Source organism: Dongia sp. P2_B8 (assembly GCF_056404715.1).
In genome coordinates, this window is record NZ_JBFUDM010000002.1 from 452,162 (window position 1) to 563,911 (window position 111,750).

The 111,750-nt window shown below is 62.5% G+C and carries 110 protein-coding genes and 2 tRNA genes (2 of these 112 only partly in view); 68 read left to right on the forward strand and 44 right to left on the reverse strand.

Translation table 11 applies throughout. The features are described from left to right. Both AC1DWZ_RS06970 and AC1DWZ_RS06975 read left to right on the forward strand, forming a co-directional pair. Positions 1-690: the final stretch of a methyl-accepting chemotaxis protein gene (locus AC1DWZ_RS06970; RefSeq protein WP_477168148.1), read on the forward strand. 1,002 nt of this gene lie to the left of the window's left edge; the window shows 690 of its 1,692 coding nt (coding positions 1,003-1,692); the start codon falls outside the window, past its left edge; the stop codon is at positions 688-690. 170 nt (positions 691-860) lie between these two features. Beyond that, a complete protein-coding gene (locus AC1DWZ_RS06975) occupies positions 861-1,001 on the forward strand; it encodes a hypothetical protein (protein ID WP_298683151.1) in 141 nt (46 codons plus the stop codon). 83 nt (positions 1,002-1,084) lie between these two features. On the opposite strand, the gene AC1DWZ_RS06980 is transcribed toward AC1DWZ_RS06975, so the two are convergent. Both AC1DWZ_RS06980 and AC1DWZ_RS06985 read right to left on the reverse strand, forming a co-directional pair. Further along, positions 1,085-1,160: transfer RNA gene (locus tag AC1DWZ_RS06980), tRNA-Ala, on the reverse strand. A 152-nt stretch (positions 1,161-1,312) separates the two neighbouring features. After that, complete coding sequence (locus AC1DWZ_RS06985) at positions 1,313-1,651, reverse strand: TIGR02300 family protein (RefSeq protein ID WP_477168149.1); 339 nt, start codon at positions 1,649-1,651, stop codon at positions 1,313-1,315. A 368-nt stretch (positions 1,652-2,019) separates the two neighbouring features. Here AC1DWZ_RS06985 and aroA point away from each other — a divergent pair, with 368 nt between their 5' ends. From aroA to AC1DWZ_RS07030, 9 genes are all read left to right on the forward strand, one after another. Then, on the forward strand, positions 2,020-3,384 hold the full coding sequence (gene aroA / locus AC1DWZ_RS06990; RefSeq protein WP_477168150.1) for a 3-phosphoshikimate 1-carboxyvinyltransferase: 1,365 nt from the start codon (positions 2,020-2,022) through the stop codon (positions 3,382-3,384). Positions 3,385-3,394: 10 nt separating this feature from the next. After that, complete coding sequence (cmk, locus tag AC1DWZ_RS06995; RefSeq protein ID WP_477168151.1) at positions 3,395-4,066, forward strand: (d)CMP kinase; 672 nt, start codon at positions 3,395-3,397, stop codon at positions 4,064-4,066. A gap of 103 nt (positions 4,067-4,169) precedes the next feature. After that, entirely contained in the window at positions 4,170-5,909 is a 1,740-nt protein-coding gene (gene rpsA / locus AC1DWZ_RS07000) for a 30S ribosomal protein S1 (RefSeq protein WP_477168152.1), read from the forward strand. Positions 5,910-6,176: 267 nt separating this feature from the next. After that, positions 6,177-6,545, forward strand: coding sequence for an integration host factor subunit beta (gene ihfB / locus AC1DWZ_RS07005; protein WP_477168153.1), 369 nt, complete (start codon positions 6,177-6,179; stop codon positions 6,543-6,545). Positions 6,546-6,610: 65 nt separating this feature from the next. Then, a complete protein-coding gene (locus tag AC1DWZ_RS07010) occupies positions 6,611-6,973 on the forward strand; it encodes a LapA family protein (RefSeq protein ID WP_477168154.1) in 363 nt (120 codons plus the stop codon). A 368-nt stretch (positions 6,974-7,341) separates the two neighbouring features. Beyond that, complete coding sequence (locus tag AC1DWZ_RS07015; RefSeq protein ID WP_477168155.1) at positions 7,342-8,898, forward strand: hypothetical protein; 1,557 nt, start codon at positions 7,342-7,344, stop codon at positions 8,896-8,898. Positions 8,899-9,070: 172 nt separating this feature from the next. Then, on the forward strand, positions 9,071-9,313 hold the full coding sequence (locus AC1DWZ_RS07020) for a hypothetical protein (protein WP_477168156.1): 243 nt from the start codon (positions 9,071-9,073) through the stop codon (positions 9,311-9,313). After that, entirely contained in the window at positions 9,310-10,740 is a 1,431-nt protein-coding gene (locus tag AC1DWZ_RS07025; protein WP_477168157.1) for a class I SAM-dependent methyltransferase, read from the forward strand. The genes AC1DWZ_RS07020 and AC1DWZ_RS07025 overlap by 4 nt, the downstream gene beginning before the upstream one ends. Continuing rightward, complete coding sequence (locus AC1DWZ_RS07030) at positions 10,737-12,338, forward strand: hypothetical protein (RefSeq protein WP_477168158.1); 1,602 nt, start codon at positions 10,737-10,739, stop codon at positions 12,336-12,338. The genes AC1DWZ_RS07025 and AC1DWZ_RS07030 overlap by 4 nt, the downstream gene beginning before the upstream one ends. A gap of 19 nt (positions 12,339-12,357) precedes the next feature. Here AC1DWZ_RS07030 and AC1DWZ_RS07035 read toward each other — a convergent pair whose 3' ends face one another. Then, entirely contained in the window at positions 12,358-13,545 is a 1,188-nt protein-coding gene (locus AC1DWZ_RS07035; protein ID WP_477168159.1) for an ROK family protein, read from the reverse strand. 293 nt (positions 13,546-13,838) lie between these two features. On the opposite strand from AC1DWZ_RS07035, the gene xylF reads away from it, so the two are divergent. The 3 genes from xylF to AC1DWZ_RS07050 all read left to right on the forward strand — a co-directional run bounded on the left by xylF (position 13,839) and on the right by AC1DWZ_RS07050 (position 17,028). Then, positions 13,839-14,912 carry a D-xylose ABC transporter substrate-binding protein gene (xylF, locus tag AC1DWZ_RS07040; protein ID WP_477168160.1) on the forward strand — a complete coding sequence of 358 codons (1,074 nt, stop codon included), beginning with the start codon at positions 13,839-13,841 and terminating at the stop codon, positions 14,910-14,912. Between the two features lie 86 nt (positions 14,913-14,998). Then, positions 14,999-16,264 carry a sugar ABC transporter permease gene (locus AC1DWZ_RS07045; RefSeq protein WP_477168161.1) on the forward strand — a complete coding sequence of 422 codons (1,266 nt, stop codon included), beginning with the start codon at positions 14,999-15,001 and terminating at the stop codon, positions 16,262-16,264. A gap of 14 nt (positions 16,265-16,278) precedes the next feature. Then, the gene (locus AC1DWZ_RS07050) at positions 16,279-17,028 is read left to right on the forward strand and encodes an ATP-binding cassette domain-containing protein (RefSeq protein ID WP_477168162.1); all 750 of its coding nucleotides are present in this window, start codon (positions 16,279-16,281) and stop codon (positions 17,026-17,028) included. On the opposite strand, the gene AC1DWZ_RS07055 is transcribed toward AC1DWZ_RS07050, so the two are convergent. Beyond that, the gene (locus tag AC1DWZ_RS07055; RefSeq protein ID WP_477168163.1) at positions 17,025-17,816 is read right to left on the reverse strand and encodes an alpha/beta fold hydrolase; all 792 of its coding nucleotides are present in this window, start codon (positions 17,814-17,816) and stop codon (positions 17,025-17,027) included. The two genes, AC1DWZ_RS07050 and AC1DWZ_RS07055, sit on opposite strands and share 4 nt — an antisense overlap. Positions 17,817-18,116: 300 nt before the next feature. Between AC1DWZ_RS07055 and ffh the strand changes: the two genes are divergently transcribed. From ffh to leuC, 7 genes are all read left to right on the forward strand, one after another. Next, positions 18,117-19,514, forward strand: coding sequence for a signal recognition particle protein (gene ffh / locus AC1DWZ_RS07060; protein WP_477168164.1), 1,398 nt, complete (start codon positions 18,117-18,119; stop codon positions 19,512-19,514). Further along, positions 19,511-19,915, forward strand: coding sequence for a VOC family protein (locus AC1DWZ_RS07065; RefSeq protein WP_477168165.1), 405 nt, complete (start codon positions 19,511-19,513; stop codon positions 19,913-19,915). Before ffh ends, AC1DWZ_RS07065 begins: the two co-directional genes overlap by 4 nt. Positions 19,916-19,957: 42 nt before the next feature. After that, complete coding sequence (rpsP, locus tag AC1DWZ_RS07070; RefSeq protein WP_477168166.1) at positions 19,958-20,329, forward strand: 30S ribosomal protein S16; 372 nt, start codon at positions 19,958-19,960, stop codon at positions 20,327-20,329. 16 nt (positions 20,330-20,345) lie between these two features. Continuing rightward, positions 20,346-20,915 carry a ribosome maturation factor RimM gene (rimM, locus tag AC1DWZ_RS07075; RefSeq protein WP_477168167.1) on the forward strand — a complete coding sequence of 190 codons (570 nt, stop codon included), beginning with the start codon at positions 20,346-20,348 and terminating at the stop codon, positions 20,913-20,915. Positions 20,916-20,927: 12 nt separating this feature from the next. Continuing rightward, complete coding sequence (gene trmD, locus AC1DWZ_RS07080; protein WP_477168168.1) at positions 20,928-21,641, forward strand: tRNA (guanosine(37)-N1)-methyltransferase TrmD; 714 nt, start codon at positions 20,928-20,930, stop codon at positions 21,639-21,641. A gap of 68 nt (positions 21,642-21,709) precedes the next feature. Next, positions 21,710-22,105 carry a 50S ribosomal protein L19 gene (rplS, locus tag AC1DWZ_RS07085; RefSeq protein ID WP_477168169.1) on the forward strand — a complete coding sequence of 132 codons (396 nt, stop codon included), beginning with the start codon at positions 21,710-21,712 and terminating at the stop codon, positions 22,103-22,105. Between the two features lie 212 nt (positions 22,106-22,317). Then, a complete protein-coding gene (leuC, locus tag AC1DWZ_RS07090; protein WP_477168170.1) occupies positions 22,318-23,718 on the forward strand; it encodes a 3-isopropylmalate dehydratase large subunit in 1,401 nt (466 codons plus the stop codon). A gap of 95 nt (positions 23,719-23,813) precedes the next feature. On the opposite strand, the gene AC1DWZ_RS07095 is transcribed toward leuC, so the two are convergent. Continuing rightward, a complete protein-coding gene (locus AC1DWZ_RS07095) occupies positions 23,814-24,332 on the reverse strand; it encodes a L,D-transpeptidase family protein (RefSeq protein WP_477168171.1) in 519 nt (172 codons plus the stop codon). A 27-nt stretch (positions 24,333-24,359) separates the two neighbouring features. Further along, the gene (locus tag AC1DWZ_RS07100; protein ID WP_477168172.1) at positions 24,360-25,208 is read right to left on the reverse strand and encodes an MBL fold metallo-hydrolase; all 849 of its coding nucleotides are present in this window, start codon (positions 25,206-25,208) and stop codon (positions 24,360-24,362) included. Positions 25,209-25,393: 185 nt separating this feature from the next. Here AC1DWZ_RS07100 and AC1DWZ_RS07105 point away from each other — a divergent pair, with 185 nt between their 5' ends. Next, positions 25,394-26,569 carry an MFS transporter gene (locus AC1DWZ_RS07105; protein ID WP_477168173.1) on the forward strand — a complete coding sequence of 392 codons (1,176 nt, stop codon included), beginning with the start codon at positions 25,394-25,396 and terminating at the stop codon, positions 26,567-26,569. A 7-nt stretch (positions 26,570-26,576) separates the two neighbouring features. Here AC1DWZ_RS07105 and AC1DWZ_RS07110 read toward each other — a convergent pair whose 3' ends face one another. Both AC1DWZ_RS07110 and AC1DWZ_RS07115 read right to left on the reverse strand, forming a co-directional pair. After that, positions 26,577-28,691: a caspase family protein gene (locus AC1DWZ_RS07110; protein WP_477168174.1), complete on the reverse strand. Its 2,115-nt coding sequence runs from the start codon at positions 28,689-28,691 to the stop codon at positions 26,577-26,579. Positions 28,692-29,012: 321 nt separating this feature from the next. Further along, the gene (locus AC1DWZ_RS07115; RefSeq protein WP_477168281.1) at positions 29,013-29,702 is read right to left on the reverse strand and encodes a response regulator transcription factor; all 690 of its coding nucleotides are present in this window, start codon (positions 29,700-29,702) and stop codon (positions 29,013-29,015) included. Between the two features lie 280 nt (positions 29,703-29,982). On the opposite strand from AC1DWZ_RS07115, the gene ribA reads away from it, so the two are divergent. The 3 genes from ribA (at position 29,983) to AC1DWZ_RS07130 (ending at position 33,383) form a co-directional block, all read left to right on the forward strand. Next, the gene (ribA, locus tag AC1DWZ_RS07120; RefSeq protein ID WP_477168175.1) at positions 29,983-31,176 is read left to right on the forward strand and encodes a GTP cyclohydrolase II; all 1,194 of its coding nucleotides are present in this window, start codon (positions 29,983-29,985) and stop codon (positions 31,174-31,176) included. An 89-nt stretch (positions 31,177-31,265) separates the two neighbouring features. Continuing rightward, the gene (locus AC1DWZ_RS07125) at positions 31,266-32,402 is read left to right on the forward strand and encodes a hypothetical protein (RefSeq protein ID WP_477168176.1); all 1,137 of its coding nucleotides are present in this window, start codon (positions 31,266-31,268) and stop codon (positions 32,400-32,402) included. 117 nt (positions 32,403-32,519) lie between these two features. After that, positions 32,520-33,383, forward strand: a complete 864-nt coding sequence (locus AC1DWZ_RS07130) for a class I SAM-dependent methyltransferase (RefSeq protein WP_477168177.1) — start codon at positions 32,520-32,522, stop codon at positions 33,381-33,383. A 10-nt stretch (positions 33,384-33,393) separates the two neighbouring features. On the opposite strand, the gene AC1DWZ_RS07135 is transcribed toward AC1DWZ_RS07130, so the two are convergent. Then, positions 33,394-34,299, reverse strand: coding sequence for a hypothetical protein (locus AC1DWZ_RS07135; RefSeq protein ID WP_477168178.1), 906 nt, complete (start codon positions 34,297-34,299; stop codon positions 33,394-33,396). A 385-nt stretch (positions 34,300-34,684) separates the two neighbouring features. Further along, the gene (locus AC1DWZ_RS07140) at positions 34,685-35,629 is read right to left on the reverse strand and encodes a hypothetical protein (RefSeq protein WP_477168179.1); all 945 of its coding nucleotides are present in this window, start codon (positions 35,627-35,629) and stop codon (positions 34,685-34,687) included. Positions 35,630-35,840: 211 nt separating this feature from the next. Here AC1DWZ_RS07140 and AC1DWZ_RS07145 point away from each other — a divergent pair, with 211 nt between their 5' ends. Continuing rightward, positions 35,841-37,178 (forward strand): ATP-binding protein, encoded by a 1,338-nt coding sequence (locus AC1DWZ_RS07145; RefSeq protein WP_477168180.1) that lies wholly within the window; start codon positions 35,841-35,843, stop codon positions 37,176-37,178. On the opposite strand, the gene AC1DWZ_RS07150 is transcribed toward AC1DWZ_RS07145, so the two are convergent. Beyond that, positions 37,179-38,090 (reverse strand): LysR substrate-binding domain-containing protein, encoded by a 912-nt coding sequence (locus tag AC1DWZ_RS07150; RefSeq protein WP_477168181.1) that lies wholly within the window; start codon positions 38,088-38,090, stop codon positions 37,179-37,181. A gap of 101 nt (positions 38,091-38,191) precedes the next feature. Between AC1DWZ_RS07150 and AC1DWZ_RS07155 the strand changes: the two genes are divergently transcribed. From AC1DWZ_RS07155 to AC1DWZ_RS07165, 3 genes are all read left to right on the forward strand, one after another. Continuing rightward, the gene (locus tag AC1DWZ_RS07155) at positions 38,192-39,343 is read left to right on the forward strand and encodes a TauD/TfdA family dioxygenase (protein WP_477168182.1); all 1,152 of its coding nucleotides are present in this window, start codon (positions 38,192-38,194) and stop codon (positions 39,341-39,343) included. Positions 39,344-39,361: 18 nt separating this feature from the next. After that, entirely contained in the window at positions 39,362-39,940 is a 579-nt protein-coding gene (locus AC1DWZ_RS07160; protein WP_477168183.1) for an HD domain-containing protein, read from the forward strand. 213 nt (positions 39,941-40,153) lie between these two features. Continuing rightward, on the forward strand, positions 40,154-41,176 hold the full coding sequence (locus AC1DWZ_RS07165; RefSeq protein WP_477168184.1) for a PstS family phosphate ABC transporter substrate-binding protein: 1,023 nt from the start codon (positions 40,154-40,156) through the stop codon (positions 41,174-41,176). A gap of 65 nt (positions 41,177-41,241) precedes the next feature. Here AC1DWZ_RS07165 and AC1DWZ_RS07170 read toward each other — a convergent pair whose 3' ends face one another. Then, positions 41,242-42,006: a sulfite exporter TauE/SafE family protein gene (locus AC1DWZ_RS07170; RefSeq protein ID WP_477168185.1), complete on the reverse strand. Its 765-nt coding sequence runs from the start codon at positions 42,004-42,006 to the stop codon at positions 41,242-41,244. Between the two features lie 127 nt (positions 42,007-42,133). Between AC1DWZ_RS07170 and AC1DWZ_RS07175 the strand changes: the two genes are divergently transcribed. Beyond that, positions 42,134-43,012 carry a LysR family transcriptional regulator gene (locus tag AC1DWZ_RS07175; protein WP_477168186.1) on the forward strand — a complete coding sequence of 293 codons (879 nt, stop codon included), beginning with the start codon at positions 42,134-42,136 and terminating at the stop codon, positions 43,010-43,012. Between the two features lie 149 nt (positions 43,013-43,161). On the opposite strand, the gene AC1DWZ_RS07180 is transcribed toward AC1DWZ_RS07175, so the two are convergent. The 3 genes from AC1DWZ_RS07180 to fsa form a co-directional block, all read right to left on the reverse strand. Beyond that, complete coding sequence (locus tag AC1DWZ_RS07180; RefSeq protein ID WP_477168187.1) at positions 43,162-44,172, reverse strand: tyrosine recombinase XerC; 1,011 nt, start codon at positions 44,170-44,172, stop codon at positions 43,162-43,164. After that, a complete protein-coding gene (locus tag AC1DWZ_RS07185; protein ID WP_477168188.1) occupies positions 44,148-44,870 on the reverse strand; it encodes a DUF484 family protein in 723 nt (240 codons plus the stop codon). The genes AC1DWZ_RS07180 and AC1DWZ_RS07185 overlap by 25 nt, the downstream gene beginning before the upstream one ends. An 81-nt stretch (positions 44,871-44,951) precedes the next feature. Next, positions 44,952-45,608: a fructose-6-phosphate aldolase gene (gene fsa, locus AC1DWZ_RS07190; protein WP_477168189.1), complete on the reverse strand. Its 657-nt coding sequence runs from the start codon at positions 45,606-45,608 to the stop codon at positions 44,952-44,954. Between the two features lie 164 nt (positions 45,609-45,772). Here fsa and AC1DWZ_RS07195 point away from each other — a divergent pair, with 164 nt between their 5' ends. The 14 genes from AC1DWZ_RS07195 (at position 45,773) to AC1DWZ_RS07260 (ending at position 61,711) form a co-directional block, all read left to right on the forward strand. Then, complete coding sequence (locus AC1DWZ_RS07195) at positions 45,773-48,007, forward strand: primosomal protein N' (RefSeq protein WP_477168190.1); 2,235 nt, start codon at positions 45,773-45,775, stop codon at positions 48,005-48,007. Between the two features lie 193 nt (positions 48,008-48,200). Then, positions 48,201-50,411: a methyl-accepting chemotaxis protein gene (locus tag AC1DWZ_RS07200; RefSeq protein WP_477168191.1), complete on the forward strand. Its 2,211-nt coding sequence runs from the start codon at positions 48,201-48,203 to the stop codon at positions 50,409-50,411. A 101-nt stretch (positions 50,412-50,512) separates the two neighbouring features. Further along, positions 50,513-51,517: a KPN_02809 family neutral zinc metallopeptidase gene (gene ypfJ, locus AC1DWZ_RS07205; RefSeq protein ID WP_477168192.1), complete on the forward strand. Its 1,005-nt coding sequence runs from the start codon at positions 50,513-50,515 to the stop codon at positions 51,515-51,517. Between the two features lie 82 nt (positions 51,518-51,599). Further along, complete coding sequence (locus tag AC1DWZ_RS07210; protein WP_477168193.1) at positions 51,600-52,112, forward strand: hypothetical protein; 513 nt, start codon at positions 51,600-51,602, stop codon at positions 52,110-52,112. A gap of 45 nt (positions 52,113-52,157) precedes the next feature. After that, positions 52,158-52,985, forward strand: a complete 828-nt coding sequence (locus AC1DWZ_RS07215; RefSeq protein WP_477168194.1) for a glycosyltransferase family 2 protein — start codon at positions 52,158-52,160, stop codon at positions 52,983-52,985. A gap of 276 nt (positions 52,986-53,261) precedes the next feature. Next, positions 53,262-54,329, forward strand: a complete 1,068-nt coding sequence (locus AC1DWZ_RS07220; protein WP_477168195.1) for a GGDEF domain-containing protein — start codon at positions 53,262-53,264, stop codon at positions 54,327-54,329. Positions 54,330-54,395: 66 nt separating this feature from the next. Next, positions 54,396-55,073: a glutathione S-transferase family protein gene (locus AC1DWZ_RS07225; RefSeq protein ID WP_477168196.1), complete on the forward strand. Its 678-nt coding sequence runs from the start codon at positions 54,396-54,398 to the stop codon at positions 55,071-55,073. A gap of 300 nt (positions 55,074-55,373) precedes the next feature. Beyond that, positions 55,374-55,937, forward strand: coding sequence for a F0F1 ATP synthase subunit delta (locus AC1DWZ_RS07230; RefSeq protein ID WP_477168197.1), 564 nt, complete (start codon positions 55,374-55,376; stop codon positions 55,935-55,937). Next, positions 55,937-57,466, forward strand: coding sequence for a F0F1 ATP synthase subunit alpha (gene atpA, locus AC1DWZ_RS07235; protein ID WP_477168198.1), 1,530 nt, complete (start codon positions 55,937-55,939; stop codon positions 57,464-57,466). The genes AC1DWZ_RS07230 and atpA overlap by 1 nt, the downstream gene beginning before the upstream one ends. 33 nt (positions 57,467-57,499) lie before the next feature. After that, positions 57,500-58,390 carry a F0F1 ATP synthase subunit gamma gene (locus AC1DWZ_RS07240; RefSeq protein ID WP_477168199.1) on the forward strand — a complete coding sequence of 297 codons (891 nt, stop codon included), beginning with the start codon at positions 57,500-57,502 and terminating at the stop codon, positions 58,388-58,390. A 35-nt stretch (positions 58,391-58,425) separates the two neighbouring features. Beyond that, positions 58,426-59,847, forward strand: a complete 1,422-nt coding sequence (gene atpD / locus AC1DWZ_RS07245) for a F0F1 ATP synthase subunit beta (RefSeq protein WP_477168200.1) — start codon at positions 58,426-58,428, stop codon at positions 59,845-59,847. A 21-nt stretch (positions 59,848-59,868) separates the two neighbouring features. Further along, positions 59,869-60,327 carry an NUDIX hydrolase gene (locus AC1DWZ_RS07250; RefSeq protein ID WP_477168201.1) on the forward strand — a complete coding sequence of 153 codons (459 nt, stop codon included), beginning with the start codon at positions 59,869-59,871 and terminating at the stop codon, positions 60,325-60,327. A 32-nt stretch (positions 60,328-60,359) separates the two neighbouring features. Next, positions 60,360-60,776 carry a F0F1 ATP synthase subunit epsilon gene (locus AC1DWZ_RS07255; protein ID WP_477168202.1) on the forward strand — a complete coding sequence of 139 codons (417 nt, stop codon included), beginning with the start codon at positions 60,360-60,362 and terminating at the stop codon, positions 60,774-60,776. 119 nt (positions 60,777-60,895) lie between these two features. Beyond that, on the forward strand, positions 60,896-61,711 hold the full coding sequence (locus AC1DWZ_RS07260; protein WP_477168203.1) for a ferritin-like domain-containing protein: 816 nt from the start codon (positions 60,896-60,898) through the stop codon (positions 61,709-61,711). An 87-nt stretch (positions 61,712-61,798) separates the two neighbouring features. On the opposite strand, the gene AC1DWZ_RS07265 is transcribed toward AC1DWZ_RS07260, so the two are convergent. The 9 genes from AC1DWZ_RS07265 to AC1DWZ_RS07305 form a co-directional block, all read right to left on the reverse strand. After that, positions 61,799-62,440, reverse strand: coding sequence for a glutathione S-transferase family protein (locus AC1DWZ_RS07265; RefSeq protein ID WP_477168204.1), 642 nt, complete (start codon positions 62,438-62,440; stop codon positions 61,799-61,801). Position 62,441: 1 nt separating this feature from the next. Further along, positions 62,442-63,161 (reverse strand): DUF599 domain-containing protein, encoded by a 720-nt coding sequence (locus tag AC1DWZ_RS07270; RefSeq protein ID WP_477168205.1) that lies wholly within the window; start codon positions 63,159-63,161, stop codon positions 62,442-62,444. Between the two features lie 17 nt (positions 63,162-63,178). Next, on the reverse strand, positions 63,179-63,892 hold the full coding sequence (locus tag AC1DWZ_RS07275; protein WP_477168206.1) for a DUF599 domain-containing protein: 714 nt from the start codon (positions 63,890-63,892) through the stop codon (positions 63,179-63,181). Between the two features lie 38 nt (positions 63,893-63,930). Further along, positions 63,931-64,308 carry a PilZ domain-containing protein gene (locus AC1DWZ_RS07280; protein WP_477168207.1) on the reverse strand — a complete coding sequence of 126 codons (378 nt, stop codon included), beginning with the start codon at positions 64,306-64,308 and terminating at the stop codon, positions 63,931-63,933. A gap of 241 nt (positions 64,309-64,549) precedes the next feature. Further along, positions 64,550-64,930 carry a hypothetical protein gene (locus tag AC1DWZ_RS07285; RefSeq protein WP_477168208.1) on the reverse strand — a complete coding sequence of 127 codons (381 nt, stop codon included), beginning with the start codon at positions 64,928-64,930 and terminating at the stop codon, positions 64,550-64,552. 169 nt (positions 64,931-65,099) lie between these two features. Then, complete coding sequence (locus tag AC1DWZ_RS07290) at positions 65,100-65,468, reverse strand: hypothetical protein (RefSeq protein ID WP_477168209.1); 369 nt, start codon at positions 65,466-65,468, stop codon at positions 65,100-65,102. Between the two features lie 141 nt (positions 65,469-65,609). After that, the gene (locus AC1DWZ_RS07295) at positions 65,610-66,470 is read right to left on the reverse strand and encodes a class I SAM-dependent methyltransferase (RefSeq protein WP_477168210.1); all 861 of its coding nucleotides are present in this window, start codon (positions 66,468-66,470) and stop codon (positions 65,610-65,612) included. 19 nt (positions 66,471-66,489) lie between these two features. After that, the gene (locus tag AC1DWZ_RS07300) at positions 66,490-68,238 is read right to left on the reverse strand and encodes an ArnT family glycosyltransferase (RefSeq protein ID WP_477168211.1); all 1,749 of its coding nucleotides are present in this window, start codon (positions 68,236-68,238) and stop codon (positions 66,490-66,492) included. 23 nt (positions 68,239-68,261) lie between these two features. Beyond that, a complete protein-coding gene (locus AC1DWZ_RS07305) occupies positions 68,262-68,945 on the reverse strand; it encodes a glutathione S-transferase family protein (protein WP_477168212.1) in 684 nt (227 codons plus the stop codon). A 185-nt stretch (positions 68,946-69,130) separates the two neighbouring features. On the opposite strand from AC1DWZ_RS07305, the gene AC1DWZ_RS07310 reads away from it, so the two are divergent. After that, positions 69,131-70,633 (forward strand): leucyl aminopeptidase family protein, encoded by a 1,503-nt coding sequence (locus AC1DWZ_RS07310; protein ID WP_477168213.1) that lies wholly within the window; start codon positions 69,131-69,133, stop codon positions 70,631-70,633. A gap of 10 nt (positions 70,634-70,643) precedes the next feature. Here AC1DWZ_RS07310 and AC1DWZ_RS07315 read toward each other — a convergent pair whose 3' ends face one another. Together AC1DWZ_RS07315 and secB are read right to left on the reverse strand one after the other, a co-directional pair. Further along, a complete protein-coding gene (locus tag AC1DWZ_RS07315) occupies positions 70,644-71,258 on the reverse strand; it encodes a Smr/MutS family protein (protein WP_477168214.1) in 615 nt (204 codons plus the stop codon). A gap of 21 nt (positions 71,259-71,279) precedes the next feature. Then, positions 71,280-71,801: a protein-export chaperone SecB gene (gene secB / locus AC1DWZ_RS07320; protein ID WP_477168215.1), complete on the reverse strand. Its 522-nt coding sequence runs from the start codon at positions 71,799-71,801 to the stop codon at positions 71,280-71,282. A gap of 187 nt (positions 71,802-71,988) precedes the next feature. On the opposite strand from secB, the gene AC1DWZ_RS07325 reads away from it, so the two are divergent. Then, entirely contained in the window at positions 71,989-72,681 is a 693-nt protein-coding gene (locus AC1DWZ_RS07325; RefSeq protein WP_477168216.1) for an SDR family NAD(P)-dependent oxidoreductase, read from the forward strand. A 163-nt stretch (positions 72,682-72,844) separates the two neighbouring features. On the opposite strand, the gene AC1DWZ_RS07330 is transcribed toward AC1DWZ_RS07325, so the two are convergent. From AC1DWZ_RS07330 to AC1DWZ_RS07340, 3 genes are all read right to left on the reverse strand, one after another. Next, positions 72,845-73,354, reverse strand: a complete 510-nt coding sequence (locus AC1DWZ_RS07330) for a GNAT family N-acetyltransferase (RefSeq protein ID WP_477168217.1) — start codon at positions 73,352-73,354, stop codon at positions 72,845-72,847. Between the two features lie 141 nt (positions 73,355-73,495). Then, the gene (locus AC1DWZ_RS07335; RefSeq protein WP_477168218.1) at positions 73,496-74,053 is read right to left on the reverse strand and encodes a histidine phosphatase family protein; all 558 of its coding nucleotides are present in this window, start codon (positions 74,051-74,053) and stop codon (positions 73,496-73,498) included. Then, positions 74,050-74,562, reverse strand: coding sequence for an FxsA family protein (locus AC1DWZ_RS07340; RefSeq protein ID WP_477168219.1), 513 nt, complete (start codon positions 74,560-74,562; stop codon positions 74,050-74,052). The genes AC1DWZ_RS07335 and AC1DWZ_RS07340 overlap by 4 nt, the downstream gene beginning before the upstream one ends. 351 nt (positions 74,563-74,913) lie before the next feature. Here AC1DWZ_RS07340 and AC1DWZ_RS07345 point away from each other — a divergent pair, with 351 nt between their 5' ends. From AC1DWZ_RS07345 to AC1DWZ_RS07375, 7 genes are all read left to right on the forward strand, one after another. Next, positions 74,914-75,732, forward strand: coding sequence for a Tim44/TimA family putative adaptor protein (locus tag AC1DWZ_RS07345; protein WP_477168220.1), 819 nt, complete (start codon positions 74,914-74,916; stop codon positions 75,730-75,732). 188 nt (positions 75,733-75,920) lie between these two features. Further along, complete coding sequence (gene mltA, locus AC1DWZ_RS07350; protein ID WP_477168221.1) at positions 75,921-77,066, forward strand: murein transglycosylase A; 1,146 nt, start codon at positions 75,921-75,923, stop codon at positions 77,064-77,066. Positions 77,067-77,072: 6 nt separating this feature from the next. Beyond that, positions 77,073-77,870 (forward strand): (Fe-S)-binding protein, encoded by a 798-nt coding sequence (locus AC1DWZ_RS07355; RefSeq protein ID WP_477168222.1) that lies wholly within the window; start codon positions 77,073-77,075, stop codon positions 77,868-77,870. Then, entirely contained in the window at positions 77,867-79,312 is a 1,446-nt protein-coding gene (locus tag AC1DWZ_RS07360) for a lactate utilization protein B (RefSeq protein WP_477168223.1), read from the forward strand. Before AC1DWZ_RS07355 ends, AC1DWZ_RS07360 begins: the two co-directional genes overlap by 4 nt. After that, positions 79,309-79,983: a LutC/YkgG family protein gene (locus AC1DWZ_RS07365; protein WP_477168224.1), complete on the forward strand. Its 675-nt coding sequence runs from the start codon at positions 79,309-79,311 to the stop codon at positions 79,981-79,983. The genes AC1DWZ_RS07360 and AC1DWZ_RS07365 overlap by 4 nt, the downstream gene beginning before the upstream one ends. Beyond that, complete coding sequence (locus AC1DWZ_RS07370) at positions 79,980-80,858, forward strand: AraC family transcriptional regulator (protein ID WP_477168225.1); 879 nt, start codon at positions 79,980-79,982, stop codon at positions 80,856-80,858. The genes AC1DWZ_RS07365 and AC1DWZ_RS07370 overlap by 4 nt, the downstream gene beginning before the upstream one ends. An 84-nt stretch (positions 80,859-80,942) precedes the next feature. Next, positions 80,943-81,335 carry a VOC family protein gene (locus tag AC1DWZ_RS07375; RefSeq protein WP_477168226.1) on the forward strand — a complete coding sequence of 131 codons (393 nt, stop codon included), beginning with the start codon at positions 80,943-80,945 and terminating at the stop codon, positions 81,333-81,335. Between the two features lie 125 nt (positions 81,336-81,460). On the opposite strand, the gene dnaQ is transcribed toward AC1DWZ_RS07375, so the two are convergent. From dnaQ to coaE, 3 genes are read right to left on the reverse strand one after another with little or no spacing between them, the layout of a single operon-like run. Beyond that, complete coding sequence (gene dnaQ, locus AC1DWZ_RS07380; protein WP_477168227.1) at positions 81,461-82,153, reverse strand: DNA polymerase III subunit epsilon; 693 nt, start codon at positions 82,151-82,153, stop codon at positions 81,461-81,463. Further along, complete coding sequence (locus AC1DWZ_RS07385) at positions 82,146-83,021, reverse strand: glutamate racemase (protein WP_477168228.1); 876 nt, start codon at positions 83,019-83,021, stop codon at positions 82,146-82,148. Before AC1DWZ_RS07385 ends, dnaQ begins: the two co-directional genes overlap by 8 nt. 43 nt (positions 83,022-83,064) lie before the next feature. Continuing rightward, positions 83,065-83,652: a dephospho-CoA kinase gene (coaE, locus tag AC1DWZ_RS07390; protein WP_477168229.1), complete on the reverse strand. Its 588-nt coding sequence runs from the start codon at positions 83,650-83,652 to the stop codon at positions 83,065-83,067. A 300-nt stretch (positions 83,653-83,952) separates the two neighbouring features. Between coaE and AC1DWZ_RS07395 the strand changes: the two genes are divergently transcribed. Genes AC1DWZ_RS07395 through AC1DWZ_RS07405 form a run of 3 tightly spaced genes read left to right on the forward strand, consistent with a single transcriptional unit; the run spans position 83,953 to position 88,646 of the window. After that, complete coding sequence (locus tag AC1DWZ_RS07395) at positions 83,953-86,433, forward strand: cation:proton antiporter (protein WP_477168230.1); 2,481 nt, start codon at positions 83,953-83,955, stop codon at positions 86,431-86,433. Next, the gene (locus AC1DWZ_RS07400) at positions 86,426-87,463 is read left to right on the forward strand and encodes a DMT family transporter (RefSeq protein ID WP_477168231.1); all 1,038 of its coding nucleotides are present in this window, start codon (positions 86,426-86,428) and stop codon (positions 87,461-87,463) included. Before AC1DWZ_RS07395 ends, AC1DWZ_RS07400 begins: the two co-directional genes overlap by 8 nt. A 55-nt stretch (positions 87,464-87,518) precedes the next feature. Continuing rightward, the gene (locus AC1DWZ_RS07405; protein WP_477168232.1) at positions 87,519-88,646 is read left to right on the forward strand and encodes a tetratricopeptide repeat-containing serine protease family protein; all 1,128 of its coding nucleotides are present in this window, start codon (positions 87,519-87,521) and stop codon (positions 88,644-88,646) included. A 12-nt stretch (positions 88,647-88,658) separates the two neighbouring features. Here the strand turns inward: AC1DWZ_RS07405 and AC1DWZ_RS07410 are convergent, their stop codons facing one another. The 4 genes from AC1DWZ_RS07410 to AC1DWZ_RS07425 all read right to left on the reverse strand — a co-directional run bounded on the left by AC1DWZ_RS07410 (position 88,659) and on the right by AC1DWZ_RS07425 (position 92,128). Next, positions 88,659-89,279, reverse strand: coding sequence for a GNAT family N-acetyltransferase (locus AC1DWZ_RS07410; RefSeq protein ID WP_477168233.1), 621 nt, complete (start codon positions 89,277-89,279; stop codon positions 88,659-88,661). Between the two features lie 336 nt (positions 89,280-89,615). Then, the gene (locus AC1DWZ_RS07415; RefSeq protein ID WP_477168234.1) at positions 89,616-90,050 is read right to left on the reverse strand and encodes a universal stress protein; all 435 of its coding nucleotides are present in this window, start codon (positions 90,048-90,050) and stop codon (positions 89,616-89,618) included. Positions 90,051-90,095: 45 nt separating this feature from the next. Next, a complete protein-coding gene (locus tag AC1DWZ_RS07420; protein WP_477168235.1) occupies positions 90,096-91,106 on the reverse strand; it encodes an NAD(P)H-dependent glycerol-3-phosphate dehydrogenase in 1,011 nt (336 codons plus the stop codon). Beyond that, positions 91,103-92,128: a proline racemase family protein gene (locus AC1DWZ_RS07425; RefSeq protein ID WP_477168236.1), complete on the reverse strand. Its 1,026-nt coding sequence runs from the start codon at positions 92,126-92,128 to the stop codon at positions 91,103-91,105. Before AC1DWZ_RS07425 ends, AC1DWZ_RS07420 begins: the two co-directional genes overlap by 4 nt. A gap of 102 nt (positions 92,129-92,230) precedes the next feature. On the opposite strand from AC1DWZ_RS07425, the gene AC1DWZ_RS07430 reads away from it, so the two are divergent. Further along, positions 92,231-93,244, forward strand: a complete 1,014-nt coding sequence (locus AC1DWZ_RS07430; protein WP_477168237.1) for an ABC transporter substrate-binding protein — start codon at positions 92,231-92,233, stop codon at positions 93,242-93,244. Between the two features lie 23 nt (positions 93,245-93,267). Here the strand turns inward: AC1DWZ_RS07430 and AC1DWZ_RS07435 are convergent, their stop codons facing one another. The 4 genes from AC1DWZ_RS07435 to AC1DWZ_RS07450 all read right to left on the reverse strand — a co-directional run bounded on the left by AC1DWZ_RS07435 (position 93,268) and on the right by AC1DWZ_RS07450 (position 96,930). Further along, positions 93,268-93,723: a hypothetical protein gene (locus tag AC1DWZ_RS07435; protein WP_477168238.1), complete on the reverse strand. Its 456-nt coding sequence runs from the start codon at positions 93,721-93,723 to the stop codon at positions 93,268-93,270. 117 nt (positions 93,724-93,840) lie between these two features. Then, positions 93,841-94,974, reverse strand: a complete 1,134-nt coding sequence (locus tag AC1DWZ_RS07440; RefSeq protein WP_477168239.1) for an ABC transporter permease — start codon at positions 94,972-94,974, stop codon at positions 93,841-93,843. After that, positions 94,971-95,948, reverse strand: coding sequence for an ABC transporter ATP-binding protein (locus tag AC1DWZ_RS07445; RefSeq protein ID WP_477168240.1), 978 nt, complete (start codon positions 95,946-95,948; stop codon positions 94,971-94,973). The genes AC1DWZ_RS07440 and AC1DWZ_RS07445 overlap by 4 nt, the downstream gene beginning before the upstream one ends. A gap of 10 nt (positions 95,949-95,958) precedes the next feature. Then, positions 95,959-96,930 carry an HlyD family secretion protein gene (locus tag AC1DWZ_RS07450; protein WP_477168241.1) on the reverse strand — a complete coding sequence of 324 codons (972 nt, stop codon included), beginning with the start codon at positions 96,928-96,930 and terminating at the stop codon, positions 95,959-95,961. A 153-nt stretch (positions 96,931-97,083) separates the two neighbouring features. On the opposite strand from AC1DWZ_RS07450, the gene AC1DWZ_RS07455 reads away from it, so the two are divergent. Continuing rightward, positions 97,084-97,809 (forward strand): GNAT family N-acetyltransferase, encoded by a 726-nt coding sequence (locus AC1DWZ_RS07455; protein WP_477168242.1) that lies wholly within the window; start codon positions 97,084-97,086, stop codon positions 97,807-97,809. Between the two features lie 43 nt (positions 97,810-97,852). Here AC1DWZ_RS07455 and gstA read toward each other — a convergent pair whose 3' ends face one another. Next, positions 97,853-98,461, reverse strand: a complete 609-nt coding sequence (gene gstA / locus AC1DWZ_RS07460) for a glutathione transferase GstA (protein WP_477168243.1) — start codon at positions 98,459-98,461, stop codon at positions 97,853-97,855. 118 nt (positions 98,462-98,579) lie between these two features. On the opposite strand from gstA, the gene AC1DWZ_RS07465 reads away from it, so the two are divergent. The 3 genes from AC1DWZ_RS07465 to AC1DWZ_RS07475 all read left to right on the forward strand — a co-directional run bounded on the left by AC1DWZ_RS07465 (position 98,580) and on the right by AC1DWZ_RS07475 (position 100,075). Further along, positions 98,580-99,053 carry a MarR family winged helix-turn-helix transcriptional regulator gene (locus tag AC1DWZ_RS07465; RefSeq protein ID WP_477168244.1) on the forward strand — a complete coding sequence of 158 codons (474 nt, stop codon included), beginning with the start codon at positions 98,580-98,582 and terminating at the stop codon, positions 99,051-99,053. A gap of 59 nt (positions 99,054-99,112) precedes the next feature. Beyond that, positions 99,113-99,189 (forward strand) — tRNA-Arg (locus AC1DWZ_RS07470). A 25-nt stretch (positions 99,190-99,214) separates the two neighbouring features. Further along, positions 99,215-100,075 carry an SDR family NAD(P)-dependent oxidoreductase gene (locus AC1DWZ_RS07475; protein WP_477168245.1) on the forward strand — a complete coding sequence of 287 codons (861 nt, stop codon included), beginning with the start codon at positions 99,215-99,217 and terminating at the stop codon, positions 100,073-100,075. A gap of 85 nt (positions 100,076-100,160) precedes the next feature. On the opposite strand, the gene AC1DWZ_RS07480 is transcribed toward AC1DWZ_RS07475, so the two are convergent. After that, a complete protein-coding gene (locus tag AC1DWZ_RS07480) occupies positions 100,161-101,150 on the reverse strand; it encodes a substrate-binding domain-containing protein (protein ID WP_477168246.1) in 990 nt (329 codons plus the stop codon). Between the two features lie 392 nt (positions 101,151-101,542). On the opposite strand from AC1DWZ_RS07480, the gene AC1DWZ_RS07485 reads away from it, so the two are divergent. The 3 genes from AC1DWZ_RS07485 to AC1DWZ_RS07495 are packed head-to-tail and all read left to right on the forward strand — an operon-like array spanning position 101,543 to position 104,102. Further along, positions 101,543-102,283: an ATP-binding cassette domain-containing protein gene (locus AC1DWZ_RS07485; protein ID WP_477168247.1), complete on the forward strand. Its 741-nt coding sequence runs from the start codon at positions 101,543-101,545 to the stop codon at positions 102,281-102,283. 42 nt (positions 102,284-102,325) lie between these two features. Further along, positions 102,326-103,324, forward strand: coding sequence for an ABC transporter permease (locus AC1DWZ_RS07490; RefSeq protein ID WP_477168248.1), 999 nt, complete (start codon positions 102,326-102,328; stop codon positions 103,322-103,324). Positions 103,325-103,334: 10 nt separating this feature from the next. After that, on the forward strand, positions 103,335-104,102 hold the full coding sequence (locus tag AC1DWZ_RS07495) for an SDR family NAD(P)-dependent oxidoreductase (protein WP_477168249.1): 768 nt from the start codon (positions 103,335-103,337) through the stop codon (positions 104,100-104,102). A 42-nt stretch (positions 104,103-104,144) separates the two neighbouring features. On the opposite strand, the gene AC1DWZ_RS07500 is transcribed toward AC1DWZ_RS07495, so the two are convergent. Continuing rightward, entirely contained in the window at positions 104,145-104,942 is a 798-nt protein-coding gene (locus AC1DWZ_RS07500; RefSeq protein ID WP_477168250.1) for a substrate-binding periplasmic protein, read from the reverse strand. Positions 104,943-105,251: 309 nt separating this feature from the next. On the opposite strand from AC1DWZ_RS07500, the gene AC1DWZ_RS07505 reads away from it, so the two are divergent. Further along, the gene (locus AC1DWZ_RS07505) at positions 105,252-107,519 is read left to right on the forward strand and encodes an FAD-dependent oxidoreductase (RefSeq protein WP_477168251.1); all 2,268 of its coding nucleotides are present in this window, start codon (positions 105,252-105,254) and stop codon (positions 107,517-107,519) included. A gap of 15 nt (positions 107,520-107,534) precedes the next feature. On the opposite strand, the gene AC1DWZ_RS07510 is transcribed toward AC1DWZ_RS07505, so the two are convergent. Then, entirely contained in the window at positions 107,535-108,377 is an 843-nt protein-coding gene (locus AC1DWZ_RS07510) for an IclR family transcriptional regulator domain-containing protein (RefSeq protein ID WP_477168252.1), read from the reverse strand. A gap of 119 nt (positions 108,378-108,496) precedes the next feature. Here AC1DWZ_RS07510 and AC1DWZ_RS07515 point away from each other — a divergent pair, with 119 nt between their 5' ends. The 3 genes from AC1DWZ_RS07515 to AC1DWZ_RS07525 all read left to right on the forward strand — a co-directional run. Next, positions 108,497-109,990 carry a M81 family metallopeptidase gene (locus AC1DWZ_RS07515; RefSeq protein ID WP_477168253.1) on the forward strand — a complete coding sequence of 498 codons (1,494 nt, stop codon included), beginning with the start codon at positions 108,497-108,499 and terminating at the stop codon, positions 109,988-109,990. Between the two features lie 259 nt (positions 109,991-110,249). Beyond that, positions 110,250-111,023 carry a FadR/GntR family transcriptional regulator gene (locus AC1DWZ_RS07520; RefSeq protein ID WP_477168254.1) on the forward strand — a complete coding sequence of 258 codons (774 nt, stop codon included), beginning with the start codon at positions 110,250-110,252 and terminating at the stop codon, positions 111,021-111,023. Positions 111,024-111,580: 557 nt separating this feature from the next. Beyond that, positions 111,581-111,750 carry the beginning of an IlvD/Edd family dehydratase gene (locus tag AC1DWZ_RS07525; protein ID WP_477168255.1) on the forward strand. The gene runs 1,669 nt beyond the window's last position, so only the first 170 of its 1,839 coding nucleotides appear in the window; its start codon is at positions 111,581-111,583; its stop codon lies beyond the right edge, outside the window.

A 111,750-nucleotide genomic window follows, 5' to 3' on the forward strand; every position in this document is an offset into this window, starting at 1 on the left:
GCGTCTGAACAGGCCTTCGGCAATGTCCAGTCGGTGGCTGCCGCCACGGAAGAACTCAGCGCCTCCATTTCCGAGATCAGCCAGCAGGTCGCGCAATCGACCAACATCGCCTCGAAGGCGGTTGCCGAAGCCCGGCAGACCGATCAGACGATCAACGGCCTGGCGCAGGCCAGCCAGCGGATCGGCGATGTCGCCAACCTCATTCGCGACATTGCCAACCAGACCAATTTGCTGGCGCTCAATGCCACGATCGAGGCAGCACGCGCCGGCGATGCAGGCAAGGGCTTCGCCGTGGTGGCGTCGGAGGTGAAGAATCTGGCCAACCAGACCGCCCAAGCGACCGAGGAAATCACCGGCCAGATCAGCAGCATCCAAAATGCGACCGGCGAAGCGGTGACGGCCATCCGCGGCATTACCAACACCATCACGGAGATCGACCAGATCGCAGCGGCCATCGCTGCTGCGGTCGAACAGCAGGGGGCAGCGACGCGCGAGATATCCCGCAGCATCCAGCAGGCAGCCGACGGTACCCGCGACGTGTCGCAGAACATCGCCGGCGTTTCGGAAGCGCTGACCGAATCGGGTCGCCTGGCCGAAGGTCTGCTGGGGGCGGCGTCCGACCTCTCTCGCCAGGCCGATGTCATGCGCAGCGAGATCAGCCGCTTCGTGGATCGCATCCGCGTCGCATAATTGGCCCGGATATGCGTAGGTTACAGAGGGCGGGCTTTCCGCTATCATGCCTATGCGCCCGCGTCGGCATCCGCCAATCAGACTTGGCCAGCCTTTGCTAACATTCCGCCCGCCGGATTTTCGTTTTCCCGCGCCCGCGCTTCTGCACCAATCAATTTGGGAGACATGCCGTGGCTAAAGGTCAAATGAAGAGCAACCGCGAAAAGAAGAAGCCGAAACAGGACAAGGTGAAGTCAGCCCCCGCAGGCACCGGCTTTGCGTCGGCCACATCCAACCCGGCTTCCTCAGGCTATTCAGGCAAGAAGAAATAGGCTGACGCGCTGCGGCCTTAACGGTCGCCCGCTCGCTCGAAACAAAAACCCCCGCACGATCGCTCGTGGCGGGGGTTTCTATTTGGTGGACCCAAGCGGGATCGAACCGCTGACCTCCACAATGCCATTGTGGCGCTCTCCCAGCTGAGCTATGGGCCCGAAGATCGGGTGATCGCCGAAGTGCCGCCGTTGCCGGGGCGCTTTCTGGGGGGCGATCGAACGGGCTGGAACCTAAGTGGACACCGTCCGGAATTCAAGCACAAAAAAGGACAATGATATCAAGGGTCGAAGCGGGATGCCGGCCGAAAGGCTCAGCGTTCGCCCTCGTCCTCGCCTTTCTCGATGGCTTCCGAGATGTCTTCATCGTCTTCGCCGAGTTCGGAGGCGTCCTCAAGGACCACATCCTCCTCGTCGCCCAAATCCTCTTCCTCGACATCGACATCCGTCTCGACATCGGCCACGGGATCGTCGACCACGGCGGCCTTCACCGGCGTCATCTTCTCGGCGACGCGGCGGCGGCTCTTCATGACGGCGTCGGGATCATAGACCGTCTTGCACTTCGGGCAGACGATCGTTGCCTTGCGCATGTCGTAAAAATGCGCACCACAGCTGCCACAGATGCGCTTGGTGCCCCATTCCGGCTTGGTCACGTGATCTCTCCGCTGAATTCAATCTCGGGGTGCCAATTGCCATAGCGATTGCGGCCTGTCAACGCCCACAAATTACCCATCGATCCCCCTTCGATTCAGGATGCGATGCCGTCCGGGCTACCACGCGGCACCGTCTCTCTTTCTGGGCATAAGTCCAACGGAAACCGACGCCTGCAGTGACCCATGGAGAGGATGCCCTAGGCACAAAATCGGCCTTTCCATCAAATTCGGGGTTTCCGCGCCGTGCCCGGCCTGTGCTAGAGAAACGCGGCGTCAACGCAGCCAGGCTCGACCCCCAAGGTTGACCATGGGCCGGACCGCCCGTTTTGCATCTGGCGCGACCTCTTTCGTCAAAGGCCAAATTCGGCATGAGCAAACATGTAACCAACCCGAAACCGCTGACGTCCGGCACGGCTAATGGCCCTGCCGGCGGTGGCCTGCGCGGCCGTCTACGCGTGCCTGGCGATAAATCGGTGTCGCACCGTGCCCTCATGCTGGGCGCGCTGGCTTTGGGCGAGACCGAGATACACGGCTTGCTGGAAGGTGAGGATGTGCTGCGCACCGCAGCCGCCATGCGGCAGCTGGGCGGCGAGACGGAAAAGGGCGCCGATGGTGTCTGGCGCGCACGCGGCCGTGGCAATGGCGGCCTTGCGGAAGCTGCCGACGTGCTCGATCTCGGCAATGCCGGGACCGGCACGCGTTTGCTGATGGGCCTGGTTGCGCCCTATCCCATGACCACGTTCTTCACCGGCGATGCGAGCCTGCGGTCGCGTCCGATGGCGCGCGTCACGGAACCGCTGCACCTGATGGGTGCGCGTTTTGCCACGCGATCCAAGGGCCGCCCGCCTTTGGCAGTTATCGGGACGTCATCCTCATTGCCGATCACCTACAAGCTGCCGGTGGCGTCGGCGCAGGTGAAGTCGGCCATTCTGCTGGCAGGCCTCAACACGCCGGGCATCACCACGGTGATTGAGCCGGAAGCAACACGCGATCATACCGAACTGATGCTGCGCGGTTTCGGCATCGATGTGAAAGTCGAAGAAACGCCTGAAGGGCGGGCTTCTTCGATCACCGGCCAGGGCGAGCTTACCGGCCGCAAGATCGTGGTACCGGGCGATCCCAGTTCGGCAGCCTTTCCGATCGTGGCGGCCTTGATCCTGCCAGGATCCGACATCGTCATCGAGAATGTCGGCCTCAATCCGCATCGCATCGGCCTCATCGACACGCTCATCGACATGGGCGCCTCGATCGAGATCCAGAATGCGCGCATCGAAGCTGGCGAAAAGGTCGGTGACCTGCATGTGCGCCATTCGCATCTCGCAGGTGTGACGGTGCCGGCGGCGCGCGCACCCTCGATGATCGACGAATATCCGATCCTCGCCGTGGCTGCCGCCTTTGCCGAGGGTGAGACGAAAATGCTGGGGCTCGCCGAATTACGGGTGAAGGAAAGCGACCGCCTGGGCGCCATGGCACGCGGCCTCGCGGCTTGCGGCGTCACTGTCGAAGAAGGTCCCGATTGGCTCGCCGTCAAGGGCACCGGCAAGCGGCCCAAGGGCGGTGCCCATATCGCGGTCAACCTCGACCATCGGCCGGCGATGTCGTTCCTGGTGCTGGGCATGGCTGCGGAGAAGCCGGTCAGCATCGACGATGGCAGTCCGATCGACACCTCATTCCCCGGCTTTGCCGAGCTCATCAATGGGCTGGGCGGGTCGATTACCGCAGTGAAGGCTTAAGCGCATATCCATGACCGACAAGCCTTTCGTCATCGCACTCGACGGGCCGGCAGCAGCCGGCAAGGGTACGCTCGCCAAGCGGCTCGCCGCTTATTATGGCCTCGCCTATCTCGATACCGGCTCGCTCTACCGGGCGGTGGGGCTTAGCGTCCTGCGCCAGGGCCAGGACCCGACCAACCCGGAAGCCGCCACGGCAGCGGCCAAAACCCTGCCCCCGGAACTCCTCCAGGACCCGGATTTGCGGTCGGCGGCGGCCGGCGACGCCTCCTCCAAGGTCGCGGCCATCCCCGGTGTCCGGGCGGCCCTCTTCGACTGGCAGCGTCGATTCGCTGCTCACCCACAACCGCTTGAGGACGGCACGCCGTGTTCCGGATCTGTTCTGGATGGTCGCGACATCGGCACCGTCATCTGCCCGGACGCCGCGGTGAAGATTTTTGTCACAGCGAGCCCCGAGGCCAGAGCGGACAGGCGCCTCAAAGAGTTGCAAGCGCGCGGCGAGAAGGCTATATACGCCCGGGTTTTAGAGGATATCAGGGCCCGCGACGCCCGCGACACAGCGCGCGCCGATGCCCCGATGAAAGCGGCCGAAGATGCCGTGCACCTCGACACCTCGGATCTCGATATCGATCAGGTCTTTGCGAAAGCCAGAGCGATCGTCGATGAGCGTCTGAAGCGGTCATAGGCTTCAGCGCTGATTGCGAGTTTCCGTTTTTCAACGCGTGACAGAAGACCGCCGGAGACAACCGGCTGGCCGGAAAAAATGTTTGTGAAAGGAACTACCTCTAATGGCTAGATCAGCTACGGCGCGTGTCGCCACCCATGAAGTTGCCGCTGCGAAAGAGAGCTTCGCTGCGATGCTCGAGGAATCGTTGGGCTTTGCCCAAGGCCTCGAAGGTTCGGTGCTGAGCGGCACCGTTGTCGCCATCGATGGCGAATTTGCCCTGGTCGATGTCGGCCTGAAATCCGAAGGCCGCGTGGCCTTGCGTGAATTCGGCGGCCCGGCTGGCAAGGCCGAGATCAAGATCGGCGATGTGGTCGAGGTGTTCCTCGAGCGCATGGAAGACAAGAACGGCGAAGCGATGCTGAGCCGCGAGAAGGCGAAGCGCGAAGAAGCGTGGACCGCCCTCGAAAAGCAGTTCAAGGACAATCAGCGCGTCACCGGCGTGATCTTCGGTCGCGTGAAGGGTGGCTTTACGGTCGACCTCTCCGGCGCCGTCGCCTTCCTGCCCGGCAGCCAGGTCGACATCCGCCCGGTGCGCGATGTGGGCCCGCTCATGGGCACGCCGCAGCCGTTCCAGATTCTCAAGATGGATCGCGCCCGCGGCAACATCGTTGTCTCGCGTCGCGCTGTCCTCGAAGAGAGCCGTGCGGAAGCCCGCAGCGAACTCGTGGCCAACCTCAAGGAAGGCCAGGTTCTGCAGGGCGTCGTGAAGAACATCACCGATTACGGTGCGTTCGTTGACCTCGGCGGTGTCGATGGTCTGCTGCACGTTACCGATATCGCGTGGCGCCGCATCAACCATCCGTCTGAAGCCCTGCACATCGGCCAGAACGTTAATGTTCAGGTCGTGCGCTTCAACCCGGAAACCCAGCGCATCAGCCTCGGCATGAAGCAGTTGGAAGCCGATCCGTGGGAAGGCGTTGCCGCCAAGTATCCGGTCGGTGCGAAGCTGAAGGGCCGCGTCACCAACATCACCGACTACGGCGCGTTCGTCGAACTCGAGCCGGGCATCGAAGGCCTGGTCCACGTCTCCGAAATGAGCTGGACCAAGAAGAACGTGCATCCGGGCAAGATCGTTTCGACCAGCCAGGAAGTCGAAGTGATGGTCCTGGACGTCGATCCGACCAAGCGTCGTATCAGCCTTGGCCTGAAGCAGTGCATGGACAATCCGTGGTCGTCCTTCATTGACAAGCACCCGGCCGGTTCCGAACTCGAAGGCGAGATCAAGAACATCACCGAATTCGGTCTGTTCGTCGGTCTCCCCGGCGATATCGACGGCATGGTCCATCTCTCGGATCTCGATTGGGATCGTCCGGGCGAAGAAGCCGTCCAGGATTACAAGAAGGGCCAGATGGTCAAGGTGAAGCTGCTCGATGTCGATATCGAGAAAGAGCGCATCAGCCTCGGCATCAAGCAGCTCAAGAAGGACACCTTCGCTGAGTCTGCCGGCACCATGAAGAAGGGCGACGTTGTCACCTGCACTGTCACCGCGGTCACCGATGGTGGTCTCGAAGTGACGGTCGGCGACGGCATCCCGGGCTTCATCAAGAAGGTCGACATTGCCCGCGAACGTGGCGAGCAGCGTCCGGATCGTTTCGCCGTCGGCGAGAAGGTCGATGCCAAGATCACCCAGAACGACGCCAAGACTCGCAAGCTCACGCTTTCGATCAAGGCGCGCGAGATGGAGGAGGACAAGCAGGCGATGGCCGAATTCGGTTCGTCCGATTCGGGCGCCAGCCTTGGCGACATCCTGGGTGCGGCCCTCAACAAGGCCAAGAAGACCAAGAAGGGCGACGACGAATAACTCTGAGTCGAGTAATTTTGTTGCGTCCTTGATGCTGTAACAGTGTCAAAACGGGTTAAGACGGGCCGGGAAGGGCAACCTTTCCGGCCCGTCGCCGTTCTAACTGCCCCTATCCGCCAAAAAACATAGAGAAATGAGCGGCTTATCCTTGACGAGGCCGATTTTTCCCGGCACGCTTGCGCGCAATATGGGCAGGGGATGCGCCCATGGTCTTGGCGGGCAAGGTAAATGACCGTTAGGGGCCGCGGGCGGATGGGGACCGAAAACATGACCAAATCGGAATTGATTCTGCGCATTGGCGAGCTTAATCCGCATCTTTATCACCGGGATGTGGAGCGCATCGTCACGGCCATTTTTGAAGAGATAACCAATGCGTTGGCCCGGTCGGACCGGGTCGAGCTGCGCGGCTTTGGCGCCTTTTCCGTGAAGGAACGCGACGCCCGCAAGGGACGCAATCCCCGGACCGGCGAAACCGTCGCGGTCGAGGAAAAAGTGGTACCGTTCTTCAAGACCGGCAAGGAACTGCGCGACCGCCTGAACAGCCGTGCGGAGCCAGCGCCGAAAGCCGCCGACTCAGCCAATCCTGGCCAATCGGCGATGGGCCAGCCCGGCAAGGAGCCCGGAACCGGCAATTGAGCGCCGTTTTCGCGTGGGCCAGCTTGTTGGACGGCGCCGTTGCCAGATAGACAAAAGCGAAGCCCATGAACCGACTCGTCTGGATCATCACCCTGCCCGTGGCATTGCTGGTGATTCTGTTTGCCCTGATGAACCGACAGGAAGTCACCTTGAGCCTGTGGCCGCTGCCCTGGGATATCGGTGCGCCCTTGTTCCTGTTCACGCTGGGCGCCATCGTCTTCGGCTTTCTGTTCGGCGCACTCGCCACCTATGTTTCTGGCGCCACGACCCGGCGCAAACTGCGCGGCGCCAAGCGGGCACTTGCCGACAAAGAGGATGAGCTCGCGATCCTCAAGCGGAGCCAAGCTTCAGCTACTCAGGCATCAGGCGTGCCTTCTGGCCAGCAGATCCTCCATAGACCACCGACCGCCCTGCCGCCGGCGGCGTGACGTCTCGCAGAATGCGATGTCCTATCGAGCGATGCCAACTCTCGTCGACGCGAAGAATGCCGGCCGGCAAATTAACGAGCTATTAGGCGTCGTCGCCTAACGTTTGGCGGGGAATGGATTTCTCGTGCCGGGGATGTGTTCGTGATTCCACTTTGCAACGCATCAGGTCCTGACACGGGCCGATCTCCAGAACGCGTCGGGCAGCGCCTCTCAAGCGATCAAGTGAATGGTGTTTCACGGCACGTCGCGCGGCCGCGGTCCCGCTGCAACTCTATCGACATGACCGGTCAGTTTCTCATGCATTGCTTTGTCGTTGGTTCAAGTACCTCGGCCATTGCAAACGGAGCACGAGCCAAGGGGATCGGGTCATGAGAAATTTTCTCGCCCGTTATCCCCTGAGCCCATTTCTCTTGGCGCTCGATCTCTTCGTGCCTCATGCGGCTGGGAACATGACCCAGCTGGAACCGTACGAAATCGGTGTCGTGGCAGTAATCTTGTTGGCTTTCGCGTCAATCCTGACCGTGCTTCTGTTGTTTCTGGTCGGTACGTGGCAGCGGGCTGCAATCTGTGCCACGGCAGCGATCTATGTCCTCTTTATCGTACCGTCGGCGCTGGCGCTGCCAGGGGCACTTGGAGTCTTTGGATGGCTGGTCCAGTTGATCGTCATGGGGCTGGTGGTGTGGCTGATCATACAGTCGCGTCGGTCATCGAGCGACTATCGCCTGGCCAACATCGTCATCAACAGCGTGTTGATTGGCCTCTTGGCCTTCCCGACATTCCTGATTGCCGAGGGCACCTATCGGCTGGCTGGTGCAAGGCCTGCACCAAGCGAGCTGTTTCCCGATCTTCCGGCCGGTGTAGCAAAGGCAGACGATCCCGACATCTGGCATTTTGTTCTGGATCGATATGCCGGTGCCGAAACACTGAAAGACATCTATGGCTACGATAACGGCCCGTTCCTGGCAGCCCTACGCACGCGCGGATTTTCCGTTGCCGAGCGGGCCGCCGCCAATTATCAGCGCACGGCGCCATCGCTTGCATCGACGCTCAATCTGGATTTCCTGACTACCTTTTCCGAGCGCTCAGCCATCATGCAGGACGATCTCGTGCCGCTCTATCGCACCATCAGGAACAATCGTGCGGAGCGTTTTCTGCGGGCGCTCGGATATCACCTCTATCATTTTGGACCCTGGTGGGAGCCGACCCGGCACAGCGATCTCGCAGACACGCATGTCAATTATCTGGATATGCCGGACTTCCTGCGTTTCACGCTGGAACGGTCAATCCTCAGCCATATCGCGGCTCTGACCGGCATCATTCCCGGTGATGGACGTGCCGATCAGTGCCGGCGTCTTCATTTTCAGCTCGATGAGTTGGATCGTCTGGCTCAACAGCCCCCGCGACCGGGCAAGAAGCAGGTCTTTGCCCATCTTCTGCTGCCGCATCCCCCCTTTGTGGTTGACGCAGATGGCCGATGCAAGAGCCTGGCCGAGGTGCAATCCATGACGCGGCAGCAGAATTATGTGGCTCAGGTCCGCTATGCCAATACGCGCATGCTGGCCTTGCTGGACCATATTGCCGCAAATGGCCGGCCGTCGGTGATCATCCTGCAATCTGATGAAGGTCCCTGGCCGGAAGAACTTGCCGGTGACGAGCGGCCGATCGGGTTGGATACGACAAATGCGGATTGGGCGAGAGCCAACACCAAGCAACTGCGCGAAAAAATGCTGATCCTCTTGGCAGTTAGAGGTGTTACGCCGAACGATGTGCAACTCACGGCGACAACAACGCCTGTCAACGCCGAACGCCAAGTCTTCTCGCACTATTTTGGTCTTGATTTACCGCCCTTGCCTGACAGCAGTTTCCTGTTTCTGGACCGGAGCCATCCCTACCGTTTTCTCGATATCACGGATCGTCTGCATTGAGTTGTCATGCCATGTGCCGCTGGCTCGAGGAGAGCAGGAAAAAGGGCGTCGGAGGATGGGTGGCTTTTATCGTACATGCCATCGATCGACACGTAGGCGCGGTGCATATTGCGTATCATACTCGACGCGCCTATTGTTGTGCCGCTTTGGGGAAATTTGAAACAGGTCGGACATGATTGTGCGTTGCCTGGGTTTTGCCGTCTGGATGATGATCGGCTTTTTCGCCTTCGGGGTGGCGACGGCGCAGGCCTATCTGGACCCCGGCACCGGCAGCATGATTCTGCAGGCGATCATCGGTGCGGTGGCCGGTGCGCTGATCGTGATCAAGCTCTATTGGTACAAGCTGGTCAGCTTTTTCAAAAATCGATCCGCCACCAAGACGGATATGCGCGATCCCGATAAGGATGGCCAGTGACACCTGCCGCACGCGACCCGGGATCGTTTCGCGATCCTAGCGGCCATGTCTATGAACTTGATGGGCGGATCCTGCGCTCTGTGAATCCGGTCGCGGCCGACAGTTATCGCGCCTTGCGCGATTCGGGACTGCTCGCTGCGCTGTCGACGCAAGGCTTGCTGCTGCCGGCCGTCGAGTGTGATCCGGCCAGCGTGAGACTGTCGGATGCCAGCCCCGAATATCTGCTTGAGCATCCGCGGGTGCCGTTCATTTCCTATCCCTATGAATGGTGCTTCGCTGCCCACCGCGCAGCAGCCCTGCTGCATCTCGATCTCCATCTCGCTGCCTTGGCGGGCGGCTTCACGTTGAGCGATGCCAGCGCCTACAATGTGCAGTTTCAAGGACCCCGGCCGGTCTTTATCGATCTCCTGTCGTTGCGCCCCTATCGGCCGGGCGAAATCTGGGCCGGGCATCGCCAATTCTGCATGCAGTTCCTCAATCCGCTGCTGTTGGAAACGAAGCTCGGAATCAATCCGCAGGCCTGGTTTCGCGGCCAGCCGGAAGGCATCGATCCTGTCGATCTCGCCAAACTGCTGCGCTGGCGCCACCTATTTTCCTTTACGGTCTTCGCGCATGTCGTGTTGCAGGCGCGCTTCCAGGCGAAAGCGGTGGCGACCGACCAACGGGCAACCACCAGCCTCAAGCGTGCGCAGCTGCCAGCAGCTGCGTTCAAGAACATGTTGCTTTCCTTGCGGAGCTATATTGCCGGGCTCGACAGGCCAGTGGCCCGGACCGTGTGGGCGGATTACGCCGGCAATACCAGCTACTCGGCGCAGGAAGCAGAGCAGAAGCGGCGCTTGGTTGGCGAGATGGTCGCGGCGGTGAAGCCGGCGACACTCATCGATCTCGGATGCAACACCGGTGATTATGCTGCCTTGGCGCTGGCCAGCGGCGCACAGGGCGTGATCGGGTTTGACTTCGATCTCGGTGCGCTCGATCAAGCCTTCGCCCGCGCCACCCGCGAGAAGCTGAATTTCCTGCCGCTCTGGCTCGATGCTGCCAATCCCAGTCCCGACCAGGGCTGGGGACAGCGTGAGCGCAAGGGCTTTGCCAGCCGCGCCAAGGCCGATGGCCTGCTGGCCTTGGCTCTCATTCATCATCTGGTCATCGGCCGCAACATTCCGATGGACGATGTGGTCGCGTGGCTGATCGCCATGGCCCCACACGGCATCATTGAATTCGTGCCGAAGGGCGACCCTATGGTACAGCGACTGCTTGCGCTGCGTGAAGATATCTTTCCGGATTATGACGAGGTCGCCTTTCGCGCAGCGGTCGAACGCCGGGCCCGCATTCGCCGTGCCGAAAGATTGTCCGAAGGCGGTCGCCTGTTGGTCTGGTATGAAACCACAGCCCAGCAAGGAAATGGCCAGCCGGGACATATGCCGTGAGCGCGGCACCCGCTGCCGACCGTGTTGACGGCTTCTTTTCCCGCATACCCTATCATGTGGTCCTGCTGCCAATCTGCTTCACGCTGGCCCCCTTTGCCAGCAACCGCTTTGAAGCTGAGCTCGCTGGCGTCATTACCGTCATGCTTGCGCTGGTGCTTGGGGCGCTGCTGCTGCTGGTGATCCTGCGTCGGTTGTTTCGCAGCTGGCGCAGTGCCGCAGCTGCAACGAGCGCCATTGCCCTCTATCTGCTTTATGAGCCGAGCCTGTTGTTCCCGCTCATTCCCAGCAACGGGCTCAGCGTGGCGATATTCGGCGCTGCCACCGTCGCCCTGCTGATTGCCCTCATGCGCCTTTGGCGCAGTCGCGGGCGTCTGGCCAATCTCACCCTCGTGCTCAACATCATCGTGCTGGTGGCACCATTGCCGGATCTTTGGACGCTGGCGACTTGGTATGCTGGCAACCATGGCGCAGGTGTTGCCGCGACGGACATATTTCCAGACCTGCCGCGAGCGTCGCAGATGCCGATCGACGCGCCTGGGCAGCCTGACATCTGGTATTTCATTCCCGACCGCTATGCCAACGCAGCCAACATCAAATCGTATTACGGCTTCGACAACACTGCCTTCCTCGACACCCTGCGGGCCAAGGGCTTTACCGTCATCGACAATGCCCATGCAAACTACCAACGCACGGCCGTGTCGATGACGTCGCTGCTCAATCTCGACTATCTGGACGAATTCAGCCGCCATACGGAAATCGATGGCCACGACTGGCATCCACTTTACCGTGCCTTGACGGACAACCGCGTCAGCCGCTTCCTGCACGGCGCCGGCTATCGCATCCATCGTTTCGGCCCGCATTGGGAGCCGACTAGGCGCGACCCCTACGCGGACGAACATCATAACGTCTTCGATATGCCGGAGTTCGCCCAGCGTGTCTTGACCGTCACGGTGCCGGGGCAGTTGGCCTATGCGACCGGGATCGGGGCGATTGACGGTTGGTATGCGCATTGCCAGCGGCTGCAGCGGCAATATGACGGCTTGGTCGATCTCGCGGGTCGCGATGAACGCAAATATGTACTGGCACACCTCCTGGTCACCCATCCACCCTTCGTCATGACGGCGGACGGAAAATGCCTCTCGCGTCCGCAGGCCGCGGTCCGGCCGAAAGGCCAGGACTATGTCGACAGCGTCAAATATGCCAACGCACAGTTTACGCGCCTGATCGATGCCATTCTCGCCGGCCCGCGGCCAGCCATTATCGTGCTGATGGCAGATGAAGGACCGTGGCCGCAGGACATCAGGCTGCTGAAAGGTGGCAGCTTCGCCAGCAGCGAGATGGTGGATTGGTCAACCATGACGGAGAAGCAGCTCGATTTCAAAACCGGTATCCTGATGGCCATCCATTTGCCGGCCGGCACACCGACGGCCGATGCCACCAGCGATCCGTTCCCGCGTTCACCGGTCAATGTCTTTCGCATGATTTTTCGCAGATACTTCGATATGAAGCTACCGCCGCTGCCTGATCGCTATTTCATCTATCACAGCGATGAGGCGATCTATGATTTCATCGACGTGACGAATCGATTGCCAAGATAAGGGCCCACCCTAGCCGGGCTTACCCAGCCCGCACGCCGCCCAGGACCTGCAGCACGATGCCGCGAATGGTGAGATCGGCGGTCCAGGGAAAGGCGCGGATTTCGGTCTGCGCCAGCAACGTATCGACCAGCGCCTCATCCAGGCTGCGCCGCATCTCGGCTTCCATCTGTGCATAGCCGCGGACACCGCTGCCGGTGATGAGGATGAGATCGGGTCCGATGAGAGCAATGAGGTTGGAAAGTCCATAGCCCAGGGCACGGCCGGCTTGCTGGAACAGGCTGGTGGCGACGCTGTGGCCGCTCTCTGCCAATTCCACCAAGGCCTGCATCTGCTCTTCGGAAGGATGCAGCGCATCTGTGTTGGGCAGGTCGAGCATGGAGCGGGCATCACGATAAAGCGCGTAATCGCCAACAAAACTCTCAATGCAACCGCGCCGGCCGCAATGACAGAGCGGACCGTCGATCTGGTATTTGGTGTGGCCGAATTCCGCGCCGGCACCGGAACTTGCGGAATGCAGCTTGCCGCCCAGAATGAGGCCCATGCCGATGCCGGTGCCCAGCATCACCACGGCGAGGTTCTCGACAGCCTGCAGTTCGGCGCGGTGACGGATGGCAAGCGCAATGCAATCGGCATCGTTCATGGCGATGACCGGCAGGTTGAAGCGCCGCGCGATCGGCCCGGCGATGTTGACGTTGCGCACGGCGAGGGCCGGTGACCAGACCAGCGTTTCGTTCTTGTGCACCAGGCCTTGGACGGCAAGACCGATACCGGTCAGCGGCCCGAACTCCGCCGGGATCGCCGCGATGCAGGCCTCGATCATGTCCTCGAACGCTGTCACCAGTTCTTCTGCCGACAGCTCCAGCGTGTTGAGCGCGCGGGCAGTGACCTTGCCGATGCCGCCGGCAAAATCACCCAGCGTCACCTCGATGCGGTTGATGGAAAGCTTGACCGCAATCATGCAGGCGGCGGTCGGGGTCAGTTCGATCATCACCTTGGGGCGCCCGCGCCCGCGTCCGGCATCGTTGCCGGGCGCCTCGCGAATGAGGCCGTCGCGCATCAATTCGCCGGTGATGGCGGAGATGCTGGCGGGACTCAAGCCCACGATCCCGCCAAGATCGACGCGCGCCAAAGGCCCATGCAGCCGCACTGCTTGCAGAATGCGGTGGCGATTTGCCGGCTGGCTATGGTCGAGCTCGATCTTGTCCATCACATGCTTTCGCGGCCCGGAACGGCGGGGAAATCCGTCTGATGACGGTCCTTTTATTTCATAGATCGAATGAAATCGAGCTTAATTCGACGACGCAAGAGGTTAATTAGTCCGATAAATCTTATTGCAGATGCGAAATGGACAAACTGCTTGACGCAAACGCGAACAGCGGGCGATATTAATTTCGCCTTATGAAAATAATGGTCCAAAAATAAGAGATCGGGGCAAACCCGGCGACCGACGGCTGGCACGGCGCCATCCGCGATAAATTTATCTCTGGGAGGAGATCTGTGATGAAGAATTTTCTGGCCCGTCCCTTCGGACGGCGTGTTGCCCTGGCTGTCCTCGGCGCAGGATTCCTGACCGGTACATCGCTCATCAGCCTGCAGGCCGCGAAAGCCGAAGGCTTGGTTGTCGGCGTCAGCTGGTCGAACTTCCAGGAAGAACGCTGGAAGACCGATGAAGCAGCGATCAAGGCTGTGCTCGATGCTGCCGGCGCCAAATACATCAGCGCCGATGCGCAGAGCAATCCGTCGAAGCAATTGTCCGACATCGAAAGCCTGATCAGTGGCGGTGCCAATGCGCTCATCGTGCTGGCGCAGGATTCTGCGTCGATCGGCCCGGCCATCACGGCGGCCACCAATGCCGGCATCCCGGTCATTGGCTATGACCGTTTGATCGAAGATCCGGCTGCCTATTACCTCACCTTCGACAATAAGGAAGTGGGCCGTCTGCAGGCTGCCGGCGTCTTTGCCGTCCAGCCCAAGGGCAATTACGTCTTCATCAAAGGAAACCAGGCCGACCCCAATGCGGACTTCCTGCATGAAGGCCAGCTCGAAGTGCTGAAGGCTGCCATCGACAAGGGCGATATCAAAGTGGTTGGCGAACAGTACACCGACAATTGGGACCCCGCCGTCGCCCAGCGCAACATGGAACAGATCCTGACGGCCGCCGACAATAAGGTCGACGCCGTCGTGGCTTCCAATGACGGCACCGCCGGTGGCGCGATCGCGGCCCTCACCGCGCAAGGCCTCGCCGGCATCCCGGTCTCCGGCCAGGATGGCGACAAGGCAGCTTTGAACCGTATTGCCTTGGGCACCCAGACGGTCTCCGTCTGGAAGGACTCGCGCGAACTCGGCAAGGCCGCGGCCACCATCGCCGTCGATCTCGCCAAGGGTGCCAAGCTCGCCGACGTGCCGGGTACCGTGAAATGGAAGAGCCCCAAGGGCGTCGAGATGAACGCCACCTTCCTGAAGCCGGTTGCTGTCACCCGCGACAATCTCGATGTCGTGATCACGGCCGGCTGGATCACCAAGGACGAAGCCTGCCAGGGTGCCGATGCTGCTAAAGTCGCGGCCTGCAAATAAGCCTGACGCCCATCCGATCCGGGGTTGCCAGCATGGGCAGCCCCGGATTTCTTTTCTGCACCACAAGAATCTGAAGAATTTATGCCATGAACGCAGTCAGGAGCATGTTTGCGCGGCTGGAGATCGACGAGCGCCTGCTCGGCATGATCCTGTGCCTGGTGGGAATCTGGATCGGCTTCCATTTCCTCTCCGACGGCCGTTTCATCACGCCGCGCAATCTCTATAACCTGTCGCTGCAGACGGCCTCGGTCGCCATCATGGCGATCGGCATGGTGCTCATCATCATCATCCGCCAGATCGATCTTTCGGTGGGCTCGATGCTGGGTGTGACCGCCATGATCGTCGGCGTCATCCAGACCTTCTGGCTGCCGCAGCTCCTGGGCGGCGGCCATCCGCTCATCATGATCATTGCCGTCGTGAGCGGCATCGCCATTGGTGCGGCCTTGGGTGGCCTCAACGGATTGCTCATCGGCTATCTCGGTATTCCTTCTTTCGTCGTCACACTGGGCGGCCTCCTCATCTGGCGCGGTTGTGCCTGGTGGGTGACGCAAGGTCAGACCGTGGCGCCGCTCGACGAGAATTTCACCCTGTTGGGTGGTGGCGTCTACGGCACGATCGGCGAAACGGCAAGCTGGGTCTGCGCCATCATCGCCGCGATCTTCATTGCCGTGGCGGCACAACGCCGCCGCCGCCGTCATATCTCCTTCGGCTTCCCGGTGCGGCCGGCCTGGGCGGAATTCGCCGTCGTTGCCGCGCAATGTGCGCTGCCCATCGGTTTTGCCGCCGTCATGAACGCCTATGAAATGCCGGCGGTCGCGGCCCAGAAGCTCGCCGAAGCCAAGGGCTGGGACGTGCCGGCGGACGGACTCCACATCTTCATGGGCATTCCCATTCCGGTCCTTATCCTGATGGCGCTGGCAGTCACCGTGTCCCTGCTGCTCAACAAGACGCGCTTTGGCCGCTATGTCTTCGCCATGGGCGGCAATCTGGAAGCGGCGGAACGCGCCGGCATCAACACCAAGCGCATGACGGTCTGGGTGTTCGTGCTCATGGGTGCCCTGGTCGGCGTCTCAGCCATCGTGGCGTCAGCGCGCCTGCAATCGGCCGGCAATTCCATCGGCCAGCTGGATGAGCTGCGCGTCATCGCGGCAGCCGTCATCGGCGGCTGCACGCTGGCCGGCGGTGCCGGCACCATCTCGGGTGCCATCCTCGGTGCCATCGTCATTCAAAGCTTGCAGAGCGGCATGTCATTGCTCGGCTACGACGCATCGTTGCAGAACATCGTCACCGGTCTCGTGCTCGTGATCGCGGTCTTCATCGATCGCCTTTATCAGCAACGCCGGCCGGGTTGAGGGGAGACAAGATCATGACCGCACCCCTCGTTGAAATGCGCAACATCTCGATCAGCTTCGGCGGTGTGCGTGCCGTCGACGATGTCAGCATCGATCTGCAGCCGGGCGAAGTTGTCGGCCTCCTGGGCCACAACGGCGCCGGCAAATCGACGCTCATCAAGATTCTGTCCGGCGCCTATCAGGCCGACAAGGGCGAGATCCTGATCGACGGCAAGGTGGCAGATATCCGTTCCTCGCGCGATGCCCGCGACCATCGCATAGAGACGATCTATCAGAACCTCGCCTTGGCCGACAATCTCGACGCCTGCGCCAATCTGTTCCTGGGACGCGAGATCACCAGCGCTGGCCTCCTCGACGAACCAGCGATGGAGGCAGCGGCGCGTAAGGTCATCGGCAGACTCAATCCCAATTTCAAGAAGTACCACGCGCCGGTCTCGGCCCTATCGGGCGGGCAGCGCCAATCGGTCGCCATCGCGCGCGCCGTCCATTTCGACGCCCGCATCCTCATCATGGACGAACCGACCGCAGCCTTGGGCGTCCAGGAAACCAAGATGGTGGCCGAGCTCATCCAGCAGCTGAAGCGCGAAGGCATCGGCATCTTCCTCATCAGCCACGATCTCCACGACGTGTTCGATCTCTCGGACCGCCTGTCGGTAATGAAGAACGGCAAACTGGTCGGCACCGTTCGGACAAAGGATGTCACCAAGGATGATGTGCTCGGCATGATCATCCTGGGTAAGCAGCCGGGAAGTGTCGCAGCTTAATCCGCCGCCGCCAGGAACTCATCCAGCAGCACGTTGATGGCGTCGGGCTGATCAAGCTGCGGCCAATGGCCGGTGCCCTCGATCTTCTTGAAGGGCAGGTTGGACACAAGGTTTTGCAACGACGCTGGTGTTTCGTTGAAGGCCGTGATGACGGTGAGCTTCGGTCCCTCATAGTGCCGCAGCGGCGTCACTGGGTCGAAGCTGAGCAAACCCTGCAATGCCTCGACGTTGGTGGTCTTTTGTGTCGCGCGCAGGCCAGCAAAGAGCTGCTCGCGCACGGCCGGGCCGGACGGCCCCATGATGCTGCCCCAATATTGTTCGATGGTCGCCAGATAGGCGTCGGAGCGCAAGGCCGCCATCAGCCCATCGGCTTGTTCCGTCGGAATGCTGCGGCCGTCCGACGCGGGGTCGAGCAGGAACAGGCCCGCGACCCGATCCGGATGCGCACCCGCATAGGCGATGGCAACGAAGCCACCCATGCCGGGAACTGTAAAGTCGCCGTCAGCCGGCATCGCCGACTTGCCATGGCCACGCAGATCGATGGCGATGGCGCGGCGGGTCTTGCGCAGATGCTGGAGTTGTGCGGCCCAATGGGTGGTGGCCCCCGCGGCGGAATGGATGAACATCACCGGCAGACCGCCGGCGCCATCTTTCGGCCCGCCATCATCGACAAACAAATCGCCAGCCGGTCCCTTGATCATATCGTCCTCGCTTGCTTGTGCGCCGGAGCCTGAACGCTTGATCGTCGGCAAGAGTGCCAAAATCATGTCCGTGCGCTGTCCGGTCATCTGAGATGCCATAGGTTTAGCGCAAACCAGTGACAGGTTTTGGCAGCAGTCTGCCACGATGCCGGTGATTTCCGGAAAAGGTTAATATTCCCGTCCTGCACGGCGGGCGCAGAAGACTGCAATGATTGACTCTCCCCCCCAAAACGCCTAGTTTCCGGCCGCTTTACCGAATTTGGCAGAGCCTTTGGCCCCGAGGGGCCCCGCCCGTCTGCGAGTCTCGCACACGGGCGTGAATGCGTTTTGGGCCATCGGCCTGACATTCAAGGCATTGACTGGATTGGGAAATTTAACGGAACACGCATGTTCGAGAAGCTGAGTGAACGGTTAGGCGGGGTACTCGAGAAGCTGACCAAGCGCGGTCAGTTGTCCGAGGCTGACGTCGATGAGGCGCTGCGCGAAGTGCGCGTGGCGTTGCTCGAGGCCGACGTCGCTCTGCCGGTGGTGAAGGATTTCATTACCCGCGTCCGTGTCGAAGCGATCGGCGAGAAGGTCGTCAAATCGATCAGCCCCGGCCAGATGGTCATCAAGATCGTCCATGACGAGCTGATCCATGTGTTGAAGCCGGCGGAGGGCGAGAGCGCTGGCCTCGACCTCAACCATCCGTCGCCGGTGCCCATTCTGATGCTGGGCCTGCAGGGCTCCGGCAAGACCACCTCGACCGCCAAAATCGCGCGCCGCTTTGCCGAGAAACAGGGCAAGAAGGTGCTGATGGCGTCGCTGGACACGCGCCGTCCGGCAGCACAGCAGCAGCTCGCCATCCTCGGCGAACAGACCGGCGTGAAAACGCTGCCCATCGTGCCGGGTGAGCCGCCGGTTGCCATCGCCAAGCGCGCGATGAACACGGGCCGCCTCGAAGGCTATGACATCGTCATGCTCGATACCGCGGGCCGCCTCGCGATCGATGACGAACTGATGGCCGAAGTGGTGGCGATCCGCGATGCGGTGAAGCCGCATGAAAGCCTGCTGGTCGCCGATGCCATGACCGGCCAGGATGCGGTCAACACGGCAAAGTCCTTCCAGGACAAGGTCGGTATCACCGGCATCATGCTGACGCGTATCGACGGCGATGCGCGCGGTGGTGCGGCACTCTCGATGCGCGCCGTCACCGGCAAGCCGATCAAATTGCTGGGTACGGGCGAAAAGCTCGACCAGCTCGAAGATTTCCACGCCGACCGCGTCGCTGGCCGCATCCTCGGCATGGGCGATATCGTCTCCCTCGTCGAAAAGGCGATGGAGGCCACGGAGCAGGCGGAAGCCGAAAAGCTTGCCCTCAAGATGCAGAAGGGCCAGTTCGACTTGAACGATCTCGCCCAGCAGATGAAGCAGCTCCAGAAGATGGGCGGCCTCGGTGGCATCGTCGGCATGCTGCCCGGCATCGGCAAGATGCAGAAGCAGCTCGAAGGCAAGGTCGACGACAAGGTGGTGAAGCGGTCGCTGGCCATCATCTCGGCGATGACGCCCAAGGAACGCCGCGTCCCCGACATCATCAAGGCCTCGCGCAAGACCCGCATCGCCAAGGGTGCCGGTGTCCAGGTGCAGGATGTGAACAAGCTTTTGAAGCAGCACCAGGAGATGGCGCGCATGATGAAGCAGGTCTCGAAGATGGGCCAGAAAGGCCTGATGCGCCACGGCATGGCGGCCCTGATGAAGGGTGGCCCAGGTGGTGGCATGGGCGGCGGCTTCGGGGGGATGCGATGATCGATCACGTTTCCGTCGGCGTCAGCGACTTGAAGAAGGCGCGCGAATTCTACGATGTCGTGTTCCTGGCGCTCTCCTACGTGCGCGTCCATGACGTTGAGATTCCGGGCCAAGGCATGGTCGCCCATGGTTATGGCGAGGCCGGCAGCTCGGCACGTTTCTGGATCGGCGTCCCAGATAAGATCGATCCTGCCCACAACCGCACCAGCGGAAATCATTTCGCCTTCCAGGCCAAGTCGCGCCTTGAGGTCGATGCGTTCTATCTTGCGGCCATTCGTGGCGGCGCCAAGGATAATGGCGCCCCCGGTATCCGCGCTCACTACCACCCGAATTACTACGGTGCCTTCGCCTTTGATCCCGACGGGAACAAGATCGAAGCGTGCTGCCATCTTCCCGAATAATACGAGCTGCCAAGTTTTGAATCTGAAAGGAGAACTACCCTCATGTCGTTGAAAATCCGTCTCGCCCGTGGTGGCGCCAAGAAGCGTCCGTTCTATCGTATCGTCGTGGCCGAAAGCCGCTTCGCCCGCGATGGCCGCTTCGTGGAACGTATCGGCTCCTACAACCCGATGCTGACCAAGGAAGATCCGAACCGCGTCTTGATCGAAGTCGAACGCGCCAAGCATTGGCTCTCGAAGGGTGCCCTGCCGACCGAGCGCGTGCAGCACTTCTTCGCCAAGCTGGGCCTTATGGAAGCGCCGAAGCGCCATGACCAGACGAAGCAGGACAAGCCGAAGGCAAAGGCCCAGGAGCGCGCCAAGGTGAATGCCGAAGCCGCTGCCAAGGCTGCTGAAGCCCCGGCCGCTGAAGCCTGAGCCAAGCAGACTCTAAGTGGGTGAGAAATCGGCAATGGTTCTGATGGGTGCGATCATCGGTGCGCATGGCATCAAGGGCGAGGTGAAGGTGAAGTCCTTCGCCGGCACGCCTGCTGCCATCGCGACCTATGGTGCCTTGTCGGATGCCAAGGGCCGGTCCTTCGATCTCGCTTTGGTCGGCAAGGCTACTGCTGGCAAGGATGTCCTCATCGCTCGCATCGCAGGTATCGGCGATCGCAATGCAGCCGAGGCGCTCAAGGGCGTCGAGCTTTATGTGGCGCGCGATCGCCTGCCACAGATTGCCGGTGACGAGGAATTCTACCTGGCGGATCTCATCGGTCTTAATGTTGTCGACCAGCATGGCGCGGCCTTGGGCCGCATCGTGTCGGTCGAGAATTACGGCGCTGGTGATGTGCTGAGTGTCGAGGGTGGCCCCAAGGGTGCTTTCGACGTCGCCTTCACCCGCGCCCTGGTGCCGGTGGTTGATGTGGCGGCACGCCGCGTCGGCCTCGACCTGCCGGACGGCTTCTTCGACCGTCCTGAAGGTGAACCTGAGTCTGATGATGCCATGTCTGTTGTGAACTAGGGCCAAGCGGAGGTGACGGTAGCAGCCAATCCTTGGACGGCCCGCATTCTGACCTTGTTCCCGGAAATGTTTCCGGGCCCGCTCGGTCAGAGTCTTGCCGGCAAGGCGTTGGAAAAGGGTATCTGGCGGTTGGAGGCGATGCAGATCCGGGACTTTGCCACGGACAAGCATCGCACGGTCGACGATACCCCCTTCGGCGGCGGTGCCGGGATGGTGATGCGGCCCGATGTGGTTGATGCGGCTCTGTCCGCAGCAACCGCGGACAATTTAGGGCCAGCGATCTATCTCACGCCCCGCGGGCGCCTGCTGACGCAGGAACTGGTGGGGCAGCTGGCGGCGGGACCGGGTGTTGTCGTGGTCTGTGGCCGCTACGAAGGGTTGGACGAACGGGTGATCGAGGCGCGGCAGTTGATCGAGGTGAGCCTCGGCGATTTCGTGCTCTCGGGTGGCGAACCGGCCGCCCTGGCCTTGATCGATGCCTGCGTCCGCTTGCTGCCGGGTGTCATGGGTGCCGAAGCGACGTTGGACGAAGAGAGTTTTACGACCGGGCTGCTGGAATATCCGCATTACACCAGGCCGGCGGAATGGAATGAGCGTGCGGTGCCCGAGGTGCTGATGTCCGGGCATCACGAAAAGATCAAGGCCTGGCGTCAAACCCAGGCCGAGGAGACGACAAGATCGCGGCGGCCCGATTTGTGGGACGCCTACCAGAAACGCGGAGCCTGAGGGCGCTGCTGAACCAAAACGATGTGTGAAAGCATATCGACAAGTTGAAAGAAGAAAGGACCAAGACCATGACCATGTTGCATGATTTCGAAGCCTCGCAGCTGACCAAGCTGCAGACTGCCAGCAAGGTGCCGGATTTCCGCCCGGGCGATTCCGTGAAGGTGAGCGTGAAGGTCGTCGAAGGCGAGCGCGAGCGCGTTCAGGCTTTCGAAGGCGTCTGCATCGCCCGCAAGAATGCCGGTGTGAACTCCTCCTTCACCCTGCGCAAGATCTCGTATGGTGAGGGCGTCGAGCGCGTCTTCCCGCTGTTCTCGCCGCGTCTGGTGAGCATCGAAGTGGTGCGCCACGGTGAAGTCCGCCGTGCGAAGCTCTATTACCTCCGCGGTCTCCGCGGCAAGGCGGCGCGTATCACCGAGCGCGCCCAGGTCCAGGCCGACAAGACGACCGAAGCAGCCGGCGAGTAAAGACGCCGAGGGGTTAATGCGCCGGGATAAAACCCAGCGCGTAAACGCATGGCTGGCCGGTAGAAAAATCCGGCCGCCATCGTTAAATACTCTGGTTATGTATCTACCTCGTCCTTTCTCTCTGCGGTCGTCCCGAATTGGGACGACCGCAGGATGAGCAAAGGATTTCGGCAATACCGGCTCTCAAGCTTGCGGGGCCCCGAGGACGTAAAATGGCGAAGACGCTGTTCGACAAGATCTGGGAAAATCATCTGGTGCATCGCCAGGATGACGGCACTTGCCTCATCTATGTCGACCGGCACCTCGTGCATGAAGTGACCTCGCCGCAGGCTTTCGAAGGCCTGCGCATGACCGGCCGCAAGGTGCACCGGCCGCAGGCAACGCTTGCGGTGGCCGACCACAATGTGCCGACCTCGGACCGCTCCAAGGGCATTGTCGAGGTCGAAAGCCGCATCCAGGTCGAAACGCTCGAACAGAATACGCGCGATTTCGGCGTTCCCTATTTTTCGATGGACGATATCCGCCAGGGCATCGTTCACATCATCGGGCCGGAACAGGGCTTCACCCAGCCGGGCATGACCATCGTCTGCGGCGATTCGCATACCTCGACCCATGGTGCCTTCGGTGCCTTGGCGTTCGGCATCGGCACCTCGGAAGTCGAACATGTGCTGGCGACCCAGACGCTCATCCAGCGTCCCGCCAAGAACATGCGCATCTCGGTCGAAGGCACCCTGCTGCCGGGCGTCACCGCGAAGGACGTCGTACTCGCCATCATCGGCAAGATCGGCACCGCGGGCGGCACCGGCTATGTCGTCGAGTTCGCCGGGTCGGTGATCCGCGGCCTCTCCATGGAAGGCCGCATGACGGTCTGCAACATGACGATCGAAGCCGGCGCCCGTGCTGGCCTCATCGCCCCGGACGAGACCACGTTCGAATACATCAAGGGCCGCCCGATGGCGCCCAAGGGTGCTGCCTGGGAACAGGCCGTGGCCTTCTGGAAATCCCTGCCGTCGGATCCCGACGCCAAGTATGACGTCGAGATCGAGCTCAAAGCCGCCGACATCATCCCGCAGGTCACCTGGGGCACCAGCCCGGAAGACGTGCTGCCGATCACAGCCAAGGTGCCGAACCCGGCCGATGTCGCCGACGAAGACAAGCGCCGGGCCATGCAGCGTGCGCTCGATTATATGGGCCTCACGGCTGGCATGCCGTTGACCGAGGTCAAGATCGACCGCGTCTTCATCGGCTCGTGCACCAATGGCCGCATCGAGGATCTGCGCGAAGTGGCAAAGCTTGCCGCCGGCCGCAAGGTGGCAGCCCATGTCAATGCAATGGTGGTGCCGGGCTCCGGTCTGGTGAAGGCGCAGGCGGAAGCCGAAGGCCTCGACAAGATCTTCATCGAGGCCGGCTTCGATTGGCGTGAGCCGGGTTGCTCGATGTGTCTTGCCATGAATCCGGACAAGCTGGCGCCAGGCGAACGTTGCGCCTCGACCTCCAACCGCAATTTCGAAGGCCGTCAGGGCCGCGGTGGCCGCACGCACCTCGTCAGCCCTGCCATGGCAACGGCTGCCGCGATCACCGGCCACCTCGCGGACGTCCGCGAACTGCGCTGATCTTCTGACGCGTCATCCCCGGGCTTGACCCGGGGATCCGCTATGGCAGTTGAAGCTGTGGATGCCCGGGTCAAGCCCGGGGATGACGAATGAAGCTATAGTCGCTCCACCACGACCTTATCCCCCGGCCCCATCGCACTTAGAATCTTCTCCAGATCATCCCGCTTGAAGGCGACGCAGCCTTCGGTCGCTCGATAATCATCATGGGCGAGATGGACGAAGACGGCGCTGCCCATGCCTTTGACCACCGGATCGTCATTGTGGCCGATGACCAGGATCAGGTCATAAAGATGATCGTCGCGCCACAGCCGCTCATGGCTGGCGGCATAGGGCAGGGCCACGGCGCGATTATACGCCATGTCGTCCGGCGCATCGCACCAGCCATCATCCTCTTCGATGATCGTGACCGGCACCTTTGTCTTTGGCGCTGCGCCTCTGTCGGCGCGCACCAACAGGCGCCGCAGCGGAAAGGCGCCGACCGGTGTCCCGCCATCGCCTTCGCGCTTGTCGGCGATGATGCCACTGCGTCCTAGGGCGCAGCGATAGCGCTGCGCGCCCAGCGTCGCCCAGCCTTGGCGTGCATCGGGTGCATCGGCAGTGACGATGAGATCCATCCCAATCTCCTGCAGTGCGGGCACTTCTTAAGGCGTGAGAACAAGACCTTCTTGTGCCACCACGGTGCCGGGCCGCGCGCGGGCAGATTCGGCGGCGATCTGGTCCATGAAATTATCGTCATGGCTGGGATCGTGGTGGAAGATCACCAATTGCTTGGCGCTGGCCGCATCGGCAAGACGCGCACCTTCCTGCCAGGTTGAATGGCCCCAGCCCGCGAACTGGGTGTATTCGTCGTCGGTATAGGTGCTGTCATAGATGAAGATATCCGCGCCGCGGATGAGGTCGATGATGCCGGCATCGAGCTTGCCCACATGATGCTCGCAATCGGTCACGTAGCAGATCGACTTGCCGTTCCAATCGACGCGGTAGGCGGTCGCACCGTTGGGATGGTTGAGCATGCAGGTGCGCACGAACAGGCCGGGCCTGGGCTCCAGCGTCTCGCCGGCCGTGAAATCATGATAGATCGGCTTGGCGCTGAAGATCTCCAGCGGCACTGGGAAGATCGGTTCCGACATCAGGTTGGACAGCGCATCTTTGAGCTTCAGCGGGGGTGCCAGATGACCGGACCACAGGCGGATCTTGCTCTTGGGCTGGTAGAGCGGCGCAAAGAAGGGCAGGCCGATGATATGGTCGAGATGCGTGTGGGTGAAGAAGATGTCGGCCTCGCAGGAGCCATGGGCTGCCAGCGATTTGCCGAGGGCGCGAATGCCGGTGCCGGAATCGAACACCAGGACATGCGGGCCAGCGCGTACTTCGAGGCAAGAGGTATTGCCGCCGTAGCGCACATATTCTGGACCGGAACAAGAGAGGGAGCCACGCACTCCCCAAAAGCGAACGGAGAAATTATCCGCCGAGACACCACGTGATTGCGACAAAACACTCAATCCTTTTTCGGCGTCCCCGTCTATTAGACCGCCATCCCGTAACGTCCGGTTTCACCCTTCTACCCGGCGCGGCCGAATGATGGCATTGTTTGCGCCGCTTGCAAAGTGAAGCGGTAAGCTTTTGTCCCTATTCATTTTGCTCGACCGTGACCGGTTCCCATCGCGGAGTATGGTTATTGAGCGTTAACAAAGATAAAACCGCCTGGCCAATTGTCCTGCTGGGGGTTGGGATCAGCGCCTTCGGCGCCTTCCTGCAATTCAAGCTGCCTCCCGTTTTGCCGGCTTTTCTCGGCGAATACCCCCATAGCGCCGATGTGGCGGCGGGTTTCATGTCGGTCTTTGCCCTGGTGGGCCTCCTGGCGTCGGCACCCATTGGCCGGCTTCTGGAGCACCATGCCCTGATCTGGGCCTTGTTCGCGGGCCTCGGCATTGCTGCGGTTGGAATCCTGCTGGGCCTCAGCGCGCCGCAATCCGGCCCTCTCATGCTGCTGGCACGCGGCTTTGAGGGGTTCACCTTTGCCATCTTTGCCCTCATCGGCCCGGTCATCGCCAATTCTGCCGCAGCCCGGCGCGATCTGGGCCTGGTGACGGGTCTCATTGCCGCCTGGATTCCGATCGGCCAGCTGCTGGCGGGCCTGCTGGCGCTGGCCGGGGCTGATTGGCATGCCTTGTGGCTGATCAATCTCGGCCTCATGGTCCCGCTGATCTGGGCCGCATTACGGCAACGGGCCTGGCTGGGACCGGTCAAACTGAGCGGCAGCAGCAGCGGCAGCACGCTGCCGGCCAAGACCGATCGCGGCCTGGTCATCGGTGCCGGCATCTTCCTGCTCTGGTCGCTGCAGTTCTTCGCGTTCATGACCTGGCTCACGAAATATCTGACTGGCGAGCTGCATCTCAGCGCGACGCTGGCGATTCTCGCTTATCTGCTGCCGGTGGTCGTGGTGATGATATTCAACATCGGCACGGGCTGGCTGCTGTCGCGCGGCCTCAAATTGCTGCCAGCGCTGGTGGTGGCGCTGCTGTTGCAAGCCCTGGTCTGGATCTCGGCACCCTGGCTCGATGGGCTGCCAGGTATTGGCATGCTGATCGTCTTTGGCATCGGTGCTGGCGTGGCACCGGCCTGCTTCTTTCATCTGCCGCATCATCTTGAGCGCGTGCAGGCGGGGCCAAAGGCCTATGGCGTGCTGATGACCGGCCGCAATTCAGGCGTGTTCCTGGGGCCAATTCTGATGGCCTGGCTGTTCCAGGGCAGCCTCGGCTGGTCGGGTGCTGCCTTCGTGGTCGCTGGCATCACGGCGCTTGCAGCTCTGCTGGCGCTCAGCCTGGCGCCGCGGCTGCGCAGCAAGGACTGAAAGCGGTTCAGTACCACTCGATCTCGAACGTACCAACCTTGTCGGGACCCTTGAAGATGATACGGCAATTGGCGCCGCAATCGTCGAGGGCGATCTGGCGCGCTGCTGCTTCGTCACCGCACCCGTCCACGGCGTAACCGCCCCAGCCCCATTTCTTGATGTTGCAGCCGATGGAGAGGCCGATCTTGTCGCCGGCAGCGTTCACCGCGAGGAACCGGTATTTGGCGGTCTGCTTGGCCGAGTTGGAAAGGTACTTCTCGATCTCGGACCGCAGGTTTTCGGCGATACGAACCACGCCACCGTCCTCGGCAGGTACCTGCGTGGAGGCCGGTGCAGGTGCCGCAATGCCTGCGGTGGTTTCGACCGGCGCTGTCACAGCTTCAGCCTCCGCCGCGGGCAGCGCGGCGGTCTCGACACTGCCATCGCCTTTCACCCAATCGATCTCGAAATCGCCGATCTTCTGCATGCCTTTGAAGATCACCTTGCAATTGTTGCCGCAATCATCGAGCGCCATCTGTCGTGCTGCTTTTTCATCGCCGCAGCCGTCCACGGCATAGCCGCCCCAACCCACCTTCTTGATATTGCAGCCGATGGACAGGCCGATCTTGTCGCCAGCTTCATTCACTGCAAGGAACCGGTATTTGCCGGTCTGTGCCTTGGAATTGGACAGGAACTTCTCGATCTCCGGCCGCAGCGTTTCGGAAATCCGCAAGGCGTTTCGCACCGGTTCGGGTGCAGTCGTGACCGGCGGCGGCGCGGGTGCTGGTGCTGGCGTCCGCGACGCCGCGCTGAGATCGGCTTTCAGCAGCTTGGCGCTGATATAGCCCGCACCGGCGGCACTCGTCACCTGCAGCCAGGACGCGTCCGGCGTCCGGCCGGTCACGATGACCTTTTCAGCTTTTTGCACCTTACCGACGATTTTCGCGTCAGCCTCCGGCTTGGCACGGATGTTTGCGTTCTTAATTGCGATGTAGGCGTCTTCCATCGGCACGATCCCGGCATCCTCCGGCGCTACGACCGTGCGCGTGCTGTCGGCATCGCTCGCGGTACCGGCCGTCACGATCGGTTCCGGTGCCACAGGAGGTGTTGGGGCCGGTGTTACGACAGGTGTCACGACAGGTGCTGGCGCGGGTGCCGCGACGGCTGCGACTTGTGTGTCGCCGGTCAACTTCTCTAGGCGATCGCGCGCCAAGGCGGCATACAGGCCGTCGGGAAATTGTTGCAAGAACGCCTGCAAGACAACGGGATTGGTATTATCCTTGACGCGGTCCCAGGCCCTTTCCGCTGCCGCGCCATCGGCCGGCGCGACGGTTGGCGCAGGAGCCGGTGCGACACTGGCGACGGGGGCTACCCGCGCGCCGGCCAGTGTGACGGTGGCGGTCAGCGACGAGGAATCCCACGGTGTCTGCTGCTGGTTGGTGGCGGAAAGAACTTGGAGGCGCACTGCCCGGTGCACTTCCTCGATCGCCTCGCCCGGGCGCAACAATTCTTGCGCCAGTGCCAGTGCATAGGGACTGTTGTTGCCATCGCCGTCGAGCGACACATCGCCCGGCGCCGTCGAATAGCCGACAAAACTGCCGCGCGGCGCATCGACGCGCGCAAGGCCGCGCTGCGTCGAACGGAAGCTGCGCGAGAGCGGGTTGTTGCGGCAGGCATCGAGGAAGATGAGGTTCACGCCATTGCCGGCATATTGCATCTGCGCGAGGATCGCATTGGCCGAAACCGCTTCCAGGTCGACATCCCGTTCGGCTTCGATATGCGCGCCGATCGGCAGCAGATAGTTCTCGCCGTCGACCTGCAGACCATGGCCGGCATAATAGAAGAAGCCGACGCCTTCAGAGCCGGCGGCCGTGAGCGCCTCGCCGAAATCGCGAACCGCGCGCTTCAGCTGCTTCTGATCGACGTCGAGCGCCAACGTGACGGCAAAGCCCAACTGCTTCAGCGTACGCGCCATCAATTTTGCATCATTGACCGGATTGCGCAGCCGGCCGATCTCGGCGCCATAATCGCCATTGCCGATAACCAGCGCCACGCGCCCGGTGTCCGCCGCAGCTTGCAGCGGCAGGAAGGCCATTATCAGAAGAAATGCGCCGGCTGTCAGCCGGCAGAGGCACGCACGCATGCCACAACCCCATGGATTGATTCAGCCGGCGGCAAATTCGCCCCGCCCCCGGCATCTGATCGCCATCATAAGGCAATTGACTGCATGAGCCAAAATGACGCGCATCACAGATGGCGGCGTATGGCGAAACGACGAATTCGCCCCGGGCATCATATCAATTCAGGCGCAAAATATTGATCGGGAATTGTTTTGGGCGGCCACGACGCTGCGTTAAGAAATCCGCCGCCGGTATAAACTCATATCTGCGTGTGGGCTCATATCCGCGTGTGGGCCGGTCTCTGCGCGTGGCGCGCCCAGGGAAGATCTACCGGCGATGAATTTTCAGGGAACCAGTTTATAGCCACCGGCATCGGTGATCAGGATCTGCGCCTTGGCGGGATCCTTTTCGATCTTCTGGCGCAGGCGATAGACATGCGTCTCCAGCGTGTGCGTGGTGACGCCGGCATTGTAGCCCCAGACTTCGCCGAGCAGGGTCTCGCGCCCAACCGCCCGCTGTTCGGCGCGGTAGAGATATTTGAGGATCGCGGTTTCCTTTTCCGTGAGCCGGATCTTCTTGTTGGCCTTCTCGTCGACCAGCATCTTCACATTGGGCTTGAAGACATAGGGGCCGATCGGAATGAGTGCGTCTTCGCTATGCTCGTGCTGGCGGAGATGCGCCCGAAGGCGCGCCAGCAATTCACCCAGGCGAAAGGGCTTCGAGATATAATCGTTGGCGCCCATGTCGAGGCCGCGAATGGTATCGGCCTCGCCGGATGATGCCGTCACCATGATGATGGGAACACTGATGCCGGCCTTGCGCAGGGCCTGGCATACCTGGCGGCCATCGCCGTCTGGCAGGCCGACATCGAGAAGCACGGCATCGGGCTTCTCGCGCTGTGCCACCACCAGGGCCTCGGCTGCCGTGCCGGCTTCGGAGCAGATGAATTCGCCGTCGACGGCGAGCTGTTCGGCCAGGGTCTTGCGCAGGGCTTCGTCGTCATCGACAAGCAGAATGCGGCGCTGGTGGGTCAAGCTCATGGGTAAGGCAACTCCCCTAATTCTCTTGTTGAGATAACATCGCCCCCGCTCCATGACAAGGGATTCGCGAAAAAATTGTCTATTTTCGCGGGCTTAGCAGTGGGGAAGGCAAGCTGGAGCGTGGCCTTCCGTCCCGCTTTTCCACCTCGCTGGGGTGGGCTTGACCGGATCAGCAAATAATCCCCATATGCGCAGGAGCTTCCACGGCTGCCAGCGCCTTTACCTGCGGCCGCCGGATGAGACTGAAGCGCACCAACAGCGACCCGGGACTGCCATGACGCCCATCGACCCGGCCGCCCTCGACCCCAGTGTCTGGACGGCCACCTGCCTCGCCCAAGTAGAACGTGCCGTCGCGGAATTGCGCCGCGGTGGCGTTGTGGCGCTGCTGGAGGGCGACAAGGCCGCTCTGGTGTTGGCGGCCGAGACGGTGGAGCAGCCGGCCCTGGCGACCCTGCTGGCGGCCAGCTCGGCCGGAAAGAAGGGCGAGGTCCGCCTGGTATTGACCGCTGAACGCGCCCAGGCGCTGCAGAAGCGGGGCCTCGGACCTTTGCCCGCCAACGCCCCCGATCAGGATTACCGGCTGCTCGCGGTGGCTGGCACCCTGGCTGCGGAAGCTGTCCGGCAATTGGCCGATCCGACCGTGCCGGCCTTCGACGCCCCAAGTCTGTACGGGGCGTTGGGTGTTACCCTCGCCAGTGATATTTCGCCGGCCTTCTGCCAGGGCTCGATCGAGCTTGCCAAGGCTGCGCGTCTGCTGCCGGCCGCTATTCTCGTCCTGGTGCCGCGGGCCGGCCTCGATCATTGGGTCGATCCGGCCTTCCGCCTGGAAGCGCGCGATCTTGCTCACTGGCGTCGCAACGCGGCGGCCAATCTGCGCCGCGTGAGCTCGGCGCGGGTGCCGCTTGAAGGTGCCGAAGAGGCCGAAATCATTGCCTTCCGGCCCCATGACGGTGGCAAGGAGCATCTTGCCATCGTGATCGGCAAGCTGGACAGCAGCAGCCCGGTGCTCGCCAGGCTGCATTCGGAATGCTTCACCGGCGATCTCCTGGGATCGCTGCGCTGCGATTGCGGCGAACAATTGCGCGGCGCCATTTCGGCCATTGCCCAATCGAAGCCGGGTGGGACCGGCAGCGGCGTCCTGCTCTATCTGGCGCAGGAAGGCCGCGGCATCGGCCTCGTCAACAAGCTGCGCGCTTATCGCCTGCAGGATGCCGGGGCTGATACGCTGGATGCCAACCTGCAGCTGGGCTTCGGGGCCGATGAACGGCTCTATCAGCCGGCCGCTGAAATGCTGCGCCAGCTGGGCATCGGCGCGGTGCGGCTGCTGACCAACAATCCGGACAAGGTCACCGGCCTCGCGCAATGCGGGATCAATGTGACGGAACGTGTTCCGCACGTGTTCCCCTCGAACGACCATAACGAAAAATATCTCTCCACCAAGGCGATCCGCTTCGGCCACATGTTCTGAAGCGAGCCACCCCCGCTGGCACGGCCATTGCTTATCAAGACCTGACGGATCCCGGGCCGGTGCCTGGGATGGGTTCAGGGATATGGCCAGTGGCGGAAGTTCCCGGCATCACGACGTTACCGACAGTGTACCCAGCCGGTGCCCAGAACGGGGCTGTGGCGGGCGGTATGCTGCGTCCGGGCGCCATCGACCAAAGCCAGTTCCAGCAGCTGTTGCTGGCCCAATATCAGGCCCAAAACCAGGGCAAAACCGCCGATCCTCCTAAAGGCATGACTCTCTCGGATTACCGGAAACTGGCTGGCATCCAGGTGGCCGCTTCAGTCGCCGCTCCCAGCACAACAGGGGCGAGCCCACCAGCCGTGGCATCCGCCAGGCCGGTCCAGGCGGCACCCGCCGGCGACGGTATCCCGACCCTGAGCTTGGAACAATTTGCCGCGCTTACCGGCCTCACGATGCCGGAATCGCCTCCCCTTGTCCTGCCGGCCGACGATTCAACCGGCCAGATAACCGTGGCGCTTGCCACCTCGCCGGTTGAAACCGCGGACATGGGGCCGCTGGACGCGCCTGTCGATGAGCAGGCGCCTGCGGAAGTGCCCGTCCCGACAAATGTCCCTGCTGAATCGGCTGATGGCGTACCGGTCACGGCACCTGTGGACGCGGCCGAGACGCCGCCGGCCGAAGATGCGGCGCCGGCAAATTCCCGTGTCGTGCTGCTGGATCACGTCCCGGACCGCGAGGAACAGCGTATCATCATGGCTCATGGCAAGAGCTGGAGCATGAAGGAAACGCCCGGTGCGCGGGAACTGTTCCTGGGGCCGGATGGCAAGTTCGGCTGGGATGATTTTGTCGACATCATCAATCCGCTGCAGCATATCCCGGTGGTTTCGCAGATTTACCGCGCCGTGACCGGCGACCAGGCCTATGGCCTGTCAGCGTTTATCGGGGCAGCACCCTTTGGTGCCTTGTCGATCGCCAGTGCCGTGGTTGATACGGTCATCCGGGCGCAGACCGGCCGTGACGCCGGCACGGACATGGCCGCCCGTATCTTCGGCATCGACAATCGAACGCCGGAAGAAGCCGATCTCCATCTCGGACGATCCGACCAGCCGCAGCTGGCCGAAACCGGCAGCACGGATAATGTACAGGTGGCAGACGCCAGCAGCGTGCAGCAGGCCACCAGCAACTCAGGCTGGACCCGCGACAGCGCCGGCATCGCCCGCGACTGATCCCACCCCAGATAGAGCGATGTCGCGGCAGCGTGGACTTGCCTCGCTGCGTCCGACCGGTCATGTTCGCCACGACGATTCGTGTCCCGAACATGGCATTATCCAGGGCAAGCGTTCATGCCGAACCCACCCCATATCAGTCCCCCGATCGGGAAATTCTGGCGCAAGCTGATGCTTGGCCTCACGACATTGACGGGCGCCCGGCAACGCGGCTTCTTCATCCCCTATCGCTATGCCCATCAGGTGCGCTCGCCGGCAGGCTATGACCTTGCCAGCCATCTCTTCGCCGCATCGCACTCGCATTTCTCGGCGGCGCTGACGCGCCTCGATACCTATCGCACCGAACTGACGCAGATCGAGGCGCTGGCCGAAGCACCGGCGCCGCGCTGGAACCAGGATTGGTTTGCACCACTCGACGCCGCCATTCTTTATGCCACGGTCCGTGCGCAGGCCCCGCGCCTACTGCTGGAAATCGGATCCGGCCATTCGACCCGTTTTGCCGCCCGCGCCATTGCTGATGGCGCCCTGCCGACGCGCCATGTGGCGATCGATCCGGCACCGCGCGCCGATTGCAGCCTGCTGCGGATCCAGCTTCAGCGCTGCGTGCTCGATGATGTGGATCCAGCGCTCTTTGCCGAACTTGGCCGCGGTGACATTCTGTTCATTGATTCCAGCCATATTCTGATGCCTGGCACCGATGTCGATCAGCTGTTCAACCGCATCCTACCGGGCTTGCCCAGCGGCGTTCTCGTCCACATCCATGACATCTTCCTGCCCGACGATTATCCTGCGGACTGGGCGTGGCGTGGTTACAACGAACAGCTGGCGGCCCTGCCGCTGCTTACCAGCGGCGCCTATCGCGCGCTCTTTGCCAGCCGCTATGTGCAGACACGCATGGCAAAAGAATTGGCAGCGTCGCTGGTGGCGACACTGCCTTGCCACAACAATCTGGCGACATCCTTGTGGCTTGAGAAGCGTTGACGGACGGCTGTTAGTTCTGCCGCTTCACCGCGACCTCACGAACCCAGTAACGGCCACCGACATTGGTCAAAAGAATGCCGTCGAAGTTTCCGCCGAGACTGTCATCATCTGCCGTGATGGCGGTCTGGCCATCCATGACGACCAGCATCGCGCCATCGGGATCGCGGCTGAAAGACAGTTCATGTGATTTGCCATCTTCAAGATTGATGGTGCCGTCATAACTGCCTAGGTCGGTCAGGCCGCCAGCCGAGACACGCTGCAGCAGCAGACCCTGGCTGTTGCCCGGCTGATAGGTCAGGCGGTACTGGTTCTGTGCCGATCCACCTTGATAAAGGCTCATCTGCAGACCGCCATAACGATCGACTGACGTGAACTTGAAGCTGGCCAAGAAGGCGGCCGGAAGCTTCGCCTTGGTATAGATGGCCGCAAGCTGCGTGTTCGATTGCTGTTGAGTTCCTTGCGCATTCAGCAATCCGCCGAGCAACGTGTTGAGGCCGGATTGCTGCCGGACAGTGCTCAACAGGCCGATATTCTTGCCTTTGATGTCAAGCCGCCAGACACCGGTGGTGACCTTCCAGGTGGGATTGGCTGTAAAGTCGCCGTCGCTGAAGTTTTCGAAGAAAGGCTGTGCCTGAGAGACTATGGCTGCGGCCTCATAGTTGGTGATCAAGAGGTTCAGATCGTCGATAAAGTCTTGCGACGCGGCATCGTCTTTTTCAGCCTGCGCGACTTTTGCCTTGAGATCGTGCAGGAATGCCTTTGTCGTCTTGCCCTGTTGCGTGCCCGTCCATGGCTGGTAGGTCGCAACGGCGGCGCCATCTGCCTGGGCAAGCGGTATGGCCAGGGGCATGGAGAGGAAGGCGCCACTCAGTGCGAGCCCGAAGCAGGTGGTGAGGGCGAGCATTCTGGTGGACATGGGGGGTGTGCTCTTAACCGGATCCCGGCGTAAGATTTTCATGACCGTGTTTCCTGATCTAGGGACAATCCTTTACGATTTCCCGTTTCGCCCGTCGGCATGACTGGATCAGTGCGACGGTCGTACTGGCGACACGGTCGTATTGGCTTCTAGTTCTAGTGTGACAATGGCAGGAACTGAGATTCGATCCCGGCAGCACAACATAAACCTCTGGCTGAAGAGCCTGCCGGTGTTGCCTTTGCCAGAATGAGGCAATAGGCACATCTGGCAACCGACCACGACGTGGTCGTGATCGGCCCCAGTCCTATGTTTCCTGGCCTATGTTTCCTGGCCTATGGTCTTTCGGACCTAAGGCAGGAACGGTCATGAAAGCAAGACGCCGTGTCTACGGCAGCGGCTTCACCGACACTTCGCGGATCCAGTAGCTGCCGCCGACATTGGTGAGCAGGATGCCGTCGAGATCGCCGGTCAGGCTCTTGTCGTTGGCATTGATGGCGGTTTGGTTGTCGAGCAGCACGATCATCTTGCCGGTGGAATCCCGGCTGAACGACAAGGTGTGGACATTGCCGTCTTCCAGATTGATGACGCCGTTATAGCTGCCCAGCACCGTGGCGCCGTTCGCAGTCACCTTCTGCAGCACCAGGCCCTGATTGTTGCCGGGCTGATAGGCGACACGATACTGGTTCTGTGCCGAGGCGCCCTGATAGAGGCTCATCTGCAGGCCGCCATAGCGATCCTTCGAGGTAAACTTGGCGCTCGCCGTGAAGAGGCCCGGCAGCTTTGCCTTGGTATAGATCGCGGCATATTGCGCGTTGGCGGTTTGCTGCGTGGTGCCGCCTTGCGGATTGAGGAGATTGCCGAGCAGCGAGTTGAGATTGGCCTGCTGGCGGATCTTGCTGACCAGCCCCTTATTGTTGCCCGACTTGTCGACCTGCCAACTGCCGGCGGTCACCTTCCAGGTCGGGTTGGTGGCAAATTCGCCATCGCTGAAATTGTCGAGGAAGGGCTGCGCCTGCGAGACCATCGTGGCGGCTTCGTATTCGGCAATGACTTGCTTCAGATCAGCGATGAAATCCGGCGAGGCGGCCTGGTCCTTTTCGGCCTGGGCGATCTTTGCCTTGAGGTCGGTCAGCATTTTCTGACTGGCCTTGCCCTGCGTGGTGCCGGTCCAGGGTTGATAGGTGGGAACTGCATTCTCGGCCTGGGCCGGGGCGGCGGGCAGCAAGAGACCGCCGAGCGTCAGGCCGGCCGTCGCCGTCAGGGCCAGGGCCAATGTCTTAAGTGAAATGATGTCGCGGCTGGCGCGCAGGTTGCGGCGTGAATTATCCATGACAGGGTTTCCTCTCTTGCGGAAGTTTCTTTACTGTTGCTCGATTCGGTCTCGTCGAGTCTTAGCGGTGCTCAGTCTCAGTCGCGCGGCCTGAAGAATCGTTTGAATCTGGAATCGTTTGGACCTGGAATCGTTTTTAGATTGATCGGCTTCGTGGGCAGGTATCTTGTCATAACGGCTGCAACCACGAATTAATCCATTATGGAGTGAGATGGGCGTCGTGCGGAAGGGCTTCGCGACACTTTTTCGTGACCTGGCGGTGGTCATCGTGGCCATGGCGGCTCTGGTCGGTTTTACCGGCCGCAGCGACTGGCCGCTGCTGGTGGTGGTGTTGGCAGCTGCCTTGTCGGCTCTGGCCTTCATCGTGCTGCGTCACCATACGCCGCAGCCGGATGCGGCCGAGGCACCCCTGCCTGGATCGTCCCCGGCAGCAACCGGCCAGCCTGTCGGTCTTACGCCGGACATCATTCTCAGCAGCTCGCGGGCGGTCTTCGATGCGCTGCCGGACCCGATCCTGGTGCTGGACGGGCAGCGGCAGATCCGCCTTGCCAACATGGCGGCGCGGACGCTGCTGGGATCGGATATCGAGGCGCGCAGCCTGCTCTCGGTCTTGCGGCAGCCGGCGCTGTTGACGGCGCTCGATGCGCTGGCGCGCGGTGCGGAACCCGAAGCGGTCGAGCTGCCGGAGATTGCCGGCCATTCCCTGGTGGCGGAACTCTCCGCCATCGACGAAGAGGGGGCAGCCGTCGGCCGGACATTGATTGTGTTTCACGATGTCTCGAATCTGCGCCGCGCCGAATCGCTGCGCAGCGATTTCGTGGCCAATGTCAGCCATGAACTGAAGACACCGCTTGCCACCCTGATCGGGTTCCTGGAAACGCTAAAAGGTCCGGCGCGCAATGACGAACAGGCGCGGGCGCGCTTTCTCGACATCATGCTGACCGAAGCGCAGCGCATGAGCCGCATCGTCGCCGATCTGCTGTCGCTCTCGCGCATCGAGCTCAATGAACATCAGCCACCTGAAGGCCATGCCGATTTGAAACGCCTGTTGGCGTCGGTGGTGGACGGGCTGGTGCTGAAAGCCGAACAACGCGGCATTGTCATCCGCACGCCGGATCCCGCAACGCTGCCGATGGTGCCGGGCGATGCCGATGAGCTGACACAGGTGGTGCAGAATCTGGTCGACAATGCGCTGAAATATTGCCGCGACCAGGCGGTCGTCACCATCGCTGCCAACATCATCACCGATCCGGCATTGCTGCGGCTGCACCTGCCGCATCCCAAGGGCGTGCCTGCGGCAGTGGCGTTGCGTATCCAGGACCAAGGGCAGGGCATCGCGCGTGAACATCTGCCGCGCCTGACGGAACGTTTCTATCGTGTCGATACTGCGCGCTCGCGTGATCTGGGTGGCACGGGCCTCGGCCTTGCCATCGTCAAGCACATCGTCAACCGGCATCGCGGCAAGCTGGAAATCCAGTCGGTGCTGGGCCAGGGCAGCACCTTCACCATCTATCTGCCAATGGACGCAGCACCGGCCAAGGCAGCCTGATTAGCTGCCGGCCTGTGCGACCAGCCAATCGGCGATCTTGCGCAGCAGCCGGTCCGTGGGGTGATTGCGGCGGTAGGTGATGAAATAGCCATGCTGTTCCCGCCGCAGGCCGGGCAGGAGCTGCACCAATGTCCCCGCCTGCAGCAAGCCGTCAACCAGCCCGCGCCAACCGAGGCCGATACCTTCGCCGCTGAGGATCGCCTGCAGTACCAGGGGATAGGTGCTGTAGAGCATCTGTGGCTTGGGTGCTTGCGTCACCACATGATGGAGCCGCAGCCAATCGCTCCAATCCAGCCAATCGGCATTGCTGCTGTCGAGATGGAGGAGATTTTCCTCCAGCAGTGAAGCAGCTGCGAGGTCCCGGCGCCCAAGATGCGGCCGCCGCTCCAGGTAAGCCGGTGTGCAGATCGGGAAGACTTCTTCGGCGAAGAGATCGATCACATGCGAACCCGGCCACTGTCCGGTGCCAAAGCGGATGGCGATATCGCACTCCGCCATATCCAGCCCGTCATCATCGTCGCTGGTCATCAATCGGAAGGCGAGACGCGGATAGGCATCGCGCAACTGCGCCAGGCGCGGCATCAGCCATTGCTGGGCAAAACCGAAATTGGTGGCGATACGCACCGTCTGGTCGCCGGTCTGCGCGCGGAGGGTCGCGGTTGCCGCGGCGATGTGATCAAGGCCGAGCGCCACTGCATGGCGATAGCCGTTCCCGGCCGTGGTCAGGGTAAGGCCGCGCCGGTTGCGGTAGAACAGCGGCTGGCCGAGATCGGCTTCCAAGATCTGCAGCTGCCGGCTGATCGCCGGCTGGCTGACGCCCAATTCGCGGGCAGCCGCCGACATGCTGCCCAACCTTGCGGCAGCTTCGAAGGGGATCAGGCACCCAATTGGCGGGAATCGACGCACAGACATACTAATAGCTTATATCAGATCAAAGTTTATGGCAGCTATTCAGTAGCTTACGGCATCTGCAAAAATGCTGAAATCCTGATATTTGATGGAATTTCAACAGAATGCCGACCAACCACCGCCCGCAGATCGAGATCCGCGACCATCCGACGCCCACCCTCCGCCTTCACATGGATGGTGCCGTGCCCATCGACCTCCATCCGCTATGGCTGCGGGAACGCTGCCGGTCAGCGTCCAGCGTGGATGCTCGCACCGGCCAGCGGCTCTACAATCCTTCCGATCTCGACCCCGCCTTGGCGCTGGCCGGCGTGCGCCGCAGCGGTCCGGATCAGATATCGGTCACCTTCAGCGATGGGGTCGAAAGTCATTTCAATGAGCAGGACCTGCTCGGCGAAGCGGGGATGCGGCCGGGGCATGACGGGCTGCCGGCCCTCATCGCCTGGGACGCCAGCCTCAACCCGATGCCGGAAGCACAATGGCAAGAGCAGCCGGGCGACGCCCTGCGCCTCGACATCGTCAGCAAGTTTCTGCGCTATGGCTTCGTGATCCTGCACGGTGTCCCGCAAATCGACCAGGCGCTGTTCCAGGTGGCCGAGAGTTTCGGCTTCGTGCGCGACACCAATTTCGGGCGGCTGTTCAATGTCCGCTCGATCCCCAATGCCAATGACCTGGCCTACAGCTCGCTGTCGCTGGATCCGCATACGGACAATCCCTACCGGGAGCCGGCGCCGGGCATCCAGCTGCTGCACTGCCTGACCAACCAGACCTCGGGTGGTCTTTCGACCCTGGTCGACGGCTTTGCCTGCGCCGAAGCGCTGCGCCAGCGCGATGCGAATGCTTATCGTTTGCTCACGAAAGTGCAGAGCCGATTCCGCTTCCAGGACGTCGATGCCGAGCACGTCGCTTGGGCCCCGCATCTGAAGCTCGACGAGAATGGGGTGTTCCAGGCCGTGCATTTCAGCCCGCGCCTCGATTTCTCGCCGTTGCTGCCGGCCGCCGAGCTGCAGGCCTTCTACGATGCCAGGCGCCATCTCGACAGCCTGTTGAAAGCTGCGGAATTCGAGATCCGCTTCCGGCTTGATGATGGCGATCTGGTCATGTTCGACAATCGCCGCCTGTTGCATGGCCGCACGTCTTTCGACACGCAGGAAGGCATCCGCCATCTGCAAGGCTGCTACATCGACAGCGATGGACCGCGCAGCCTCTACCGGGTGCTGCAGCGCCAGGGCATCCAGCACGCGCTGGCCGCCGAATAGAATGAGGGAGTGAAGAGCATGGGCAAGACGGTCAGTTTCCTGCAGATGAAGGACGGCACCCGCGACGATTATCTGATGCTGGATAAATCGGAGCGTGACTTTGCCGTGGGGCTGCCAAACCGCGTCATGGAATCCCTCGCGCGCCTCGATCATTCGCTGGAAGGCTATAAGGTGAGCCGGCTCGAGCATTCCCTGCAATCGGCAACACGTGCCGAAGCCGATGGCGCGGATCCGGAAATGGTGGCTGCAGCCCTCATCCACGATATCGGCGATGAGCTTGCACCCTATAACCATGCCGAAATCGCCGCCGGCCTCATCCGTCCCTATGTGCGGGCGGAGGTGACCTGGGTTATCGAGAAGCACGGCATCTTCCAAATGTACTATTACGCCCATCATCTGGGCGGCAACCGGAATGCCCGCGATGAATTCCGCGGTCATGCCTGGTACGGCGCCTGCGACCGCTTCTGTGAAAGCTGGGACCAGGCCTCGTTCGACCCCGATTACGCCACCAAGCCGCTCAGCTATTGGGAGCCTTTGGTACGGGAAATCTTCGGCCGCAAGGCCCATGACCCGCGCTATGTGAAGGTGGCGGCGTAAAATCGGTGAAGTCGGGACCGTGACACCAAAGGGTCACGGTCCGTAATAAGGCGAAGCTTTTCATTGGGATGCGGCAGGATAGGGCGAAAAGCTCAGGCGAACCGTGCGTTTGCGCCGGCACCGTCACTCAACTGTCATAAAAACGAAAACCGGCTGTCATGGAAGCGACCTAATAACGGCGCTGCTTGGTTTCACCCAAAAAAGGTTTCTGCCATGAAACGAATCTCTCTCGCCCTCGCAGCTTCCGGCATCGTCATCCTGACCGCCGGCGCTGCCCAGGCTCGCGACCAGCTGCACATCGTCGGTTCGTCGACCGTTTATCCGTTCTCGACCGCGGTCGCCGAGGAATTCGGCAAGGCCGGCAAGTTCAAGACCCCGATCGTTGAATCGACCGGTACCGGCGGCGGCATCAAATTGTTCTGCGCCGGCGTTGGCGAAGACACCCCCGACATCGCCAATGCCAGCCGCAAGATCAAAGACAGCGAAATCGAAACCTGCAAGGCCAACGGCGTCACCTCGATCACCGAAGTGCCGGTTGGTTATGACGGCATTGCGTTAGCCAATTCGAAGCAACATAGCCGCTACGAGCTTTCGGTGAAGGACGTCTGGCTGGCCCTGGCCAAGGAAGTCCCGGTCGGTGGCAAGCTCGTCGCCAACCCCTACAAGACCTGGAAAGACGTCAACCCGGCACTGGCCGCTGACAAGATCGAAGTACTTGGCCCGCCGCCGACCTCCGGCACCCGCGATGCCTTCATCGAACTGGTGATGGATAATGGTTGCAAAGGTGTTCCCGAAATCGATGCTATCAAAGATGACAAAGCCAAGAAGGGCGCATGCGGCTCGATCCGTGAAGACGGCGCCTATATCGATGCCGGTGAAAACGACAACCTGATCGTCCAGAAGCTTGAAGCCAACCCGGCCGCGGTCGGCATCTTCGGCTACTCCTACCTTGAGCAGAACGAAGACAAGCTCCAGGGCAGTGTCATGGACGGTGTCGAGCCGACCTTTGAGAACATCGTCGACGGCAAGTACGAAATCTCGCGCACGCTGTACTTCTACGTGAAGAACCAGCATGAAGGCCAGGTTCCGGGCATCCGTGAATTCATCAGCGAATTCACCAGCGACAAGGCCGCCGGTGAAGAAGGTTATCTCGCCGACAAGGGCATGATCCCCTTCCCGGCCGAGAAGCTCAAAAAGGTCCAGCAGGACGCTGGCAACCTCACGCCGATGATGTAAGCAACCTGCGCTCAGGCGCAGCAAAGAACCCTCCCTCGCCGATAGCGGGGGAGGGTTTTTCGTTATCAGCGCAGGATCGGATCGAGGATCGGCAGGCTGATGAGGGCCGCTATGGCAATCAGTGCATAGGACAGAAAACGAAAGACCGTCTCATTGGTGCGACCGAAGAGATATGACCCCGCATAAATGCCAGCCCCGTAAAACGGCGCGCTCATCAATGCCAGGGAGAGGACGGGCAGCGTGATCAAGCCGCCCGAGAGATAGCTCACGATCGTGATCACCGTGGAACAGACAAAATAGATGACGATGTTGGCGCGGACGCGATCGATGGGCAGCGTCCCGCCAAGCCAATAGGCCATCACGGGCGGGCCGCCGATTTGCGCCGCACCGCCGAACAGGCCGGATAGGCCACCGACCCCCATGGTGAGGAGCGCCGTCGGTTCCCCGCGATAGCGCCAGCCGGACACGAGCAGCAGCAAAAGCAGTGCGACCACCAGGGCGATCGACCATCTGACAAGAATAGGATCGGCCAAGGTGAGCACCAGCGTGCCCAGAGGAATGCCGATCATCGCACCCGCCGCCATGATGCCGATGGCGCGCTTGTCGGCGCGCCGCCAGGCATTGGGGATGAGACCAAGTGCCATGACCGAATCGATGGCCAGAAGCAGCGGCGCCGCCATGCGAGGGCCGATGGCGGTGCTGGCGAGCGGCATGAAAATGAGAGCGGCGCCAAAACCGGAAAAGCCACGCGCGAGCCCGGCAAGGGTGGCCGCGATCGTCAGGCAGAGAAGCTCTCCCTGGCTCAGGCCGGCGGTGAGAAAATCGAGCATGCGGGCATAGCTCCGGTGGTAAAGGGCGCGGCAAACGGGCAATGGTTTCCTGCCCGACGAACAGTGCCAGGATAGACCGGCATAATTCCAGCTTCTCATGGTAAAAATGCCGGTTCATACTGCAAATATGCAGGCTATAGACTGGAACGATCTTCGCTACATCCTGGCTGTGGCGCGCAGCGGGTCCCATGCCGCCGCGGCAAGGCAGCTCGGCATCGACCCGACGACGGTCGCCCGGCGCCTGCGCGTTCTCGAATCCGTCTTGGAGGCCCGCTTGTTCGAGCGCAGCGCTGAGGGAAATTTGCGACCGACACAGGCCGGCGAGATCGCGGTGCAACGGGCGGAACTGATCGAAGCGGAAGTCGGCGGCCTCACGGCGGCGGTCAAGGGCGTCGACACTCTTGCCAGCGGCACCGTACGCGTCACCGCCGTTCCCATCCTGGTCAACAAGTTCCTTATTCCGGCGGTGGCCACGCTGGTCGCGCGCCACCCGGGCCTGCGCATCGAACTCATCGCCGATGCCCGGGGCCTTAGCCTGACGCGCGGCGAAGCGGATATCGCATTGCGCCTCACGCGCCCTGAACCCGAGGTGGGCGCCAAGGTCATCGCGCGGTGTATCGGCAAACTGGCCTATGCCGCCTACACGTCCGTGGAGACCCTGGACAAGGCAGACGCATTGCCATGGCTTACCTATGAAGACGGCATGTCGCATCTGCCGCAGGCGCGCTGGACGGCCAAGGTCGCGTTGAAGGAGGGCGGCTTTGCTGCGATCGCGGTCAACGATGCGGACACGCTGGTGCAGGCTGTTCTGACCGGGCTCGGCCGCGCGCTCCTGCCATGCCTCGTTGCCGATCGCATTGCCGGTCTCGCGCGCATCGATGTGAACGGCCCGGCTCTGCCCGAACGGGAGATCTGGCTGCTGACGCATCCCGATCTTCGCCCACTGGCGCGGATTGCCGCCGTCCTTGCATGGATCGACGCCACCCTTCTGGGCCAGGCTTTCTGACCCTGGCACCGTCTATGACTGCTGCAGGTCCTTGCGCGGGCGCTGGCCGCGCATCGTGCCGATGGGCTGGGGTGTCGAGCGCGCAAGCGCATCTATCGGCCTTTCTCTCTAGACCGTATCCGGAGAACAGGGTGGCTATCCCTTCGCCCCTATCCCTTCGCCCTGGGATGGGCGGCCTGATAGACGCTCATCAATTGGGCGGCGTCGATTTCGGTGTAGCGCTGGGTGGTGGAGAGGGAGGCGTGGCCCAGCAGTTCCTGGATGGCGCGCAGATCGCCGCCGCCGGCCAGGAGATGGGTGGCGAAGGAATGCCGCAGTGCATGCGGCGTCGCCGTTTCCGGCAGGCCAAGCTGGGCCCGCAGGGTCTGCAGGCTGCGCTGGATGAGGCGAGGGCTGAGGGGGCCGCCTTTGGCACCGAGGAACAGGGCGCCGTCCTTGGCCATGGGCCATGGGCAGATCGAGAGATAATCGGCGATGGCCTCGGCGACCACGGGCAGCACGGGAACCATCCGCGTCTTGTTGCCTTTGCCGGTGATGCGCAAGGTGCCGCCGGCTTGGGGCGCATCCTTGCGCGCAAGGCCGAGCGCTTCGGAGATGCGCAGGCCGCAACCATAGAGAAGGAGCAGGACGGCCAGATCGCGCTTCTGCAGCCAGGGTTCATCGTGGAGCGTGTCGATATTGTCGAGGGCCGCTTCCGCTTCGGCGGCGTTGAGCGGCTTCGGGACCGAGCGCGGCAGGCGCGGTCCGCGCTGTGTGCCCAGCACACCGATCTCGATCTTGCCGTCGCGCACCAGGCGGCGGGCGAGGCTTTTGACGGCCGACAGGGCACGCGCATTGCTGGCGGCCACGAGGCCGCGGCCACCCCGCTGCGACAGCCAGGCGCGGATATCGCTGCGGGTGAGGGACCCCAGGCGCGCCACATTCGGCGCATCACCATCATAGAAGCTGAGGAACTTCAGGAAGTCGCCGACATCGGTCTGATAGGCGCTGATCGTATGGGCGGAGGCGCGGCGCTCCTGCGCCAGATAATTCAGCCAATGCTTGAGGGCGGCCACCAGATCGGCCTTGGCAAAGAGCAATGGATTGGTGGCGAGCACGGCCGCCGTCTCGGCCGAGCTGGCTTTGCTGGAGCCTGTCAGGGTTTTGGCAGATCCAGCCATGAGCGGACGCCGAATTCGATGATGCGCCCCAGGAAGCTCATCAATTCGGTCCCTTGCCCGGCATGGAAATAGCCGGGATGGCGCGTGCCGAAGGCGATGAGGCCAGCCGGCGCCACCTTGCTGATGGAGAGGCGCAGGATGGCGTCGGAGCGCACCAGGTCGGCAGCACCGCCATAGATCTCAGGATCGCCCTCGACTTCGTCACGCAGCCACACCTTCCGGCTTTTACCGATCAGGCGGTCGACGGCACCGCGGTCGAGGAACTGGATGCCGTCATGCTTGGGCCGGCGCGAGGTGACGTCGGTCAGTTCCAGACATAGGCACACCACATCGACTTCCAGCAAGAAGGCAAGATCGCCCGTGACGATCTCGATGAACTGCTCGAAGCTCTCGGCCTCCAGGAGCGCAATCACCGCATTGTGGATGCGCTCGGTGGTGTTGAGATTGTCGCGGCTGTTGGCGATGATCTCGTCCTGGTCGGCACGCAGCCGCGCGACATCGGTCTTCAGCCGCTCCATCATGAACTGCTGCAGGTCGACCACACCTTCGCCCTTATGGCGCTTAGGTGAAACCTGTGCATCCAGCAATTCAGGATGACGTGACAGGAAATCCGGGTGCCGCTTCAGATAGGCGGCCACCTGTGCGGCGCTCACGCCCGCATTCGGTTTCGCTTTGACGTCTTCGACCGGTTCCGACATCGCTACTCGTGATCAGCCATTTGATCGAAACGACAGGATAGACATTCTTACAAGATGGACAGTCTTACAAGATAGACAGTCTTACAAGATAGACTGGCCGGTCTTGGCCCAATCCGCAAGGAACGCGGCAAGGCCCTTATCGGTCAGCGGGTGATTATACATCTGCTTCAGGATTGCGGGCGGCAAGGTGGCAACATCGGCGCCCATCTTGGCGGCAGCAATGACATGCACCGGATGGCGGACCGAGGCCACCAGCACTTCGGTCTTCAAGGCAGAGTAAGACGAATAGATCTGGATGATGTCGGCGATGAGTTCCATGCCGTCCTGGCCGATATCGTCGAGGCGGCCGACGAACGGCGAGATGAAGGTTGCCCCGGCCTTGGCGGCGAGGAGTGCCTGCGCTGCCGAGAAGCAAAGCGTTACATTGACCTTGGTGCCTTCCGTCGAGAGCACCTTGCAGGTCTTCAGTCCGTCGACGGTGAGCGGCACCTTGACACAGACATTGCTCGCAAGCTTGGCGAGCTTATGGCCTTCGGCCAGCATGGTCTTGTGATCGGTGGCGGTCACCTCGGCGCTGACCGGCCCGTCGACGATGGTGCAGATTTCCTTGATGACGTCGAGAATGGGGCGTCCGGATTTGGCGATCAGGCTCGGATTCGTTGTTACACCATCAAGCAAGCCTGTGGACGCAAGCTCCTGGATTTCCTTGACGTCTGCGGTGTCGACAAAAAACTTCATGACATGGTTCCTGAAAGTAGCGCCCGGAAACATCCCAGGCCTTTATCGGTGATGCGCCAGCAACTAGGCTATATAGATCCGCTGATCAAGTGCCAGTATGAACATCTGCATGAACATCCGTGCGGCGAATCAATTCACCCCGAGTCTAGCCCCCGAGCCCCGCAATGCCAACCGAAACCGATAGCGACCAGGATGGCAACGGACAGATCCCGTTCGGGCTCCCTGTGGCTTCGCCGCATCGGGTAGTTGGCGTGCTTGTACCCTTGGCGCTGTTTCAGGCGTATGACTATCTGGTCCCCGATGGGCTCGACCTTGCCCGGGGCGATTTCGTGACTGTGCCGCTCGGCCGGCGCAGCGTCACCGGCGTGGTCTGGGGTGCCGCCGGCGGCGATGTAGATCCCGCGAAACTGAAGCCCGTTGCCGCACGACTGGAACTGCCGCCTCTGCCCAGCGCCTCCTGCGGCTTCATCGATTGGGTTGCGCAATATACGATGGCGCCGGTCGGTGCCGTCCTGCGCATGGCGATGAGCGTGCCCGATGCGCTGGAACCGGAACGTGCCTTGAAGGGCTGGACCGTCGGCGTCACGGAAGGCGCCAAGCTGACACCCACGCGCCAGCGTGTGCTGGATGTGCTGCAGGGATCGTCGCCGCAGGAATCATTGGCCTTGCCGCCGACGGAACTGGCACGTCTTGCCGGTGTCAGCGCCGGCGTCATCATCGACATGGGCAAGGCCGGCTTGCTGCGCGCCGTGCCGCTGGCCCAGAGGCGGCCCTTCGGCCAACCGGACCCAGCGACTGCCGGCCCGCTGCTCTCTGCGGCGCAGGAAGCGGCTGCCAACGATCTTTCGCAATTGCAGCCTGGCGTCACATTGATCGACGGCGTCACCGGCTCAGGCAAGACCGAGGTCTATTTCGAAGCGATCGCGGCTGCCTTGCGCGCGGGTAAACAGGCACTGGTGATGGTGCCGGAAATCGCCCTGACGCCGGAATGGCTGAAGCGCTTCGCAGCCCGGTTTGGCGCGTTGCCGGCGCAATGGCATTCGGAACTCACCGGGCTGGAGCGGCGCCTCACCTGGCGCGCTGTCCTCGACGGCTCGGCACAGGTGGTGGTAGGGGCGAGGTCGGCCTTGTTCCTGCCGTTCCGCGATCTTGGTCTCATCATCGTCGATGAAGAGCATGAAAGCGGCTTCAAGCAGGAAGACGGCGTCATCTATCAGGCGCGCGACATGGCGGTGGTGCGCGGGCATCTGGCCAAGATCCCGGTGGTACTGGCCTCCGCGACACCATCGCTGGAAACCATGGTCAATGTCGAGACCGGCCGCTACCGCGCCCTCCACATGCCGGACCGCCATGGCGGCGCCACCATGCCGGTGATCGAGATTATCGATCTCAGGCGCGACAAGCCCTTGAAGAATTCGTGGATCGCGCCATCGCTCAAGGCCGAGATCGAAAAGACTCTGGCGGCCGGCGAACAGGCGCTCCTCTTCCTCAACCGCCGTGGCTATGCGCCCTTGACCCTGTGCCGTGGTTGCGGTCATCGCCTGCAATGTCCGCGCTGCACCGCCTGGCTGGTCGAGCATCGCTTCCATCAGAAACTGATGTGCCATCATTGCGGCTTCGAGGCGCCGGTGCCGCCATCCTGTCCCGCCTGCGGGGCAGAGGGGCATTTTGCCGCCTGCGGTCCCGGCGTCGAGCGGCTGGCGGAGGAGGCGGAGCTTCTGTTCCCGGACTCGCGCCGCCTGGTGCTGACCAGCGATACGGTGACGGGTCCGGCCAAGGCGGAATCTCTCATGCGCAGTGTCGCCGAGCGCGAGGTGGATTTGGTCATCGGCACCCAGATCATTGCCAAGGGGCATAATTTTCCGCACCTCACCTTGGTGGGCGTGGTCGATGCCGATCTTGGCCTCCATGGCGGCGATCTTCGCGCCGCCGAGCGGACCTATCAGTTGATGCAGCAGGTGGCCGGCCGCGCCGGGCGTGGCGAAAAACCGGGCCGCGTGTACCTCCAAACCTATGATCCAGACCGTGCCGTCATGCAGGCGCTGAAGTCCGGCGACCGCGAAACCTTCATGACGGCGGAAGCGGAAGACCGGCGCCTCTCCGGCATGCCGCCTTATGGGCGCTTGGCCGCCCTCATCGTCTCCGGGCATGAACTGGGTGCCGTCACGGCGAAGGCGCAGGAGCTTGCCCGCCAGGCACCGCACCGCGAGGGTGTGACGGTGCTCGGGCCAGCACCGGCACCGCTCGCCTTGCTGCGCGGCCGCCACCGCATCCGTTTCCTTTTGAAGACGCGGCGCGACATCGCCCCGCAATCCGTGTTGAAGAACTGGCTGCGCGGCCAGAAATTTCCCGGCGATTTGCGCCTGCAGATTGATATCGATCCCTACAGCTTCGTCTGACGCGCAGGCGTCGTGATCAGCCCCGACGCGAAAGCGTCACAGTCAGCCCCCGACGCGCAGGCGTCATGATCAACGCTGTCATTAGGCCATCTAATGAATGCATTAGGTGCTGAATTAACGGGTTTTTAAGCGCGCTGACTTAGACAGGAGCATCAACGCGCATCAGACGCGGCTAAATGTGAGGGGATGTTTCATGCCGACATTGGGCATTCGGGGTCGTATCGTCATTGCAGGTGCCTTGCTCTCCGGCATCGCTGTCGCCGCTGTCGCCTTTACCCTCACCTGGCAGGCGAGTACGGCACTCGAAGGCCAGGCCAAATTGGTAATGGCCAATCTCGGCAAGTCGGTGGCGGGCGATGTCGAACGCCAGTTTGCCCGCGCCATGTCGACGGCACGCACCTTCGGCGCGACGGCGCTGGGCTGGCGCCAGCAGAAATTGGCCGACCGGCCGCGCTATGAATCGATGTTGTCGACGACGCTCGCGCCGGAAAAGAACTGGTTCGGTGCCTGGGGCACCTTCGAGCCCAACACCTTCGATGGCAAGGATGCCGACTTTGCCGGCCGCGACGATGCACCCACGGCGGTCAAGAGCAATGGCCGCTACGTACCCTATGCCTATCGCGACGGCGATAAGATCGTGCTCGACAAATCTTATGATTTCGACACGTCCACCAATCCGCTCGACTACTACAATGTGCCCAAGGAAACCGGCAAAGTTCACGTGACCGATCCGGCTGGTTGGGATTTCGGTGGCGGCAACATCATCTGGCTGGTCTCACTCTGCGTGCCGGTGAAGGATGGCGATACATTCGTCGGCGTGTTCGGCATCGATTTTCGCCTCAACGAATTGGTGCAGCAGATCGCCGACCAGCGCCCCTGGGGCGAAGGTCGTGCCGCTCTCATCGACAATGGCGGCCATTGGGCAGCCCATCCAGCCGGCGTCGACGCCGTCGGCACCCTGGCCGACGATGCCTTCTACACGGCCAATGCCGACAAGATGCGCGCTGGTGAAACCGTGGTCGGCGAGGATGCGAGCAATCTGATGGTCGACCCCGCGACCTTTGCCGAGAAGGCCAAGAGCGGCAAGACAGCTGCCGACGAAGCCGCGAAGGCCGCCGGCAAGACAGCCGACCCGATCGAGGCCGGTGACAATTTCGCCTTGCCGACGATCGAGACCTATTCGGCCCTGGTGCCGCTCAATCTCGAGGATTCGCCAGATCATTGGAGCATCAAGATCAGCGTGCCGAAATCGCTGGTGCTGGCCAGGATGTCGGAGATGCGGCAGCTGGCATTGGTGATCGGTGCCATTGCCATCCTGCTGTGCATCATCCTTGCTTGGTTTGTCGGTCGCAGCATCGCCAAGCCCGTGACCGGCATGACCGCGACCATGCAGCAATTGGCGGCCGGCCGCCTCGACCTCGTTATTCCGGCATTGGGGCGCAAGGACGAACTTGGCCAGATGGCCGATGCTGTCGAAACCTTCCGCCAGAACGCGCTCCAGAACCGCGAACTGGTGGCAAGCCAGGACGCGATGAAGCGCCAGGCTGAGGAAGACCAGCGCCAGGGTCGCCTGCGGCTTGCTGAATCCTTCGAAGGCCAGGTCTCGGAGGCGATCGGTTCCATGGCGGCGACCTCGCGCGACATGAACCAATCGGCCGAGCAGATGTCGCAGGTCTCGAGCGAAAATGTCGGCCGCAGCCAAAGTGTCAGTGCCACGGCCGGCCACGTCTCGGAGAACGTGTCCTCGGTGGCGGCGGCGGTCGAAGAACTTTCCGCCTCGATCCGCGAGATCAGCCAGCAGGCCAACAATTCCAGTTCCATCGCGAGCCAGGCAGCCGGCAAGGCGCACAATACGGTGACCCTGGTCAATGCGCTGGTGGCGGCAGCGGAACAGATCGGTTCGGTGGTGACACTCATCAACGATATCGCCGGCCAGACCAATCTGCTGGCCTTGAACGCCACGATCGAGGCGGCCCGCGCTGGCGAAGCCGGCAAGGGCTTTGCGGTGGTGGCGTCGGAGGTGAAGAATCTCGCAACGCAGACCGCCAAGGCGACCGAGGAAATCTCGGCCCAGATCAGTTCGATCCAGCAATCGACCGGCGCTGCCGCGTCCGAGATCGCCGAAGTGGCAAAGACCATCGAACAGATCAGCCAGGTGAACAGCACCATCGCTGCCGCGGTGACGGAACAGGATGCGGCCACCACGGAAATCGCCCGTGCTGTCAGCGAGGCTGCGAGCGGCACAGGCGAGCTGCAGCAGCAGATCAGCCTGGTCTCCGAATCGGCCCAGAATTCCGGCATGGCGGCCGGTGCCATGGTCTCGGCGGTCGGCCAGCTGCAAAGCCGCTTCCAGGATCTTGAACACCGTATCGATGGCTTCCTGTCGAGCGTCCGGGCCGGCTAGGGAACCAGCGACGCCCCTGCCTGTTCTGGGCGGGGGTGTTCTTGGCCCCGGTTCCGTCGTGCTAGAATAACGGCACGATTTGGCAAGGGGAGTATCCCGTCATGCAATGGCGCGGTGGGCGGCGTAGCGACAATGTTTCCGATCAGCGCGGATCCGGCGGATTCCGGGGCGGGTTTGGCGGCCTCGGCGGCGGTGGATTAGGCGGCGGTCTGGGTGGCGGCCGTGGCCCCCGTGTCGGTGGCATCGGCCTTATCGGCATCATCGCCTTTTTCGTCATCGCCAGTGTCTTGGGCTTCGACCCGATGGCGATCCTCTCCGGCGTCACGGGGGGCACCACAACTGGCAGCTCCTATGACGGCAGCAGCGACAGCAGCGGCGATATCGTGGGCGATATCCTCGGTGGCAAGTCGAGCTATGAAGCACCCGCGACAACCGGCGGCAGCGGCGATGCCTCGGAAGCCGAACTCAAGGATTTCGTCTCGGTCATCCTGGGCAGCACCGAAGACGTCTGGGGCGGCATCTTCCGTGACGCCGGCGGCAGCTATCGCAATCCCACGCTGGTGCTGTTCTCCGGCAGCGTCTCATCCGCCTGCGGCTATGCCGATGCGGCCATGGGCCCGTTTTATTGCCCGCCGGACCAGAAGGTCTATATCGACCTCGATTTCTATCGCGACCTGCGCGAGCGCTTTGCCGCCCCCGGTGACTTCGCGCAGGCCTATGTCATCGCCCATGAGGTCGGCCATCATGTGCAGAACCTGCTCGGCATCGACAAGAAGGTGCGCGAAGCCACAGCGCAGATGAGCAAGACCAGCGCCAATGCGCTCTCGGTCCGCGTCGAATTGCAGGCCGATTGCTTTGCCGGCATCTGGGCGCATCAGGTCGAGGCCCAGGATGAAAATCTAAAGCTCGAACCGGGCGACATTGACGAGGGCCTCGGTGCTGCGAGCGCCATCGGCGACGATCGCCTGCAAAGCCAGGCCACCGGCCGCGTGGTGCCCGACAGCTTCACCCACGGCAGCTCCGCCCAACGCGTGCGCTGGTTCAAGCGGGGCCTGGACACCGGCGACATGGAAGCCTGCGACACCTTCAACGCAACGCAGCTCTGACGCAGACACGAGCATACTTGGCGGCGCGCTCGCGTCGGAGTAGCATTAATAAAACCGATTGATCTCACGAGGCTCCTTCTGGATGTTCATCGCACGATTTGGCTTGGCATTCATTTTGTTCGCGCTGGTTGAGGGTTGTGTTGCGACGATCGGCACACTGGCCGGTTTGGCATTTGACGTGAATGATTGGGGCGAGACGAATAATCCACTTGTCCCGCTGGTTAGCGTTTTCCTATCGCTCTGGCTGACCACGCGTATGGAGTACCGCTGGCATAGTGCTGACAAGTTGATGGACGCTCTGAACGCGCGCTGGTTCTGGTTCCCGTCCTGTCGGGCCTTCTTTGGCTTTTTGGGTATTCTTGCGCTTATCGTCGGCGCCATGAACATTCTCATCCCATTTGCTCACCACATAGGGATCGTAACTCAGTGCTCGTCGAGCTCGTATCAATCGGCAGGCCGCTCGAGCTCTTCCTGGAGCATTCCATGTTCTTTGGATGTTTATGTCTTCACCGTTTTGCTGGGAGCGTCTGCAGTAATGAATCCCTGGAATAAATCGTCGTTCTGGAGAGCCAAGGCTGAGGCCGCAGTAGTCTAAACAGAGACCATTCCCCTGAAGTGTTTGCTTCGCTAATCTCGCCGCGTGAGCAACGCACCTATCATCTCCGTCATCATCGCTGCCTATCAGGCGCAGGACTTCATCGCTGAGGCGGTACGGTCGGCGTTGGCGCAGGGTGTTGCCGATATCGAGATTCTGATCTCGCCGGATGAGTCGTGCGACGCCGCAAACTATTCCTTTCTGGCACAGCTCGATCCGCGCGTGCGGGTTCTGGGCGATGTGCCAGTACGGACGGGGCCGGGCCTTGCACGCAACCGGGCTCTGACCATGGCACGCGGTGATTTCATTGCGCTGCTCGATGCCGACGATCTGTGGCAGCCGGATTATCTGGCGCGCCTCATGCCGTTGGCGGAACGCCATGGGGCGGCCTTCGGCAAAACGCGACTCACCGATTGGGCCGGCGGGATCGTGCGCGAGATCGGACCGGCGGGGAAACCGGCGGGGAATGTGGTTGGCTTTGCCGATTTCGCCACCGCCTATGGCTCGCTCCATGGCATCGCGCGGAACCTGCCGGATCGGCGCTGGCAGGATGTGCTGGCCGAAGATGTTCTGTTCGATCTGGAAACGCTGGCCCTCTGCGGGGCCAGCGCACCGTTCGTGGCAACTTCCGTCTACCAGCTGCGCCTGAGGCCGGGTTCGGCGACCAGGGGCGATCGCTTTATCGACGGAATCGGTGCCGGCTATGACCGGTTGATGGCGATGATCAGTGGCGGCGAAACCTTGATTCCGGCACCCCATCACGCCGCCGCCATTTCGGTCTTCCGCACATGGCAGAAGATGAACGCGGCCTTTCAGGCGGCGCTGGCCAAGGGCGACCGGCGCGATTTTCAGACCTTTGTCGCCGCGCACTAACCACAGCATGTCTCCCTGGACCGATGCTCGCGCAGAAAGATCAGCGCTGCACGAAAGGCTGGTTCTTCTAGCGGCCGCGCGCCTGCCAATAGGCGCAGAACCGTGCATTTATGTGCGTATTTGAGGAAAAGTCGGGTAGTTTAACGAGACCGAAAGGTTCTGTTGCTATGCCATGCAGATCCGGCCGGTTTCGTGAGAACGCCGGGATGGGCGCGCTGGCGAGCTGTGGGGATGCCGGCGTTTGCCAGCATGATCGGGGACTGTAATTTGAATCGCTTGATCGACTCCGTTCAGCAATTGTCGCTGGCCCGCTCCCTCGACCGGGTCACCGAGATCGTGCGCAACGCGGCCCGTGAAATGGTCACGGCCGACGGTGCCACCTTCGTCCTCCGGGATAATGATCATTGCTTCTACAAGGACGAAGACGCGATTGCACCTCTGTGGAAGGGCAAGCGCTTTCCCATTGAAACCTGTGTCAGTGGCTGGGCGATGCTCAACAAGCAGCCGGCCGTGATCCCGAACATCCTGGTCGACGAGCGCATTCCGCAGGATGCCTATCGCCCGACCTTCGTCAAAAGCCTGGTGATGGTCCCGATCCGGACCCTCGACCCGATCGGCGCCATCGGCGTCTATTGGGCGCAGCCCTATGGGGCCACGCAGCAGCAGGTGCGGCTGCTGCAGGCGCTCGCGGATTCGACCTCGATCGCGATGGAGAACGTGCAGATCTTTGCCGAGATGGAAGCGCGCATCCTGAAGCGGACTGAGGAACTGGCGGCTGCCAACCGGCATCTGATGGATGAGATCGAGGAACGGCAGCGGGCCGAGGCGGCCGTGCGGCAGCTCTCACTCACCGACGAGCTCACCGGCATCTATAACCGCCGCGGCTTCCGGCTGCTTGCCGACCGGGCGCTGGAATCGGCGCGCCGCCGGGGCGATCATTGCCATCTCCTCTATTTCGATCTTGATGGGCTGAAACAGCTCAACGATACAAAGGGCCACGCTGCCGGCGATGCCATGCTCCTCGACGCAGCGCGCCTGCTGCAGAATGTCTTCCGCAAGACCGACATCGTGGCGCGGTTGGGCGGTGATGAATTCGGCGTGCTGGCGACCGACCGCAATGAAACCTCGAACGAGATCCTGCAGCGGCTGGCGGTGGCACTCAGCAATACCAATCGCCTGTCTGCCCGCGACCCGCGCCTTTCGTTCAGCCTGGGCCATGTCGACATTGCCCCGCGCGATGTCACCGCTGGCCGCGGCGAACCGCTGGAAGCACTGATCGCCGCCGCCGATGCCCTGATGTATGCGGATAAAACCGCGCGGCGGGCGCCCAAGCACGTCGCCTGATTCTCCAGCGCTTGCTCCTTTACGGCTGTTCTTGTATTGTTCCGATCCATTGTGATGGGGCGGGTCATGCTGAAACTCTATGTCGGGCCACTGAGCCTGTTTTCGCGCAAGGTGGAGATTGCCCTCAATGAAAAGGGCATTCCCCATGAGCGCGAGTTCGTGGCCTTCACCCAGGAGAAAGGCTACCAGCCCAAGCACCCGGCGGTGGTGGCCGGCAACCCCAAGCGCCAGGTGCCGGTGCTCGTGGATGGTGACCTCACCCTCTTCGATTCGACCGTGATGTTCGAATATCTTGAGGAGCTCTATCCCAATCCGCCGCTCTATCCGGCGACCCCGCAGGAGCGGGCGCGCTGCAGGCTCCTGGAACTTGATGCCGACGAGATCCTGTTTACGCCGGTTCGCCAGCTGCTGTTCCGTACCGAGCCGCCACACCCGGATGCCGCGCGCCATGCCGAGCAGGTGGCAGCCGGGAAAGCCGCCGAAGGCGCCATTACCCAACGCTTTGCCGAGCTCGACCGGCGCTTGGGTGCGCAGGATTTCTTCTGCGGCAACCTCTCGGTCGCCGATATCGGCCTGTTCATGACCATCCTTTTTACCCAGCGCCTGAACGGACCGTCCCTCGACCCTCACGCCTCTTTGGCAAAATGGTATCGCCGCTTGCTGGCGCGACCGGCTTTTGCCAAGGCAGCCGCGGAAATCGCCGCTGCCGACCGCGAATTATCGCCAGCGCTTGCGCAGGCATGATTGGGCAGGCGTGATTGGTTAATGACAGTGCCTTGTCGCTGCGGCTGCGGCATCTCGCGCAGGTAATAATTCGAGGCTGCCGGCAGCGATGAATTATCGCGGTATTCCAGTGGTTTGATGATTCCGCGCGGTCATGGGCTTGGGCCTGTTGATTAGCCTGAAACCATATGTTACTAACCCGCCGCCTGTCGCAGCGCGGAAATCTGCTGAGACGGGCCGGTTGAGGCTTGTGCCGGCATTGCTGCCGTTCGGGAATTCTCCGCAAAATCAATATTTAAGACCAGGGATGGGGGCGAGATCGTGGCAGCCCAGAATGCGACAGCAACAGGTAGTCTAGCGCTGCGTTACGCGGGCGCCCTGTTCGAGCTCGCGGACGACAAGCATCAGCTCGACGCCGTGGTGGCGGACCTTGCCGCCATCGCCAAGATGATCGACGAGTCGGCCGACTTCCGGCGCCTCATCAATTCCCCGATTCTCACGCGCACCGAACAGGCCAAGGCCGTCGCCGGCATCGTCCAGGCAGCGCAGTTTGGTCCGCTCATCGCAAAATTCCTCGGCCTCCTCGCTCAGAATCGGCGCCTTTTTGCGCTGCCGGCGATGATCCAGGCCTTCAAGAAAATGCTGGCTGACCGTCGCGGTGAAATGACCGCGCTGGTCTGGTCGGCCCGTGCGCTTTCGCCTGAACAGCAGAGCGCTCTCGCTGAAACCATCAAGCGGGCCCATGGCGCCAAGGTGACGATGGAGGTCAAGGTTGATCCTGACCTTATCGGCGGCCTGGTCGTCAAAGTGGGCAGCCGCATGATCGATTCGTCTATTCGAACCAAGCTGCAAAAACTGCAGCTCGCCATGAAAGGGGTTGGATAATGGAAATCCGTGCCGCCGAAATCTCTGCCATTCTCAAGCAGCAGATCGAAAATTTCGGCAACGAGGCCGATGTCACCGAAGTGGGGCAGGTCCTCAGCGTGGGCGACGGTGTTGCCCGCGTGCATGGGTTGGACAATGTCCAGGCCGGCGAAATGGTTGAGTTCCCGGGCGGTATCCGCGGCATGGCGCTCAACCTTGAAACCGACAATGTCGGTATCGTCATTTTCGGCGACGATCGCGACATTAAGGAAGGCGACACCGTCAAGCGCACCGGCGCCATCGTCGACGTGCCGGTTGGCAAGGGCCTGCTCGGCCGCGTGGTCGACGGCCTCGGCAACCCGATCGACGGCAAGGGTCCGCTCGTCGACGTGAAGCGTACCCGCGTCGAAGTGAAGGCGCCCGGCATCATCCCGAGGAAGTCGGTGCACGAACCGATGCAGACGGGCCTGAAGGCCATCGACAGCCTGGTGCCGATCGGACGTGGCCAGCGCGAGCTGATCATCGGCGATCGCCAGACCGGCAAGACCGCCGTCATCATCGACACGATTCTGAACCAGAAGGCGATCAACGCCGGTGCGGACGAATCGAAGAAGCTCTATTGCGTCTACGTCGCGATCGGCCAGAAGCGTTCGACCGTCGCCCAGATCGTGAAGACGCTGGAAGACAATGGCGCGCTCGAATATTCGATTGTCGTCGCCGCGACCGCGTCGGAACCGGCGCCGCTGCAGTTCCTGGCGCCCTATACCGGCTGCGCCATGGGCGAATTCTTCCGCGACAACGGCATGCATGCCGTCATCTTCTATGACGATCTCTCGAAGCAGGCCGTCGCCTACCGCCAGATGTCGCTGCTGCTGCGCCGTCCGCCGGGACGTGAAGCCTATCCGGGCGACGTCTTCTATCTGCACAGCCGCTTGCTCGAGCGCGCCGCGAAGCTGAACGACAAGTTCGGCGCCGGTTCGCTGACCGCCCTGCCGGTCATCGAAACCCAGGCGGGTGACGTCTCGGCCTATATTCCGACCAACGTGATTTCGATCACCGACGGCCAGATCTTCCTGGAAACGGGCCTGTTCTATAAGGGCATCCGTCCCGCCATCAACGTCGGTCTGTCGGTGAGCCGCGTCGGCTCCGCCGCCCAGATCAAGGCGATGAAGCAGGTTGCCGGCTCGATCAAGCTGGAACTGGCGCAGTACCGCGAAATGGCGGCCTTCGCCCAGTTCGCATCCGACCTCGACGCCTCGACCCAGAAGCTGCTCGCCCGCGGCGCGCGCCTGACGGAACTCTTGAAGCAGGGTCAGTACCAGCCGATGCCGGTCGAAGAGCAAGTCGTCTCGATCTTCGCCGGTGTGCGCGGTTACCTCGATGGTATCGCGGTGAGTGCGATCAATCGCTTTGAATCGGGCGTGCTTGGCGAGATCAAGGCAAAGCATTCGGACATTCTGGCTGCGATCCGGTCCGAGCGCGAGATTTCGAAGGCGACCGAGGCCAAGTTGCATGAGGTCCTCGCCGCGTTCACGAAGGCTTTCGCTTAAACCGTTCACCCGGGCGCTTGAGAAGGGGCAGCAATGCCGAACCTTAAGGATCTAAAGATCCGCATCAACAGCACCAAGAACACGCAGAAGATCACTTCTGCGATGAAGATGGTGTCGGCGGCGAAACTGCGTCGTGCCCAGGAACAGGCGATTGCCGCCCGTCCCTATGCGGAACGCATGGAGCGGGTGCTGGGCTCATTGGCCGCCAGCATGGCTGGCAAGGACAACGCCCCGCTGCTGCTTGCCGGGACCGGCTCCGATCAGGTGCATCTCCTGGTCGTCATGACATCCGATCGCGGCCTGTGCGGTGCCTTCAACTCGTCGATCGTGCGTCAGGCACGCAAGATGGCGCGTGACCTGAAGGCTGCCGGCAAGACAGTGAAAATCCTCACTGTCGGCCGCAAGGCCAAGGAGCAGCTGCGGCGCGAATTCGCACCGCAGATCGTGGGCTCGATCGAGGATGTGGGCAAGCCGCGTCTCACCTTCGACGCTGCTGCCAAGATCGCCGTGCAGATCCGCCATATGTTCGAGGCGGGCGAGTTCGACGTCTGCACCATCGTCTACAACAAGTTCAAATCGGCGATTGCACAGATCGTGACGCCGCAGCAGCTCATCCCGTTCGCGCTGGCCTCGGCCAACGAGAATACCGCCGCCAAGAACACCGAGGCCCAGCTCTATGAGTATGAGCCGGACGAGGAATCGATCCTGGCCGACCTGCTGCCGCGCAACATGAGCATGCAGGTCTATCGTGCGCTGCTGGAGAATGCCGCCTCCGAGCATGGTGCGCGCATGACCGCCATGGACAATGCGACCCGCAACGCGGGCGAAATGATCAACAAGCTGACCATCAATTACAACCGGACACGACAGGCCAACATCACCAAGGAGCTGATCGAAATCATCTCCGGCGCTGAAGCCGTCTGATCCGGAATTCGAGATCGTTGTAAGGAGCAACCATTATGTCGAAGAACATCGTCGGCAAGATCACGCAGGTCACGGGTGCCGTCGTTGACGTGCATTTCGATGGCGAGCTGCCCTCGATCTTGAACGCGCTGCATGTGCAGAACCAGGGCAAGCTGCTGGTTCTCGAAGTCGCTCAGCATCTCGGTGAAAGCACCGTGCGCGCCATCGCCATGGACTCGACCGATGGTCTCGTGCGCGGCGCGGAAGCCGTCGATACCGGCCAGCCGATCTCGATGCCGGTCGGTCCCGAGACCCTCGGCCGCATCATCAACGTGATCGGTGATCCGATCGACGAGCGCGGCCCGATCGGCCACAAGCTGACCCTGCCGATCCATCGCGCGGCGCCGGCCTTCTCCGAGCAGTCGACCGAAGCTCAGATCCTCATCACGGGCATCAAGGTCATCGACCTCCTGGCGCCCTACGCCAAGGGCGGCAAGATCGGTCTGTTCGGTGGTGCGGGCRTCGGCAAGACGGTCACCATCATGGAACTCATCAACAACGTCGCAAAGGCGCACGGCGGCTACTCCGTGTTCGCCGGCGTTGGCGAGCGTACCCGCGAAGGCAACGACCTCTATCACGAGATGATCGAATCGGGCGTCATTAAGCTCGACGGTCCGGGGTCCAAATGCGCCCTTGTCTACGGCCAGATGAACGAGCCCCCGGGAGCCCGCGCCCGCGTCGCCCTCTCCGGCCTCACCGTCGCCGAATATTTCCGCGATGCCGAAGGCCAGGACGTGCTGTTCTTCGTCGACAACATCTTCCGCTTTACCCAGGCGGGTTCGGAAGTGTCGGCGCTGCTCGGCCGTATCCCGTCGGCCGTGGGTTATCAGCCGACGCTGGCCACCGACATGGGTGCGCTGCAGGAACGCATCACCTCGACCAAGAAGGGTTCGATCACCTCGGTGCAGGCCATCTACGTGCCCGCCGACGATTTGACCGATCCGGCGCCGGCCACCTCGTTCGCCCATTTGGACGCGACCACGGTGCTTTCCCGCCAGATCGCCGAGCTTGGCATCTTCCCGGCGGTCGATCCCTTGGATTCGACCTCGCGCATGCTCGACCCGCGCGTCATCGGCGAAGAGCATTACAACACCGCGCGCCGCGTCCAGGAAGTGCTGCAAGGTTATAAGGCGCTGCAGGACATCATCGCCATCCTGGGCATGGACGAACTGTCCGAAGAGGACAAGCTCACCGTGGCCCGCGCCCGCAAGATCCAGCGCTTCCTCAGCCAGCCCTTCCACGTCGCCGAAGTGTTCACCGGCACGCCGGGCGTGCTCGTGAAGCTCGAAGACACCATCAAGGGCTTCAAGGGCATCGTCGAAGGTCTTTATGACGATCTCCCCGAATCGGCCTTCTACATGGTCGGCACGATCGAGGAAGCGGTTGCCAAGGCCCGCAAGATGGCCGAAGCGGCGTAACAAGGTTAAGGGGAGCCTGTTGTGGAACAAGCAACCGGCTCCCCTATTGAAGTAGCTGGTGTTCAGCAAGCGAAGCCGCCGGCCGGATCTCCGGTCTGGCCGGTTTCGGTCAAAGGGGTTCTCTTTATCGCGCGGGAAGTCGTTCTGTTGCAGAACGAGCGCGATGAATGGGAGCTTCCAGGTGGCCGGCTCGAAGCCGGTGAAGAACCAGGTTCCTGCCTCGCCCGCGAAATCACGGAAGAGTTGGGGATCGAGGTAACGGTCGAGACGCTCCTCGATTGCTGGCGCTATCCGGTCTTGCCCAGCCGCGAAGTCCTCATCGTTACCTATGGGGTGCGACCCATCGCGCAAGCGACGTTGCAGCTCAGTCAAGAACACAAGGCGTTGGGGCGTTTTCCGGTCCACGAGATCGCAACGCTCCAGATGCCGGAAGGCTATCGGCGCAGCATCCGCGATTGGGCGGCGCGCCACGGTCTTTAGAAGCTGCGGTCTATAACGAAGAAGGTTGAGTCATGGCGGATCAGGTGCATTTTGAGCTCGTCTCGCCGGAACGGCTGATGTTCTCGGCCAATGTCAGCGAAGTGATCATCCCGGGCACTGAGGGTGATTTCGGCGTGCTCGCCGGTCATAGCAACCTGGTCTCGACCGTGCGCCCCGGCGTCATCAGCATTCTGGATGACAGCTTCCGTGTTGCCGACCGCATCTTTGTGGAAGGCGGCTTTGCCGAAGTGAACGGCAGCAGCTGCACCGTGCTGGCCGAGCGCGCGCAGAAGGTCGACGAGATCGACCGGGCCAAGGCCGAGCAGGCCCTGGCCGATGCGCGTGAAGATGTGCAGGATGCCAAGAACGACATTGAACGTGCGGCGGCCGTGGCGATCTTCGAGATCGCAGAAGCCCGGATCCATGCTTTGGCTGTCAGCGTCTACTAAGCGACCGAAGGCGATGGCGGTGATTGATTTCAACCGCCTGACGCGTAAGTTCCGGATTGATAAGCTCCGGATTAACAAGCTTCTGGGCGAAGTCCGATAGACGGGAGCATCGGCCCAACATGGCGCACTGGACCCTCGAGCAAATTCCCTGGGATCAATTCGACCCAAGCAAAGTCGATCCCGAGTTGGTCAAGCTCGTGAAGGCGGCTGCGCTCGTTGAATATAACGGCGGCGACTACGCCACTTATCTCAACAATGTGTTTCACGATGATGACGGGTTCCGCACCGTCGCCAGCGCCTGGGCGCTGGAGGAAGTGCAGCATGGCGCGGCACTCGCACGCTGGGCGAAACTCGCCGATCCCAGCTTCGACTTCGATGCCAGCTTCAAGCGCTTTACCGACGGCTACAAGATCACGCTCGACGTCAATGCCTCGGTGCGCGGCAGCCGGTCGGGTGAACTGGTCGCGCGCTGCATCGTCGAGACCGGCACATCATCCTACTATACGGCCCTTGCCGAAGCCTGTGCCGAGCCGGTCCTGCAGGCGGTCTGCCGCAAGATCGCTGCCGACGAGCTGCGGCACTACAAGCTCTTTTATACGCATCTGCAGCGCTATCTGGGCTTTGAGGGCCTTGGTGCCTGGGGCCGGGTCAAGGTGGCGCTTTCGCGCATCACCGAATCCGAAGATGACGAGCTGGCCTATGCCTATTACGCGGCCAACCACGCGGCCGAGCCTTATGAGCGCAAGCGCTTCTCCAGCGCCTATGCCCGCCGCGCCTATGCCTATTACCGGCCGCCGCATATCCAGCGCGGCATTGCCATGGTCATGAAAGCCGCCGGCCTCAATCCGCAAGGCTGGCTGGCCAAGCTGTTGGCCAGCCTTGCCTTCCGCTTCATGCGCCACCGCGTGGCCCGGCTCGACGCTATCGGGGCGTAAGGGCATTTAGATTTCCCTCACTGGGTATTCTTGTCGTCATCCTCGGGCTTGACCCGAGGATGACGGTATTTTGGGGCGGCAATGTGCTTAGCCCTCCGCCGCAAACCCCGTCGCCAGCATGCTCGCGCGCGTGTTCATGCGGTCCCACCAGGCGTGAAGACCCGGCTGCTCCCGCAGCAAGGCGCGGCCTTCATCCGTGACACAGCCATAGGCGATCATCGGTGCGAGATGGAGGTCGGCAAGTGACAGGGCGTCGCCCAGCAACCATGGCCCCTCGCCGCAAAGGTCGGCCAGTGCCGCGAAAGCTTGCCGCGACTTGGCGATGGCACCCTCGAAGACAGGCTGATCGAGCGCCGTATTGCCCTTTGCAGCCTCGTCGCGTGCCACGTAAACGCCCCAGACCAATGGCCGGTAGAGATAATTGTCGGCGATCCCGATGATCTGGTTCATCCGCGCGCGGGCTTTGACGTCCTTTGGCTGCAAAGCTGGCCCGGCAAAGGCCTCATCGACATAGCGCGTGATGGCACTGGTTTCATAAAGTGCGAAGTCATCGTGAACGAAGGCCGGGATACGCCCGAAAGGATGCAGGCGCAGATAGTCGGCCGGCGGGCCGTCCGGTGCAAAAATATCGACCTCATGGTGGCTGAAGGTGACACCCTTTTCCAGCAATGCCAGCCGCGCGATACGCACATAGACGCTGTAGCCGGCACCATGCAGCTGCGGCTGCACGCTAGTTCTCGCGCGGCCCCGGCGAGGGCGGACCTTCCGGCGGGTTGAGCTCGACATAGCGCTGGATGGCGCGGGCGCTGTGCGAAGTCACCTGGCGGCGCAGCAGCACCAGAATGACGCCAATGGTGGCAGCGATGAAGGCCCAGGGATCGATCAGCCAGGCAAGCCAGGCCAGGGCAAAGTAATAGCAGCGGATGCCGCCGCCAAAGCTGGTCAATGCACTGGTATAGACCCGCGCCATCTGGTCGGCGAGCTCGATGCGGTGCGGATAATCATTCTTGGCAAGCGGTGCGGCGCCGATGAGCGTGCAGCAGTAATTGTACTGCCGGAGCGCCCAGGTGAAGCGGAAGAAGCCATAGACGAAGATCGCGACCAGGCCGATGATCTTCAGCTGGAACAAGGTGGCGCTGCTATGGGCGACGAATACCCAGCCGGATAGCACCTTCTGGGCCTCTTCCGCCTGGCCCAGCACGCCAAGAAGACCAGCCACCACCAGGATGGTGGCCGAGCTGAAGAACGACATCGAATTCACGGTATGGCCGGTGAGCGAGGCATCGACGATGCGGTCCGGCCGCTCCATCAACCGCTGCATCCAGACGCGGCGCACTTCATGCATCAGGGAATTCACGTTCTTGCCACGGCCGGCGAGATCGGCGATGCGCGCATAGCCGAAGAAGGCGAGGATGAAAAGGCCGAGGCCGATCAGTTCAACAAGGCTCATAGCGCGTTCCGGGTCCCTCAACGCTCCGTGGCGTCGTAATAATGGGCAACACTCGCCTGGCTGCGGCTCTTGACCTGGCGCTTCCACAGCACCAGGACAACGATTCCGGTGGCCGCTGCGAAGGCCAGGGGATGAATGAACCAGCACAGCCAGGCCATGGCGAAATAGTAAGAGCGGATGCCGCCGTTGAAACTGGTGACGGCCAGCGACATCACTCTGGCCGCATGATCGGCAAAGCGATCACGCGCGGCCGGCGCCACCGGCGGCAGGGGTGCGGCACCGATCAGCGTGCAGGCGAAGTTGAATTGCCGCAGCGCCCAGGTGAATTTGTAGAAGCCCACCATGAACAGGCAGATGAGGCCGAGGATCTTGAGCTCGAACAGCAGTTCCGACGATATCACCGCAAAGCCAAAGGATTGGATGACGGCGTGGGCGTCGCCAGCCTTGCCAAGAACGCCCAGCAGGCCGGCGATGATCAGCATCGAGGTCGATGCGAAGAAGGTCGTGGAACTGACCTGATGCCCGGTGAGCGCTGAATCAATGATGCGCTCCGGCCGGTCGAGCATGCGGCGCATCCAGGCGCGCCGCAGATGATGCATCATCTGGTTGAGGTTGGTGGGGGCCACATCGTCGGCCGGCAGCTTGTCGGCAAAGCGGCCATAGGCAAACCACAAGACCAGCATCCAGACAAAAGCCAGTATGTCGCCCCAGCTCCAATCAGACCAGCTCATCGGCATGAAGGTCGTCAATAGAAGTCAGCCAAAAGACGTCAGGCGGGCGAACGTTCGCGGCCATGCCCATGGAAGCGCTTGTTGAAACCGCGCTCGAAGAAATCATAGATGGCGGGGCTGAGCTGGTCGTATTTGACGGCGAGCCGCCGGTTCTCGCGGTCGTTGCGCACCACCTTGGCCTGGATCTTCATGGCGAATTCGGCGTGCTCGTCCTTGATCTTGATGTCGATCACCACCGGCATTTCGACCAGCAGCTGGCCGTCGTAATTCTCAATGAGAAGGCCGCCCAGGGACCAGTTGAGGGTGTCGCAGACCTGCCCACCCACCTTGACCGTGAAGATCGGCAGCGGCATGCGCTTGTCGCGCCGGTGTTCCGGTCCCCGGACCTTGGTGAAACCCATGGTAAAACTGGTCATTCACACTCTCCCGCCATAACTGGCTTCAAGTGTAACAGATGCAAAGAATCCTGTACCAGCCGATTGGGCGATGCCAGGGACAGGCATTCGTGCAGGCAAAAAAAGACCGGGCGCGAGATTGCCCGGTGCTTGAGTTGGAGATTCCCATCTGGACGATTGCCGGGCTACATCGCCCCATTGCCCGGCGCCCCCTTCTTGTTATCCCGCTACGTCTCTCTTTTCGCCTAACCCTGGCTTTTACCTAACCCTGGCGCCCTCGCCGGCTATGGAAGCTGAAGCTGCGTTCGAAGAAGCCGAGAATGGCCGGGGTCAGTTCGGTGAACTTCAGCGCCAATTGGCGATTGTTCCGGTCGTGCCGCACGACTTTGGCGTCGATCGGCAATTCCTCATCCATTTGTGCCGATTCCGGCACGGCCTGCTTTACCCTGACATGGACCCGCACCAGCATGTCGCGGTCCAAATACCCCTCGTAATTGCCGAGCAACAGCCCGCCCAGGGACCAATTCACTGTATCGAAGCGCTGGTCGCCCATGCGGACGGCAAAGACCGGAACGCGCAGGCGCTTGTCGCGCCGGTGTTCGGCCGTGCCGACTTTCTTGAAACCCATCGTGTAGGTCGCCATTAAAACAAATCTTCTAAAGGATACATCCTGGGTGCATCTAAGACCTAGTTCCTAGTCGCTGATTTGGCAAGAGCAAACCGCCAGGGCACCGAAGATTTAATTGAACGGTATTTTTCGAGAATTTGCCGGCCGGCATAATGGCCGCACTGCGGTGCGGCTGGCCCAATCCTCAGCGGATTCGGCGGTTATAAGCGATATAGCTGCGCTCGAAAAATTGGATGATGGCCGGGGTCAGCTTGACGAACTTCAAGGCCAGAAGCCGCTTCTGATGGTCGTTGCGCACCACCCGCGTTTCGACGGACAGGACTTTCTGTACCTGCTGGTCCCGTGTGCTTTTCATGCTGATATGGACCATCACCAGCATGTTGCTGAAAAAGCGCCCCTCATAATTGCGCAGCAATAGACCGGCCAGCGACCAGTTCACGGTGTCGTAGCGGTAGTCGCCAACCTCCACGGTGAATGTGGGCTCAAAGAAGCGCTTGTCGCGCCGCAGCTCCACCTTGCCGACCTTCCGGAAACCCAGCGTAAAGAACGGCATCTATTTGGCCCAATGGTCCTGGGAAAGATCATCGTGAAGGTGACATGGGAAGCAGTCCGCAGGCGAACGCAAAGAGCAAAGCGGAAATTGGCAAAGATATGGTTAAGCGCCTCTTTCCAGCCCTTGCTGCCGAAAATGTCTTCAGGTCGTCGCTACCAGCAGTTCTTCCGCATTGTTGGGCGGCCGCAGGCCATCCGTCCTGTCGGCGAAGTAGCGTTGGGCAAGCGCGGCGGCCGACACATGGTGGACGTCTCTGAAGCCGGCCTTGTCAGCCAGCGCCAGCATCTCCGCCGGCGTGAAGAAGCTGATGAACGGTGTCCCGCTGGCGCGTGCACCCTTCTCCGCCAGCTGAAGGCCGGGGCGTATCTCGGGGTCCGCGAGCTCCAGCGGCAGCATGAATGTCATGGCAAAGGTCGATCCCGGGGCAAGGGTCGCCACGTGACGCAGCGTGGCCATGATCGCGTCCTTAGTGAGGTACATGCTGACGCCGGTCGAAGCCACGACCGCCGGCCGGCCGGCATCGAAGCCTGCCGCCGTCAGCCGTTGCCACCAGGAATCGCCCGCTTCGAAATCAACCGGCACCAGCCGCAGCCATGCCGGGATACCGAAGCCGAGGTCGATCAGGCGCTGTCGCTTCCAGGCCTGAGGGCCAGGCCGGTCGACCTCGAACACATGGAGGCGCGAAGCGATCTCCGGCCGGCGCTGGGCGAAGGTATCGAGGCCGGCGCCGAGGATGACGTATTGAGAGATGCCGTGGCCGACCTGCTCCACGAGCAGGTCCTCGATGAAACGGGCACGGGCGATGATGGATGCGCGGAAAGGGCTGGTAAACCGCGGCTCCATGTCAGGGCGGCCGCGCCAGCCATCTTCCGGGGCAACCAGTTGCAGGCCGATCTCGTCTTCCAGCACATGCGGCGGTGGATCGACCGCAACATGCATGGCCCGCCATAAGGCGACCCGCACCGCCGTGCTCTCTGCCGCTGCGGGTTGCTCATCACGCATGATGATTTCTCCACAAGATCTAGAAACTGGTGTCGAGGGCGGCGCCCTTGGTGGCGGTGACGGCGCTGGTCGGCCAGATCGCGACCCAGCGGTCGCGGGCGACGCCGCGGTAATAGGGCAGGGCCGGCAGGCGCAACGGGCTGCCATCGAAATAGCTGACGATCACCCCGGCCGGATTGGCCTTGGCCCAGGCAAGTGCCGCCGCCTTGTCGGGCAAAGCCAGGGGCGCCGCGACCAGGCGGCCATAAAAATCAAACTCACCGCGATAGGGGCCATAGACCGCCAATGGCTGGCCGGCTTCCTCCAATTGGCGCATCCGTTCCGCCACCGGTTCCAGATCGAAGAACTGCCGCAGGTTGAAGGGGAACTCGATGTTGATGCAGGTCATCAGTACCACCGGCAGGGTCGCTACCTGGATGGTGCGCGACAGCAGATGCGTGGGCGAGAGCTGCGCGATGCCATAGCCAGCGACCAGCAGCACGAGGCCCGAGGTCATGCCGATACCGCCGATCCAGATCGGCAGCGGGACCTCGAAGAACTGCCGCCACAACGCATCAAGATGCGCCGTCGGCACGATGTTCATCAGGAAGAAGAACAGACCGAGCAGCAAGGCAAGGAGCGCTGGCACGATGGCATGGAAATCCTTGGCGCGGATTTCCTGCGTCGCCAGCAGGCGCGCGCCCAGCAGGGAAAGCGGCAGGATCGAATAGACCATGCCCTGCATCTGCCAGCCGCCAACCAACCCGCCCAGGATTGTCGCCACCAGGAACAGCAGGCACAGGCGGAAACTGCGCCCGGCGCGGCCACGCCATTGCCGGCCGAGCGCGCGCCACAGCGTCTTCCAGCAGATCCAGGGATAAAGCAGCACCGGCACCAGGAACAGCGACCATAGTTCGCGCCGGCTGGCTTCCGTGGCGGCGTAGAACCAGCCATTGCCGAATTTGAGGAAGCTCGCCGCCACGCCGGCTTCCTGCAGCCGCAGGATCCAGCTGATCCACAGGATCGCGGCCGGCAGCAGCGACAGGATCAAGGGCAGATGCCAGGCGGGGACGAATTGCAGTGTCACCCGGGCCGATCCTGCCGCCGGCGGATGATTTGCGCTGCGCTGCCGGGGTGCTGCCCAGGCAACCAGCGGCAGCATCACCCAGGTGGCATTGCCGATGGCAAACAGCAGCAACGCCACGGCCGCGGCAAAGACCGCCCACCAGAAGAGCGCACTGAGATGCCTGATCCCGCTATGCCAGAGCCGCGTCAGGGCATGAAAGCCCAAGGCCGTGAGGACGACACCCAGGGGCTCCGCCTGCACCATGGTGGTGATGAGGGCAAAGGCAATGACACCCATCAGCAGGATGCGGGCATAAAGTTCGGTCAGCTGCCGGTGCGGCCACAGCGACAGGGCGCTGCGCCCGACCAGCACCAATGTGGCCAGGCTGCACAGCACGGACAGAACGCGTGGCCACATGTCGCCGATGCCGAAGAGCTGCCAGCCCAGCAGGATGGTCCACAAATGCAGGGGCGGCAGGTCGCCGATCCCGGCACCACTACGCAACGGGATCCAGCCATGGTCCTGCCACATGTGCCAGGCGGAGGCGAGCGTCTCCATTTCGACCGGCGCGGTCGGCGGCCGGCCGAGGAGTGCGCCCACCACAATGATCAGCCACAGCAGGAACGGCGAGAGCAGGCACCAGCGCAGGAAGACCGGCCCCGGTTCCGTCTGGTCGTCGGCGCCCGCTGTGGCAAGATCGATATCCGGAACGGCGTTGCTCATCTGTCGTGCGATACCCTCGGCGCCTAATCGGCCTTTTGAAACACGTCGAACTGGAACACCGCCGTCTCCGTCAAGGCGGCGGCTTCCCATTCCTTGAAACCCGGCAATGCAAAGATGGCGTTGCAATAGTCCTTGGCAACATCGTCAAGCGCCACGCCATAGGTGCGGAAGCGGGTTGCCACAGGTGCGAACATCGCATCGGCAATGCTGAAACCGCCCAGCAGGAACGGGCCGGCTCCATTGGCGGCCCGCATGCCGAAACGCTCGCGCGCCTCGTTCCAGATGCTGCAGATGCGGGCGATTTCACCTGCCACCAGATGCGCGCGGGATTCACGCGCGCGGTCGCGGGCGATGTCCATCGGCATGTTCTGGCGGAGCGCTGCAAAGCCTGCATGCATCTCGTGGGCGATGGAGCGGCCAAAGGCACGGGCCTCGGAATCCGACGGCCACAGGCGGGCACCCGGCGCCAGTTCCGCCAGATATTCGCAGATGGCGAGGCTCTCCCACACCTTGATGCCGCCATGGAGCAGCACCGGCACCGTCCCCGATGGCGAATAGAGCCGGATATGGCGATAGGTGTCGTCGGTGCGCAACGGAATCATCACTTCACGAAAAGGCAGGCCGGCAGCCTTCAGCGCCAGATAGGGCCGCAGCGACCAGGACGAGTAATTCTTGCTGCCGATGATCAGTGTCAGTTCCGTCGTCATGAGTCGCACTCTCCCCCACCGGTTATGCCCGGGACTATGTATCCGGAATCATAAGCCATTTAAGGCGCTTGTGAACCACTACCATTCTGATCGCCACAGGCTACAATCCGGCCGACCCCGGGTTCACCGACTCTGGTCTTGTGCCAGCCCCGACCCGCCTTATAGCCATAGCGAGGATTGCTGCCTTGTTGGAACATCTTGTCACGCGCGCCGCGAAAACCACCCCGATCCTGCCCTTGAGCGAAAAGTCGCTGGCGGCCTGGGCAAAGGCGCAAGCCCCGTTTGTGCAGGCCTGGATCAAATCGGCGGGCTTCAAGGCCAAGCCAGGCAGCTTTGCCCTGCTGCCAGATGCGGCCGGCCGCGCGTCGCTGATCCTCGCCGGCTGCGAGGATGGTGTTGATCGCTGGTCGCTGGCCAGCCTGCCGGCAGCCTTGCCGGCCGGTATCTATCGGCTGGAAGAAGAGGATCTCTCCCCCGACCAGGCGACCGCGCACGCTTTCGCCTGGGCCATGGGCTGCTATCGCTTTGCCCGCTACCGCGCCGATACCAAGGAATTTGCCACCCTGGTCTGGCCGAAGAATGCCGACAAGGCCGGTGTCGAGCGCGCCGCCAGCGCCATTGCGCTGGGCCGCGACCTCATCAACACGCCAGCTGAAGATATGGGCCCGGAGCATCTGGCCAAGGCGGTGGAGAAAGTTGGGGCCGCGCACAAGGCCAAGGTCACCAGCATCGTCGGCGATGCGCTCCTGAAGCAGAATTATCCCACCATCCATGCGGTCGGCCGGGGGGCTGCCACCACTGGCGTCCGCGCACCGCGCCTCATCGACCTCACCTGGAAAGGGACGGGTGGCGAGAAAGGCCCGCTCCTCACCCTGGTCGGCAAGGGCGTGTGCTTTGATACCGGTGGCCTCGATCTGAAGCCACGCGGCGGCATGATGATGATGAAGAAGGATATGGGCGGTGCCGCCACCGTGCTGGCGCTTTCGCAGATGATCATGGACGCCGATCTCCCCTTGCGCTTGCGCCTGATGATTCCAGCGGTCGAGAATTCCGTCTCCGGCAACGCCATCCGGCCCTTGGACGTGGTGAAGACCCGGAAGGGCATCACGGTCGAAATCAACGACACCGATGCCGAAGGCCGACTCATCCTCTGCGATGCACTGGCGGAAGCCGATACGCAGAAGCCGGATCTCCTCATCGACATGGCGACGCTGACCGGTGCGGCGCGCGTGGCGCTCGGTCCCGATCTCCCGGTGCTCTTTGCCAATGACGATGATCTTGCCGACAGCCTGTTGCGCCACGGCCGCAACGAAGGCGATCCGTTCTGGCGCCTGCCGTTGTGGAAGCCTTATCGATCGATGCTGGACAGCAAGGTCGCCGACATCGCCAACTGCGAACCCGGCAGTTTCGGTGGCGCCATCACCGCAGCGCTGTATCTCGCCGAATTCGTTTCACCCACGACCAAATGGCTGCATGTCGACACCTATGGCTGGACATCGGGCAAGGGTGCCGGGCGGCCAGATGGCGGCGAACCCTTAGGCATTCGCGGTCTCTTCGCCTTCATCGTCGATTGGGTGAAGCACAGCGGCAAGTCGCCGGTGCTCACGAAGCGCCCGGCGCCACGCGCGACGCCTGCCAGCCGTTCCGCTGCCAAGCGGCCCTTGTCGCGGTCAAGGTCGCGTCGGTGAGAGGGGGAACCTACTTCACCCGCTTCAGCAAGACATAGAGCGCGCCTTCGCCGCCATGCTCCTGTCTTGCCTGCGAGATGGCAAGGACAAGGCGGCGGAAGATTGGTTCGTTGAGCCAGCGCGGCACGATGGCTTTGAGAATGCCGGATTTCGACTGCGTCATGCCCTTGCCGGTGATGACCAGCAGGTTGCGCTTGCCTGCCTTGTGGGCGCGTTCGATGAAATGCAGCAAGGCGTCATGCGCCTCGTTCTGCGTGCGGCCGTGGAGGTCGATCTTGCCTTCGATCGGCAATTGGCCGCGGCGGAAGCGTTCGCCCTGGCGCTTGTCGATGCCCGGCATGGCGCCAGGCGTCGGCGACGGTGTCAGCAAGGGCGGTGGCGGTGCCGGCTTGGGCGGCACGGGCCTGGGTGGCACAGACCTGGGCGGCGGTAGCGCCTTCACCGCCTTCACAGGTGGTGTGGCCTTGGCCGGGCTCTTCTCCGGTGCCTTGGCCGGCACGGCGGCAGCCGCTTTGGGCTTGCCGCCGCTCTTCTTGCTTTTCTTGCGCTTGAGCGGCGCCACGGTGCTGGCAACAGCCTGCCAGAGGGCAAGCTCCTGCTCAGTGAGGCTCCGCTTGCCGGCCACGATCTTCTTGGAACGACGGGATCAGTTGACGGTGGCGCCGCCGGCCGCTTTTTGCGCCTCGGCCTGCTTCATCATCTCTTCGCGCTTCTCGCGGTACATGGCGACGAAATCGACCGGGTTGATGAGCAGCGGCGGGAAGCCGCCGGCCGCCACCGCATTGGCGATGACTTGGCGGGCGAAGGGGAACAGCAGGCGCGGCGCTTCGATCATCACCAGCGGCAGCACATGTTCCTGCGGCACGCGGCCGAGGCGGAACAGGCCCGCATATTCGCTTTCCACCAGATAGACCGATTTGTCGCCGATCTTGGCATCCACGGACATGAACAGGACGACCTCGATATCCGGCGGGGTCAGCGGCTTTACCCGCACATCGACCCGGATCATGCCGGTGGGCGCTTCCTTGAGCACGCTGGGTGTCTCGTGGCCGAGCGGGTTCTCGAAGGAAAAGTCCTTCAGGAACTGATGCATAACAACCAGCGCCGGGCCGGCGTCAGCCTGCTCCGGGGTATTGGTGTCAACGGGCGCCGGGTTTTGGTCGGTCATGGAAAACGCTCCTTGGGTGTGTCTTTGGTCGAGTTGGGGTTCCGCTACCATCCTTGGCGCCCTTGCGCAACCTGGAACGCCATCGGCCTGGCCCGCAACCAGGGCCATGGCTTGACCGGGCCGGGCTACGCTGGGCAATCTGCCGGAACGATCAGGGTAGCGATCAAATGAGAGGAAAATCAGTCGGATGAGCGGTTATGCGATCATTGTCGGGGCCGGCAGCGGCCTTTCCGCGGCCCTGGCACGGGCGGCGGCGGCAGACGGGCTCAAGCTGGTCCTGGTGGCCCGCGACATCGCCAAGCTGGCACCGATGGTGGCGGAACTCGGCGCCCGCGCCATGGCCTGCGATGCCAGCGAACCGGCGGCGGTGGCGCGTCTCTTCTCGGTGACCGAACGCGATTTCGGCGTGCCGGAGCTGGTGGTGTTCAATGTCGGCTACCGCGCCCCGCGCGGGCCGATTGCCGAGGTCGACCCGATCGATGCCGAAGCTGCCCTGCGTAACAATGCACTGGCGGGCTTCCTGGTCGGGCAGGGGGCGGCAAGGGTGATGGTGCCGGCCGGCAAAGGCTCGATCTTCTTCACCGGCGCCTCGGCCAGCATCAAGGGCTATGCCCAGTCGGCGCCCTTTGCCATGGGCAAGTTCGCGCTCCGCGGCCTGGCGCAAAGCATGGCGCGTGAGCTCGGCCCGAAGGGCATCCATGTCGCCCATTTCATTATCGATGGGGGCATCGCCGGCACCCGGTCGGGCCGCGATCCCACCGACGAAGACAAATGGCTCTCGCCGCAAGCGATCGCCGAGACCTATCTCAACACCCACAAGCAGCCGCGCAATGCCTGGAGCCACGAAGTGGATCTGCGGCCCTGGGCGGAGACGTTCTGAGTCTTGCCGGCGCTGTGTTCTCCCTCTCCTTTCAGGGGGAGGGCCGCGCTCAGTCTGACTCTCTCAAAATCATCACCCATGCCCCCACCCCGCCGACGTAGGTCGGCATTCGCCGATGGGGGCCTCCCCCCTGAAGGGAGAGGGCTTGGAGGCCAACGGTCAGCTACACCCGCCGCAAACTCAGATACACGCTGTCGACCCACTTGCCGCCGATCTCGAAGGTCTTCTCCGCAAAGCCGGTGCGCACAAAGCCGACGCGCTCCAGCACGCGCAGGCTTGCCAAATTGTCGGGATCGACATCGGCGCGGATTTTCTTGAAGCCCAGTGTCTCGAAACCATAGGCGGCGATCCTGCGGAGCGCTTCGCTGGCGAAACCCTTGCCCTGCATCTTGGGATCGAACAGAAAACCGATCTCGTCGCCATGCCAGAAGGCGACGCGGCCGATGATGCGGTCCTCAAGCAGCACGGCAAAATCCTGCGCCTCGCCCTTGGCCATGGCATCGAGGCTGCCCTGCACCCAGGCCTCGGTCTCCCTGATATCGGTGTGCGGCAAGGTGGACCAATAGCGCATCACCTCCGGGTCCGAGAGCCATGCATGCAACGCCAGCGCATCGCTCATCATGAGCGGCCGCAAGGTGAGGCGTTCGGTGGTGAGAGTGGGGAGTGTGGGCATGAGGTCTATTTCTGGAAGGTCCCCTCACCCCAACCCCTCTCCCCAGAGGGGCGAGGGGCTTTAGCAAGAAGCTCGGTCAAAACTCCCTCGCCCCGCGCTTGCGGGGAGAGGGTTGGGGTGAGGGGGGGTGGGACGATCAGATTAGCTCATCGCCATCCGCACCTTGCGTTCCTGCGTCGGATCGAACGGCACCAGTTCCGCGTTCACCGCGGAATGGCCGGTGAGCTGCAGGATGAAGCCCCAATGGCTCACCACCACGACATGCTGCCAATCGTCAAAGGTGGCGGCACGGCGGTGGAAATGCTGGCAGCGGGCTTCCAGCTGGTCACGCGTCTCGTCGAGATTGGGCCACCACACCTCGTCGATGTGATCGAAGGACAGGTGCGGCCAACGTTGAGCCAGCAGGCGGCGCTCGGTGCCGATGTCGCACTGATAATGCGCATGCTCATGCACGGCATGTTCGATCTCGATCGGCAGGTCGAGCACACTGGCAACGATCTCGGCAGTTTCCAGTGCGCGCGTGTAGGGGCTGCTCAGGATGCGGCGCAGCGGCTGGCTGTGGCGCTTCAGGCCTTCAGCGGACTCAGCCACCTGGCGGCGGCCAAGTGCCGTAAGCTTGGGGTCCGGAATGCCGGGATCGCGCCCGGTGCGTTCCTGATGTGCGTTGAATTCGGATTGGCCGTGGCGGATGAGGATCATGATGAATCGTCCGGTCTGTCGATCTGTCGCAAGGGTTGGGTGGTGGGGTGGCTTGGGCGCGAGCGTGCGTCTGTGGCGTCGGGTTCGACGATCTCGAACTCGCCTTCGATCACCGTATGATTGCTACTACGCTGCCCGCCCGCCCGGTAGACCTGTGTTTCGAAATGCTTGGCAGCATGGCGCAGCAGGAAATTGCGTGTCACCGGCAGCACCAGGATGAAGGCTAGGAGATCGCTGACGAAGCCGGGGACGATCAACAACAGGCCGGCTACGACCATGGCAGCACCGTCGATCAGGCTGTGGCCCGGTTCGCGCTGCTGGTTGAGGGCGGCCTGCAGCTTGGTCAGCGCATTCAGCCCGCCATGGCGGATGAGGGCGAGGCCGAGAAGGGCTGCCACCAGCACCCAGAGGAGTGTCAGCCCCAGCCCGAGCCTTGCGCCGATGACCACAAACCCGGCGATCTCAAGCAGCGGCAAGGCGAGGATGATGGCGACCAGCAGGCGAATCATGCCCGGATCCTGCCAGAAAGGGCAAAAGCGGTGTGAAACCAGCGTCTTGCCACAAGAATGTCGACGGAATCTGTCACTTTATGCCTGCGGCCGACCTCTTATGCCTATGGCTTACGCCTGTGGCCCGGCCTCAAATGAGCGACTTGCTGTAACTGGGCCGACTTCCTATGTAGAATGCCGTATCAACGCTTTAGCCTATGGCCGGTCCCTGGTCCAGCGAGCCCTCCATTAGAAAGGGGCGAACCAAATCGGGGCCCTGTTGTTATGGCGGCACCAGAGTTGGTGATATCGCTGCCCAAGTGCAAGCCTGGACACAGGATATCACCCAACATCGACAAGGATTCTTGGGTTTTGCAACATCTCGATATCGTCTTTTTCGCCATCGTCGCTGTCGTCCTGGGCTGGAAGCTCTATTCCGTCCTCGGCCGCCGCACCGGGAATGAGCGCCGCATCGACCCGTTTGCGCGCCCCGATCCCAAGGATGTGGCGACACGGCGGCAGGCTGGCCGCGACGACCCGGATGCGCCCATTCAGATCGGCCGCCCGCGGCCGACCGTGGTGCGCAACGACCCCGAGATCCAGCTGGACCTCAACAAGGACGGCGCGTCGCGCGATACGGGCTCACGCGACACCGGCTCACGTGACACTGGCCCCCGCGGTGGCATGACGCCGCGTGACCGGCGCATGATCGAGGCGGACATCGCCAAGGCCCCCGATGCGGTGCGCGATGGTATTGCCGCCATCACCAAGGCCGATCCCACTTTCGACGCGCCGGAATTCATCGGTGGCGCCAAGATCGCCTTCGACATGATCGTCCAGGCCTTTGCCGCCAGCGAGACGAAGGCGCTGCAGCCTTTGCTCGCCCGCAACATCTACGACAATTTCGCCGCGGCCATCGCCGAGCGGCAGCGGCTGGGCCATCGTCTCAAAACCGTCATGATCGGCATCACCCAGGCGCAGATCGTTGAAGCCGAGTTGCGGGGCAAGGAAGCTCGCGTCACGGTGAAATTCGTCAGCGAGCAGACCAGCGTCACCGAAGATGCCGGTGGTGCCGTGATCGAGGGCGATCCCGCTCATGTCGATACCTTGATCGACATCTGGACCTTTGCCCGCGACACGTCCTCGCGCGATCCGAACTGGCAATTGGTGGCAACGGACTCGCCGCAATAAACCAGCACGCAGGACTTTGCTTCGGGGGAAGCCGACGGGATGCAGGGGAAAGTTGGCACCAGCGTGCAATCGAACTCTAGGCGACCGGCCACAGTTGAATTCGTCATGCCCGGGCTTGACCCGGGCATCCACATTTTCCATGGCACTCGTGGATCCCCGGGCCCTCTTGAAACAAGGGTGGGCCTGGGATGACGAGTCGAGGTAGACGTTCGTTGCTGACGGCGGGTCTTGCGCTGCTGCTTGCCGCCTGCACGCCACCCGAAGCACCCCCAGGCCTCAAGGTCAGTCCCAGTTCCTATTCCATGCTGCCCGGTTGGGGTGACGACACGCTGGAAGGCGTCCTGCCGGCCCTTCTCAATTCCTGCAAGGCGATCGGCAAGCAGCCCGAAGACGCCCCTATCGGGCCCAAGGCCTTAGGCGGTGTCGCTGGTGATTGGCAGGCGCCGTGTGCCGCTGCCAGCACCTTGAAGGGGACGACCGATCCCGCCATCACCCGCGCCTTTTTTGAGCGTTGGTTCGTGCCCTTCTCGGCCCAGGATGCGCGCGGCAAGGCCGGCCTTTTCACCGGCTATTACGAGGCTGAGATCGAAGCGTCGCGGCAGCCGGATTCGCTCCACATGTATCCGCTCTACCGTGCGCCGAAGACTCCCACCAAGCTGACCCGGGCCGAGATCGAGGCAGGTGGTCTGCGCGGCCAGGGCCTCGAATTCCTGTGGCTGAAGGACCCGGTCGATGCCTTCTTTCTGCAGATCCAGGGCTCCGGCATCGTCAAGGTGACCGATGGTTCCGAGATGCGGGTGGGCTATGCCGGCAATAACGGCCAGGCCTTTGTCGCCATCGGCAAGATCATGATCGACGAAGGCATCATCGACCGGCAAAGCGCCTCGATGCAGACCATCCGGACCTGGCTGCGCGCCCATCCGGGCGAAGCACAGGCGATGATGAATCGCAACCCGCGCTTCATCTTCTTCCGCGACGTGAAGGAAAACGGCCCGGTGGGCGCCCTCGGCGTGACGCTTACCGCCGGCCGCAGTCTTGCCGTCGATCCAGCGTTCGTGCCCCTGGGCCTGCCGCTCTGGCTGGACACGACCTGGCCGATCGCCCATGGCACGACCAAGAAAGGCGCGCCCCTGCGCCGCCTGATGCTGGCCCAGGATGTCGGCACCGCGATCAAGGGGCCGGTGCGCGGCGACTTCTTCTGGGGCAGCGGCGAAGATGCGCTGACCTTTGCCGGCGCCATGAAGAATCCCGGAAACTGGTTCCTGCTCTTGCCAGTGACCGCCGCAGCGCGCAAAACTCTCGAAATCGTGGATATCGTCAGCAGCTTGAAGTGAGTGCGCGTGAACAGCCAGCCAGAAACGGCCCAGCCATTTAAAGCGGGCGCCAATGTTGCCCTTTTCGTGACCTGCCTCGTGGACCTCTTCCGTCCCAGCGTCGGCTTTGCCGCCGTGAAGCTGCTGGAAGAAGCTGGCTGTCGCATCACCGTCCCTGAATCCCAGACCTGCTGCGGGCAGCCTGCCTATAATTCCGGCGACCGGGCCACGGCGGTGGATATCGCCAAGCAGACCATCGCGGCGTTTGAGGGATTCGACTTCGTCGTGGCGCCCAGCGGGTCGTGCGGCGGCATGATCAAGCATCATTATCCGCAATTGCTGGCCGAGGATGCCATCTGGGGGCCACGTGCCAGGGCGCTGGCTGCGCGCACCTACGAACTCACCCAATTCCTCGCCGAGAAATGCGGCAAGACCGATTTCGGGGCACAGCTCTCGGGGAAATGCACCTATCATGATTCATGCTCATCCTTGCGCGAGATGAATGTGAAGGCAGCACCCCGCGATCTCTTGAAGAAGGTTGCGGGCCTCTCGCTCACCGAGATGGAGGAGACCGATGCCTGCTGTGGTTTCGGCGGCACCTTCTGCATCAAATTCCCCGACGTCTCCAATTCCATGGCAGCGCGGAAGGTTGCGACCATCGATGCGACCGGCGCCGATCTGCTGCTCGCCGGCGATCTGGGCTGCCTCATGAATCTTGCCGGCAAGATGAAGCGCGATGGCTCGCGAATCGAGGTGCGTCATGTGGCGGAGGTGCTGGCTGGCATGACCCATGAGCCGGCGATCGGCGAGGAGCGCAATTCATGACCCTCGTCCCCACCAGCAATGCCTTCAAGGCGAACGCCAGCGGCGCGCTGCAGGACAAGCCGCTGCAGGAAGCGCTCGGCATCGCCCGGCATCATTCGATCCAGACGCGCCTCAACACCGTGGCCAAGATGCCGGAATTCGAGACGCTGCGGGATATCGGCCGCGATCTCAAGAATCACATCATCGCCAATTTGGACCATTACCTGCTGCAGTTCGAACAGTCGGTGATCGACCGCGGCGGCAAGGTGCATTGGTGCCCGGACGGTGATTCCGCCCGCGCCAAGGTGCTGGAAATCTGCCGCACGGTGAACGCCAAGACCGTCACCAAGGGCAAGACGATGATCGGCGAGGAAATCGGCATCAACGATTTCCTGTTTGCCAACGGCATCGAGCCGGTCGAAACCGATCTTGGCGAATACATCATCCAGCTGCGCGGCGAGACGCCGAGCCACATCATCGGCCCAGCGCTCCATGTCACCAAGGCGCAGGTCGAGGAGACATTCCGCGAGGCGCATCAGGATCTCGATCCCGCACGCAATCTCGACGACCCCGCCGCCTTGATGGCGGAAGCGCGCGAGAAGCTGCGCGCCGGGTTTCTGAAGGCCGATGTCGGCATCACGGGTGCCAACTTCCTCATCGCCGACGAGGGGGCGACCACCATCGTCACCAATGAGGGGAATGGCGATCTCACCCAGACCCTGCCGCGCATCCATATCGTGCTGGCCTCGATCGAAAAGGTGGTGCCGAGCCTCAAGGATGCCATGACTTTGCTTCGCATTCTCGCCCGTTCCGCGACCGGTCAGGAGCAATCTGTCTATACAACCTTCTCCAGCGGCCCACGCCGTCCGACCGACCTCGACGGGCCGGAGGAATTCCATGTCGTTCTCATCGACAATGGCCGGTCGGCCTATCTGGGATCGGATTTGGAGGAGATGCTGCGCTGCATCCGCTGCGGTGCCTGCCTCGATCATTGCCCGGTCTATCATTCGGTGGGTGGCCATGCTTACGGCTGGGTCTATTCCGGTCCCATCGGCTCGCTGCTGACACCCATGCTGGTGGGGGTCGAGAACGCCAAGCCCCTGCCCAATGCCTCGACCCTGTGCGGACGCTGTGAATCGGTCTGCCCGGTGCGGATCCCGATCCCGAAGCTCCTGCGCAACTGGCGCGAACGGGAATTCTCCCGCGCCATCACGCCGCAAACCGAACGCTCCGGCCTGTGGTTCTGGGCCTTCATGGCCAAGCGCCCGATGCTCTATCGCCTGGTGACGCGCGTTGGCGCCCGGGCCTTGTTCAACCTCGCCGGTCAGCGCGGCCGCTTGAGCTCAGCACCCTTGGCATCGGGCTGGACCAAGCATCGCGACCTGCCGGCCAGCCAAGGCCGCACCTTCCATGAACAATGGAAGGCCCAAAAAAGCCAAGTAGGGAAGGGAGGCCGGTCATGAGCACATCAGGAACCGGCCGCGACCGCATGCTGGCCTCGATCCGCGCCGGCATCAGCCGCCAGGCGGAACGCCGCCATGGCGAACCGGCACCGAGCAAACCCGTGCCGCTCATCCCGGCGCGGGCGACGGCACCCGGCGTCGATGTGGTGGCGCTGTTCAAGACGCAGCTTATCAATGCCAAGGCGACCCTGGATGAGGTGGCCGGCCGCGACGATGTGCCGGCAGCGGTCGCGCGTTATCTTGCCAACAATAATTTCGAGGCGCGTGTGCGCCTCTCGCCCGATGCGCGGGTGAGCGGCCTGCCCTGGGACAAGGCGCCGATGGTCGAGACATCCAGCGGCCGCTCGTATGGCAAGGACCCGACCAGTGTGACGCCGGCGGTGGCAGCGGTCGCTGAAACCGGCACCATGGTGCTGCAATCTTCGGAGGGGACGCCGACCACGCTCCACTTCCTGCCCGACCAGCATGTCGTCGTCATCGGCAGAAACCAGATCGTTGGCACGTATGAGGATGCGCTGGCGCGCGTTGTCCGCGCTCCCGACGGCGCCCTGCCGCGCACGGTCAATTTCGTGACCGGCCCGTCGCGCAGCGCCGATATCGGCAAGATCCTCTTGATGGGCGCCCATGGGCCCAAGAAGCTCCACGTCATCGTCGTCGACGAGGATTTGTGACGGCCGGCCTCCACAGGCTCTCGGGAACAACGCCCGCCGGGTCGTGGGAGGCGGTCTTTGCGGCACCCGATCCGCGGCTGCGGGGTGCCATCGTTGGCGAGTATCAGGGTTGGCATGAGACGGCACCCCTGCCGGTCTTCCGCCGGCAGATGCCGGTCATCATGGTGCCGGTCATCCTCAATTTCGGCCCGCATTGGGAAGTGGGGTCGCCGCGCACCGAAAATGGCGCGCTGCTGCCCTATGATTCCTTCATCGCGGGTCTTCATGATCAATCGGCCGACACGCTGTCGGGCGGCGATTCGGCCTGCCTGCAGGTCAATCTGACGCCCTTGGGCGCGTTCCGCCTGCTGGGTCTGCCCATGCATGAAATCGCCAACCGCACGCTGGATCTCATGGACCTGCTGGGTGCTGGGGGTGCCGACCTCATCGACCGATTGCGTCATGCCGGTGATTGGCGCCAGCGCTTCGATCACCTCGATGCCTTCCTGCTGGCACGTATCAGCGATGCCGTCCCGGCCGGGGGCAATTTCGGGGATGACATCGCCTGGGCGCTTCATCAATTGCAACGCAGCCATGGCAGGATCGCCATCGGCCGCCTGGCCGACGATCTGTCCGTCAGCCGCAAGCGCCTCATCGCGCGGTTCCACGATCAGATCGGTTTGCCGCCCAAGACGATCGGGCGCATCTATCGCTTCAACCGCATGCTGGCGCATCTGCAACGCCCCAAACGGCCGAGCCTCGCTGAGCTTGCCGATGCCTGCGGCTATTACGACCAGGCCCATTTCAACCGCGATTTCCGCGACTTCGCCGGTATGGCGCCCGGCGCCTATCTCGCCGCCCTCGCGCCGGAATCGCCGGAACTGGCTGATATTTAGCCAGGTATCTAGTCGGAAAATTCGTCCAAGACCGGGTTTCGGCCGGCGTCTTAAAGTGTGTCATCCATTCATCAGGAGGATGCCATGAGTGACCCAGCGACCCTTTTCCCGGCCCTTAAATATGACGATGCGCCGGCGGCCCTTTCCTGGCTACAGAAGGCCTTCGGTTTCTCGGAACATGCCGTGCATAAGGGGCCTGATGGCGACATCAAGCATGCCGAGATGAAAATGGGCCATGCCATGATCATGTTCGGCTCCACCGGCAAGCATGATCCATCCAATCCCTGGTCGACGGAGCGCATGGGGATCTATATGTGCGTCCCCGACATCGACGCCCACTATGCCCGCGCCAAGGCAGCGGGCGCCGAAATCGTGCGGCCCTTGGCCGATACACCCTATGGCGCCCGCGAATATTCCGCACGCGATCAAGGCGGGCATCTGTGGTCGTTCGGGACCTATGATCCGTGGACGGCGTGAGGGTTGTCTGAAAAGGCCCCTCACCCCAACCCCTCTCCCCGCAAGCGGCGCGAGGGGCTTAAGGCGCAGTTCGGTCGAAACTCCCTCGCCCCACGAAGTGGGGAGAGGGCTGGGGTGAGGGGTGCTTATTGCAGCCAGACCGGATCTTTGAGTTTGGCGACGAAGGCTTTGTGAGCGTCGAGTTCTTCCGCGGTGGGGGCGAAGAGGCGCGGTTCGCGCACCGGGCGGTCGGACCGGGGGCCGGCGCGCTTGGCGAAATTCATGTCACCTGTGCCGGCATCGTCGGTGGCAAGCGTCAGGCCGGTCTGCCGGCCGCCCAGCAATTCCAGATAGACGTCGGCCAACAGTTGCGCGTCCAACAGCGCCCCGTGGAGCGTGCGGTTGGAATTGTCGATGTTGAAGCGTTTGCACAGCGCATCGAGCGAGGCGGGTGAGCCCGGGAATTTGGTGCGCGCCATCTTGACCGTGTCGATCGCGCGCTGGAACGGGATCGCGCGCTTGCCGGCTTTCTCGAGTTCGTAGTTGATGAACTTCATGTCGAATTCGGCATTGTGGATGACCAGCGGATCCTCGCCCACGAAGGCAAGGAACTCATCTGCCACGGCCCCGAATTTCGGCTTGTCGGCGAGGAAGGCGGTCGATAGCCCATGGATGCGGAAGGCGGCATCCGGCATCTCGCGTTCCGGGTTGATATAGCGGTGGAAATTACGCCCGGTCGGGATGTGGTTCTCAAGCTCGATGCAGCCGATTTCAGCCAGCCGGTCGCCGGTCACGGGATCGAAGCCGGTGGTTTCGGTATCGAGCACGATTTCACGCATGGTGGGGCATCCGATCGGCAAAGTGGGGCAGCGGCTCGAAGCGAAGATGCCGGGAGAAGAAGCGGCTGGCAAGCCTCGTCACCTGGACCGCATCGCCGGTGGTATAGGCACGAATCTCGGCCGGCAGGGCGCCGAATCGTTTCATCTCGGGATGCCGGAAAAGATAGGCGGTGAGGGAATCTGCCGTGCGCTGGGGCTGCGAGACGATGCGCGTGTTTGCCGGCAGGGCTGCGCGAAAGAGATGCTCGACCAGCGGATAATGCGTGCAGCCCAGCACCACGCTGTCGAGGGTGAGGCCATCCAGCTGCGCCAGCAATTCGCCGACATAGCGTGTCACCAGCGGTGAGAGGACAGCATCCTCGGCGCCAGCTTCGATGAGACCGGCAAGGTCGGCGCAGGCCTGTTGAAAGACCCGGAGGCGAGGGGCGCGCTTCGCGACTTCATGGACATAGGCACCGCTCGCCACCGTGGCGCGGGTGGCAAAGACGGCGAGCGTTTCCGGCTGGCGCGCCCAATCGCTCTCATGCGCCACGGCGTGCCAGGGATTGTGGGCGATCTCCTCGATCATGGGGACGAGGACGCCGAGGCAGCGATGGTGGGGAAAGTGCTGCGGCAGCCATTCCTGCTGCAGGCGCCGGAGCGCCACGGCAGCGGCTGTGTTGCAGGCCAGGATCACCAGGGTGCAGCCGAGGCCGAAAAGAGTCGCGACCCCCTGGCGGGTCAGGGCGAAGATCTCGTCCGGGGTGCGTTGGCCGTAAGGGGCATTGCCGTGGTCGCCCAGATAGATGAAGCCCTGGCGCGGCAGGCGCTGCTGCAGAGCTTCCAGGATGGTGAGGCCGCCATGGCCGGAATCAAACACGCCTATCATCGATTCTGTCGATTATCTTTCTTATTTTGATCGATTCTACCAATCATTTCTTCAGCCGCCGCACCACCCGCGCCAGGGCCGCCAGGGTCGGCCGCCGTCCGAGGCCCGTCTCCACCACCCAATCCGCCCGGCGCCGCTTTTCGATATCCGGCATCTGGGCGCGAAGGATCTGCTGGAAGCGCGCCGCATCCATGTTGGCCCGCCTTAATACACGCTGAGTTTGCAGAAATTGTGGCGCTGTCACCACAACCACCCCGTCGCAGCGCGTATCCCCGCCGGTCTCGTAGAGGAGCGGGATGTCGAGGACCGCCACCTTGCAGCGTGCCTGCCGGCAGCGCTGCAGGAAGGTGCGTTCTTCTTGGCGCACCAAAGGATGCAGGATGGCTTCCAGTTTCTGGAGGGCATCCGGCTTCCCGAACACCTTGGTGCCCAACGCCTTGCGATCGACGGCACCGTCCCGGACCACGCCCGGAAAGGCGCTGCCCACCGCCGCCACGGCCTTGCCGCCCTTGCCCAGCAAGCGGTGCACGGCAGCGTCGGCGTCATGGACGGGCAGGCCCAAGGCGCGCAGCATCGCCGCCGCGGTCGATTTCCCCATGCCGATGGAACCGGTGAGACCCAGAATGCGCATGCCCATCGATTGGGGCCGGGGGTGATTCTTGTCAAGCGGCACAGGTTTAGTCGCCATCCCCGGGCTTGACCCGGGGATCTGGTATGACTGGATGCGGCATCCGTCGCCTGCCAACCGATCCTCGGGTCAAGCCCGGGGATGACGAATGAAAAAAGGGAACAACGAGCGCAGAAGGACTGTGCGCGCCGTCACCCAGGATGTTGTTCGGCTTTGGACCCGGGCCGGGATCATGGGTTATAAGACCCGGACACCCGCGTTTCCCGCCCTGAAGGCAGTTCCCGACTACATGATCAGGCTTTCATGACCACCATCGGCCTTGTCGTCTTCGGCCTCGTCAGCCTGCTGGCGCTCATGAGCCTGCTGCCACCGCTGGCGGCCAAGCTGCGGCTGCCTTACTCGGTGCTCCTCGCAGTGGTTGGCTTCGCCCTGGGGCTGGTGGTGTCGCTGCGGCCCGACCAGGCGATCCCTTCGTCGATGCTCCATGATGTTTTCTCCGCCTTGGCCAGCGTCGAGATTTCGTCGGAAGCCTTCATCCTCATTTTTCTCCCCACCCTGCTGTTCGAGGTGGCGCTGGCCATCGACGTGCGGCGCCTGATCGACGATCTGGCGCCGGTCCTGACCATGGCGGTGGTGGCGGTGGTGATCTGTGCGCTGACCGTCGGTTTTACCTTGGCGGCGGCCTCGCCCTTCGGCCACATCGCCTGCCTGCTGCTGGGATCGATCGTCGCCACCACGGACCCTGCCGCGGTCGTCGGCATTTTCCGCGAGGTGGGCGTGCCGAAGCGCCTTACCACCCTGGTCGAGGGCGAAAGCCTGCTCAACGACGCCGCTGCCATTTCGCTCTTTACGCTTCTCCTCGCCATGACCGTGAGCGGTGGGGACGGCAGTATCGGCGATACCGTGCTGCACTTCCTCGTCAGCTTCCTGGGTGGTGCGCTCGCCGGGTTTGTCATGGCGCGCCTCGCCATCGCGCTCTTTCCGCTCCTGGGCGGCTGGCCGAAGGCGGAGATCACCCTCACCATCGCCTTGGCCTATCTCAGCTTCACGGTGCCGGAACATTATTTCCATGTCTCGGGCGTCGTCTCCTGCGTGATGGCGGGGCTGGTGCTGGGATCGACCGGCAAGACGCGCATGCGGCCGCACACGTTCGAGCAGATGGAGGGTGTCTGGGGCCAGCTCGGCTTCTGGGCCAATTCGCTGATCTTCCTGCTCGCCGCCATGTTCGTGCCGCGCATCATGGAAGGCACCAGCTTGCGCGAGATCGGCTTCATCGTGCTGGTCTATCTCGCGACCCTGGCGGCGCGCAGCGTCACCGTCTATGCGCTCCTCCCGCTGCTCACCCGTGCCGGCCTCATGCAGCGGATCAACAACCGCATCAAGACCGTGATCGTCTGGGGTGGTTTGCGCGGCGCCGTGTCCCTGGCACTGGCCTTGGCGGTGATCGAGAACACCGCGCTGCCGGCGGCGATGCGCGATTTCATTGCGACCTCGGTCACCGGTTTCGTGCTGATGACCCTCCTCATCAACGGCATCACGCTACGGCCCCTGGTGAATTTCTTCCGGCTCAATCGCCTCAATCCTGTTGCGCGCGGTGTCCGCGACCGGGCCAAGCTGATGACGCTCTCCGACGTCGCGGTGGATCTTGCGGATATCGCCTTGCAGGAGGGCATCGACCGCGAGGTGGCGGATGCGGCCCTCTCCAACCTGGAAGCACGGCTTGCCGTCGCCCGCGCGCGCTCGCACCGCGGTGTCGAGCTGATGGCCGATGAGATGGTGAAGGTCGGCCTCACCGTCGTTGCAGCCTATGAGACCGAGCGCTGCTTCATCATGCTGAATGCCCGCATCGTCGATCGCCGGATCGCCGAGGTCCTGCTGCGGGTGTCACAGCAGATTCGCGATGCGGTGCGCCTTACCGGCCGCCGCGGCTATATCACCGCAGCGGAAAGCAGCCTCAATTTCAGCCTCGGCTTCCGCTTCGCCTTGTGGCTGCAGCGCACGACACGTTATGAACGGCTCCTGTCCGATGCGCTGGCCGATCGTTTCGAGTTCCTGATGGTGCAGCGCCGTGTCCTCTCTGGCCTGGTACCATTCAGCCGGGACCGCCTGCAGCCCCTCATCGGCGAAGAGCCGACCGAGGAGATCATCAAGCTCACCGCCAAACGGATCGAGGCGGTGGATGAATCGCTGCTGGCGCTGAAGCTGCAATACCCCGCCTATGCCGCGGCCCTGCAGCGTCAATATCTGGGGCGCATCGCACGCCAGCGCGAAAGTGCCGCCTATTATGCGCTGGCCGCCAATCTGGTGGTGAGTGGCGAGGTGGAACGTGAACTGCGGCTGGAGCTGGAGCGGCATTGGACCGGGCTCGACGAGCGCTGCAAGCTCGATCCAGAGCTTTCCGCCATCGATCTGGTGCAGCGCGTGCCGATCTTCCGCGATCTCGACATCAAGCGGCAGCAATCCATCGCCCAATTGCTGGCACCGCAATTGGTGCTGCCGGAATCCATCATCGTGCGCCGCGGCGACCGGGGCGATGCCATGTATTTCGTGGCTTCCGGCGCCGTCCGTGTCGTGGTCGAGCCCAGCGTGGAGCTGGGCAGCGGCGATTTCTTTGGGGAGCTTGCGTTGCTCACCGGTCATCCACGCAATGCCGACGTGGTGGCGCTGGGCTTCTGCAAGCTTCTCGAGCTGAAGGCACGCGACTTCCATGCACTGCTCGGCCAGGATGCGGGCCTGAAGGCGCGCATCGAACAGGTTGCCAAGGAGCGCCTCAACCTTGGCTGATCCGGATGCCGCGGACCTCAATCCGGTACCAGCGATAAGTGCCGGGGCGATAAGCGCCAGGGCAATGAGCGCGCGCGACCGGCAGATTGCCGGCGACCGCCCGCTCTTTGGCATTCTCTGCCTGGTGACGGCGGGATTCGTTTTTTCCTTCTTCAATGCCATCGTCAAATATCTCAGCATCAACGGCATGCCGGTGATGGAAGTGGCGTGGGGCCGCTATGTATTCCATCTGGTCTTTGCCATTCTCTATGCCGGTGTCGCACCGCGTATCGAGAAACCGGCCGGCGCGGTCTTGCCGCCGGCGCATTGGCTGCAGCCATGGCGCGACATGCTGCATGCCAGGAAACCCGGACTGCAGTTCCTGCGCTCGCTCCTGATGCTGGCCACCACGTTGCTGTTCTTCCTGGCGGTGAGCTATATCGATCTTGCGTCCGCGACGGCGGTCGCTTTCGTCGAGCCGCTGGTCATCACGATTCTCTCGCACTTCCTGCTGAAAGAACGCGTGGGCATCCGGCGATGGGGGGCGGTTGCGGTCGGCTTTATCGGTGTGCTCATCGTCATCCGGCCCGGCTTTGGCATGGTGCATATCGCGATCCTGCTTCCTGTCCTCTCCGCCTCGACGGGTGCCACCTATAACGTGCTCACCCGTGTCGCCGCGCGCTATGACGGCAACGCCACGTCCCTGTTCTATGCAGCATTGGTGGGGTGCCTGGTGTTGAGCTGCTTCATGCCGTTCCTGTGGCAGGCGCCGACGCTCACCCAATGGCTGCTGCTGGCGGCTCTGGGATTGTCCGGGGGGCTTGCACATACATTGGTGATCCGCGCCTTTTCCTATGCATCGGCCTCGGTGATCGCCCCCTTCATCTATCTTCAGCTGCTGTGGGCGACGGCCATCGGCTATGCCTGGTTCGACATGCTGCCGGCCATCACCACCTGGATCGGCGGCGCTGTCATCATGGCCACCGGCATCTACACCGCCCACCGGGAACGCATCCGCGCCCGGGAAAGATTGGCAAAGATCGATCCCTAGTCAGGTCCCCCAAACGATCCTAGAATTGGGCGATCTCGGCTGGGGGAGGATGTTCTTGCAGCGATCTGCCATGGGGTTATTGGGCGTTGTCGGCTTGGGACTCTTTGGGGCCCTGGTCCAGGGTGCGCCGGCGGTGGCCGATGCCGGCGGGCAATGCGCATCGAGCATCGGCATCGACGGCAAGCTGCACACGGGCGCCGACGCCAGCAAGGTGGCGGAAGCATGTCTCGCCGCGGCCGCCAATGGTGAGCCGCAGGCGCTCTATCTCGCCGGGCTGGTGATGGAGCAGGGGATCGGCCGGCCCAAGAATCCATCGCAGGCTGAAGATTGGTATCGCAAGGCTGCGAAGAAGGGCCAGCCCCAGGCGCAGTTTGCACTCGGCCGCCTCGCCGAGGCCAAGCAGGACGATGAAACCGCGTTGAGCTGGTACGGGCAGGCGGCGCAGCACCATGACAAGGCGGCACAACAGGCCTATCTGCGGCTGAAAGCCAAGGACCCGGAGGCGCTGATGGGCGCCGCCATCCATGCCATCGACATCGATCCCAGCTTCGGCACGCTCGATGACCTCTTCGGCCTGGGTTCCGGCATCGTTATCGGCCCGCAACTGGTGCTGACCAACAATCATGTCATCACGGGCTGCGACAAGGTCGCGGTGGCGCCGGGCCTGCCGGCGCGGGTTGAGGTCGCCGACGTCAACGCCGACCTTGCCCTGCTGAAGGCCAGCGTGCCGGTGGGCGATGTCGCGGTCTTTGCCACGGCCGACGAGATCGGCCCCGATCAGGAGGTTTATACCGCGGGCTTCCCGGGTCCGAACGACACCCTCCCCAATTTCAAGATGACCAACGGCAAGCTCGCCGGCCGCACCATGGGTGAGCGGGCCGATCAGAACTGGCGCCTGACCAACGCTGTGGCGCCGGGCAACAGCGGCGGCCCCTTGATGGATGAAAGCGGGCGCGTGCTGGGCGTGGTCGTCGCCCATATTCCCGTGACCGGCATCGTCAAGAAGAATGCCCCCAAGGGGCTGCATGACGGCATCGCCATCCGCCTTGGCATCGTGCAGAAGTTCCTGGCCGCCAACAAGGTCAAGGTCACGGAAGTGGCGGAAGGCCCGGTCAAGACGGCGGCGGACAGGCGTGCCTATGCCGCCGCCATCTCGGTCCTGGTGGAGTGCTTCAAGAAATAGCTGGCGTGGCGGTCAGCGCGCGCCGGCTTGGCGGATGGGCTCGTTCAGGGAGCCACTTCGATCACCCACCGGCAGGCCGGTGCCGAGCGCCAAAGATTGTGCCGCTTTGGGCGCGTGGATATGGCGGATGTCGCCGCCGATCCGGCCCAGCACGTCGCGCGCCAAGGGCGCCACCTGCAGGCGCTCAGGACGCTTTTCGCCGGGCATGACGAAGCCGTGGGGCGTCGCCGGCACGAAGCCGAAGCGCTTGTAGTAATCGACATCGCCGACCAGCAGCACGAGATCGTGGCCGAGTTCGGCAGCGCGTTCGAGCGTGCGGAAGGTGAGGGTGCGGCCGATACCCTTGCCGGCCAGGCGCGGCGTGATGCCGAGGGGGCCAAGCAGCAGGGCCGGATGATTGGTGGGGCCGACCAGGATCGGCCAATAGCGGATGGTGCCGACCACTTCATCGCCCAACATGGCGACGTAGGAGAGTTCCGGGAGCGGGGCCACGCCGTCTCGGAACAGGTAGGAAGCCTTATCGAACCGCGCCGGCCCGAACACGGTATCGAGCATCTGCTCGACCTGTCCGGTCAACGCGGCTGTTTCAGGTTTGATGGTGAAATTCGCGGCAGTGGTGGTGTGGTCGGTCATGTAGAGATCCTCTCAAGCAAAGCGGTTGGAAAATTGTGTGCAGGCCTTGGCATCGGCCCGCTTCCGCTTCGGATCTCTGGGGTGTCTGGGACACCCCGCGCATCCTATGCCTCTGCCGCAGCCGATTTCGACACCACCCGGGGAAAACCCAGGACGGTGGTCGACGATCGTCGTCGGAGACACAGGGTGGACATGGAGTAGCCTTCCGGCTGTTGCAAGTGACGGGTTACATAAGGCAAACAGCCCCCTGAATCCATAGATAATTTATGGCGGGGCAATGACATTTGCGTGTTCCAGCCATGTCGCCAGAGCGTAACGGCCGGGCGGCTTAGGCTGTCACCGCACCACCGTGACGGGACAATGGGCGTAGGTGACGATGTCGGCAGCCACCGAGCCGATCAGCAGGCGGGCGGCTCCCGTGCGCCCGGCCGAACCGGTCACGATATGGTGGTAGGAGTTCTTTTCGGCGTAATCGACGATGGTCCGGGCGATGTCGTCGCCAGGTGCCCGGACGGCAGCAATCCGCCGCAATCCGGCCTTGAGTGCCCCTTCGACCGCTGTCAGCAGGGCCTTGTCGACGGGCAGCTTGCCGGCGAGGAGGGACGCCGAATCCCAGATCGTGGGAGCTTCGCCACCCTTGTCGTCGACCACGGTGATGAAGGAAAGCGGGAGCGACAGGCGCTGGGCGAGCTCGATGGCGAAGGCCACGGTCTTGGTGGCGGGCACGGACCCGTCGGTTGCGCACAGGATCTTGTCCATGGTGACGGTCATCTGGTGGCTTCCTTCAAAATGACAGGTAAATAATCTGGCGAAATATCAGGCTTCGAGCTTGAGCGGCCGCGACAACAGCCCCTCCACTTCGGCGCCGAAGCTGCTGCCTTGGTGCAGGATGCGGTTGACGGCTTCACTGATCGGCATCTCGACCCCGAGCTTCCGGGCGAGCGTCACCACGGCGGCTGCCGTCGGCACCCCTTCGGCGATACTTTTGCGCGTAGCCAGGATGTCGGCAAGCGCTTTGCCGCCCCCCAGTTCCACGCCAAGCGACATATTGCGCGATTTCACGGACGAGCAGGTGAGGACCAGATCGCCGAGACCGGCGAGGCCCATCATGGTTTCGGCACGGCCACCCTTGGCCAGCACCAGGCGGGTGACTTCGGCAAGCCCCCGGGTGATGAGGGCCGCGCGGGCATTGTCGCCGAGTCCGGCACCGATCACCATGCCGCAGGCGACGGCGAGCACGTTCTTGGCGGCGCCGGCCACCTCGACGCCCACAAGATCGCTGGCACCGTAGGGCCGGAAGGCGCCGTAGCTCAGCGCCTGCATCAGATCCTCGACCAGCACCGTGTCGTCGCTGGCAATGGCGACCGCCGTCGGCAGGCCGCGCGCGACGTCGGTGGCAAAGCTCGGCCCCGACAGCGTGGCGACCCGGGCGCCGGCCAGCTCCGTGGCGGCAATCTCATGGAGCAGCAGGCCGCTCGCCTGTTCGATGCCCTTAGCGCACAGCACCAGGGCCGTGCCATCGCGCCACAGCGGGCGTGCTGCCTGGCAGAAGGCGCGGAAATGCTGCGCCGGCTGGGCATAGAGGACAGCATCGGCGTCCATGGCGGCTTTGAGCGATGTGGGCAGGATGATCGTGGCAGGCAGGGGAATGCCGGGCAGATAGTCGCTGTTCTCCCGCGCTTCCGAAAGCTGGCGTGCAAGTTCCGGCCGTCGCGCATAAAGCGCTGCGGTGCAGCCGGCACGGCTGGCAATCAACGACAAGGCAGTGCCCCAGGCACCGGCGCCGATGATGCCAATTCGGTTGATGGCTGGGCGGGTATTGCTCATCGCAGCAGGAAGCCTCCGGCAAGGGGATCGTCGGTCTCGACCGTGAAGCTGGCGCGGCCGGTGTAATAGGCCCGGCCCGCAACCTCGGCGCGGATGGCTGGAAAGTCGCCGGCCTGGAGGTGGGCCGCCACCCGGCCTTCGAAAATGCTGCCGGTGACGCTTTCGAATTGCCGTCCTTCACCATCGGCCACTTGTCCGCGTGCGGCCATCAGGGCAAGCCGCGCCGTGACGCCGCTGCCCGTTGGGCTGCGATCGACTTCCGCCGCGGCAAAGACGCAGATGTTGGCGGTAGGCCCCTCTTTGCCCTCGCCGCCATCGGTGAGGATGGTGCCGTAGAGAAAGGCGAGATCGGGATCGTCGGGGTGATGAAGCGTGACCTGCGCCTGCACTGCCTTGGTGACGGCGGTGGCTGCCGACACCAGATCCGCGGTGGGTGAGCGGCGCACGTCGAGACCGAAGGTACTGGCCGGCAGGAAGGCGTAGAAAGCCCCGCCATAGCCGATGTCGAGGGTGACTTTCCCCTTGTTCGGCACATCGACCACGGCATCGAGTGCGAAGGCAAAAGCCGGCACGCTGCGGAAACTGACGCGGCCTTTGTCCGGCCCGGATGCCACGACATGCACCTCCACCAGCCCACAAGGGCATTGCAGGTTGAGCTTGGCCAGCCCGTCGCTGCCGGCCTTGATCAGGCCCTGGTCGAGGGCATAGCGGCCAAGGGCGATGGTCGCATGGCCGCACATGGTGCTGTAGCCCTCGTTATGGATGAACAGCACTGCCATGTCGGCGCCCGGCAGGTCGGGTTCGACCGGCAGCACGCCATACATGTCGTAGTGGCCGCGCGGCTCGAACATGAGGAGGCGCCGGAAGGCATCGAGATGGTCCCGGGCGAAACGGCGCTTTTCCAGGATGGTGGCGCCGGGAATCGGCGGATAGCCCGCGGTCACGATGCGCACCGGTTCGCCGCCGGTATGCATGTCGACGGTCTCGATCCTGGTGTCGGCGTCCGGTTTCCGGGCAGTCATGCAGGTGCACGCCCTCTCATTTGCGCTGCTGGCCTACCGCCTGTAATCTGACCGCCGGATATAATCAAGCCCAACACCCTCCCAGCAAAAGCTCCCGCCGCCATGACGCGACTCATCGCCCTCCTTCTGCTGCTGGTGTTTGCCGGCCCTTCGGCCCAGGCCCAGAGCGCCACTGAGAACTTGGCCCAGAACACACATGCGGCGCTTACCATCGCCTTGCCCGACGGGCCGGCCACCAGAACTGTGGGCTTTCTCATCGCGCAGCAGCGTGGCTATTTTGCCGATGCGGGTGTCGATGTGACCTTTGCCCATGCCGGCTATGGCAGCTCGCCTGCCGACCTGCTGGGTGCTACCCGCGCGGATCTCGCGGTCGAGATCATGCCGGTGGCGCTTGCCGCGCGCGACAAGGGAGCCGACATCGTTCACGTGGCGCAGTTCTTCCAGCACGCGACGCTGGCGCTGGTGTGCCACAACACGATCGACCAGCCGATGAAGCTTGCCGGGCACAATGTCGGCGTGTGGCTGGATGGCTGGGAAAGCTCGTTCTATGCCTGGCTGTCACGCCTGGGCCTCAGCTATTTCGCGACCGGCGGCGGCGTCACCATCGTGCGCCAGGGGATGGATGCCGAAATCTTTCTGGAGAATGAGGTCGACTGCCTGACCACCACCACCTACCGGGCGCCGCTGATCCTGGCACCGCTCGGTAAGGCACGACAGAGCCTCGTTACCTATCGCTACCAGGATCTCGACCTGGGGATGCTGGAAGATGGCCTCTATGCCCGGGGTGCGGATTTGAAAGACCCGGTCAAGGTCGATGCCTTTGCGCGCTTCCTCACGGCAGCAGCGCGCGGCTGGCAGAGCCTCCATGACGATCCTGCCCAAGCCCAGCAACTGATCATGGACCTGCCGGAGAGCGCCAAGCTGGATCCGGCGCTGGTGGCCGAATCGCTGGCCGCCGTCTCGGAAGCGATCTCGGCCGACAATAACGAGATCGGCGCCCTCGATGATGCTGCCTACGACCGCACCGTGCTGTTGCTGCTGACCGGGGCGCCCGATCCGATCCTCAAAGCGGCCCCGTCAGGCGCCATCAGCGCAATCGTCCGCAAGCACCCGTAACCAGCTGCCGGCCAATGCCCTGGTCAATTGTCGAAGATCGGCAGTTCGTTGAGGGGCATGGCGCGGCGATAGCCGTGACGGCCGCCAACGGTCTTGTCGGCGGCAACCGTGTAGGCAAGACGCGGCTGGTTGCGGACATAGAGCACATAGCATTCCTGGCCTGACAGCGAATGGCACTGCGATTTTGCGATGCCGCTGTAAAGCGGCGGGCTGCAGGAAATGTCCGGGCAATAGATGTAATAGGAACTGGCCCCGTCAGGGCTGACGGCAAAGGCGCCGCCATAGGTGTCGACCTTGGCCAGATATTGCTGCAACGCCCGGCCGGTCGATTGGCTGAGCACCAGCGGATCATCGCCGGCGGCGGGTGCCGGGCGCGTCTGCGCGCAGGCGGCGAGGACAGCCACGACGCCGGCAACCGCGCCGGTCGCGCTGTAGCGGCGCAGTTTGGCAAGCAATCGGGTCGATTTCGGCGAGGTCATCTTCGTGCTCCTTGGGGTCACTAACCTTGCTTTTAGGTAGCGAACCGCTTGTTGGATCACAAGTGATCCAGTTCACAGATCCGCTGAACGCTGATTTTTCCCATATATCGCAGATGCTTAATCAAGGGTCCGGCGATAACGCAGCATCGCCAGGACAGCTGCCGCCAGCAGGAAGGCGATGATCGGCCATAGATCTGGCCAGATATCGTTCCAGCCATTGCCCTTCAAAAGGATGCTGCGAATGATGCGCAGGAAATGTGTGAGCGGCAGCACCTCGCCGATCACCTGCGCCCAGTCCGGCATGCCGCGGAACGGGAACATGAAGCCGGAGAGCAGCAGCGATGGCAGGAAGAAGAACACCGACATCTGCATCGCCTGCAATTGGTTGGTGGCGAGCGTCGAGAAGGTGAAGCCGACCGCGAGGTTGGCGGCAATGAAGATGATGGCGACAAGACTGAGGAGCGGCAGCGATCCCAGCAAGGGCACGGTGAACAGATAGCGCGCCGCCACGATGATGATGGCGACCTGGACATAGCCGACGACGATATAGGGCAGGATCTTGCCCAGCATCACCTCCATCGGCTGCACCGGCATGGCCAGCAGATTCTCCATCGTACCGCGCTCGCGTTCGCGCGTGACGGCGAGCGAGGTCATCATCACCATGGTCATGGTCAGCACCACGCCCATCAGGCCCGGCACGATGTTGTATTGAGTGATGCCCTCGGCATTGTAGCGCTTCTGCAGCCGCAGCTCGAAGGGGGCAGCGTCACTCTGCAAGGATGCCAACGGTCCTTTGAGATCATGGACGAGAGCGGCGGTGTCCAGGCCTTGCAAGGCTGCCACCGCGTTTCCCGTGGCGACAGGGTCGGTGGCATCGGCTTCGACTAGCAAGGCCGGCTGCAGCCCGCGCACCAGATCCGACGCGAAATGCGGCGGGATATGCACGGCGAACTGCACTTCGCCCCGCCGCAGCATGCGATCGGCCGTGATGGCATCGACCGGCGGTCCCTCGAAGCGGATATAGCCGGTATTTTCCATGGCGCGCAGCAGCGAACGCGCAAAGACCGAATTCTCCGCTACCACCGCCACCGCCGGCAGATTCTTGGGGTCCGTGTTGATGGCATAGCCGAACAGCAGCAGCTGCATCAGCGGAACACCCATCATCATGCCGAAGGTCAGGCGGTCGCGCCGCATCTGGATGAATTCCTTGGTGAGGATCGCCCAGAAGCGGAAGGGAGAGAACAGCGTCATGATGCGCGCTTCCCCCCAGGCTGCACCAGATCGGCTTGCCTGTCGCCGGCCAGCCGTGCGCCGTTGGTGTCGAGGCCCGACATCAGCTGGATGAAGATGTCCTCAAGACTGGGATCCGATCGTCGCCAGGCAAGATCGGCGCGACTGCGATAGGGAGCGATGCTCTGCTCCAGCGCTGTGGCATCGCGCCCGCAGACGTGAAGAGCGGTGCCGAAGGCCGCCACCGTGTCGACACCGGGCAGGCGCTGCAATTCACGCGACAACAGATGCAGGTTCGGGCCTTCCACCGACCAGGTGGCCAGCTGATGGGTGGCAATGACGTCCTTGATGGTGCCCTTGGCGATCAGGCGACCATAGGCGATGTAGAGAATCTCGTGGCAGCGCTCAGCTTCGTCCATGTAGTGCGTGGAGACAAGAACGGTAAGGCCGGCACCGGCCAGCGCATGGATCTGGTCCCAGAAATCACGCCGCGCCTTGGGGTCGACGCCGGCGGTGGGTTCATCGAGCAGCAGCAGCTCCGGCTCATGCAGGATGCAGGCGGCCAAGGCCAGCCGCTGTTTCCAGCCGCCGGACAATTGCCCAGCCAATTGCTTCTGGCGCGAGGCAAGGCCCAATTGTTCCAGAGCGCCATCGACCCGCGTCCGCAGCCGGTCGAGGCCATAGACGCGACCGACGAAAGCGAGGTTTTCGCGGATCGTCAGATCTTCATAGAGACTGAACTTCTGCGTCATGTAGCCGGTGCGGCGCTTGATCTCGGCCGCCTGCGTGCGGATGTCGAGCCCAAGGCAGCTGCCCGATCCGGCGTCAGGGGTGAGGAGTCCGCAGAGCATGCGCAGGGTCGTGGTCTTGCCGCTGCCATTGGGGCCGAGGAAGCCGTAGATCTGCCCCTTGGCGACGCGCAGCGAGACGTCGTCGACCACCAATTTGGTGCCGAAACGTTTGGTGAGGCCCGTGACGTCGATGACGGCGTTCATGGCGTTAGGTTCATGAGGCAGCTGCCGCCTTGAGGCGCGCTTCGACCGGCTGGCCGGGGTGCCACTGAAAATTTGCCGGCGCGCTGTCGGGCTTGGCTTCGATGAGGAACACCAGTTTCGTGCGGCTGGTCTCGCTATAGATGACGGGAGGCGTGTATTCGGCCTTGGCCGCGATAAAGTTGATGGTGGCGGAGAGATCCTGCGGACAGCCGTCGCAGGTGATGGTGAGGTGCTGGCCGACGGCGAACTTGCCAAGATCGGGTTCCGGCACATAAAGCCGCAGCTTGACGTTTGCCGGTGGCAGCATCTGCAGGACCGGCTTTTCGGCAGCCACCTCTTCGCCCAGGCGGTAATAGACGTCTTCGATGCTGGCAGCAGCAGGTGCTACCGCCCGGCGTTCGTCCAGCGACCATTGCGCTTCGTCGATTGCCGCGCGGAAGGCTGCGACCGCGGCTTCTTGTGCTGCGATACGATCGGCGCGCGCCGGCAGTTTGGCTGCCGCCAGGCGTGCCGTATATTCGGCGATGCGGCCGCGATCCTCGAGAATCGACGCTTCGGCGGAGTCGAGATCCTCGGCACCGACCACATTATCCTTGACCAACTGGCGCCGTCGCTTGACGCGCGGTTCGGAGAGCATGAGCGATGCCTGCGCCGATTCCAGCTGCGCCTGGATCACCGCCAGTTCTTCCGGCCGCTCGCCTTGGCGGAGATCGGCCAGGGTCTGTTCGGCTTCCGCAAGATCGCCCTGCGCCTTGGCAAGACGCGCGCGCTCGGCCGTGTCATCGAGCGCAAAGAGCGAAGCACCTTCTGCCACCTGGTCACCACGCGCCACGTCGATGGCGGCGAGGCGGCCGGCATCGGGCAGGGCCATATAGATATAGTCGCCCTCGACATAGCCCAGCAGCCGATCTTCCGGCGCCTTGTCACAGCCCGGCAGCTGCCAGAGGAGGGCGAGGGAAAGAAGTGTCAGGCGAGCGCGCATGGATATCTCCGAAGCGGGGCAGGAGCGCGAGATTGAATGTCTATCTGAGGATACTATAAGGTCTTTGCCAGTTAGCCCACTAATCCGACACGCCTGTGGCGATCGGGTGTGGCGATCGGATTTCGGGGAATAAAATTCCAGGGGAAGTGTGTCATGAGCGGTGACCAGACGGTAAATCCATTGGGCCAGAAGATCGGTTTTCCGGTCCCCGGCTGGACCGCACGACCGCGCCCGCCGCGGACGCCGATCGAGGGGCGCTTCGTGCGTGTTGAGATGCTGGATGCGGACCGTCACGCCAGCGATCTTTTCGCGGCCAACGCGGCCGACACTGACAATCGCATCTGGACCTATCTGCCCTATGGCCCCTATCCGGACGAAGCGCCCTATCGCGACTGGGTTGCCAACATGGCCAAGTCGGAAGATCCGCTGTTCCACGCCATCGTCGACAAAGCGAGCGGCCGTGCGCTGGGTGTCGCCAGCTACCTGCGCATCGAGCCCGCGGTCGGCGTGATTGAGGTCGGGCATATCAACTACGCCCCCGCCTTGCAGCGTAGCACCGGCGCCACCGAGGCTATGTATCTGCTGATGAAGCGCGTCTTCGATGAGCTCGGCTATCGGCGCTATGAATGGAAATGCGATGCGCTCAACGCGCCGAGCCAGGCGGCGGCTGGGCGGCTCGGCTTCGTCTATGAAGGGACGTTCTGGCAGGCCACGATCTATAAGGGCCGCAACCGCGACACCGCCTGGTATTCGATCATCGACAAGGATTGGCCGAAGATCCGCGCAGTCTATGAAGCGTGGCTGGCGCCGGACAATTTCGATGCCGCCGGCAAACCCCGCCAGCGCCTGTCCACGATGATGGAAGCGGCGCTGGCGTAGGAGTCGCTTATTTCTACTTTGTCGGGCTCTTGGCCCACATCGTTTACTTCACCAAGCCTTCGGCCTTGAGGGCCTGCTGCACCATCGGGCGCGCAGCGATGCGGGCCATGTAGGCGCCGACATTGGTGTAGGGAGTGAGATCGACGCCGGTGTACTGCGCCCAGTTGCTCACCGTGAAGAGATAGGTGTCCGCGACGGAGAAATTGTCGCCGAGCAGATACTGCTTGCCGGCGAGCTTCTTCTCAATGAAGGCGTAGCGGTCGGCGAGGTGCGCGCGGGCCAGGGGCTTGTAATCTTCCGGCGTCGTCGGCTTGAACAAAGGGCTATAGCCCTTGTGGATTTCCGAGGTGATGAAGTTGAGCCATTCCTGCAGCTTGTAGCGGGCCTTGCTGCCATTGGTCGGCACCAGGTTGGCGGCTGGCGCCAGGTCGGCCAGAAACTGGGCGATGACCGGCCCTTCCGTCAGCACTTCGCCATCGTCGAGCATCAGGGTCGGCACCTGGCCCTTCGGGTTGATGGCCAGGAAGTCGTCGCCGTTTTCCAGCTTTTTGGTTTTGGTATCGACCTTGACCAGCTCGAGCTGGATGCCGGCTTCGAGGGCTGCGATGTGGGGCGAGAGCGAGCAGGCGCCCGGCGAATAAAACAGTTTCATGGGATTTTCTCCAGTTTTCCGGCCACTTGCGGCAGTAGAAGGTGACGGGCCGGTACGGCGATGAATATATGCAGTTGCATGTATTGTCAAGACTCATGCAGATGCATATAGTTACCGGATGGATACCGCGCCCGACGCCAATTCGACCGACCTCGACCATGATTTCTCGATCTGCCCGTTTGTGGTGGGCGCCTGGGCGCGCCTGCTGCAGGTGGCGCCGATGCTGCTGGCATCGGTCGAGACTGAATTGAAGGCCGCCAAATTGCCGCCGCCGCAATGGTACGATGCGCTGGCGGCCCTCGACCGCGCGCCGCAAGACAGTCTCGTGCCGTCCGACATCGAGCGCAGCCTGCTGCTCACCCAATGCACCACCTCGCGCCTCATCGACCGCCTGGAGGCGGAGGGGTTGGTCAGCCGCGAGATCAATCCCGACGACCGCCGCCGCCAGACCATCCACCTCACCGATTCCGGACGGGGCCTCCTCGGGCGCATGTGGCCGGTCTATGCCGCTGCCGTCGAACGCCATTTGGGGCGCAAGCTCGCCGGCGACGACGCCAAGGCGCTCATCCGCATCCTGGAAAAACTGACCTGATTTGCCTGCAAAAGGCCGTTTTGCCTTCGGGCGAGGGCATTGCTATAAGCTCTCCCCATGTCCCCGTAGCTCAGCAGGATAGAGCGCCGGTTTCCTAAACCGTAGGTCGGAGGTTCGAATCCTCTCGGGGACGCCATTTTTCCATCGATTGAAAATCTCCCATGATCCAGGCGTCTCTCGTTCCAGGTTCCGTGGCTGTTGTGACGGGTGGGGCTGCCGGCATCGGTCTTGCCGCGGCCAAGGCTTTTGCGCGGCTGGGGCTGCATGTCTGTCTTGCCGATCTGGGCGCTGACCGGTTGAAGAAGGCGGCGGCGGAGGTCGCGGGGGCTGCCACGATCGATGCCGGCGACGTCATGACGCTCGAAACGGATGTCAGCCGGGCGGACGATGTGCGCCGGTTGGAAGCTGCGGTCCGCGATCGTTTTGGCGGCACCGATGTGCTGATGAACAATGCCGGCATCCAGCCGGGCAGTAGCATGTTCGGTCCGCCGGAGAATTGGGCACGCATCCTTGGCGTCAATCTGTGGGGCGTCATCCACGGCGTACAGACATTCGTGCCAAACATGATCACGCGTGGCCGTCCGGGCTTGGTCATCAATACCGGATCGAAGCAGGGCATCACCACGCCGCCGGGAGATCCCGCCTATAACATCTCAAAGACCGGCGTGAAGGCGCTCACCGAGGCGCTGCAGCATGAACTGCGCAATACGCCGGATTGCCGCCTGAGTGCACATCTGCTCATTCCGGGATTCGTCTTCACGGAACTCGCAGCGCGTGGCCGCACCGAAAAGCCGGCCGGTGCCTGGACCGCCGATCAGACGGTCGCGTTCATGATGGCGCGGCTGGCGGAAGGCGATTTCTATATCCTGTGCCCCGACAATGATGTCCCGAGGGCGCTCGACGCGCGACGTATTCTGTGGGCGGCGGGCGATGTCGTCGAAAACCGGCCGCCTTTGTCGCGCTGGCACAAGGATTATGGCGCAGCGTTCGATGCCTTCAGCCGCGACCAGATAAAGAAATAGCCGCGCGACAGGATAGTCGCGCGGCCATCGTAACGAGGACGATCACCGCGTGGCGCCCGTTTCCGGCCACCACGCGGCTTCTGCATTATTTCTGAATGCAGGTGTCGACCGTGTCCTTGGTGCATTCGTCGAGACCGGTGAACACAGGATCATCGACCTTCTTGCCTTCGACGAGATCGATCATCACCGTCGGCGCCTTGTAACCCATCTCGAACGGACGCTGTCCGACGAGGGCGGTGACCAGGCCTTCCTTGGCGATCGCGACTTCGTCACCGATCGTGTCGGCGGCGGAGACGACGAATTCACCGCTGGCGATTTTGTCGGCCAACGGCTTGAACAGATCGCGGTAGGGCTGCGGGGCGCCGAACAGCGGCCAGCCGCCCTCGATCGCGAACGCATCGAGCTTCGGATTGGCAGCGAGGATGTCGGTCATCGCCTGCACGCCCTTGGCACCGTCATCATTGGTGAAGACCGGGCAGCCATCGACTTCGGTCCAACCGCCTTCGCCCTTCAGTGCCGGCAGGCCTTTCTGCCCGCTCAACGCATCGCGGGTACCCTGCGCACGGCGCAGGATGTTGTCGGCGCCGGGATTGCCCTGGATCGAGCAGAACGTGCCGCCATTGGGCTTTTTCTCTTTGATGTATTCGCCGATACGGAAGCCCATCAGGTAATTGTCGGTGCCGAGATAGGTCTTGCGCAGCGCCGAATCTTCAGCCGCCAGATCGGCATCGAGCGTCATGATCGGAATCGTGGTGTTCGCGGTCTTGATGGTCTGCGCGATCAGCTTCGCGTTCGACGGCGAGATGGCCATGGCGACCGTGTCGGCCTTGCCCAGCATGTCCTGCACGATCTGTGCTTCGCCTGCTTCATCCGATGTCGAGGCCGGGCCGGTGTAGAAGCATTCATATTCCGAGTTGGCATTCTCGGCGTTCCACTTCTTGCAACCCTGGTTGATTGCTTCGAAGAACGGGTTGTCCAGGCCTTTGACAACGATGACGAGTTGCTTCTTGGCAAAAGCGGGTTCCGCACTGAGTGTCAGCACGGCCATGGCAGCGAGTAACAAATACTTCTTCATGCATTCCTCCCCTTGAGCAGGCGGACACGGCGTGTCCGCTCTGTGGTCGAAGGTAGATGCCGGCGGGCGAGGATCACTCTGCGGACGCTCGCATCGCCGGAACAGACCGACGAACATTTTTTTAAGTGCGAAGAAATTGCCGGCTCCAACTCACGCGCGTGTCGCGCGGGAAGGTAGAAGACCAGCATCCAACCTCGCACGGTCAGCTAACAACGAGGTCGCAGGACCCGTCAATCGCTATTTGTAGTACTTATTCAGTAAACCTGCTTGACGCCTGCGATGTCGTTTGCCTAAATCGTCCCAACAAAAAAGAAAATGCGACGGGAGTAACGCACGGCATCAGCGCTCTTTCGCAAGCGCGGAAAAATGCCTAGCAGGGGGCGAGCAAGTCGGTGGCGGTTTTAGAACTTACCAACATTTCAAAGCATTTTGGCGCCATCCAGGCGGTCAATGACGTGTCGTTCTCCATCGAGGCCGGTGAGGTGGTTGGCCTCATGGGTGACAATGGCGCGGGCAAGTCGACGCTGGTCAAGATGATTGCCGGCAACTTCCTGCCAAGCCATGGCAGCTTGCGCATGGATGGTGCCGAACTTGTGCTGCACCGCCCGGTCGAAGCGCGCCGCCACGGCATTGAAATCGTTCACCAGGATCTGGCGCTGTGCAACAATTTGACCGCAGCTGCGAACGTCTTTCTTGGGCGCGAGCTGAAGGTCGGCTTCGGCCCGTTCAAGGTTCTCGACTACACCAGCATGTATCGGCGCGCTGGCGAAATATTCAAGGAATTGAAGTCGGAAACGCGGCCGCGTGACCTCGTCAAGCAGATGTCTGGCGGCCAGCGGCAGGCGGTGGCGATTGCGCGCACCATGCTGTCGGAAGCCAAGATCGTGCTGATGGACGAGCCGACGGCGGCCATTTCCGTGCGGCAGGTGGCTGAGGTACTTAACCTCATTCGTCATTTGCGTGATCAAGGCATTGCGGTCGTGCTGATCAGTCACCGCATGCCCGACGTCTTTACGGTTGCTGACCGCGTCATCGTCATGCGCCGGGGCCGCAAGGTCGCGGACAAGCAGATTGCCGCCAGTTCACCCGAAGAGGTCACCGGGCTCATCACCGGCGCCATCGAACGGGTCTGATAGGCCCTCTATATTTTTAGCCCAAAGGAACGAAGGTCGGCGATGGCAACCACTCTGGACCAGACGATTGAGCAGAAGCAGCAGGGCTGGTTCGCGTCGATATTTTCCAGCCAGACCTTCTGGGTTCTGATTGCCGTCCTGCTCGCCTGCCTGTTCCTGTCCGTTTCGACGGATTCTTTTGCGACCTCGAAGAACCTTTACAATATCACCCGCAATGTGACCTTCGTCGCCATCGTGGCGCTGGGCATGACCCTGGTGATCATCATCGGCGGGATCGACCTGTCCGTGGGCTCGGTCCTCTGCCTGTGCAGCATGGTGCTGGGTGTTGTCATGCATGCGGGCTACAGCATCGAAGTGGGCATCGCCGCTTCCCTGGGTGCGGCGCTGGTTGTCGGCGCCTTTCATGGCATTCTCATCGCCTATCTGCGCTTTCCACCCTTCGTGGTGACGCTGGGTACGCTCTCGATCGCGCGCAGCCTGGCCATGGTCGCCTCCAACAACACCGTCGTCTACGAATTCGGCCCGGATCACAACACGCTGCTGGCGCTGGGCGGGGGTGCCTGGTTCTTCGGCATCGCCAATCCGGTGCTCTATATGATCGTGCTGGCGCTTATCACCGGCTTTGTGCTGCGCTGGACCAAGTTCGGCCGCCATATCTTCGCCATCGGCGGCAACGAGCATGCGGCACGGCTGACCGGCGTGCCGGTGCGCCCGATCAAGGTCGCGGTCTATATGATCTCGTCCCTGACGGCGGGCATTGCCGGCATCGTGCAGACCGGCTGGCTGGGCGCCATCACCACCAATATCGGTGCCGGACTGGAGCTGCAGGTGATCGCCGCAGCCGTCATCGGCGGCGCAGCCTTGGCCGGTGGTGTGGGTACAGCTCTGGGCGCGCTGGTGGGTGCAGCCCTCATCGAAGTCATCCGCAACAGCCTCGGTCTCCTTGGCATCGACGCCTTCTGGCAGGGCTGCTTCATCGGCGGTGCGATCCTGCTTGCCGTCCTCTTCGACCGGGTCCGCAACTTCCGCCAGAGCGAGTGAGGCCAGCGCCATGAGCGACGATTTCACGCCGGATTTCAGCCTTCGTGAGAAAGTCGTGATGGTGACGGGTGCAGCACGCGGCATCGGACGTGCCTGTGCCCTTGCCTGCGCCGCAGCCGGTGCGGACATCGTTGCCGTCGTGCGCGATGAGGATGCGGATCTTGGCGCAACCATCGAAGCGCTCGGGCGCCGCGCGCTGATCTTGAAGCTGGACATCACCAAGACAGGCGGCATTGACAGCATGGTGCAGAAAGCGATCGCTCATTTCGGGCGGATCGACGTCCTGGTCAACAATGCCGGCATCTCGCGCGACGATCTTGCCGAAGCCGTCAAGGAAGCGGAGTTCGACCTGGTGCTGGGCACCAATGTGAAGGGTACTTTCTTCATCACGCAAGCGGTGGCAAAGACGATGATTGCGCGGAAAGCCGGCCGCATCATCAACATCAGCTCACAGGCCGGCACGGTCACCTTGCGCGGCGAATCGATCTACTGCATGACCAAGGCGGCGATCAATCATCTGACGCGGTGCCTGGCGGTTGAATGGGGACCCTTGGGGCTGACGGTCAACAGTGTCTCGCCCACCTTCATCTGGACGGATGGTACGCGACCCTCTTTGAGCGATCCGGAATTTCATAAGCAGACGCTGGCGCATATTCCGGTCGGCCGGATCGGCGAGACCAAGGACGTTGCTGGTGTGGTCGTGTTCCTGGCGTCACCGGCAGCAGGGCTCATCAACGGCGCCAACCTGCTCGTCGATGGTGGCTGGTCAGTCGCCTGACCGGGCCGAGTCCCCGGTCTTTTTTCAGACAAGTTTGGCTCTTCAGAAAAGTTTGTCGGCAGCTCGAATCATGGTGTCGATGGTGCCGTCGGCCCAGGCGGCCTTGGTGGCCGCGTCGATTTCCGCAACCCACTCTTCATGCTCGGGCAGCGAGCGCCGGATGCCGAAATGGCGGTCGACAGTACCGAGGCCGGGGATCTCACGGAATGCCAGCAGATCGGCAAAACCGGCGTCGGCGACCGCGCGGCCGAGCGCGGTGATGCTCTCGATGGTGAAATCGCCCCGGCCATGGGCCAGCATCACCAGAACTTGCGCATCGGAGACGGCAGAAGTCGATCGAGCGAATAGCTTCGCGCGGTCACGATCGGTCATGCCGCCGACGTTGTAGCAATAGACGAAGGGCAGGAGTGCCCCGAGCTCCGCTGCTGCCTCGAAGGCTGCGCGCTGTGGATGATCGCGCCGATAGACGATGGCACGGCCGACTGAGAGCATCGGCGTCAGGGTGAAGGTTGCATAGAGCTGACGCTCGTCATTGACCAGAGTCAGCAGCGCGTCTGCCGAATTGTCGCGTACGGCCTGTTCCGCCCGGCGCCAGGGTTCGACCAGATAGCTGGTCTCAAATCCCAAGCGCCGCACCAGGATCTCGTTGATCACGTCGGCATCAAGCCCGCGATATCCTTCAGGCGTTTTGCGCCAATAGACCGATTCCTTGTCGGTATGGGCGATGCGCAACGGCCGGCGCTGTGTCGCGAAAGCGTCGGCCGCCGGCAAGGCCAGTGCAGCGGCACCAATTGCCGCAGCGCCGCTCGACAGCAGGAATCTTCGACGTGCTTGCCACATATCGGTCTTCACATCGTTTCGGCGGATAAGATTTTGCCGCGAGAACACGCGTCACTTACAGCAGATTCCTGTTAAACAGTCCTTAAGCTTCTGAACCAGATTTAACCAAATTGTGCCGATCGGCTCAGCTTGGGCGCATCTTCGTCGCTACGACATTGATGTGCGCCACCGGTAGATTGCCGAACATGCCTGCGTCTGTCTTTAAAGTAGTGATTTACAATATGCGGGCACGTCATACAAACTGCGCTTCCGAATCGCCGTCAAATCGAAATCTGCTGATCGATACTGTGTCCATAGAGGACAAATGTCTTGCTGACTCCAGATCCAGTCGAATATGCAAATGCCTTGCTGGCCAAGGGGCAGGTCAAGGAGGCGCTGAATTTCTGCATGGCTGCCTCCAAGGAGCTGGCCGTGGCGCTCGACGCCCTGATCAATGTACGGATCAGCATTCACGCCTCGATCTTTGAAACATCAGCCAAAGCGGGCGATTCGAAGCTGGCCGGCGTGCAATACACGAAGATTCTGGCGCTCGCTCAGGCCAGAAAACTTGAAGACGAAGCCGTTGAACGGCGCTACTTCAGCGCCATGTTGGCGACGGCGACGGCGCCCTGGCCGGTCAAACGGCAATATCGCCATATGGTGCTGGTCGAGCGGCTTCGGGAGGTACTCGACCTGCCCGGTGCGATAGCGGAATGCGGGTGCTTCCGGGGGCTGTCGTCTTGGATGATCTGTGCCACCCTGAACGAGGAGGGTGGCGGTTTTGACGGCACTGGCTTTCACATATTTGATTCTTTTGCCGGCCTGTCCGCTGCCATGCCAGAGGATGCGTTGACAGCCGAGACCGTCGACCGGGAAAAGCTGGCGCGCATGTTGAAGCCCGGCGCTTTCGCCTGCTCGGAAGAAGAGGTGCGGCACAATCTCGCGGCTTTCCCGGGCATCAGCTATCACCCCGGTTGGCTGCCGCAATCGCTTGCTGGTGAGGCAGAGCGCAGCTATCGCTTCGTCCATCTCGATGTCGACCTCTATGAACCGACCTTGGGCGCTCTTGAATATTTCCATCCCCGCCTGGTCCCTGGTGGCGTCATTCTCACGGATGATTATGGCTGGCCAGGCGCTGAATTGAGACCGTTTGACTGGCACGCGCCCACACGTACGTACGTCGACACGGGCGTCCGTCGACACGGGCGTACGTTGACCTTGAGGCGCGTTGACTCCGGCGCAAGATCATCCTTATCATTCATTCGTTCAGCGGAAAAAAATTCGCTATACGAAAATAGGCAAATGATGAGCAACACGGCGCCCGCCTATCCAGACACCACTTATGCCCTGTCGGCGCCGGCAGTTCCCCTTTGTCCGGCGCTTGAGGGTGAGGTGCGGACGGAAGTTGCCATTATAGGCGGTGGTTTTACCGGCCTCTCGACAGCACTTCATCTCGCCGAGGCGGGCACGGCCGGCGCGGTATTGGAGGCGGGCAGCATCGGCTGGGGTGCGTCGGGCCGCAATGGCGGCCAAGTCAATCCGGGGCTGAAACGCGAACCGAGCGAACTCTACACGATCTTCGGCCGGGAGATGGGGCAGCGCCTGGTGCGCCTCTCGAGCGATGCGCCGAGCCATGTCTTCGATATCATCGAGCGGCATGGCATTGCCTGCGAGGCGGATCGCCGCGGCACCGTCCGCGTCGTTCGCACACCTGCCGAGTATCCGCTGATCGATGACTATATCGCCGGTTGGGCGGCGGAAGGTGTTGCTCTCGAACGGCTTGAGCGTGACGCACTCACTGGCAAGCTCGGCACGGCGAACTATCCGCTGGGCGTGTTTGATCACCGCGGCGGCAGCGTCAATCCGCTGGCTTATGCCCGCGGCCTCGCAGCGGCGGTCCTGCGTCTGGGCAGTATTGTGCATGCCGGCACCAAGGTCTTGAAGCTGACACCCGGCGGCACCGGTTGGGTGATCGAAACTGCACGCGGTCGGGTGCTGGCTAAGCGCGTGGTGCTGGCCACCAACGGTTACAGTGACGATCTGTGGCCGGGACTGAAACGTTCCGTGGTGCCGTTCGCCAGTGCCATCGCGGCCACGGCGCCCCTCTCGCCGGAATTGCTCGCACGCATTTTGCCCGGACGGCAGGTGGCCTATGAAAGCTCCTGGCGTGTCCTCTATTACCGCCTCGATGCGCAGGGCCGGCTGCTGATGGGTGGCCCTGGTGCTCAATACAGTGCGCTTGAGCCGCGCGCCTATCGCGACCTCATCCAATATGCGCTCGGTCTCTATCCGGATCTCGCCGGCACAGACTGGACGCATTTCTGGTCGGGCTGTGTTGCTGTGACCGAGGATCATCTGCCGCATCTTCACGAGCCGGCGCCGGGGGTCATTGCGGGCCTAGGCTATTCGGGCCGCGGCATTGCCATGGCGACGGTGATGGGGCGCGAGATTGCGGGCCGCATTCTGGGGAAGGGCGACGATTTGGCCTTCACACCGACCCCGGTCAGGCCGTTCCGCTTCCATCGGCTGTGGCGGCCGGTGGCGACGGTCTCCACCTGGAAAGCCGCGACGCTGGATCGTCTGCGCGGGCTGGTCTGATCAATGCCAGATTCATCAATACGCGAGATGCGCCTGCACCTGCCGCGCCGCCTGGAACATGGCGGGCAGGATGCGCGCCTCAAGATCATGAAGATCGAGAAGGTGCTTGTGTCCGGCAGCATTGATCGCCGCCACCACTTCGCCCCGCTTGTTGCGGATCGGGACGGCGGCAGCGCGCAGGCCGAACTCAAGTTCCTCATCGACGATGGCGTAATCCTGCTGCCGCACCAGATTCAAGATCTTCAGCAATTGCCGCCGGTCCTTGACCGAACGCGGCGTATAGGGTGTGAAGGTGATCGCCGCCAGGGCCGCGTCCAGCGCATCGGGCGCCAGATGGGCCAGCAGCACGCGACCCATGGCAGTCACATGGGCCGGCTGGCGCGTGCCGGTGCTGATGAGAACGGAACTCGGCTGCCGGTTGTTGGCGCGGACCGCGTGGACGATGTCCGTCCCATCCAGGACCGCCGCACTGCTCGAGACGTTGAATTCCTGGCTGACGGCTTCCGTCACCGGCTGGATGATCTGCCACAGCGGCATCGAGGAAAGATAGGAATAGCCGAGATCGAGCACCTTCGGCCCGATGCGAAATCGCCGGCCGCGCTGCTCGACATAGCCAAGCTCGCCCAAGGTGAGGAGCATGCGCCGGGCCGAGGCTGGCGGCAGGCCGGTCGTCTGCGCCATATCAGTGATGGTCATCGGCTCGGCATGGCGGCCGAAGGCCAGCAGCACATCGAGCCCGCGCCGCAGGGAATTGACCCGCTCGTCGCGTCCGCTTTCCTTGCGCGGCCGCCCCGGCTTGCCGGGCTTCTGCTTCGCCGCCGCAGCTTTCCTGGCAGGGCTCATTTGTTTGCTCGGCATCGCTCCCGCCCTACTTCTACATCGTTTTCGATATACGAAATAATATTCGTATATCGAAATAGCAGCAACCACCAATCACACCGACCCGCCGCCTAGATCAACAGATTGGATACCAAATCATGCGCATCGTCGCCGCCCAGATGAAGCACGAAACCAACACTTTCTCACCGGTGCCAACGCCGCTCGCGCGGTTTTCGGGGCGTGCTGCAACACCCTATGAAGGCCGCGCGGCCTATGACGCTTATCGCGGGACGGGTGCCGCATTGGCCGCCTTCATCGATATCGCGGAACGCGAAGGTGCCGAGCTCATCATCCCCATCGCCGCCAATGCCAGTCCCAGCGGCCCGGTCGCGGCCGACGCCTATCGCCACATCACCGACAAGATCTGTGCCGCCATCGCCGAAGGCTGTGATGCCATCTTCCTCGACCTCCACGGCGCCATGGTGACGGAGGAGCATGATGATGGTGAGGGCACGTTGTTGGCACGCATCCGCGCCATCGCGCCCAACACGCCGATCGCCGTGGCGCTCGACATGCACACGAACCTGTTCCCGGCGATGGTTGACAATGCCACGGTGCTCGCGGGCTACCACACCTATCCCCATGTCGACGTCTACGAGACGGGGGAACGCGCCGGCAATGTGCTGATGCGCAAGCTGAAAGGCGAGGTCCAACCCACCATGGCCTGGGGCAACCGGCCGATGCTGCCCCATGTCATGCGCCAGGGGACGCATGCTTTCCCCAACCGCGAAATCCAGGCGCGGGCACGCGAGATGGAGGAAAAGGGCGAGGCCTTGCTCGCAACCGTCTTTGCCGGCTTCCCCCATGCCGACGTGGCCAATGCCGGCCTTAGCGCCGTGGTGGTGACCGACGGCGATCCGGCACGGGCGCAGCGGCTATGCGACGAGCTCCTCGGCATGGCGTGGAAGGCGCGTGCTGCCTTCGTCTATCAGCCGGAGCCGATAGAGGCCTCGCTGGCACGTGCGGCCGGCATCGCCGGTGAAATGGGCAAAGGCCCGGTCATCCTTCTCGACCATTATGACAATTGTGCCTCCGGCGGCACCATGGACACGACCCGCGTGCTGGCAGCGATCTTGAAAGCCGGGCTCGATGATGTCGCGGCCTTCGCCATTCATGATCCAGTTGCTGTGCAGAAGATGGTGGCGGCCGGCATCGGCGCCACGGTCACCATCAGCCTGGGTGGCTGGAACGATCTTCCGAGCGTGCGCGCCAAGGGCGAACCGCTCACCGTTACCGGTCGGGTCAAGCTCATTTCCGACGGCAAGTTCCGCAATCGCGGGCCGATGGAGCGCAATGTGCTCCACGACATGGGCACCAGCGTGGTGCTTGATACCGGCAGGGTCGACATCGTCGTCATCTCGAACCATGTCGAGCCCTATGACATCGAGACTTTGATGAGCCTGGGAATAGATCCCACGCGCAAGAAGTTCCTCATGCTGAAAAGCCGGGTGCATTTCCGGGCCGGCTTCCAGGACCTCGCTAAGGGTATCGTTGAATGCGAAGGGGTCGGCGTTTGCACCTCGGATTACAGCCAGCTGGTCTTCAACAAGGTGCGCCGCCCCATCTACCCGCTTGATCCCGGCATGCAATAAGGTTGCGCCGACGCTTGCCTCGAAGGGCGTGTGCTGCAGTGCAACTGACCGTCCGGGTTTGAGCAGCGCTGTCATTGTGCCGCAGCCTTCATTGCTGTGCTGATTCGACCGGCGATCCACACCTGCATCGTCTTTCATGGGCTGCATTCCGCGCGATAGCCCAAAATTATGGCGGCCTGCTCTTGTTCGCCCTCATCCTGCTGCATAGAATTCTTATCCACCTGCCAGCGCGTTGTGCTGCAGGTGCGAGGGGGAGCATATGATGATCGTTGCGCAGAACAGATACCGGCCCATCCGGGCGACGGCCACCCGCATGGGTGGCGCCCGCATGGGCCAAGAGCAGATTGTGCGCGCCATGGGCGTCTCGATCCTGCGCGGCGACTATCCGGAAGGCGCCTTGCTGCCGGCCGAAGGCGATCTGATGGCGCAGTTCGGCATTTCCCGGACTGTGCTGCGCGAAGTGCTGAAGACGCTGGCAGCCAAAGGGCTGGTCGTCTCCAAGACCAGGGTCGGGACAAAGGTGCGCGCCCAGGTCGATTGGAACATGTTCGATTCTGACCTGCTGGGCTGGCGGCTTGAACTCGGTATGGATCTCCGCTTCCTCAACAGCCTTTATGAAATTCGCCTGGCGGTGGAGCCTGCGGCCTGCGCTCTCGCGGCCCTGCGCCGGACGGATGAGAGCGTCGCCCGCATGCGTGCCCTCGTCGACGAGTTCCGCCAGCCGGGGCATACGCGCTCGACCTTTGCCGAAATCGATCTCGCCTTGCATCTTGAAATCGCCGCCGCGTCCGGCAATCCCTTCATGCGCTCGGTCGGCGCCATCATCGAGGCGGCGCTGATGGCAAGCTTCGTTGACAGCGCTCCCGTGGCCGACCAGACGCGCCTCCGCCATTCGACGGAGGATCATGCCGCCATCGTCGAGGCGATCGCGCGCGGCGATGCCGTGGCCGCTGCGGCCGCGATGACGTCCGTGATTGAAGATGGGCGCAAGAATCGCGCCTCGCTGCTGGCGGCCGATCCTGATGGCGTATGAATTGGTCGTTATTGACTCAGAGAATATCGGTCGTGCCGTGCTTGCAACTGACTGTCATTGGCGACGGGCGGCTTCGACGTTTTTGAAGCTCTGATGCCTTCCCCTTCATGCATAATTTGCGCACTTTCGACCATCCTGAAGTAAAGCTGCAGCGAAATTGCACGACCTTTCCGGATAGACGCTGACAGCCGTCCGATTCATTGGCCCATATTGCGTAAATAGGCGGATGCAGCCCACGTCTTTCAGCCCCTCAGAATAGCGCCCCTTGTAAATTGTATGATAATATGCTTTCCAAAACAGCCGCTGCCGTGCGATGCATGGAGCGACGACGACGCCTGCAAGTCGCCCGTTCGAGGCGACCATGAGCGCCTATGGGAGAGAGACGTGAGCGGCCCGGTTTTGCTGGCTTTCAACTGGCTGCGTCTAAAACGCTTTTTTCTCACCGGCATGCCATGCTGCGGGTGCGAAGGGGTCGTGAGTTGACGGTGCCTCGGTGCTGACCAGCAGTGTCGGAACCTAATAGAACTGATTGAGATTGAACCAAGGAGTATTGCGCGATGCCATCCAGAGACCACACCACCAGCCAGGGGCCGAGCCAGGCCACCCCGAGCGAAGGTCGCAAGATGCGCTCACGTGCCTGGTTCGACAATCCGGAAAACGCCGACATGACGGCGCTCTATCTCGAGCGCTATCTCAATTACGGCTTCACCCGCGAGGAACTGCAGTC

What these genes read in the sequence shown, in the direction of transcription:
- aroA (WP_477168150.1), top strand. Translation starts at nt 2,020, where the DNA reads ATGAGCAAACATGTAACCAACCCGAAACCGCTGACGTCCGGCACGGCT.
- cmk (WP_477168151.1), top strand. Translation starts at nt 3,395, where the DNA reads ATGACCGACAAGCCTTTCGTCATCGCACTCGACGGGCCGGCAGCAGCC.
- rpsA (WP_477168152.1), top strand. Translation starts at nt 4,170, where the DNA reads ATGGCTAGATCAGCTACGGCGCGTGTCGCCACCCATGAAGTTGCCGCT.
- ihfB (WP_477168153.1), top strand. Translation starts at nt 6,177, where the DNA reads ATGACCAAATCGGAATTGATTCTGCGCATTGGCGAGCTTAATCCGCAT.
- AC1DWZ_RS07010 (WP_477168154.1), top strand. Translation starts at nt 6,611, where the DNA reads ATGAACCGACTCGTCTGGATCATCACCCTGCCCGTGGCATTGCTGGTG.
- AC1DWZ_RS07015 (WP_477168155.1), top strand. Translation starts at nt 7,342, where the DNA reads ATGAGAAATTTTCTCGCCCGTTATCCCCTGAGCCCATTTCTCTTGGCG.
- AC1DWZ_RS07020 (WP_477168156.1), top strand. Translation starts at nt 9,071, where the DNA reads ATGATTGTGCGTTGCCTGGGTTTTGCCGTCTGGATGATGATCGGCTTT.
- AC1DWZ_RS07035 (WP_477168159.1), bottom strand. Translation starts at nt 13,545, where the DNA reads ATGGACAAGATCGAGCTCGACCATAGCCAGCCGGCAAATCGCCACCGC.
- xylF (WP_477168160.1), top strand. Translation starts at nt 13,839, where the DNA reads ATGAAGAATTTTCTGGCCCGTCCCTTCGGACGGCGTGTTGCCCTGGCT.
- AC1DWZ_RS07045 (WP_477168161.1), top strand. Translation starts at nt 14,999, where the DNA reads ATGAACGCAGTCAGGAGCATGTTTGCGCGGCTGGAGATCGACGAGCGC.
- AC1DWZ_RS07050 (WP_477168162.1), top strand. Translation starts at nt 16,279, where the DNA reads ATGACCGCACCCCTCGTTGAAATGCGCAACATCTCGATCAGCTTCGGC.
- AC1DWZ_RS07055 (WP_477168163.1), bottom strand. Translation starts at nt 17,816, where the DNA reads ATGACCGGACAGCGCACGGACATGATTTTGGCACTCTTGCCGACGATC.
- ffh (WP_477168164.1), top strand. Translation starts at nt 18,117, where the DNA reads ATGTTCGAGAAGCTGAGTGAACGGTTAGGCGGGGTACTCGAGAAGCTG.
- AC1DWZ_RS07065 (WP_477168165.1), top strand. Translation starts at nt 19,511, where the DNA reads ATGATCGATCACGTTTCCGTCGGCGTCAGCGACTTGAAGAAGGCGCGC.
- rpsP (WP_477168166.1), top strand. Translation starts at nt 19,958, where the DNA reads ATGTCGTTGAAAATCCGTCTCGCCCGTGGTGGCGCCAAGAAGCGTCCG.
- rplS (WP_477168169.1), top strand. Translation starts at nt 21,710, where the DNA reads ATGACCATGTTGCATGATTTCGAAGCCTCGCAGCTGACCAAGCTGCAG.
- leuC (WP_477168170.1), top strand. Translation starts at nt 22,318, where the DNA reads ATGGCGAAGACGCTGTTCGACAAGATCTGGGAAAATCATCTGGTGCAT.
- AC1DWZ_RS07095 (WP_477168171.1), bottom strand. Translation starts at nt 24,332, where the DNA reads ATGGATCTCATCGTCACTGCCGATGCACCCGATGCACGCCAAGGCTGG.
- AC1DWZ_RS07110 (WP_477168174.1), bottom strand. Translation starts at nt 28,691, where the DNA reads ATGCGTGCGTGCCTCTGCCGGCTGACAGCCGGCGCATTTCTTCTGATA.
- ribA (WP_477168175.1), top strand. Translation starts at nt 29,983, where the DNA reads ATGACGCCCATCGACCCGGCCGCCCTCGACCCCAGTGTCTGGACGGCC.
- AC1DWZ_RS07130 (WP_477168177.1), top strand. Translation starts at nt 32,520, where the DNA reads ATGCCGAACCCACCCCATATCAGTCCCCCGATCGGGAAATTCTGGCGC.
- AC1DWZ_RS07135 (WP_477168178.1), bottom strand. Translation starts at nt 34,299, where the DNA reads ATGTCCACCAGAATGCTCGCCCTCACCACCTGCTTCGGGCTCGCACTG.
- AC1DWZ_RS07140 (WP_477168179.1), bottom strand. Translation starts at nt 35,629, where the DNA reads ATGGATAATTCACGCCGCAACCTGCGCGCCAGCCGCGACATCATTTCA.
- AC1DWZ_RS07145 (WP_477168180.1), top strand. Translation starts at nt 35,841, where the DNA reads ATGGGCGTCGTGCGGAAGGGCTTCGCGACACTTTTTCGTGACCTGGCG.
- AC1DWZ_RS07150 (WP_477168181.1), bottom strand. Translation starts at nt 38,090, where the DNA reads ATGTCTGTGCGTCGATTCCCGCCAATTGGGTGCCTGATCCCCTTCGAA.
- AC1DWZ_RS07155 (WP_477168182.1), top strand. Translation starts at nt 38,192, where the DNA reads ATGCCGACCAACCACCGCCCGCAGATCGAGATCCGCGACCATCCGACG.
- AC1DWZ_RS07160 (WP_477168183.1), top strand. Translation starts at nt 39,362, where the DNA reads ATGGGCAAGACGGTCAGTTTCCTGCAGATGAAGGACGGCACCCGCGAC.
- AC1DWZ_RS07165 (WP_477168184.1), top strand. Translation starts at nt 40,154, where the DNA reads ATGAAACGAATCTCTCTCGCCCTCGCAGCTTCCGGCATCGTCATCCTG.
- AC1DWZ_RS07170 (WP_477168185.1), bottom strand. Translation starts at nt 42,006, where the DNA reads ATGCTCGATTTTCTCACCGCCGGCCTGAGCCAGGGAGAGCTTCTCTGC.
- AC1DWZ_RS07175 (WP_477168186.1), top strand. Translation starts at nt 42,134, where the DNA reads ATGCAGGCTATAGACTGGAACGATCTTCGCTACATCCTGGCTGTGGCG.
- AC1DWZ_RS07180 (WP_477168187.1), bottom strand. Translation starts at nt 44,172, where the DNA reads ATGGCTGGATCTGCCAAAACCCTGACAGGCTCCAGCAAAGCCAGCTCG.
- AC1DWZ_RS07185 (WP_477168188.1), bottom strand. Translation starts at nt 44,870, where the DNA reads ATGTCGGAACCGGTCGAAGACGTCAAAGCGAAACCGAATGCGGGCGTG.
- fsa (WP_477168189.1), bottom strand. Translation starts at nt 45,608, where the DNA reads ATGAAGTTTTTTGTCGACACCGCAGACGTCAAGGAAATCCAGGAGCTT.
- AC1DWZ_RS07195 (WP_477168190.1), top strand. Translation starts at nt 45,773, where the DNA reads ATGCCAACCGAAACCGATAGCGACCAGGATGGCAACGGACAGATCCCG.
- AC1DWZ_RS07200 (WP_477168191.1), top strand. Translation starts at nt 48,201, where the DNA reads ATGCCGACATTGGGCATTCGGGGTCGTATCGTCATTGCAGGTGCCTTG.
- ypfJ (WP_477168192.1), top strand. Translation starts at nt 50,513, where the DNA reads ATGCAATGGCGCGGTGGGCGGCGTAGCGACAATGTTTCCGATCAGCGC.
- AC1DWZ_RS07210 (WP_477168193.1), top strand. Translation starts at nt 51,600, where the DNA reads ATGTTCATCGCACGATTTGGCTTGGCATTCATTTTGTTCGCGCTGGTT.
- AC1DWZ_RS07225 (WP_477168196.1), top strand. Translation starts at nt 54,396, where the DNA reads ATGCTGAAACTCTATGTCGGGCCACTGAGCCTGTTTTCGCGCAAGGTG.
- atpA (WP_477168198.1), top strand. Translation starts at nt 55,937, where the DNA reads ATGGAAATCCGTGCCGCCGAAATCTCTGCCATTCTCAAGCAGCAGATC.
- AC1DWZ_RS07240 (WP_477168199.1), top strand. Translation starts at nt 57,500, where the DNA reads ATGCCGAACCTTAAGGATCTAAAGATCCGCATCAACAGCACCAAGAAC.
- AC1DWZ_RS07255 (WP_477168202.1), top strand. Translation starts at nt 60,360, where the DNA reads ATGGCGGATCAGGTGCATTTTGAGCTCGTCTCGCCGGAACGGCTGATG.
- AC1DWZ_RS07260 (WP_477168203.1), top strand. Translation starts at nt 60,896, where the DNA reads ATGGCGCACTGGACCCTCGAGCAAATTCCCTGGGATCAATTCGACCCA.
- AC1DWZ_RS07270 (WP_477168205.1), bottom strand. Translation starts at nt 63,161, where the DNA reads ATGAGCCTTGTTGAACTGATCGGCCTCGGCCTTTTCATCCTCGCCTTC.
- AC1DWZ_RS07275 (WP_477168206.1), bottom strand. Translation starts at nt 63,892, where the DNA reads ATGAGCTGGTCTGATTGGAGCTGGGGCGACATACTGGCTTTTGTCTGG.
- AC1DWZ_RS07280 (WP_477168207.1), bottom strand. Translation starts at nt 64,308, where the DNA reads ATGACCAGTTTTACCATGGGTTTCACCAAGGTCCGGGGACCGGAACAC.
- AC1DWZ_RS07285 (WP_477168208.1), bottom strand. Translation starts at nt 64,930, where the DNA reads ATGGCGACCTACACGATGGGTTTCAAGAAAGTCGGCACGGCCGAACAC.
- AC1DWZ_RS07290 (WP_477168209.1), bottom strand. Translation starts at nt 65,468, where the DNA reads ATGCCGTTCTTTACGCTGGGTTTCCGGAAGGTCGGCAAGGTGGAGCTG.
- AC1DWZ_RS07295 (WP_477168210.1), bottom strand. Translation starts at nt 66,470, where the DNA reads ATGCGTGATGAGCAACCCGCAGCGGCAGAGAGCACGGCGGTGCGGGTC.
- AC1DWZ_RS07300 (WP_477168211.1), bottom strand. Translation starts at nt 68,238, where the DNA reads ATGAGCAACGCCGTTCCGGATATCGATCTTGCCACAGCGGGCGCCGAC.
- AC1DWZ_RS07305 (WP_477168212.1), bottom strand. Translation starts at nt 68,945, where the DNA reads ATGACGACGGAACTGACACTGATCATCGGCAGCAAGAATTACTCGTCC.
- secB (WP_477168215.1), bottom strand. Translation starts at nt 71,801, where the DNA reads ATGACCGACCAAAACCCGGCGCCCGTTGACACCAATACCCCGGAGCAG.
- AC1DWZ_RS07325 (WP_477168216.1), top strand. Translation starts at nt 71,989, where the DNA reads ATGAGCGGTTATGCGATCATTGTCGGGGCCGGCAGCGGCCTTTCCGCG.
- AC1DWZ_RS07330 (WP_477168217.1), bottom strand. Translation starts at nt 73,354, where the DNA reads ATGCCCACACTCCCCACTCTCACCACCGAACGCCTCACCTTGCGGCCG.
- AC1DWZ_RS07335 (WP_477168218.1), bottom strand. Translation starts at nt 74,053, where the DNA reads ATGATCCTCATCCGCCACGGCCAATCCGAATTCAACGCACATCAGGAA.
- AC1DWZ_RS07340 (WP_477168219.1), bottom strand. Translation starts at nt 74,562, where the DNA reads ATGATTCGCCTGCTGGTCGCCATCATCCTCGCCTTGCCGCTGCTTGAG.
- mltA (WP_477168221.1), top strand. Translation starts at nt 75,921, where the DNA reads ATGACGAGTCGAGGTAGACGTTCGTTGCTGACGGCGGGTCTTGCGCTG.
- AC1DWZ_RS07360 (WP_477168223.1), top strand. Translation starts at nt 77,867, where the DNA reads ATGACCCTCGTCCCCACCAGCAATGCCTTCAAGGCGAACGCCAGCGGC.
- AC1DWZ_RS07365 (WP_477168224.1), top strand. Translation starts at nt 79,309, where the DNA reads ATGAGCACATCAGGAACCGGCCGCGACCGCATGCTGGCCTCGATCCGC.
- AC1DWZ_RS07375 (WP_477168226.1), top strand. Translation starts at nt 80,943, where the DNA reads ATGAGTGACCCAGCGACCCTTTTCCCGGCCCTTAAATATGACGATGCG.
- dnaQ (WP_477168227.1), bottom strand. Translation starts at nt 82,153, where the DNA reads ATGCGTGAAATCGTGCTCGATACCGAAACCACCGGCTTCGATCCCGTG.
- AC1DWZ_RS07385 (WP_477168228.1), bottom strand. Translation starts at nt 83,021, where the DNA reads ATGATAGGCGTGTTTGATTCCGGCCATGGCGGCCTCACCATCCTGGAA.
- coaE (WP_477168229.1), bottom strand. Translation starts at nt 83,652, where the DNA reads ATGCGCATTCTGGGTCTCACCGGTTCCATCGGCATGGGGAAATCGACC.
- AC1DWZ_RS07395 (WP_477168230.1), top strand. Translation starts at nt 83,953, where the DNA reads ATGACCACCATCGGCCTTGTCGTCTTCGGCCTCGTCAGCCTGCTGGCG.
- AC1DWZ_RS07410 (WP_477168233.1), bottom strand. Translation starts at nt 89,279, where the DNA reads ATGACCGACCACACCACCACTGCCGCGAATTTCACCATCAAACCTGAA.
- AC1DWZ_RS07415 (WP_477168234.1), bottom strand. Translation starts at nt 90,050, where the DNA reads ATGACCGTCACCATGGACAAGATCCTGTGCGCAACCGACGGGTCCGTG.
- AC1DWZ_RS07420 (WP_477168235.1), bottom strand. Translation starts at nt 91,106, where the DNA reads ATGAGCAATACCCGCCCAGCCATCAACCGAATTGGCATCATCGGCGCC.
- AC1DWZ_RS07425 (WP_477168236.1), bottom strand. Translation starts at nt 92,128, where the DNA reads ATGACTGCCCGGAAACCGGACGCCGACACCAGGATCGAGACCGTCGAC.
- AC1DWZ_RS07430 (WP_477168237.1), top strand. Translation starts at nt 92,231, where the DNA reads ATGACGCGACTCATCGCCCTCCTTCTGCTGCTGGTGTTTGCCGGCCCT.
- AC1DWZ_RS07435 (WP_477168238.1), bottom strand. Translation starts at nt 93,723, where the DNA reads ATGACCTCGCCGAAATCGACCCGATTGCTTGCCAAACTGCGCCGCTAC.
- AC1DWZ_RS07440 (WP_477168239.1), bottom strand. Translation starts at nt 94,974, where the DNA reads ATGACGCTGTTCTCTCCCTTCCGCTTCTGGGCGATCCTCACCAAGGAA.
- AC1DWZ_RS07445 (WP_477168240.1), bottom strand. Translation starts at nt 95,948, where the DNA reads ATGAACGCCGTCATCGACGTCACGGGCCTCACCAAACGTTTCGGCACC.
- AC1DWZ_RS07450 (WP_477168241.1), bottom strand. Translation starts at nt 96,930, where the DNA reads ATGCGCGCTCGCCTGACACTTCTTTCCCTCGCCCTCCTCTGGCAGCTG.
- AC1DWZ_RS07455 (WP_477168242.1), top strand. Translation starts at nt 97,084, where the DNA reads ATGAGCGGTGACCAGACGGTAAATCCATTGGGCCAGAAGATCGGTTTT.
- gstA (WP_477168243.1), bottom strand. Translation starts at nt 98,461, where the DNA reads ATGAAACTGTTTTATTCGCCGGGCGCCTGCTCGCTCTCGCCCCACATC.
- AC1DWZ_RS07465 (WP_477168244.1), top strand. Translation starts at nt 98,580, where the DNA reads ATGGATACCGCGCCCGACGCCAATTCGACCGACCTCGACCATGATTTC.
- AC1DWZ_RS07475 (WP_477168245.1), top strand. Translation starts at nt 99,215, where the DNA reads ATGATCCAGGCGTCTCTCGTTCCAGGTTCCGTGGCTGTTGTGACGGGT.
- AC1DWZ_RS07480 (WP_477168246.1), bottom strand. Translation starts at nt 101,150, where the DNA reads ATGAAGAAGTATTTGTTACTCGCTGCCATGGCCGTGCTGACACTCAGT.
- AC1DWZ_RS07490 (WP_477168248.1), top strand. Translation starts at nt 102,326, where the DNA reads ATGGCAACCACTCTGGACCAGACGATTGAGCAGAAGCAGCAGGGCTGG.
- AC1DWZ_RS07495 (WP_477168249.1), top strand. Translation starts at nt 103,335, where the DNA reads ATGAGCGACGATTTCACGCCGGATTTCAGCCTTCGTGAGAAAGTCGTG.
- AC1DWZ_RS07500 (WP_477168250.1), bottom strand. Translation starts at nt 104,942, where the DNA reads ATGTGGCAAGCACGTCGAAGATTCCTGCTGTCGAGCGGCGCTGCGGCA.
- AC1DWZ_RS07510 (WP_477168252.1), bottom strand. Translation starts at nt 108,377, where the DNA reads ATGCCGAGCAAACAAATGAGCCCTGCCAGGAAAGCTGCGGCGGCGAAG.
- AC1DWZ_RS07515 (WP_477168253.1), top strand. Translation starts at nt 108,497, where the DNA reads ATGCGCATCGTCGCCGCCCAGATGAAGCACGAAACCAACACTTTCTCA.
- AC1DWZ_RS07520 (WP_477168254.1), top strand. Translation starts at nt 110,250, where the DNA reads ATGATGATCGTTGCGCAGAACAGATACCGGCCCATCCGGGCGACGGCC.